The organism is Chitiniphilus shinanonensis DSM 23277 (genome assembly GCF_000374805.1).
GTDB classification, from domain to species: Bacteria; Pseudomonadota; Gammaproteobacteria; order Burkholderiales; family Chitinibacteraceae; genus Chitiniphilus; species Chitiniphilus shinanonensis.
Genome location: NZ_KB895338.1, coordinates 114301 through 228882 on the forward strand (window position 1 = coordinate 114301; position 114582 = coordinate 228882).

At 67.9% G+C, this 114582-nt stretch carries 105 protein-coding genes (2 of these 105 cut by a window edge); 40 read left to right on the forward strand and 65 right to left on the reverse strand.

Annotated elements, in window-relative coordinates:
• On the reverse strand, window positions 1–1256 hold the 5' portion of the coding sequence (gene ggt / locus C556_RS0106575) for a gamma-glutamyltransferase (RefSeq protein WP_018747445.1). Its footprint begins 484 nt before the window's first position; 1256 of the gene's 1740 nt are visible here — the first part of the coding sequence; its start codon is at window positions 1254–1256; the stop codon falls past the left edge of the window.
• A 119-nt stretch (window positions 1257–1375) separates the two neighbouring features.
• Window positions 1376–2935 carry a CNNM family cation transport protein YoaE gene (gene yoaE, locus C556_RS0106580; protein WP_018747446.1) on the reverse strand — a complete coding sequence of 520 codons (1560 nt, stop codon included), beginning with the start codon at window positions 2933–2935 and terminating at the stop codon, window positions 1376–1378.
• 461 nt (window positions 2936–3396) lie between these two features.
• Between yoaE and C556_RS0106585 the strand changes: the two genes are divergently transcribed.
• Window positions 3397–3753, forward strand: a complete 357-nt coding sequence (locus C556_RS0106585) for a RidA family protein (RefSeq protein WP_018747447.1) — start codon at window positions 3397–3399, stop codon at window positions 3751–3753.
• A 34-nt stretch (window positions 3754–3787) separates the two neighbouring features.
• On the opposite strand, the gene rsgA is transcribed toward C556_RS0106585, so the two are convergent.
• Both rsgA and C556_RS0106595 read right to left on the reverse strand, forming a co-directional pair.
• Window positions 3788–4861 carry a ribosome small subunit-dependent GTPase A gene (gene rsgA, locus C556_RS0106590; protein WP_018747448.1) on the reverse strand — a complete coding sequence of 358 codons (1074 nt, stop codon included), beginning with the start codon at window positions 4859–4861 and terminating at the stop codon, window positions 3788–3790.
• A 358-nt stretch (window positions 4862–5219) separates the two neighbouring features.
• Window positions 5220–5906 carry an SOS response-associated peptidase gene (locus tag C556_RS0106595; protein WP_018747449.1) on the reverse strand — a complete coding sequence of 229 codons (687 nt, stop codon included), beginning with the start codon at window positions 5904–5906 and terminating at the stop codon, window positions 5220–5222.
• A 209-nt stretch (window positions 5907–6115) separates the two neighbouring features.
• On the opposite strand from C556_RS0106595, the gene C556_RS0106605 reads away from it, so the two are divergent.
• Window positions 6116–6388 carry a hypothetical protein gene (locus C556_RS0106605; RefSeq protein ID WP_018747451.1) on the forward strand — a complete coding sequence of 91 codons (273 nt, stop codon included), beginning with the start codon at window positions 6116–6118 and terminating at the stop codon, window positions 6386–6388.
• 169 nt (window positions 6389–6557) lie between these two features.
• On the opposite strand, the gene C556_RS0106610 is transcribed toward C556_RS0106605, so the two are convergent.
• Window positions 6558–9107, reverse strand: coding sequence for a diguanylate cyclase domain-containing protein (locus C556_RS0106610; protein WP_083930439.1), 2550 nt, complete (start codon window positions 9105–9107; stop codon window positions 6558–6560).
• Between the two features lie 156 nt (window positions 9108–9263).
• The gene (locus C556_RS19655; RefSeq protein WP_018747453.1) at window positions 9264–10883 is read right to left on the reverse strand and encodes a methyl-accepting chemotaxis protein; all 1620 of its coding nucleotides are present in this window, start codon (window positions 10881–10883) and stop codon (window positions 9264–9266) included.
• A gap of 370 nt (window positions 10884–11253) precedes the next feature.
• Here C556_RS19655 and C556_RS22855 point away from each other — a divergent pair, with 370 nt between their 5' ends.
• Complete coding sequence (locus C556_RS22855) at window positions 11254–11436, forward strand: hypothetical protein (RefSeq protein ID WP_157235975.1); 183 nt, start codon at window positions 11254–11256, stop codon at window positions 11434–11436.
• 153 nt (window positions 11437–11589) lie between these two features.
• Here C556_RS22855 and C556_RS0106620 read toward each other — a convergent pair whose 3' ends face one another.
• Window positions 11590–12009, reverse strand: a complete 420-nt coding sequence (locus tag C556_RS0106620) for a MerR family transcriptional regulator (protein WP_018747454.1) — start codon at window positions 12007–12009, stop codon at window positions 11590–11592.
• A 203-nt stretch (window positions 12010–12212) separates the two neighbouring features.
• Here C556_RS0106620 and C556_RS0106625 point away from each other — a divergent pair, with 203 nt between their 5' ends.
• From C556_RS0106625 to serB, 16 genes are all read left to right on the forward strand, one after another.
• Complete coding sequence (locus C556_RS0106625) at window positions 12213–12548, forward strand: hypothetical protein (protein WP_018747455.1); 336 nt, start codon at window positions 12213–12215, stop codon at window positions 12546–12548.
• Between the two features lie 10 nt (window positions 12549–12558).
• On the forward strand, window positions 12559–16455 hold the full coding sequence (locus C556_RS0106630) for a papain-like cysteine protease family protein (protein ID WP_026262866.1): 3897 nt from the start codon (window positions 12559–12561) through the stop codon (window positions 16453–16455).
• A gap of 93 nt (window positions 16456–16548) precedes the next feature.
• Window positions 16549–17529, forward strand: a complete 981-nt coding sequence (locus C556_RS0106635; RefSeq protein ID WP_157235977.1) for a hypothetical protein — start codon at window positions 16549–16551, stop codon at window positions 17527–17529.
• Entirely contained in the window at window positions 17529–17783 is a 255-nt protein-coding gene (locus tag C556_RS0106640) for a hypothetical protein (protein WP_018747457.1), read from the forward strand. The genes C556_RS0106635 and C556_RS0106640 overlap by 1 nt, the downstream gene beginning before the upstream one ends.
• Complete coding sequence (locus C556_RS0106645) at window positions 17780–18589, forward strand: hypothetical protein (protein ID WP_018747458.1); 810 nt, start codon at window positions 17780–17782, stop codon at window positions 18587–18589. Before C556_RS0106640 ends, C556_RS0106645 begins: the two co-directional genes overlap by 4 nt.
• Window positions 18586–19968, forward strand: coding sequence for a S8 family peptidase (locus C556_RS0106650; protein ID WP_018747459.1), 1383 nt, complete (start codon window positions 18586–18588; stop codon window positions 19966–19968). Before C556_RS0106645 ends, C556_RS0106650 begins: the two co-directional genes overlap by 4 nt.
• Window positions 19969–20202: 234 nt before the next feature.
• A complete protein-coding gene (locus C556_RS0106655; protein WP_026262867.1) occupies window positions 20203–22206 on the forward strand; it encodes a hypothetical protein in 2004 nt (667 codons plus the stop codon).
• Window positions 22207–22438: 232 nt separating this feature from the next.
• Window positions 22439–23482, forward strand: a complete 1044-nt coding sequence (locus C556_RS0106660; protein ID WP_018747460.1) for a hypothetical protein — start codon at window positions 22439–22441, stop codon at window positions 23480–23482.
• A 154-nt stretch (window positions 23483–23636) separates the two neighbouring features.
• Complete coding sequence (locus C556_RS0106665; RefSeq protein WP_018747461.1) at window positions 23637–24944, forward strand: hypothetical protein; 1308 nt, start codon at window positions 23637–23639, stop codon at window positions 24942–24944.
• Between the two features lie 7 nt (window positions 24945–24951).
• Window positions 24952–26169, forward strand: a complete 1218-nt coding sequence (locus C556_RS0106670; RefSeq protein WP_018747462.1) for a hypothetical protein — start codon at window positions 24952–24954, stop codon at window positions 26167–26169.
• Between the two features lie 18 nt (window positions 26170–26187).
• Window positions 26188–27057 carry a hypothetical protein gene (locus tag C556_RS0106675; protein WP_018747463.1) on the forward strand — a complete coding sequence of 290 codons (870 nt, stop codon included), beginning with the start codon at window positions 26188–26190 and terminating at the stop codon, window positions 27055–27057.
• Window positions 27054–28601, forward strand: coding sequence for a hypothetical protein (locus tag C556_RS0106680; protein ID WP_020608483.1), 1548 nt, complete (start codon window positions 27054–27056; stop codon window positions 28599–28601). The genes C556_RS0106675 and C556_RS0106680 overlap by 4 nt, the downstream gene beginning before the upstream one ends.
• Before the next feature lie 286 nt (window positions 28602–28887).
• Window positions 28888–29652 (forward strand): ParA family protein, encoded by a 765-nt coding sequence (locus C556_RS0106685; RefSeq protein WP_018747464.1) that lies wholly within the window; start codon window positions 28888–28890, stop codon window positions 29650–29652.
• A 165-nt stretch (window positions 29653–29817) separates the two neighbouring features.
• On the forward strand, window positions 29818–30924 hold the full coding sequence (locus C556_RS0106690; protein ID WP_169338601.1) for a GNAT family N-acetyltransferase: 1107 nt from the start codon (window positions 29818–29820) through the stop codon (window positions 30922–30924).
• Window positions 30908–31231: a pentapeptide repeat-containing protein gene (locus tag C556_RS0106695; protein ID WP_018747466.1), complete on the forward strand. Its 324-nt coding sequence runs from the start codon at window positions 30908–30910 to the stop codon at window positions 31229–31231. The genes C556_RS0106690 and C556_RS0106695 overlap by 17 nt, the downstream gene beginning before the upstream one ends.
• A gap of 84 nt (window positions 31232–31315) precedes the next feature.
• Entirely contained in the window at window positions 31316–32155 is an 840-nt protein-coding gene (gene serB, locus C556_RS0106700; RefSeq protein ID WP_018747467.1) for a phosphoserine phosphatase SerB, read from the forward strand.
• Between the two features lie 87 nt (window positions 32156–32242).
• Here serB and C556_RS0106705 read toward each other — a convergent pair whose 3' ends face one another.
• The 18 genes from C556_RS0106705 to C556_RS0106790 form a co-directional block, all read right to left on the reverse strand.
• Window positions 32243–33385: a CmpA/NrtA family ABC transporter substrate-binding protein gene (locus C556_RS0106705; protein ID WP_018747468.1), complete on the reverse strand. Its 1143-nt coding sequence runs from the start codon at window positions 33383–33385 to the stop codon at window positions 32243–32245.
• Entirely contained in the window at window positions 33382–33927 is a 546-nt protein-coding gene (locus C556_RS0106710) for an ANTAR domain-containing response regulator (protein ID WP_157235979.1), read from the reverse strand. Before C556_RS0106710 ends, C556_RS0106705 begins: the two co-directional genes overlap by 4 nt.
• A 163-nt stretch (window positions 33928–34090) precedes the next feature.
• Window positions 34091–34450, reverse strand: a complete 360-nt coding sequence (locus C556_RS22860; RefSeq protein ID WP_018747470.1) for a gamma-glutamylcyclotransferase family protein — start codon at window positions 34448–34450, stop codon at window positions 34091–34093.
• Window positions 34447–35946, reverse strand: coding sequence for a chitinase N-terminal domain-containing protein (locus C556_RS0106720; protein ID WP_018747471.1), 1500 nt, complete (start codon window positions 35944–35946; stop codon window positions 34447–34449). Before C556_RS0106720 ends, C556_RS22860 begins: the two co-directional genes overlap by 4 nt.
• Before the next feature lie 202 nt (window positions 35947–36148).
• A complete protein-coding gene (gene recJ / locus C556_RS0106725; RefSeq protein ID WP_018747472.1) occupies window positions 36149–37834 on the reverse strand; it encodes a single-stranded-DNA-specific exonuclease RecJ in 1686 nt (561 codons plus the stop codon).
• A 1-nt stretch (window position 37835) separates the two neighbouring features.
• Window positions 37836–38831: a hypothetical protein gene (locus C556_RS0106730; protein WP_018747473.1), complete on the reverse strand. Its 996-nt coding sequence runs from the start codon at window positions 38829–38831 to the stop codon at window positions 37836–37838.
• An 86-nt stretch (window positions 38832–38917) separates the two neighbouring features.
• Complete coding sequence (scpB, locus tag C556_RS0106735; RefSeq protein ID WP_018747474.1) at window positions 38918–39514, reverse strand: SMC-Scp complex subunit ScpB; 597 nt, start codon at window positions 39512–39514, stop codon at window positions 38918–38920.
• The gene (locus C556_RS0106740) at window positions 39511–40350 is read right to left on the reverse strand and encodes a segregation and condensation protein A (protein ID WP_018747475.1); all 840 of its coding nucleotides are present in this window, start codon (window positions 40348–40350) and stop codon (window positions 39511–39513) included. Before C556_RS0106740 ends, scpB begins: the two co-directional genes overlap by 4 nt.
• A complete protein-coding gene (locus tag C556_RS19660) occupies window positions 40347–40706 on the reverse strand; it encodes a hypothetical protein (RefSeq protein WP_018747476.1) in 360 nt (119 codons plus the stop codon). The genes C556_RS0106740 and C556_RS19660 overlap by 4 nt, the downstream gene beginning before the upstream one ends.
• Before the next feature lie 63 nt (window positions 40707–40769).
• The gene (locus tag C556_RS0106750) at window positions 40770–41273 is read right to left on the reverse strand and encodes a GNAT family N-acetyltransferase (RefSeq protein ID WP_018747477.1); all 504 of its coding nucleotides are present in this window, start codon (window positions 41271–41273) and stop codon (window positions 40770–40772) included.
• 61 nt (window positions 41274–41334) lie between these two features.
• Complete coding sequence (locus C556_RS0106755) at window positions 41335–42537, reverse strand: tryptophan--tRNA ligase (protein ID WP_040430633.1); 1203 nt, start codon at window positions 42535–42537, stop codon at window positions 41335–41337.
• Between the two features lie 40 nt (window positions 42538–42577).
• Window positions 42578–43219: a site-2 protease family protein gene (locus tag C556_RS0106760; RefSeq protein ID WP_018747479.1), complete on the reverse strand. Its 642-nt coding sequence runs from the start codon at window positions 43217–43219 to the stop codon at window positions 42578–42580.
• A gap of 37 nt (window positions 43220–43256) precedes the next feature.
• Window positions 43257–43880, reverse strand: a complete 624-nt coding sequence (locus C556_RS0106765) for an L-threonylcarbamoyladenylate synthase (protein ID WP_018747480.1) — start codon at window positions 43878–43880, stop codon at window positions 43257–43259.
• 103 nt (window positions 43881–43983) lie between these two features.
• Window positions 43984–44517 carry a dihydrofolate reductase family protein gene (locus C556_RS0106770; protein ID WP_018747481.1) on the reverse strand — a complete coding sequence of 178 codons (534 nt, stop codon included), beginning with the start codon at window positions 44515–44517 and terminating at the stop codon, window positions 43984–43986.
• Complete coding sequence (locus C556_RS0106775) at window positions 44514–45356, reverse strand: 3',5'-nucleoside bisphosphate phosphatase (RefSeq protein ID WP_018747482.1); 843 nt, start codon at window positions 45354–45356, stop codon at window positions 44514–44516. Before C556_RS0106775 ends, C556_RS0106770 begins: the two co-directional genes overlap by 4 nt.
• Complete coding sequence (locus C556_RS0106780) at window positions 45353–45637, reverse strand: SemiSWEET transporter (protein WP_018747483.1); 285 nt, start codon at window positions 45635–45637, stop codon at window positions 45353–45355. Before C556_RS0106780 ends, C556_RS0106775 begins: the two co-directional genes overlap by 4 nt.
• Window positions 45638–45757: 120 nt before the next feature.
• On the reverse strand, window positions 45758–46636 hold the full coding sequence (gene cysM, locus C556_RS0106785) for a cysteine synthase CysM (protein WP_018747484.1): 879 nt from the start codon (window positions 46634–46636) through the stop codon (window positions 45758–45760).
• A gap of 36 nt (window positions 46637–46672) precedes the next feature.
• On the reverse strand, window positions 46673–47332 hold the full coding sequence (locus tag C556_RS0106790) for an HAD-IA family hydrolase (protein WP_018747485.1): 660 nt from the start codon (window positions 47330–47332) through the stop codon (window positions 46673–46675).
• Window positions 47333–47666: 334 nt separating this feature from the next.
• On the opposite strand from C556_RS0106790, the gene C556_RS19665 reads away from it, so the two are divergent.
• Window positions 47667–48590: an AraC family transcriptional regulator gene (locus C556_RS19665; protein WP_040430636.1), complete on the forward strand. Its 924-nt coding sequence runs from the start codon at window positions 47667–47669 to the stop codon at window positions 48588–48590.
• A 67-nt stretch (window positions 48591–48657) separates the two neighbouring features.
• Here the strand turns inward: C556_RS19665 and C556_RS0106800 are convergent, their stop codons facing one another.
• From C556_RS0106800 to C556_RS0106950, 31 genes are all read right to left on the reverse strand, one after another.
• A complete protein-coding gene (locus C556_RS0106800; protein WP_018747487.1) occupies window positions 48658–49584 on the reverse strand; it encodes an NADP-dependent oxidoreductase in 927 nt (308 codons plus the stop codon).
• 124 nt (window positions 49585–49708) lie between these two features.
• On the reverse strand, window positions 49709–50266 hold the full coding sequence (locus C556_RS19670; protein WP_018747488.1) for a hypothetical protein: 558 nt from the start codon (window positions 50264–50266) through the stop codon (window positions 49709–49711).
• A 143-nt stretch (window positions 50267–50409) separates the two neighbouring features.
• Window positions 50410–51411, reverse strand: coding sequence for an ADP-glyceromanno-heptose 6-epimerase (rfaD, locus tag C556_RS0106810; RefSeq protein WP_018747489.1), 1002 nt, complete (start codon window positions 51409–51411; stop codon window positions 50410–50412).
• A 187-nt stretch (window positions 51412–51598) separates the two neighbouring features.
• Entirely contained in the window at window positions 51599–53371 is a 1773-nt protein-coding gene (locus tag C556_RS0106815) for a glycoside hydrolase family 9 protein (RefSeq protein ID WP_018747490.1), read from the reverse strand.
• An 88-nt stretch (window positions 53372–53459) separates the two neighbouring features.
• The gene (locus C556_RS0106820; protein ID WP_018747491.1) at window positions 53460–54338 is read right to left on the reverse strand and encodes an ROK family protein; all 879 of its coding nucleotides are present in this window, start codon (window positions 54336–54338) and stop codon (window positions 53460–53462) included.
• A complete protein-coding gene (locus tag C556_RS0106825) occupies window positions 54335–55021 on the reverse strand; it encodes a uracil-DNA glycosylase (protein WP_018747492.1) in 687 nt (228 codons plus the stop codon). The genes C556_RS0106820 and C556_RS0106825 overlap by 4 nt, the downstream gene beginning before the upstream one ends.
• The gene (locus C556_RS21560) at window positions 55018–55500 is read right to left on the reverse strand and encodes a PilZ domain-containing protein (protein WP_018747493.1); all 483 of its coding nucleotides are present in this window, start codon (window positions 55498–55500) and stop codon (window positions 55018–55020) included. The genes C556_RS0106825 and C556_RS21560 overlap by 4 nt, the downstream gene beginning before the upstream one ends.
• A 95-nt stretch (window positions 55501–55595) precedes the next feature.
• Window positions 55596–56387: a TrmH family RNA methyltransferase gene (locus C556_RS0106835; RefSeq protein ID WP_018747494.1), complete on the reverse strand. Its 792-nt coding sequence runs from the start codon at window positions 56385–56387 to the stop codon at window positions 55596–55598.
• Between the two features lie 75 nt (window positions 56388–56462).
• Window positions 56463–57836 (reverse strand): GAF domain-containing protein, encoded by a 1374-nt coding sequence (locus C556_RS0106840; RefSeq protein ID WP_018747495.1) that lies wholly within the window; start codon window positions 57834–57836, stop codon window positions 56463–56465.
• Entirely contained in the window at window positions 57824–58552 is a 729-nt protein-coding gene (locus C556_RS0106845) for a class I SAM-dependent methyltransferase (RefSeq protein WP_018747496.1), read from the reverse strand. Before C556_RS0106845 ends, C556_RS0106840 begins: the two co-directional genes overlap by 13 nt.
• A gap of 4 nt (window positions 58553–58556) precedes the next feature.
• The gene (gene motB / locus C556_RS0106850) at window positions 58557–59456 is read right to left on the reverse strand and encodes a flagellar motor protein MotB (RefSeq protein ID WP_018747497.1); all 900 of its coding nucleotides are present in this window, start codon (window positions 59454–59456) and stop codon (window positions 58557–58559) included.
• A gap of 18 nt (window positions 59457–59474) precedes the next feature.
• Window positions 59475–60335 (reverse strand): flagellar motor stator protein MotA, encoded by an 861-nt coding sequence (gene motA / locus C556_RS0106855; RefSeq protein WP_018747498.1) that lies wholly within the window; start codon window positions 60333–60335, stop codon window positions 59475–59477.
• A gap of 142 nt (window positions 60336–60477) precedes the next feature.
• Entirely contained in the window at window positions 60478–61065 is a 588-nt protein-coding gene (gene rnhB / locus C556_RS0106860) for a ribonuclease HII (RefSeq protein ID WP_018747499.1), read from the reverse strand.
• Window positions 61062–62240, reverse strand: coding sequence for a lipid-A-disaccharide synthase (gene lpxB, locus C556_RS0106865; RefSeq protein WP_018747500.1), 1179 nt, complete (start codon window positions 62238–62240; stop codon window positions 61062–61064). The genes rnhB and lpxB overlap by 4 nt, the downstream gene beginning before the upstream one ends.
• Before the next feature lie 10 nt (window positions 62241–62250).
• Window positions 62251–63027 (reverse strand): acyl-ACP--UDP-N-acetylglucosamine O-acyltransferase, encoded by a 777-nt coding sequence (lpxA, locus tag C556_RS0106870; RefSeq protein WP_018747501.1) that lies wholly within the window; start codon window positions 63025–63027, stop codon window positions 62251–62253.
• A 66-nt stretch (window positions 63028–63093) separates the two neighbouring features.
• On the reverse strand, window positions 63094–63552 hold the full coding sequence (gene fabZ, locus C556_RS0106875) for a 3-hydroxyacyl-ACP dehydratase FabZ (RefSeq protein WP_018747502.1): 459 nt from the start codon (window positions 63550–63552) through the stop codon (window positions 63094–63096).
• The gene (gene lpxD, locus C556_RS0106880; RefSeq protein WP_018747503.1) at window positions 63549–64592 is read right to left on the reverse strand and encodes a UDP-3-O-(3-hydroxymyristoyl)glucosamine N-acyltransferase; all 1044 of its coding nucleotides are present in this window, start codon (window positions 64590–64592) and stop codon (window positions 63549–63551) included. Before lpxD ends, fabZ begins: the two co-directional genes overlap by 4 nt.
• Complete coding sequence (locus tag C556_RS0106885) at window positions 64592–65083, reverse strand: OmpH/Skp family outer membrane protein (protein ID WP_026262871.1); 492 nt, start codon at window positions 65081–65083, stop codon at window positions 64592–64594. Before C556_RS0106885 ends, lpxD begins: the two co-directional genes overlap by 1 nt.
• A gap of 38 nt (window positions 65084–65121) precedes the next feature.
• The gene (gene bamA / locus C556_RS0106890) at window positions 65122–67323 is read right to left on the reverse strand and encodes an outer membrane protein assembly factor BamA (protein ID WP_018747505.1); all 2202 of its coding nucleotides are present in this window, start codon (window positions 67321–67323) and stop codon (window positions 65122–65124) included.
• Window positions 67324–67430: 107 nt separating this feature from the next.
• Complete coding sequence (rseP, locus tag C556_RS0106895; RefSeq protein WP_018747506.1) at window positions 67431–68768, reverse strand: RIP metalloprotease RseP; 1338 nt, start codon at window positions 68766–68768, stop codon at window positions 67431–67433.
• Window positions 68762–69976 (reverse strand): 1-deoxy-D-xylulose-5-phosphate reductoisomerase, encoded by a 1215-nt coding sequence (ispC, locus tag C556_RS0106900; RefSeq protein WP_018747507.1) that lies wholly within the window; start codon window positions 69974–69976, stop codon window positions 68762–68764. Before ispC ends, rseP begins: the two co-directional genes overlap by 7 nt.
• Window positions 69977–70115: 139 nt before the next feature.
• On the reverse strand, window positions 70116–70916 hold the full coding sequence (locus C556_RS0106905; protein WP_018747508.1) for a phosphatidate cytidylyltransferase: 801 nt from the start codon (window positions 70914–70916) through the stop codon (window positions 70116–70118).
• A complete protein-coding gene (gene uppS, locus C556_RS0106910; RefSeq protein ID WP_018747509.1) occupies window positions 70910–71674 on the reverse strand; it encodes a polyprenyl diphosphate synthase in 765 nt (254 codons plus the stop codon). The genes C556_RS0106905 and uppS overlap by 7 nt, the downstream gene beginning before the upstream one ends.
• Before the next feature lie 13 nt (window positions 71675–71687).
• Window positions 71688–72245 (reverse strand): ribosome recycling factor, encoded by a 558-nt coding sequence (frr, locus tag C556_RS0106915; protein WP_018747510.1) that lies wholly within the window; start codon window positions 72243–72245, stop codon window positions 71688–71690.
• Between the two features lie 106 nt (window positions 72246–72351).
• Window positions 72352–73071: a UMP kinase gene (pyrH, locus tag C556_RS0106920; RefSeq protein WP_018747511.1), complete on the reverse strand. Its 720-nt coding sequence runs from the start codon at window positions 73069–73071 to the stop codon at window positions 72352–72354.
• Between the two features lie 105 nt (window positions 73072–73176).
• Window positions 73177–74055: a translation elongation factor Ts gene (gene tsf / locus C556_RS0106925; RefSeq protein ID WP_018747512.1), complete on the reverse strand. Its 879-nt coding sequence runs from the start codon at window positions 74053–74055 to the stop codon at window positions 73177–73179.
• A gap of 83 nt (window positions 74056–74138) precedes the next feature.
• Window positions 74139–74858, reverse strand: a complete 720-nt coding sequence (gene rpsB / locus C556_RS0106930; RefSeq protein WP_018747513.1) for a 30S ribosomal protein S2 — start codon at window positions 74856–74858, stop codon at window positions 74139–74141.
• A gap of 139 nt (window positions 74859–74997) precedes the next feature.
• Window positions 74998–75792 carry a hypothetical protein gene (locus C556_RS0106935; protein ID WP_018747514.1) on the reverse strand — a complete coding sequence of 265 codons (795 nt, stop codon included), beginning with the start codon at window positions 75790–75792 and terminating at the stop codon, window positions 74998–75000.
• Window positions 75793–75797: 5 nt separating this feature from the next.
• Window positions 75798–76766 carry an MlaD family protein gene (locus C556_RS0106940; RefSeq protein WP_083930448.1) on the reverse strand — a complete coding sequence of 323 codons (969 nt, stop codon included), beginning with the start codon at window positions 76764–76766 and terminating at the stop codon, window positions 75798–75800.
• Window positions 76744–77352, reverse strand: a complete 609-nt coding sequence (locus C556_RS0106945; protein WP_018747516.1) for a hypothetical protein — start codon at window positions 77350–77352, stop codon at window positions 76744–76746. Before C556_RS0106945 ends, C556_RS0106940 begins: the two co-directional genes overlap by 23 nt.
• Window positions 77349–78041 (reverse strand): ABC transporter permease, encoded by a 693-nt coding sequence (locus C556_RS0106950; RefSeq protein WP_018747517.1) that lies wholly within the window; start codon window positions 78039–78041, stop codon window positions 77349–77351. The genes C556_RS0106945 and C556_RS0106950 overlap by 4 nt, the downstream gene beginning before the upstream one ends.
• 79 nt (window positions 78042–78120) lie before the next feature.
• Between C556_RS0106950 and crcB the strand changes: the two genes are divergently transcribed.
• From crcB to C556_RS0106965, 3 genes are all read left to right on the forward strand, one after another.
• Window positions 78121–78504, forward strand: coding sequence for a fluoride efflux transporter CrcB (gene crcB, locus C556_RS0106955; protein WP_018747518.1), 384 nt, complete (start codon window positions 78121–78123; stop codon window positions 78502–78504).
• 216 nt (window positions 78505–78720) lie between these two features.
• Window positions 78721–79674, forward strand: a complete 954-nt coding sequence (gene trxB / locus C556_RS0106960) for a thioredoxin-disulfide reductase (RefSeq protein WP_018747519.1) — start codon at window positions 78721–78723, stop codon at window positions 79672–79674.
• 99 nt (window positions 79675–79773) lie between these two features.
• Window positions 79774–80121 carry a VanZ family protein gene (locus tag C556_RS0106965; RefSeq protein WP_018747520.1) on the forward strand — a complete coding sequence of 116 codons (348 nt, stop codon included), beginning with the start codon at window positions 79774–79776 and terminating at the stop codon, window positions 80119–80121.
• 67 nt (window positions 80122–80188) lie between these two features.
• Here the strand turns inward: C556_RS0106965 and C556_RS0106970 are convergent, their stop codons facing one another.
• The 3 genes from C556_RS0106970 to C556_RS0106980 all read right to left on the reverse strand — a co-directional run bounded on the left by C556_RS0106970 (window position 80189) and on the right by C556_RS0106980 (window position 83695).
• The gene (locus tag C556_RS0106970; RefSeq protein WP_018747521.1) at window positions 80189–81799 is read right to left on the reverse strand and encodes a SulP family inorganic anion transporter; all 1611 of its coding nucleotides are present in this window, start codon (window positions 81797–81799) and stop codon (window positions 80189–80191) included.
• 13 nt (window positions 81800–81812) lie between these two features.
• Window positions 81813–82448 carry a carbonic anhydrase gene (locus C556_RS0106975; protein ID WP_018747522.1) on the reverse strand — a complete coding sequence of 212 codons (636 nt, stop codon included), beginning with the start codon at window positions 82446–82448 and terminating at the stop codon, window positions 81813–81815.
• Window positions 82449–82603: 155 nt separating this feature from the next.
• Window positions 82604–83695 carry an ABC transporter substrate-binding protein gene (locus tag C556_RS0106980; RefSeq protein ID WP_018747523.1) on the reverse strand — a complete coding sequence of 364 codons (1092 nt, stop codon included), beginning with the start codon at window positions 83693–83695 and terminating at the stop codon, window positions 82604–82606.
• Window positions 83696–83877: 182 nt separating this feature from the next.
• On the opposite strand from C556_RS0106980, the gene C556_RS0106985 reads away from it, so the two are divergent.
• The 6 genes from C556_RS0106985 to dapD all read left to right on the forward strand — a co-directional run bounded on the left by C556_RS0106985 (window position 83878) and on the right by dapD (window position 89492).
• A complete protein-coding gene (locus C556_RS0106985; protein ID WP_018747524.1) occupies window positions 83878–84552 on the forward strand; it encodes a response regulator in 675 nt (224 codons plus the stop codon).
• Window positions 84549–85937 carry a sensor histidine kinase gene (locus C556_RS0106990; protein WP_018747525.1) on the forward strand — a complete coding sequence of 463 codons (1389 nt, stop codon included), beginning with the start codon at window positions 84549–84551 and terminating at the stop codon, window positions 85935–85937. The genes C556_RS0106985 and C556_RS0106990 overlap by 4 nt, the downstream gene beginning before the upstream one ends.
• 120 nt (window positions 85938–86057) lie before the next feature.
• Window positions 86058–86681, forward strand: a complete 624-nt coding sequence (locus C556_RS0106995) for a Smr/MutS family protein (protein ID WP_018747526.1) — start codon at window positions 86058–86060, stop codon at window positions 86679–86681.
• A 95-nt stretch (window positions 86682–86776) separates the two neighbouring features.
• A complete protein-coding gene (gene msrA / locus C556_RS0107000; RefSeq protein WP_018747527.1) occupies window positions 86777–87307 on the forward strand; it encodes a peptide-methionine (S)-S-oxide reductase MsrA in 531 nt (176 codons plus the stop codon).
• A 138-nt stretch (window positions 87308–87445) separates the two neighbouring features.
• Window positions 87446–88633 carry a succinyldiaminopimelate transaminase gene (gene dapC, locus C556_RS0107005; RefSeq protein ID WP_018747528.1) on the forward strand — a complete coding sequence of 396 codons (1188 nt, stop codon included), beginning with the start codon at window positions 87446–87448 and terminating at the stop codon, window positions 88631–88633.
• 37 nt (window positions 88634–88670) lie between these two features.
• On the forward strand, window positions 88671–89492 hold the full coding sequence (dapD, locus tag C556_RS0107010) for a 2,3,4,5-tetrahydropyridine-2,6-dicarboxylate N-succinyltransferase (RefSeq protein ID WP_018747529.1): 822 nt from the start codon (window positions 88671–88673) through the stop codon (window positions 89490–89492).
• A gap of 123 nt (window positions 89493–89615) precedes the next feature.
• Here dapD and C556_RS0107015 read toward each other — a convergent pair whose 3' ends face one another.
• Window positions 89616–91877: a DUF1631 family protein gene (locus C556_RS0107015; RefSeq protein ID WP_083930450.1), complete on the reverse strand. Its 2262-nt coding sequence runs from the start codon at window positions 91875–91877 to the stop codon at window positions 89616–89618.
• A gap of 748 nt (window positions 91878–92625) precedes the next feature.
• Here C556_RS0107015 and C556_RS0107020 point away from each other — a divergent pair.
• The 10 genes from C556_RS0107020 to C556_RS0107065 all read left to right on the forward strand — a co-directional run bounded on the left by C556_RS0107020 (window position 92626) and on the right by C556_RS0107065 (window position 107521).
• A complete protein-coding gene (locus C556_RS0107020; RefSeq protein WP_018747531.1) occupies window positions 92626–97380 on the forward strand; it encodes an NAD-glutamate dehydrogenase in 4755 nt (1584 codons plus the stop codon).
• Between the two features lie 238 nt (window positions 97381–97618).
• The gene (gene prfB / locus C556_RS0107025) at window positions 97619–98722 is read left to right on the forward strand and encodes a peptide chain release factor 2 (RefSeq protein ID WP_018747532.1); all 1104 of its coding nucleotides are present in this window, start codon (window positions 97619–97621) and stop codon (window positions 98720–98722) included.
• A 68-nt stretch (window positions 98723–98790) separates the two neighbouring features.
• Window positions 98791–99162 (forward strand): GxxExxY protein, encoded by a 372-nt coding sequence (locus C556_RS0107030; RefSeq protein ID WP_018747533.1) that lies wholly within the window; start codon window positions 98791–98793, stop codon window positions 99160–99162.
• A gap of 63 nt (window positions 99163–99225) precedes the next feature.
• On the forward strand, window positions 99226–100728 hold the full coding sequence (gene lysS, locus C556_RS0107035; RefSeq protein ID WP_018747534.1) for a lysine--tRNA ligase: 1503 nt from the start codon (window positions 99226–99228) through the stop codon (window positions 100726–100728).
• A 239-nt stretch (window positions 100729–100967) separates the two neighbouring features.
• Window positions 100968–102200 (forward strand): MFS transporter, encoded by a 1233-nt coding sequence (locus C556_RS19680; RefSeq protein WP_018747535.1) that lies wholly within the window; start codon window positions 100968–100970, stop codon window positions 102198–102200.
• Window positions 102197–102766: a GNAT family N-acetyltransferase gene (locus C556_RS0107045; protein ID WP_018747536.1), complete on the forward strand. Its 570-nt coding sequence runs from the start codon at window positions 102197–102199 to the stop codon at window positions 102764–102766. The genes C556_RS19680 and C556_RS0107045 overlap by 4 nt, the downstream gene beginning before the upstream one ends.
• Window positions 102763–104637: a bifunctional tRNA (5-methylaminomethyl-2-thiouridine)(34)-methyltransferase MnmC2/FAD-dependent 5-carboxymethylaminomethyl-2-thiouridine(34) oxidoreductase MnmC1 gene (gene mnmC / locus C556_RS0107050; protein WP_018747537.1), complete on the forward strand. Its 1875-nt coding sequence runs from the start codon at window positions 102763–102765 to the stop codon at window positions 104635–104637. Before C556_RS0107045 ends, mnmC begins: the two co-directional genes overlap by 4 nt.
• Window positions 104638–105414: 777 nt before the next feature.
• Complete coding sequence (locus C556_RS0107055) at window positions 105415–106662, forward strand: polysaccharide lyase family 20 protein (RefSeq protein WP_157235987.1); 1248 nt, start codon at window positions 105415–105417, stop codon at window positions 106660–106662.
• Window positions 106663–106863: 201 nt separating this feature from the next.
• Window positions 106864–107157: a DUF2917 domain-containing protein gene (locus C556_RS0107060; RefSeq protein ID WP_018747539.1), complete on the forward strand. Its 294-nt coding sequence runs from the start codon at window positions 106864–106866 to the stop codon at window positions 107155–107157.
• 94 nt (window positions 107158–107251) lie between these two features.
• Window positions 107252–107521 carry a hypothetical protein gene (locus tag C556_RS0107065; RefSeq protein ID WP_018747540.1) on the forward strand — a complete coding sequence of 90 codons (270 nt, stop codon included), beginning with the start codon at window positions 107252–107254 and terminating at the stop codon, window positions 107519–107521.
• 79 nt (window positions 107522–107600) lie between these two features.
• On the opposite strand, the gene C556_RS0107070 is transcribed toward C556_RS0107065, so the two are convergent.
• From C556_RS0107070 to pyrG, 5 genes are all read right to left on the reverse strand, one after another.
• On the reverse strand, window positions 107601–109073 hold the full coding sequence (locus C556_RS0107070) for an aminotransferase-like domain-containing protein (RefSeq protein ID WP_018747541.1): 1473 nt from the start codon (window positions 109071–109073) through the stop codon (window positions 107601–107603).
• 162 nt (window positions 109074–109235) lie between these two features.
• A complete protein-coding gene (gene ftsB, locus C556_RS0107075; protein WP_018747542.1) occupies window positions 109236–109574 on the reverse strand; it encodes a cell division protein FtsB in 339 nt (112 codons plus the stop codon).
• 99 nt (window positions 109575–109673) lie between these two features.
• Window positions 109674–110969, reverse strand: a complete 1296-nt coding sequence (gene eno / locus C556_RS0107080; protein WP_026262876.1) for a phosphopyruvate hydratase — start codon at window positions 110967–110969, stop codon at window positions 109674–109676.
• Between the two features lie 83 nt (window positions 110970–111052).
• Complete coding sequence (kdsA, locus tag C556_RS0107085) at window positions 111053–111904, reverse strand: 3-deoxy-8-phosphooctulonate synthase (protein ID WP_018747544.1); 852 nt, start codon at window positions 111902–111904, stop codon at window positions 111053–111055.
• Between the two features lie 92 nt (window positions 111905–111996).
• Window positions 111997–113649, reverse strand: coding sequence for a CTP synthase (pyrG, locus tag C556_RS0107090; protein ID WP_018747545.1), 1653 nt, complete (start codon window positions 113647–113649; stop codon window positions 111997–111999).
• Between the two features lie 440 nt (window positions 113650–114089).
• Here pyrG and C556_RS0107095 point away from each other — a divergent pair, with 440 nt between their 5' ends.
• Window positions 114090–114582, forward strand: partial view of a beta-ketoacyl-ACP reductase gene (locus C556_RS0107095; protein ID WP_026262877.1) — the 5' portion only. It continues 242 nt past the right edge of the window; only the first 493 of its 735 coding nucleotides appear in the window; it begins with the start codon at window positions 114090–114092; its stop codon lies beyond the right edge, outside the window.

Here is a 114582-nt window from a genome sequence, read left to right on the forward strand (position 1 = left end):
CCGCTGCCGCCCCAGTCCTCGATGGTGAAGGTGTAGGCGACCACGTTGCCCTCGCGGTCGCTCACCGCCAGGTGGGTGGTGTGCATCGGCTCTGCGGCAAGCAGCGGCTGCGGGCGCAGCGGCACCGACTGGTCGTCCTGGTAGCGATACGGGTCGCCCTGCGCCACCTTGCCGTGGGTGGCCTTGGGATCGATCAGCCGCGCCCGTTCGCGCGCGTAATCCTTGGACAACAGCCCGTCGCGCGGCACATCGACGAACTCGCTGTCGGCCACGTAGGCGTTGCGGTCGGCGAACGCCAGTCGCGACGCCTCCAGGTACAGGTGTTCCGCCTGGGCACGCGGCAACGCGCTCAGGTCGAAGTTCTCCAGGATGTTGAGCGCCTCGGCGATGGCGATGCCGCCGCTGGACGGCGTCGGCATGCCGTAGACCTCGTAGCCGCGATAGGTGGAACGGATCGGCTGGCGCAGACGCGCCTCGTAGTCCTTCAGGTCGGCCAGCGTCATTTGCCCGCCGAGCACCGACGTGTCGCCGCTGGCCGGCGGCGTGTTCACCGCGCGCACGATGTCGGCCGCCAGCGGCCCCTCGTAGAACGCCTTGACCCCGCCGCGCGCCAGCAGGCGATAGGTGGCGGCCAGGTCGGGATTGCTGAAGCGCTCGCCCACCGCCAGCGCCTTGCCGTCGCGCAGGTAGAGCCGGCTGGTGCTGCTGAAGCGGGCGAACTTGGCCTCGTTCAGCGTGGCGATGCGGTTGAAGTTGGGCGTGACCGCGAAACCGTGGCTGGCCACGCGGATCGCCGGGGCCAGCACCTTGGAGAACGGCATGCTGCCGTAGCGCGTCAGCGCCTCGTGCCAGCCGCGCACGGTGCCCGGCACGCCGACGGCGATGCCGTTGGGCACGGCGGCCGACCAATCCATCGGCTTGCCGTCCTGTTGGAACACCCCCGGCGTGAAATAGCCCGGCGCGGTTTCGCGGTGATCGAGCGCGATCACCCGTTTGTCCCTGGCGGAGTAGATCAGCATGAAGCCGCCGCCGCCAATGCCGCAACTGAACGGGTCGGTCACCCCCAGCACCGCCGCCGCGGCCACCGCGGCGTCCACCGCGTTGCCGCCGGCGTTGAGGATCTCCAGCGCCGCGCGGCTCGCCGGTTCGGAAATGGTGGCCACCGCCCCGCCGCGCCCGGTGGCGACCGGCTGCGCCGCCAGCGCCGCGAACGCGGCCATCATCAGGATCGTTGCCAACAGCTTCGGATGCCGCATCGTCACACTCCCGGAAAATTCGCCCTGGCCCACCCGTTCGGATGGGTAACAGTTTCATGGTGTAGCTCAAATTCCGTGAGGCGACGTGAATCGCCCCCCCGCCCGCTGCGGCAGGCGCGTTATTCCGTCTCTTCGTCCCGCGGGCGTTCCTTGACGATACGCACCAGATCGACGCGGTAGTTGCTGGCTTGCACCACGGTGATCCGCAAGCGGCCGAGGGTAAAGACATCGCCGGCCCGCGGGATCTGCCCGCTCATCGCGATCACCAGCCCGGCCACGGTGGCGATGTCCGCTTCGTCGTCCACCAGCCTGTCCAGTCCCAGCACCTGCTGGAGCGCGTGCAGGTCGGTGGCGCCCTTCACCAGCCAGCCGTCGCCATCGACGACGATTTCCGGCGTTTCGTCGGCATCGGGGAATTCGCCCGCGATGGCTTCGAGCACGTCCAGCGGCGTGACCAGCCCTTGCACCATGCCGAACTCGTTGGCCACCACGACGAAGCTGCCGCGCGCGCGGCGCAGCACGCCCAGCAGCTTAATCGGGCTGAGCGTTTCCGGCACGATGATGGCCGGCGACGTCGCGGCCACGGTGGCGACGTCCTGGCCCGTTTCCAGCGCGACCAGCATTTCCTTGGCCTGGACAATGCCGATGATTTCGTCGAGTTCACCGCGGCACACCGGAAACAGGCTGTGCGGCGACGACAGCAACTGCTGGCGGATTTCGTCCACGTCCAGCGAGCTGTCCACCCAGCTGATGTCGCCGCGCGGCGTCATGATGCTGCGCAACGAGCGGGAGGCCAGCGTCAGCACACCGTTGATCATGTAGCGTTCTTCGTCCACAAACGCGCTCTCGGGCACCGGCACCGCCGCCGCGTTGTCGCCATCGTGCTGCACCTCGGCCTGCCTGCGTCCGCCCATCAGGCGCAGGATGGCGTCGGCGGTGCGGGCGCGCAGCGGCAAGGCCGATTGATGGCGGATGAAGTTGTGGCGCGCGATCTGGTTGAACATCTCGATCACGATGGAGAAGCCGATCGCCGCGTACAGGTAGCCCTTCGGAATATGAAAGCCGAAACCTTCCGCGATCAGGCTCAGGCCGATCATCAACAGGAAGCTCAGGCAGAGCACCACCACCGTCGGATGCCGATTGACGAAGGCCGTCAACGGCTTCGAGGCCAGCAGCATCACCGCCATGGCGATCACCACCGCCGTCATCATCACCGGCAGGTGATTCACCATCCCCACCGCCGTGATCACCGCATCCAGCGAGAACACCGCGTCGAGCACCACGATCTGGAGCACCACCACCCAGAAGCCGGCGTACCCCTTGTCGTGTCCGGCTTCGTGCTGGCGGTTTTCCAGGCGCTCGTGCAGTTCCGTCGTCGCCTTGAACAGCAGGAACAAGCCGCCCAGCAGCATGATCAGATCACGCCCCGAAAACGGGTAATTCCACAGGGTGAATAGCGGGCTGGTCAGGGTGACCAGCCAGGAAATGACCGACAGCAGACCCAGGCGCATGAACAGCGCCAGCGACAGCCCCATCAATCGCGCTTTGTCACGCTGCCTGGGCGGCAGCTTATCGGCGAGGATGGCAATGAAAACCAGGTTGTCGATACCCAGCACGATCTCGAGGACCACCAATGTCAGCAGGCCGGCCCAGATCGAAGGGTCCATCAGGAATTCCATGCCAGCCCCCCATTTTGAAGAGGACCGCTCATCGTGGCGGCATGCGTCAGCATGAAATAAAACCAGTAAAATCAGCAGGATATCGCTGGACGGCGCGTCGGGCGCCACACGGTCCGCCGGGGCGTCGATTTCGGTGACAGTTCATAGGGATAGGTTGAACCTTGCACTCCTGTGCCATGAAACAGGTGCTCAACATATCAAAGAACGACGGCCTGTCGCAAAGATTGAACCGTCATTGCAAAAGATGGTTTTTCGCATTCCGGGATAATTATTTACTGATCACCAGATCACGGATATTTATCACCACAGTCAATTCCCGATATTTGGCAAACCCCAGCAATCCCGGGCCCTTTACACCGATTTGCGTCGATACGATTGCCGCCAACGCGCGGGCGGATTGCTGCGCGACAACCCACTCTCGCCCCGGCACAATGCGCGTCCCATGCACTCAGGAACGCGCCATGTCCGACATCCGACGCCTCAACCCCGCTCCGCTGTGGTCCGACGCCACCGTGTTCAACGGCATCGTCCATTTCGTCGAAGTGCCGGAAAGCGGCGACGACTTCGACAGCCAGGCGCGTGCGCTGCTGGCGCAGGCCGAGCGCACCCTGCAGGCGGTCGGCTCGGACAAAGGCCGCCTGCTGATGGTGACCATCTACCTGCCCGACCTCGCCAACCGCCAGGCGCTGAACGCGATCTGGGGCGACTGGTTGCCCGAGGGCCGCGCCCCGGCCCGCGCCTGCGTGCGCGCCGAGCTGGCGTCGCCCGACCTGTTGCTGGAAATGGCCTTCGTGGCGGCGGTGACGCCCGGCGCCTGAACCTGCTCCCCGTGCGTGCCGGCGCCGGGCTCGCTCAGCCGCCGCGCTTGGCCCTGCCGTACGCCTTGGCCGCCTTGCTGATGACCTTCCACTTGGCGGTCTGCGCCTTGCGCTCCCGCATGGTCAGGCTGCCCTGGCGCGCATCGCGCATCACCTTGTGGTAGTTGCGCAGGCGGTCGGCCGGCACGGCGTCGCGCACCGCGCAGCCCGGCTCCTCCAGGTGCTGGCAGTCGCGGTAGCGGCAGTGCGCCGCCAGTGCCTGGATATCGTCGAAGCCCGAGGTGAGTTCGGCTTCGTCGGCATCGGGCCGCCAGGTGCGCAGCCCCGGGGTGTCGATCAGGCAAGCGCCGCCGGGCAACCGGAACAGATGGCGCGCCACCGTGGTGTGTCGCCCACGGCTGTCGCCTGCGCGCACCGCGCCGGTCGCCTGGGCCGGCGTGGCCAGCAGGGTGTTGGTCAGCGTCGATTTGCCGGTGCCGCTGGCGCCGAGCAGCACCACGGTCTGCCCCGCGCCCAGCCACGGCGCCAGTGCCTCGCGTGCGCTGTCGGCACGGGCATCGACCGCCAGCATCGGCGTGCCGCCGGGCAGGCGCGCCGCCAACTCGTCCAGGCGCGCCGCGCCGTCGTCGGCCAGGTCGGACTTGGTCAGCACGATCACCGGCGCGACGGCGGCGATGCGGGTGAACGCCAGGTAGCGCTCCAGCCGGCGCGGGTTGAAGTCGTGGTCCAGCCCCATCACCAGCAGCGCGGTGTCGATATTGCTGGCCAGCGGCTGGCGGCGGCCATCGTTGGCCCTGCGAGCCAGTTGATTGATGCGCGGCAACAGCGCGCTGACCCAGGTTTCGCCCAGCGCGTTGCGCTCGGCGATCACCCAGTCGCCGACGACCAGTGCATCGGCCTCGGCCAACAACGTCTGCACCAGCCGGGGCAAGGGTCGCGCGGCGGTGTCCAGCCGGCCGTCGTGGAGAAACAGTCCTTCGCGCTGGACTTCGGTGACCCGCGCCAGCCGGGCGTCGGGATGGTCGGCCTCGGGGATATCTGCCAGGGCGGCGAGCGACGCCGGCTGCAGGCCGAGGGAATGCAGTACTGCGAAATCGTATTCGAGCATGGTGGGATTCGATCCGGTTGACGGGCCCGCGACGCGCGCGGGTAACGCCGCGACAGGCGCGGCAAGGCAACGGCGGGGGTCGGTCGACCATGCTGGGCGGGATGCGCCCGGACGGATCAGGCGGGTGGCGGCGCCGTAGCGGCGCGGCCTGGGGCAGCCGATCGTGGCTGCCCTCGCTACTTCACTGGGTGCGGAGCGTAAGCCCGTTCAGGATGGCCGACAGGAGAGCAAGGTCCAGGGTGCGCATGGGGAATCTCCTGTGGGTGGATGGGAAACGCAGTCTGCGCCGCCGCGCCGCGCACCGGCAAGCCCGGGCAACGCGGCTGGCGCATCGGCGCAACAGGGGAAAGGGCGCTGTCTACCCCGCGTCGCCCTGCCCGCCGAACAGATCGTCCGCGGGCCTGGCGCCGCGTCGCGGCAACGGCGCCGGCTCGCAGCGCAGGAAATCGTCCGCGCAGGGTTGCAGCAGGGCGCGGGCGATTTCCGGGTTGCGGCAGCCCAGCCAGGCGTCGTAGTCGGCGCGCGGCACCACCACCAGGCTGCGCTTCTCGTCGCCCGGCGCATGGAAGCGCCGCATCACCGGGTGCGCGTCGGCGTTGATGGTCAACTGGGTGAAGGAATAGCTGAGCGTGCCGTCGGGCTCGTCCCAGGCGCGCCACAGGCCGGCGACGGCGAAGGGCGCGCCGTCGGCGGCGCCGATGCGCCAGCGCACCGGGCGGCCGCTCTCGTAGCTGGGTTCGAAGAACGCCTGCATCGGCACCAGGCACAACTGCCCGACCCGCCACGCGCCGCGATAGGCACGCTTTTCGCCCACCGTCTCGGCACGCGCGTTCATCGTGGTATAGGGCCGCACTCCGGCCGGGATGCGGCTGCGCGGCACCATGCCGTAGCTGGCCAGCAACGCCTGCGGCCCCTGCCCCACGTCGACCACGATGGGCGCGGCGTAGCCCTGCCAGGTTTCGCCCGGCCAATCCTCGTCCGGCTCGATCACCCGGAAATGCTCGGCAAGCTGGCGTTTGGCGGGCGGCAGGAAGTTGACACACATGGCTCAGCCCTCGCGTCGGGCCGGGGCGGCCATCGGGGCGGAAGCGGACGGCATGGCGGCTCCGGCGATGAAGGACGGCGTGATGGTGCAGCAAAACGGGGCGCCCGGCGAGTGCGCGCCGTTCCGCGTTTCACCCGCTGAACGGTAGTTGCCAGTCCAGGGGCCCATCACTACGATGTAGAACGTTCGTTCTATATCAAGGATAGACCATGCGTACCGCACCGCGTTTCCGTTTTTCCGAAGCCGCCGCCATCCGCAAGCATGTGCTGCGTGTGCCTACCCAGATCATCGAGCACCTGGTGACGCGCTCGGCCGATGCGCCGGCCGGCACCTTCTGGCTGCATCGCCACGACGTGATCGCCCTGGACAGCACGCTGCACGCAGATGCGTTGCGGCTGGTGGGCATGTACGTGGCGCTGGACGACGACGGCACCGTCACCGAGATCGGCCTGCGCCGCGACGCCCGCCCGCTGCGCCACTGAGATCGCGCTCTGCGCCGGGGCGCGGGATGCGGCGCCGCCGCTGTCTCTGCGCGCCAGCGCGAGGGGCATCGACGCGGGCGATACCGGCGCCGACCGTCGCCATCCGGCGACCAGGCGCAAGGGGAATCATCCGCCCACCCGGCGCCCCACCCACCTCACTCCTCACTCCTCACCCGGCGACCTCGCCCGCATCGTCGTCCACCCGCACCAGCGCATAGCGGTCGCGGCCGATCTGCTTGGCCTGGTACAGCGCGGTATCGGCCAGCGCCACCAGTTGTTCCGGCGTGCGATGGGTGCGGTTGATGAAGGCGATGCCGATGCTGGTGGAAATGCGCAGGGTGCCGTCCTCGATGGCGATCGGCACCCGCACCGCCTCCAGGATCTTTTCTGCCACCTTGATCGCGGCCTCTTCGTTGCGGGCGTCGTCCAGCATCACGCAGAATTCGTCGCCACCCAGCCGCCCGACCACGTCCGATTCGCGCAGCGCGCGCTCGATGGCGCGGGTGTAGGCGCGCAGCACCGCGTCGCCGGCGGCATGGCCGTGCAGGTCGTTGATCGGTTTGAAGTGATCCACGTCCAGGTAGAACAGGGCCAGCGGCTGTCCGCTGCGGCGATGGCGGCGCAACGCCAGGTCCAGCGCCTCCAGGAAGAAGACGCGGGTCAGCGCGCCGGTCAGCGTGTCGAACGACGCCAGCGTCTGCCACGCCAGCTCCTGCTGCTTGCGGTCGGTGATGTCCCACGACACCACATAGAAGCCGGCCACCTCGTCCTGTTCGTCGCGGTGCGGGATCAGGTTGACGGATTGGTAGCGCGTGCCGCGCTGCGTCGCCATGGTGGTTTCGAAGTGCGCCGGCTCGCCGCGCAGCGCCGCCTCGATCTGTGGCCGGATCCGCGCGTGGAACTCCTCGCCCATGAATTCGGCCACGGTCTGCCCCGCCGCCGGCTCGATGCCCAGCGTCTCCAGGTACTGGCGGTTCCAGTAGCGGTAGCGCTGCCCGGCGTCGAGAAAAGACACCAGCGCCGGGATCGCGTCGGTGATGGCGCGCAATGTCTGCTGCTGCTGGAGCTGCGCCTGCTCGGCGCGCTTGCGGGCGCTGATGTCGCGCAGGAAGCACGGGAACTCGATGGTGTCGCCGTGGTGCAGCGCGGTGATGGTCAGCTCCACCAGGATTTCGTGGCCGTTGCGTTGCAGCGCGGGCAACTCCATGCGGCGATTGATGGCGGCGCCCTCGCCGGTGCGCAGGAAGTGCGCGATGCCGTCCTGGTGCCGCATGCGGAAACGCTCGGGCACGATCAGGTCGGCCAGCAGCTGGCCCACCACTTCGTCCTTGCTCCAGCCGAAGGTGGCGGCGGCCTGGGCGTTCCAGTCGATCACCCGTCCGTCGCGGTCGATGCAGATGAACATCTCGTGCGACGCCTCGATGATGGCCTGGGTGCGCTGGCGGCTGCTGACCAGCTCCTGCTCGTAGCGCTCGCGGCGCGTCAGTTCGCGCTCCAGCGCGGCCAGCGCCTGGGTGCGGCCCGCCAGCAGGCGCTCGTTTTCCTCGAACTGACGCTGATGGCCCAGCGCGGCGCCCAGCAGGCCGGCCATCAGTTGCAACGTCTGGGTGTCGGGCGGACCGAAGGTGTCGGGCCGGTCGCCGATCATCATCAGCACGCCCACCGCCGCGCCAGCCTGGTACAGCGGCGCCACCAGCAAGGCGCGCGCACCGGCGCGCCGGCAGGCTTCGCGGTCCACCCGCGGGTCGGCCTCGGTATCGGGCGCGCTCAGCAGCGCCTGCTCGGCCAGGCACCGCCCCGACAGGCTGCCCTCGCGTGGCACCCGCCGCCCCACCAGATGTGCGCCCGAGCCGCTGCCGGCACGGCAGAGCAGTTTTTCGCCATCGACCAGCAATACCACCACGCCTTGCGCGGGGCTCAACCGCAGCATGCTGTCGGTCACCAGGGTGAGGAAGCGCTCCAGGTCGAGCGCCGATTGCGCCAGCAGCGCCTGGGTGGCGATCAGGGCGTTGAGCTTGTCGTTGTGCTGTTCCAGCTGGCGCATCGCTTCGTTGCGCTGTGCGGCCTCGTTGAGCAGATGGCGGTTGGCCACGTCGGTGGCCGCAATGGCCGCGCGCTGGTCGCGGGCGGCGCGCAGCGCGAACAGGCAGGCGGCGCCGATCAGCAGCAGGTCCATCAGGGTGACGACCACCACCGAGATCCGGCTCCAGGCATCCCAGCGCGCCGTGTCGGCCGCCAGCGCCGCGCCGCGCAGCTGGGATTCGCGCGCCAGCGCCTCGATCTCGTTGCGGATCGCGTCCATTTCGCGCCGGCCCTGCGCCATGGCGGCCGTTTCCACCAGCAGGCCCCGGCGGCGGGCGGCGATGCGCCCGGCCTGCTGCGGCGCCAGCAGGTGCTCGTGGTGCAGCAGGCGCCCGACGGCGGGCGATGGCCGCATCCGGGCCGCGATCTGCGGCAGCAGGCGTTCCACCTCGGCCCGACCGTGCTGGTAGGGGCCCAGGAAAGCTTCGTCGCCGGTGAGGATGAAACCGCGTTCGCCGGTCTCGGCGTCGAGGTAGGCCCGCAGCAGGCGGGACAGCCCGCGACCCAGTTCGTGCTCGGCGTCGGCGGCCTCGTGCCGCAGGCCGGCCTGGCGGGTGACCAGGAACGGGATCGCGGCGTTGAGCAGCAGAATGGCCAGCCCGACGGCGAAGACCCAGCGCAGCATTTTTCTTGTCATGCACAAGCCTGGTGAAGGTGGGTAGCTCGGTTTTCATCGTACAAACCGAGTGGGGCCGATACCAAGTCGATATCACCTGCTCCAGGTTGGCATACGGGCTGCCATGCAACGAAACGGGCCCTTCCGTGGAAGGGCCCGTGATGGAGCGAGTCGCCGCTACAGGCGGAAGCGCTGCACCAGCCGGTTCAGGCTGTGCGCCACGTGCTCGATCTCGCCGGCGGTCTGCGCCGCGCTGCGGATCGACTGCGTGGTTTCCTCGACCATCTGCGAGATGTCCTCGACGCGGCCGGCGATGGCGTTGCTGGCCTGGCTCTGTTCGCGGGTGGCGGTGGCCATCTCGCGCAGGCGCGCCAGCGTGCCCTCGGCGCCGCTGTGGATGCGTTGCAGCGAATCGCTCACGTGCTTGGCCATCTCGGCGCCGTTTTCCACCTGCGGCAGCGCTTCGTTCATCACGGTCACCACCGAATCGGTCTCGGCCTTCACCGAGGCCAGCATCTGCTCGATCTCCACCGTGGCGCTGCCGGTGCGTTCGGCCAGCTTGCGCACTTCGTCGGCCACCACCGCGAAGCCGCGCCCCTGCTCGCCGGCCCGTGCCGCCTCGATGGCCGCGTTCAGCGCCAGCAGGTTGGTCTGGCCGGCGATCTCGCTGATCACGGCGGCGATGCTGGAGATCTCCTTTGCCTTGTCGTCCAGCTGGCGGATCTGCCCGGAGGCGCGCGCCACGCTGTCGGCGATGTGCGCCATCGCGGACGAGGTCTGGTTCACCTGGCGCACGCCCTCGCCCGCCAGTTCGGTGGCGGTGCGCGACAGTTGCTCGGTGTCGGCGGTGTTGTCGGAGATATGGTTGATGCTGACGGTCAGTTCTTCCATGGCCGCGGCCATCGACGCGGTGGAGTCGGTCTGACGGTCGGAGGCGACGGAGATCTGCTGGCTGGCCGTGGCGATCAGCGTGGCGTGCTGTTCCAGCTGCTGCGCGTCGCGCTGCACTTCGCTCAGCGCCGAGCGCAGGGAGGTCTGCATCCGCTCCACCGCGCCCAGGATGCTGGCCTGCGGCGCGTTGGACGCGCGGCCTTCGTCGGTGAGGTTGCCGTCGGCCACCTTGGCCACCAGCCGCACCACGTCGTCGGGCTCGCCGCCCAGGGTGTTCATCAGCTTGCGCACGGCCATCACCAGCACCGCGCCGATCACGCCGGCAAACACCAGACAGATGATCACCTGCCAGCGCGCATTGGCCCAGAAGCGCTGGTCGGCCTCGGCGAAGCTGATGCCGCTGCCCACCACCCAGTTCCAGCGCGGGGTGCGCTCGGCCACCGACAGCAGGTCGACCACCTTGCCCTCGCGCTCGGAATCCCACCAGTACTCGGTGAGCGCGCCGCCGGATTTGTCGAGCGCGGCCTTGGCGATGGCGCCGACGCTGTTGCCCTTGGAATCCTTGAAATCGTTGAAGCTGGTGCCGTGCAGTTGCGGATCGAGCGGCGCGGCGACGAAGACCAGCTTGTCGTCGGTGACGTAGACGTATTCGGAGTCGTGATACTTGTTCTCGCGCAGGATCTGGGTGGCGATCGCCTTGGCCTGATCCTCGGGCAGCTTGCCGGAGGCCGCCATGTTCTCCATCTGCACGATGGTGCTGTAGGCGCTCTTCATCAGTTGCTTGATACGGGCGCGGTTGTCCTTGTCGCTGGCGTCGCGCAACACGTACAGCCCAACCAGCATCATGCCCAGCAGGAACACCAGCACCACGCCGGTCAATCCCCATGCTTTCTGTTTCAGCGTCATTTCCCGTCTCCTCCGTCTGGGCGGTGAGTGGCTCACAATCCGGTCCATTTCGGGTCCCCGCCGGAGGGCCATACCTTCAGGCGGCAACCAGAATATTGCTGTCAGGATAACTCCCAATCCGGCAAAAAACCATGTGGGCCTACCCCTAGGTTTGATTTGTTTGTTTTAGGTAAAACCGCGCGGCGGGAAATTCGGCGCTTTCTGCCTGCCCGATTGCCATGGCCGGCAATTCGATCTATATGCCGGGCGCCCCGCAGGCGTCGCGCAATACCCCGTCCGGCATCGGCGGCCCCATCCGCTCACGCATGCGGGATGCGAGAAAGCCAACGGGGACAAGGCGCGGCCGCCACCCTGCCCACGGCGGGCGCGAATGGCCGATTCGCCCCGGGCAATTGCCGATTTGGCCCGCCGTTTAGGCCGATTCGAATTCGTGGGGCGCGAGCGCCGGGCGATCGGCCGTTATTCCGACACCAACCATGCCAAGGCCGAAATAAAAAGGCGCAATTGTCCGTCGGCAATTGCGCAGACCAAAGAAAGACCGGGCAAAGCCTGATGAAAACATGGGCGGCCCGCCATATGAACGATCACTCGCGGATTCCATGCGGGGAAGACGGCGGGCCGTCGCCTGCCATGGCGGGCCGGCCTTCCGCCCGGCTCGTGGCGCATGCCCGGCGTCGGGCGGCCATCGGCAAGGGCCGCTCGTTGGCTAGTCGCGGTGCACGCAGCAGTCGCGCTGTTCCAGTGTTTCCAGCAGTCGGCAATGCTCGGCGCTGCGACTGTGGCAATCGGCCAGCCGCGCCAGCACGTCGCGCATCGCCTGCAGGTCGGCGATCTTGGCCTCCACCTCGGCCAGGTGCCGCTGCGCCAGCCGGTCGGCCGCATCGCACGGCTGCTGCGGGTGATCCGCCAGTTGCAGCAGGGTGCGGATCTCGTCGATGCCGAAGCCCAGTTCGCGCCCGCGGCGGATGAAGCGCAGCCGTTGCACCGCCGTGCCGTCGTAGCGCCGGTAGCCGCCGTCGCTGCGCGGCGGCGCGGGCAGCAGGCCGATGCGCTCGTAGTAGCGCACCGTTTCCAGGTTGACGCCGGCGGCCTTGCCCAGCGCGCCGATGGTGAAGGTGGTGGCCATGACAGGCTCCGTGGTGGAACGCCAGCCAAGCATACGCGCGCCCCGCGCCGCTTCGCCATGCCGGGTTTGCCGCACCGGCATCACGGCGCCATCACCGGCGCATCACGCAACCTTACGGGCCTGTGATCCGGGCGTGATCCGGCGGTGATCGGGGCGTGATCGGGCGGCGCGAGACTCCAGGGCGAACAGCGGGGAGTCCGTGCATGTCGCTCCTGGAAGACCAGACCGCCTCGTTCATCGTGCGGGTCTGGCGCGAGCGAGGCGAATACGAGACCGGTCCCGGCGAATGGCGTGGCTCCATCGAGCACGTCCAATCGGGCCGCAAGGGCTTTTTCCGCGATCTCGGCAGCATGGAGCGCTTCATGGCGCCGCTGCTCCAGGAAATCGGGATCGACGCCTCCCAGCGCTTCTGGGAGCAGATATCCCCCGCGATGTTCGACACGACGGCGAATGCGGCGGCCCAGCCGTCCGCCGTCCCGGCACCGGCGTCCCCCGCCCCGGACCCGGCGCCCACGCCACGCATCGGCCCAGGCCGGTAGGAGAGGACGCATGCCAGTCATTCGAGCCAATCGCGAATCGATCGACGATCGTTTCAGCGTGCTGGGCTTCACCATCCGCACGGAAAGCCCGCTGTTCGAGGTGGGGATCGCCACCGATCCCGAGCTGTTCAAGCCCGAGCGTCGCGCCCAGCGCAGTCGGAGCAACTTCTACTCCAGCCGCGGCGCGGGCGGCGCGATCCGGGCACGACGCGGCGAGGCGGTCTACCTGGTGCCGCCGGACGTGCTGTCCAACTTCGTCGGCCAGCCCCGGCTCTACTTCGGCCTGGCCATCTACGACGAAGGCAGCGGCGGCGTGCCGATCACGGTGCAGACGCCCACCAGCGGCAACATGTACGTCAACATCACCGGCCTGTCCGGTCGCGGACTGCGCCGGCTGGTGTCGCCGGCCGCGCCGTCGGCCTACGGCGCGGTCAATGGTCATGACCCGAGCCTGGAATGGGGCGGCGACGCGCGTCCGTCCAGCCCGGAGCCGCGCCCGGCCAACGGCAACGCCCAGCCGGCCCCTGCCGCCAACGGCGCCCCGGGCGCACCCGCGCCCTACGACGACGGCTTCGGCAGCTTTCCCAGCGCACCCGCGCCGGCCTCGACCGCTCCGGCGGCCACGGCGCCGGCGACCCCCGCACCGACCGGCGGCGCGCCGGTCACCGCGCAAAGCGTGCGCGGCTACCCGGTGGTTGCGCTGGATACCAACAACCGCCGCCCGGCGCGCTTTCCCGGCACCGGGGTGCTCGGTAGCACCGAGGCGACCATCGCGCTGGGCGTGCTCGGCGTGCTCAACCCCGGCCTGGCCGGCACCATCCTGGCGCTGCGCGCGGTGGCCAACCGTTTCAACGTCAGCATCGGCATCGGCCCGTCGGCCAGCGTCGGCTTCCTGATCGGCGGCGGCGTGGGCGCCGGCCTGATCTTCGCCCCGGGCGACCAGGTGGGCTATTACGGCCAGTTCGACATCCGCGGCGGCTGGATCGACAGCGCCTCGGTCGAGTTGCAGATCACCATCGTCGGCGGCGGCATCGATTCCTTCGGCGGCATCAGCTGGGCCATCGCGGCCGAGGTCGATGCCGGGGTGTCGGTCAGCGCGCAGGCGCTGTTCAATACCTCGTTGCAGTTCCAGGGCGTGACCTTCGGCCTGGGGCTCGGGCTGGGCGTGGAGCCGATCCAGGTGTTCCTGTCGCTGCAGGGCAGCTATGCGTCCGGCCTGGCGCTGGCGCAAGGCTACGCCGCCGCGCCGCCGGCACGCCGTCGCGCGCCGCTGGTGCGGGCACAGGAGATCCTCACCCCGTTCTACGACCCGACCGATCCCTCCAGCGCCCTCACCTGCCAGAACGACGCGTTCAGCGCCGAGCGCGAGCAATGGTTCGCCGGGGTGCCCAACACCCGCATCTTTCCGCACTCGGCCATCTGCCAGCTGCTGATGACCATGCCGGACGGCGTGTATCAGGGCACCGGCTTCTACATCGGCCGCAACCGCATCCTCACCTGCGCCCACAACCTGGCGGGCGCCAGCAACGTCACCATCATTCCGGGGCGCAACGGCGCCGGCGGCAAGCCGTTCGGCGAGACCTCGGTGCCGTCGTCGTCGTGGCGCGTCGCGCCGGGATACACCGGCACCGGCAACTGGGCCAACGATCTGGCGGTGATCGACAACGTGCCGCTGGCGGCGCCCAACGACCAATGGTTCGAGTTCCTCAACGCCACGCCATCCGACCAGCTGCCCATCGTGGTCTGCGGCTATTCGCTGCAATCGGTGGCGGTGCCGGAACTGACCCAGGCCATCGACGGCGACAAGCAGCACCTGCACGGCGGCTACGCCGCCAGCCAGAGCGGGCCGGAGGTGATCGAGTACCCGATCCTCACCCTCAAGGGCGCCAGCGGCTCGCCGGTGTACCACATCAGCAACGCCGGCGGGCAACTGCGCGCCCAGGTGTGCGCGGTGCACGTCACCGGCGAGCCGGCGGCGCAGGGGCTGAACCGCGGCTGCTTCATCACCCCGCGCAAGATCGACTGGATCGAAGGCCGCGCGACGTCGTTCGCGCTGGCGGTGCGCGCGCTGGCGATCCCGCTCGATCCGGGCGAAGGCGGCCGCTCCATCGGCACCGACGCGCTCCAGGCCGGCGACATCATCGTCTCGACCGCGCGCCACGTGGTGTCGTACGGCATCCGCGCCGGCACGCTGTCGGCGGTCAGCCACGCCATGCTCTACGTGGGCGACGGCAAGGTGATCGAGGCGGTGGGCGACGGCGTGCGCGAAGTGCCGCTGTCGAGCGCCATCGGCGGCGCGCTGCTGGCGGTGGCCTACCGCGACCCGCGGGTGGACAACGACAAGGCGGCGGCGCTGGTGGCCTATGCGCGCGGCCGGGTCGGCAATCCCTACAACTACGCCGGCGTGGCCTTCACCGGCTATCGCATCCTCAACCCCGGCGGCGCGGCGCTGATCGACGCGCTGGCGCGGGTGCTGGGGCTGGAGGTCGGCCAGGCCGGCGCGGTGTACTGCTCCGAACTGGTGTACGACGCCTTCCAGGACGCCGGCATTCCGCTGTCCGGCACCCGACCCGCCGACAGCCGCCCCAGCGACATCGTCGACCTGTTCGGCACCCGCCTGGGCTATGTCGGCCACCTGATCGCCAGCGACGTGCCGCTGGGCGTGCCGCTGTCGCTCGGCGTGGCGCGCCCGCTGGGCCTGGCGCGCGGCCTGTCCGGCGAATCGTATTCGGTGCATTGGGACACCACGCCCTACTACCCGCAGAACACCGGCGGCTCGTGCTGGGCCGCCAGCGCCGCCATGGTGGTGGGCTGGCGCGACAACCGCCGCGTCACCGACCAGGAGATCTCCGACAAGGTGGCGATCCTCGACGCCTACAAGGACGGGTTGTGGCCGAAGGACCGCCGCGCCCTGGCCGACGTCTGGGATCTGGTGGCCGAGCCGGCCGCATCCTATCCCGTGGACGAATGGCGCCGCCTGCTGGAAAGCTACGGCCCGCTCTACATCGACATGACCTGGCGCGGCGACAGTGGCGGCCACGTGCGGGTGCTGGTCGGCATGACCAGCGACGGCGCCGAGGACGGCTCCGACACCTTTATGTACATGCACGACCCGTGGCCCAGCAGCCCGGGACGGATCAAGCTCAGCTACGCCGACTTCCTGGCGCTGTACGAAGGCCGCACCAACACCAGCGGCGGCCAGTTGCAATACCAGTTGCTGCACGCCTCGACGATTCCGCCGCACGCCCGCGCCGTCACCGCCGCGCCGTTCTCGCTGGAAACCGCCGACAGCGCGGGCGGCAACCCGCAGGCGCCGCGCTTCAGCCGCGCCCCGGCACCGCCGCCGCTGGGCGAGGCGCTGTCGGTGTCGGGCCGCTCGCACGCGCTGACCGGCCCGGGCGTGGCGGTGGAGATCGCCTCGGCCATCGCCGGCGCCACCATGGAGCGCGTCGCCAACAACGTCGGCGACATCACCTGGGAGCTGGACCAGCTGCGCGGGATGAAGCACCCGAACGACCGCGCGCCCGATCCGGCGCCGGCCACGCAGAACGGCGAGGTGATCCGCCTTCAGGACTGGCCGCGCGTCAGCGATTCGTACATCGACGACATCTACGCCGGCTTCGAGATCAACTGGCAGTACACCGGCAAATCGGTCGGCAACGTGTTGATCAGCAATATCTCGACCAACGACGCCATCGGCTGGGGCCTGGTGGTCAAGGCCAAGATCATGGACGACAACATCGTCTATCCGCGCGACAACCCCACTTTCGCGGCACTGCGCATCCGCTTCGAGTACCGCTTCACCCACGTGCTGGTGCAGGACCAGATCGCCATCGTGGACGTGCGGCTGTACGGCAACGGCACGCGCAACGTGCAGTTCCGCTGGGAGCAGACGGGAATGTTCTAGCAGCCCTCGACAAAACCCCGCCCGGCCACCGCGCCGGCATCGCGCCACCGGGTTTTGTCGATGGTTCACGTCCCCCTCTGACCGGACATGACCATGCCCAACCGTCCTCCCGCCCCACCGCCGCTCATCGGCTACAGCGAGCACCTGCCGGCGCGCGCCCTGGCCGATCCGGCCCCGGCCGCCGCCGAGCCGGCGCAGAACGCCAAGCCGCCCGCCACCGAAACGCTGGCGGCGCGCACCGGCGCGCTGGTCAACGAGATCGACTTCCCGGGCTTCGTCTCGCAACTGGTCAACGGCACCTTCGACGCGGTGGTCGACGCCGCGATCCGGCAGATGGAAAGCTACGCCAGCCTGGTGTCGGCGGTGGCCAAGACGGTGGACCAGTTCACCGAGGAGAACATCACCCCCAACCAGGCGCGCGACTGGCTGGCGCAGCGCTATCCCGGCGAAGTCGGCATTGCCCTGCCTACCGCCGAGCAGCCGTCGCCGCAACTGGCGCCGCGCGCCGAGGGCCTGAGCCCCGCCTGGCTGGCCGACTACGGCCTGGCCGGCGAGGAACTGAGCACCGAGCTGCTGGAACAACGCGTGCTGCCCAAGGTGCGACTGGCGGTGGGCGCCGAGCGCCAGCAACTGCTGGCCGCCATGGTCACGCTCGGGATGAACCGCATCGCGGTGCGCGACGGCTCGATCACCGCCAAGGTGATGTTCCGCGCCACCGCCCAGGACACCGCCAAGGTCGGCTACGCCGCCGGCAGCGATCCGGCGCAGCAATCCAGCGGCTGGGGCCAGCGCGGCAGCACCACCTACAGCGGCGGCAACACCATGGTGTCCACGCTGGCGGTGAACGCGCAGAACGAAACCAACCTGCGCGCCGACCTGTTCGGCGAGGTGAAGCTCAACTTCGTCAGCGAGACCCTGCCGCTGGACAAACTGGCCGACGCCGCCAAGGCCGCGCTGGTGCAGCGCAACCTGCCCGGCATGCAGAGCCTGAACGCCCCGGCGCTGCCGCCGGCCGCGCCGCAGGCCCCCGCCGCGCCCGCCGCCCCGGCGGCGCCTGACCAGGGAGCACGCTGATGCTGCGCGATCTGTCCGACGTGCTGGTGGAACTGCAGGAGGGCATCAGCGCCGCCGGCGCCCGCCGCGGCCTGGGCGTGCGGCTGACCGAGGCCGAGATGACGCTGCCGATGGACGTGCGCCCGGTGTTCCGCGACGGCGGCTGCGTGGTGCTGGCCGACGTGCTGCGCAACTACGCCGACGCCGATTGGCTGGAAACGCCGTCGCGCCTGTACGTGCGCTGGGGCGAAACCCCGACGGAGGAGCTGCCATGAGCGCCGGCATCCCTCCCCTGGTGCAGGACAGCGGCGTGCCGTTCGACCTGTTCATCCAGGCGCTGACCGAACAGCTGGACAAAGCCCAGGCCGCGATGGCGCTCAAGGCGCGCGTCGGCAAGCTGCCGCTCACCTTCGCGGTGAAGGAGGTATCGCTCGACCTGCGCGCCTTCGTGCAGATGGTGGACGACGACGTGTTCGTGCGCCCGGCCGGCCCCGGCGACGCCGAGGCCAGCACCATCAAGCTGGCGCTCACCACCATCACCAAGCCGATGATCGAAGAGAACGCCATCGACTTCCAGCCCGAGGACCCGAAGTTCTCGCTGCGCGAAGCGCTGGGCGAAGGTAAGGACAGCGAAGACCTGCAACGTCGGCTGGAGCGCATCGGCGTGCGCAACGTGCAGCAGCTCACCGAACTGCGCAAGACCGCCGGCACCGACGTGATCGCGCGCCTGGCGCGGCTGCCGGTGAACCGGCTGCAACAGGCGCTGATGAACGCCGCCGCGCCGCGCGTCACCCAGGTGGAAAGCCGTACCGAGGCCGGCCTCGGCGGGCCGGACCCGGTGGCAAGCAACCGGGTGCAGATCACCAGCCCGCTGCTGCGCGCCGGCCGCCTGCCGCTGGTGCGCGCCGCCGGCGAGGCGGTGCCGGTGATCGAGGCCGGCGACGGCAGCCTGGTGCTGGCGCCGCTGGCGATGCAGCTGGGCTGCGAGGCCGAGATCGATTTCGGCGACGGCGACGTCGGCCACGTCGACCTGTCGACCGGCAGCGTCGGCCGCATGCGCGACGGGAGGGCCCGGCCATGAACGGCTACGGAGCCCGCGTACCGCGCCGCCTGCTGATCACGCTGCGCCTGGGCGAAACGCCCGAGCACCTGCCCAGCCTGCTGGCCTGCCGCCGCTACGGCGTCACCCCGGCCGAATCCATCGACGGCGGCCCGATCGACCGCCTGCTGCGCCACCACGGCGGCGCGCTGCGCTGCACCCGGCTGCACAACTCGCGTACCCGCCACGACCAGCGTCCCGGCACCGCCGGCGCGCGCCGCTACGACGACGTGGAACAGCTGACCGGCGTGGCGCGGGTGTTGCGGGTGCTGGTGCAGGACGACCGCCACATGCCGGCGCTGTTGCAGGCGCTGGCGCAGCTGGCCAGCGTCGAGCACGTGCGCCCGGACCAACTGAGCGGCATCCCGTTCGACGGCGTCACCGCGCCGGGCCGGCCGGACGAACTGGCCGCCTGGCAATCGCGCGAACTGATCCGCCTGCCCGAGGCGCTGGGCTTCGAGCCGGGCGACCCCGCGGTGCTGGTCGGGCTGGCCGATACCGGCGTGATGGGCAGCCATAGCGACCTGGAGCCGCTGCGGCGCGGCTTCGACACCGTGGATCTCGACGCCAGCGTCACCGGCGGCCTGACCCTGATCGGCGACAACCACCTGAGCGACGAAGAACCGGACGACGAGGTCGGACACGGCACCGGCTGCGCCGGCATCCTGCACGCGGGCGGCCTGTCGTTGCCGCCGGGCGGCGCCGGGCAGTGCGGCCTGACTCCCGTGCGGGTGTTGGGCGCCGCGTTGCAGAACGACAAGCGCGTCGGCATCGGCGCCCTGTCCAACATCGACGCCGGGATGAAGCGGTTGATCGACCTGGGGGTGAAGGTCATCAACATGAGCTTCGGTACCCCCGAATCCGCGCTGCGCCCCGACGACGCCCCGCCGCACCAGGAAGTGGTGCGCTACGCCCTGGCGCGCGGCGTGCTGCTGGTGGCGGCCAGCGGCAACTCCGGCAAGGAGGAGCGCTATTTTCCGGCCGCCCACCCCGGCGTGATCGCCGTGGGCGCGGTGGATGCCGCGCTCAAGCCGTGCAGCTTCAGCACCCGCGGCGGCCACGTGGCGCTGTCGGCGCCGGGGCGCGACATCTGGACCACCGGCCTGACCGGCTACCAGCGCGCCAGCGGCACCAGCTTTGCCGCGCCGTTCGTCTCGGCGGTGTGCGCGCTGATGGCGTCCTACGCCCAGCGCCGCGCCATGCCGCTGACCCCGGAGCTGGCGCGCGAGGTACTGGTGGCCTCGGCCCGGCCGTTCCCGGTGGCCGGAGTGGAAGGCGGCGGCGCCGGCGTGCTCGACGCGCTGGCCGCGTTGCAGGCGCTGGACACCCGCCTGGACGCCCTGCTGGAGGACGAACCATGACCGCGCGACGCCGCCGCTCGCCGCGCGGGGCAGTACGGAGTCGCGGCAGACCCGAGTTTTTCTTTCACAACCGGCGGAGAACCTGCCATGGACCCAAGCGGTTGATGTGCAAGCGGGCGCTGGACCCGCCACCCGAGCGCAGCGAGGCCCCCTCGCGGCTCGACCGGGGGCCCGACACCGGATCACCCGCAGCAACGGACCGCTTTTCCAGAACAGGTTCCAAGGAGCAAGCCCATGGCGAATGACGACAAGGCGCCGGCCCCTGCCGGCAAACCCGAGGACCCGAAGGTCAAGGCCGCCGAGGCCAGGCCCGAGGTGCTTCTCACCCCCAAACCCAGGGGCTCGGGCGGTGCGCGCTCCGGCACGGGCAGTACCCGCAAGCGCCCGCCTCGCAAGTCCGCCGCGCCCGCCACGGTCGATCTGGTCGGCTACGACTCGACGAACGAAGACGACCAGTACCCGTATGGAGACAACGAGATGAACCGAATCCTGCTGGTGGACCTGAGCGAACGCGAATTGCGCCGCCGCGCCACGGTCGCCGAGATCGTGCAGCGCTACAAGACCATCGACGAAACCAAGGACAAGAGCGGCGGCCTGACCGCGCGGCAGCGCCTGGAATACGACCAGTACCGCCGCACCCTCGACCAGGACGAGGTCATCGATCCGTTCTACCGCGAGGTGGTGGCCACGCTGCTGCAACAGAACAGCGACAGCCTGACCACCCTGCTGCACGAGCACGGCCTGATGGGCTCGCAGCGCGGCGTGCCGGGCGACGGCAACGGGCTGGACGGCCGCGAGCAGGAAGTGGCCGGCGTGGCCGGCCTGCTGCAACTGGACAACATCACCGAGCCCGACCGCCCCGGCTTCCGCTCGAAGGTGACCCAGGCGCAGGGCGAGTACCGCGAGAACCGCGAACTGTTCAGCGCGGTGTTCGCCGCGCTGTCCGGCCAGCACCAGGTGACGGTGCGCAGCCAGATCCAGCAGGGGCTGGTGGACGACGCCATCGTCGGCACCATCCGCCCCGGCGGCTCGATCAGCAAGCGCCGCGATCCGCGCACCGGCGAGATCTCCGAGAACAGCGACACCCTCCTGCGCCGCGACAACGTGGTGTACGCCCTGTCGGCGCGCAGCGTGGCCGGCGTGGTGCGCAAGCTGGCGGCCGACCGCGTCAGCGCGGCCGATCCGTGGTTGTCCAGCCGCATCGACGCCGCCTTCGATTCGCTGACCGGCGTGCTGTCCGGCGGCCCGGCGTCGTCGCTGGAGATCGTGCTGCCCGACCTGGAGGATTCGGTGGACGTGGAAATCGTCCAGGAGAACCTGCACGCGGTGCAGGCCATCTACTTCAGCTTCATGCTGGAAGAGGCGCGGCTGTTCCAGGTGGTGGAACGCATCGTCGACCTGTTCCGCCAGGGCCTGCTGCCGCTGGGCCGCGGCAAGGCGGGCGACTATCTGTTCCGCTACTACAAGACCGCCGGCGAGCGCATCACCGAGGCCGAGCGCCGCGACCTGTACATGCGGGCCTTCGGCGCGCCCGGCGGCGACCCCAACGGCAACATGCCCAACCGCGAATTCAACGAACTGTGGCTGCGCTTCGTGTCGGCGGTGTCCAACTTCTCGCGCCAGATCTCGGTGGAAAAGCTGCTGCGCCAGACGGTGCCGATGTCGGTGTCGCAGGAACAGGTGCGCAAGGCCGCGCGCGATCTGGCGGCCAACCTGTCGCTGCACGGCTACGGCATCGCCTACTTCGCCGCCACCGACCTGCAACAGAGCATCCTGGAGTTCCGCGACCTGCTGTCCGACCCCGAGGTGCGCGGCGCCTTCGGTGCGCGCGACATGTGGCAGGTGGTGGACCAGGTGAACGCCAACTACCTGGGCGGCACGCGCAACACCTACCGCTACCGGGTGCAGGCCAACGCAGGCGCCATCGTGGTGCGCTGGCTGGCTAAGAACCAGCAGCGCCTGACCGGCCGCTTCGGCCTGGAGGTGATCTCGATCGACGCCCTGACCAACCCGCAACTGCGCGCCCTGGGCAGCGACCGCCCGCTGGTCGATCCCACCGACTGGGATCTGGTCAACGCCTGCGAGCAATGGCTGGCGGTGGGCGGGGTGCAGGACCAGAGCATCGAACAGTACTCGCAGCCGATCGAATCGCCGGTCATCACCAGCAAACCCATCGAAATGCCCCGCGCCGCGCGCGACGTACTCGACAGCGTGGGGATTTCGCTGCCGGGGATGTAGGGCGAGGGCGACGTTTTGGGAAACCCCACACCTTGAACCACAGAGGACACGGAGAGCACAGAGATCCATAGAGGAAAACCAAGAGCAGGCAGGGCGATCCGTTCCTTTCCCCGCGCACTTCGCGGACTCGTGATTCGGAACCGGGTTCCTCCCGGTTTTCCTCTGTGCTCTCCGTGTCCTCTGTGGTTCGAGATTTGGGGTTTCACCCACGCACACCATCAGGAGAACCGCCATGCCGAACGGCAAACGCCCCATGGCCGATTATGTGAAGCACTCGCTGGCGCAGGCGTCGCACGCGCTCGGGGTGCGCAGTCCGCTGCCTTACGTGGACGGCCTGCTCGACCGCACCTTCAGCCTGCCCGAGGACGACGTGTCCTACGCCGACAACGCGCTCACGCCGGGCGCGGTGCCGTACGAGCCGTCGTTCTCCGAGGCGGAGCCGGACACGCTGCGCTTCACCATCGAGCCGCTCGGCCCCGGCGCCTCGCCGGTGGCGCGCCGCGACGAGGCCACCCGCGAGATGCGCCGGCTGATCTCGCCGTGCTTCGGCAAGGACGCGCTGCGCTGGTTCGACAGCCGCAGCGAGGAATGGCGCGGCATGAGCGGGCTGGGCTGGATGTCCTACGGCGCCTGGTTCGGCAGCGCCTTCGACGAGGACGGCCTGTACGCCACCAAGATCTACTACGAGCTGATGCCCAGCCAGATCGACGCGCTGTCGCCCAACCTGTCGCGGCTGACCCGGCAGGTGATGGCCGAGATGCCGACCCTGATGCCGATCTTCACTTCGATCGGCTGCAAACGCGAAGTGGGCAGCCAGCGCGTCACCTTCATGCATCGCGGCCCGCTGGTGGTGTCGGCGCTGGGCCCGCTGATGAACCGGCTCGGCATCGGCCACCAGTTGCCCAGCCTGATGCGGGTGGTGGGCGTGGCCCTGGGCGGGCGCTTCGAATTGCCCAACGGCGGCGTGCTGCTGGGCCTGCGCGACACCGGCGACGGCGTCGAGCTGAAGCTGGAGATATTGCTGGCCGCCCTGCCCGACCTGCCCGGCCGCTTCCTCGACCTGTTGCGCCTGGGGCTGGCCGAACGCCCGCGCCAGGTGGCCGCGCTCGACCGCTGGCTGACCGCGTTCGGCGTGGACGACGCCAACGAGCAGGGGCATTTCTCGGTGTTGAGCGTGCGCGTCAGCGCACGATCGCCGGCCCGCATCAGCCTGTACGTGCGGCCGATCGAATTCGAGATGCGCGACACCATCGAGGAATCGCGCGCGTTTGGGTGAGACGCCGGACTTCGTCCGGCGTGGGAAGGGAGAAGAGGGAAGGGAGAAGGGTAAAGGCAACAGCCACACCGGGTTCTTGCCTTTGCCTCTGCTGTTCACCCTTCCCTCTTCCCCCTTCCCCCTTCCCTGCTGTCAAGCATCCAAGGAGCACGTCATGCCCACCAGTCGAGAGAACATCGATGCCACGCGCCAGGCGGTGCGGGCGTTGCTGGAACGCAGCGAGGCATTCAACGCGCTCGATACCGACAAACGCCGCCAACTGGCCAACGACCTGGTGCAGATCGGCACCCAGCTGGCCGAGCCGGGCGGGCAGCGTCTGGCGCCGACGCAGCAGGCACCGGCGGTGCGCGCGCTGGCCGAACAGGGGCTGGCGCGCAGCGGCCGCAAGGTCAGCAGCGCCGGCAAGAACACCCAGGAGGACGGCACCTTCGTCGCCCAGGGCGCCCGCGAAGGCGCCGAGGTGGCCGGCGCGCTGCTGACGGCGGTGAACTTCCCCGAATTCGTGTCGGGGCTGATCGACGGGGTATTCCACTCCATCGTCGGCAGCTCGATCCAGCAGATGGAGGCCTACGCCAAGCTGGTGGCCGACGTGGCCAAGAGCCTGAACGAATTCCGCGACGAGAACACCACCGCCAACCAGGGGCGCGATCACCTGGTGGAGCAGTTTCCCGACGTGTTCCAGCTATCGATGGATACCGGCGAATTCGGTGGCGATTTCGGCGGCTTCGGCGGCGACGGCGAGCAAAGCCAGCCGGCCGGCCCGCGCGTGGTGCTGCGCCAGGATGTGGACGAACGCCAGGCCATCGCCCGCATCAACCAGTCGCTGCCGCTGGAGCAGCCGATCACCCGGCTGGACGACAGCCTGGTCGAAGCGCTGCTGGTGCCCGCCGCGCGCAGCCAGATCGCCAGCAGCCGGCAGCAGTTGCTGGCGACCACGGTGATGCTGGGCATGCAGCGGGTGGTGGTCACCGACGGCAAGATCTCGGCCAAGGTGATGTACGACTTCCAGGCGCGCGACAACATGCAGTTCCGCAAGAGCGCGCAGAGTTTCGACTACGGCGACCAGTACTCCTACGCCAGCGAGGGCGAATCGGAGACCGACTACCAGGGCGGCAGCCGCTCGCGCTCCAACAGCAAGGACAACGGCTGGCAGGACGAGACGCGCGACGCCAGCTACTACTCCAAGGGCAAGTACAAGAACAGCGCGCAGCCGGTGCTCAAGCTGGCCGCCGCCAGCCAGACCAGCCAGGACGCCAGCCTGACCACCAAGGCGCAGCTGGCCGGCGTGGTCGAGGTCAATTTCAAGAGCGACTACCTGCCGCTGGACAAGCTGGCCAACCCCGAATCGATCGCCGCCATCCAGATGAACGCCCAGCCGGGCATGGTCAAGACCATCGCCAACCGGCCGGCCGCGCCCGCCCCGGCCGGCGCGGCACCGACGCCCGCAACCCCCACCGCGTGAGCACGCCATGAGCGCGACCACCTATCCCCCGCCCCATGTCCGACCGCTGGCCGCCGATCCGGCCTGGCTGGACGACGACACCCTGGACGCGGTGCGCCCGCACGTGCGGCAGCTGCTGGAGCAATCGCCCGGCTTTCGCGCGCTGCAACCGGACCAGCAGCGCGACATCGCCCGCAACATGGTGCGGGTGGCCGCCTACATGAGTAACCCGCAGGGCCTGGCCAAGGAGGAACTCACCCCCGGCAAGAGCGTGCTGGCGCGCGCGCAGGACGCGGTGGACGACGCCAAGAAGAAGGCGTCGGACAAAGTGGGCACCTTCGCCGGCAAGGACTTCACCGCCGGCGCCATGCGCGAGGGCGGCGAGCAGTTCAGCAAGTTCGTCGGCTCGGTGGATTTTCCCAAGTTCGTCGGCGGGCTGATCCAGAACGTGTTCCAGGCCATCGTCGATGCGTCGATCCAGCAGATGAACGCCTACGCCGAGATGCTCAAGTCGGTGGCGCAGACGGTGGACCAGTTCGCCCAGGACAACATCTCGCTGAACAACGCCCGCGACTGGCTGATCGACAAGTTCCCCGGCGAGCTGGGGCTGGACGACAGCAACGCCGAGGAAACCGGCGGCCCCAGCCTGACGGTGCAGGGCGACAACGAGGAAGGCGTGTTGGCGCGGCTCAACCAGGAAATGGGTCTGGCCCATCCGGTATCCGATCTGTCCGACCCCGAGCAGGAAGGCCGGCTGGTGCAGTCGGCGCGGTTGCAGATGGCGCGCAGCCGCCAGCAGTTGCTGGCGTCGATGGTGATGCTGGGCATCAACCGCATCGTGGTCACCGACGGCGCGATCAATGCCAAGGTGGTGTTCGACTTCCGCAGTTCGGACACCGCCAAGCGCGACGCCAACGCCTCGCTGTACGACAAGCAATCCAGCGCCAACCGCAACCGTACCCGCGCCGGGGCGGGCGGCTGGGGCTGGGGCGCCAGCACCGAGAACGTCAACGAGCAGAAGCACATGACCACGGTGTCGTCATCGGTGGACGAAACGTCCGAATCCAAGGCGACCATGAAGGCCCAGCTCACCGGCGAGGTGAAGGTGAACTTCAAGTCCGACTACTTCCCGATGGAGAAACTCGCCTCGCCGCAGATGATCGCCTCGATCCAGGGCAACGCCACCCCGGCCGACCCCAACGTGGTGCCGCAGGCCCGCAACGCGCCGGCGCCCGCCGGACATTGATCGCCCACGGGTGCCGACATGGCCGACCAAGATCCTTCCCTCGCCCTGGCGCTGGCACTGGCCGAGGCTGAGCACCTGCTGGACTGCCACCGGCTGGCGCGGGCCCAGGCGCTGGCCGACCTGGGTGACATCGACCTGCCGGACGTGGCGCCCACCCGCGACGACCTCAGCCAGCTGGCGCCGCTCGGCCCGCTGTACCTGGCGCGCGAACTGGAACAGGCCGGTCTGCTGCCGATGGCCGAACAGGTGGCCGGGTTGTTCGCCAGCGGCGCCATCACCCAGCCGCTGGGCCCCACCGGCGAGCTGATCACCCGCTTCTGGCGCCAGCGCCGTGACCGGCTGTCCGCCAACGAACGCGGCGCCATGCTGCAACAGGTGTTCGAAGCCGGCGTGTTCGACCGCGCCATGGAACGGCTGTGCAATGCCGTGCTGGCGCTGGCCGACAACGCCGGCACCCGCGACGCGCGCGAGGAAGTGACGCTGGACCTGGCGCTGCGCGGCGTGCGCGAACTGCTGTTCCAGCGTTCCGGCGGCATGGTCGGCTTCGCCGCCGAGGACATCCTGGCGTCGGTGCGTGACGCCATCGCCTTCCTGCGCGACCCGCGCCTGCTGGCCGCGTTCTCGGTCCGCAGCATGTGGGCGTTGTTGGCCGCCAGCGGCGAGCGCACCGAATACCAGGTACGCCAGCACGTGGAACTGGGCAATGCCGGCGTCACCCTGCTGGCGTGGGTCGGCAGCGCCGACGCCGGCCAGGCCACGCTCAATGCCGGCGGCGACGGCGCCGCGCGGCTGTTCGCCGCCGCACAGCGCTGGCTGATGGCACGGCAGAGCCTGGGCGATACGCCGGCCGCCGCGCCACCGGCCCCTGCCCTGGCGGGTGCCGCATGAACGTCGCCGAAGCCCGGCCTGCGCCGGCCCCGGCCGCCGCGCCGCCGCCGGACTGGCTGCGCGGCGCGGTGCGGCAGGTGCTGGAACAATCGCCCGGCTACGCCGAACTGGGCGCGGAACAGCGCCGCGCGCTGGCGCAATCGATGGTGCGGGTGTCGGCCATGGCCGCTGAGCTGCTGGCCGAGGAGGACGACGCCCAGGCGCAGATCGACCACGGCGAAGCGCGCCGCGCCGCCGCGTTGGGGGTGGAGCCGGGCGATACCGGTCGCCGCCGCCCGCTGGCGCGCGCCATGGACGCGCCCGGCTTCGGCGCCGCCACCGACCGTATCGCCGACACCACCCGCAACGTGCTGGGCGCGATCTCGTTCCCGCGCTTCGTCACCGACCTGGTGAACGGCGTGTTCCGCGCCATGCTCGACTCCACCTCGCAGCAGATGCAGATGTACGTGCAGTTGCTGAACAACGTCTCCGCCTCGGCCGAGGGCTTCGAGCGCACCCAGTACCCGCTGGTGGCGGTGCGGCGCTGGGTGGCCGAGCACTTCCCGGAAAGCATCGAGTACGAGGAACCGGAACTGGAGCCGGGCGAGACGCCGGACCCGGACGACGTGCGCGCGGCGGAGGAGATTCCGCTGCGGCTGAAATCCGGCGCCCAGATGCCGTCGGCCGAGGACATCCGCGCCGTGCTCGGCATGGAGCCGACCGAGAGCGTGGATGCCGGCAACCCGGAGCAGCTGGTGCCGCTGGCGCGCCGCCACATCGCCCGTCAGCGGCAGCAGATGCTGGCGACCATGGTGCAGATGGGCATGCAGCGCATCGTGATCGACAGCGGGAAGATCAACGCCGCCATGCGCTTTCACATCGATACCCGCAGCGCCGCCAACAGCGACCAGGGCAGCCAGTTCGGCATGCAGAACCGCGTGCGCGCCGCCGGCTCGTTCGGCATGGGGCCGTGGGGCGCCAGCGCCGAGGTGGAGAACACCATCAGCTATGTATCCACCCAGCGCACCCAGAACACCGAGGAGATCAACACCGACGTCGAGCTGAATTCGTCGGTGGAGCTGAATTTCCGCACCGACTACCTGCCGCTGAACCGCATGGCGGCCCAGGCCCAGGCCGACCGCATCCGCAACGCCTCGCTCAACCCCACCGCCGAAAGCAACCCGGCGGCGACCGCCAGCGCCGAACGCCAGGCGCGGCTGGCGGCGCAGCACACCGCCGAGCAACAGCGGCAAAGCTCGCTCTCCGGCGCCATCGACACCGCCAGCCGGGTGCCGCCGGCCAGTGCGCCATTGCCGGTGCCGCAGCCGGGTCAGCGCGCCGGCGACAGTGCCGGCAGCAGCAGCGGCACCAGTCCCGCCAGTACCGGCGGTGGTACGCCATCTGCCAGCGGCAGCAGCGCCCCGGCCACCGGCACGGTCGCGGCCAGCGGTACCACGCCCGCCAGCGGCTCCACCCACAGCACCCCGGCCACCGGCAGCGCCGTCGCCAGCGGCTCGGCCCCCGTCAGCGGCACCTCGCGGCCAGTCAGTGGTTCAACCCGATAGAACAACCTTTCCAGATCGGCATCGCTGTCGCATATCCTGTGCTTCAATCGATTCATGCCACACCCTCCTTGTCGCGCCGCAGCGCTTTATCGTGCCGGCAAGTAGACCAGCACCACCCCGCTACAGGCACCTCTGTGCACGCATAACGGACATGCACCGCGCGCATGGGCCGCCTGTCGCCGGCCACGCCCCCGCCGGCACGGCCGCCGCAAACCCCTTGCGCGGTGGCAGAATACGCAGTTCAGCCGGGCAACCCGGCGGCATCGATGCGGAGTGAGCAGTCCCCATGACGGTCATCGCGGTGTTCAATCAGAAAGGCGGCGTCGGCAAGACCACGGTCACCGCGCATCTCGCGGCCACGCTGGCCCGCAACGGCATCGAACCGCTGGTGATCGACCTCGACCCGCAAGCCCACCTGACCGCGATGTGGCGCCAGCGGGTACTGCCCGGCGAATCGGTGCTGCGCTTCTACCAGGGACTGGCACCGCTGTCCGACCTGGCGCGGCCGCTGCCGGGCGGCGTGCATTTCGTGCCGTCGGGGCTGGAGCTGTCCAAGGTGGACGCCCAGGTGGTGCGCCACCGCGACCACATCTGGCGCCTGAAGCTGGGGCTGGAAGCCGAAATGCTCAGCGACAGCGGCATGCCGATCCTGATCGATTGCAGCCCCGCCCTGGGCCCGCTGGCCTTTTCCGCCCTGTTCGCCGCCGACCTGGTGCTGGTGCCCGTCGCCGCCGACTACCTCGCCCTGCACGGTGCGCAACTGCTGGACCGCACCCTGGCCGGCCTGACCCGCTTCCGCGGTCGCGTGCCGCGCCGCTACCTGCTCAACCGCTACCTGCCCGGGCAGGACACCTCCGAGCAGGTATTGGCGCAACTGCGGCAGCGTTACGGCGACGAGCTGCTGCGCAGCATGATCCGCGAGCAACCCGACCTCGCCCGCGCCGCCCACAGCGGCGAAGACCTGTTCAACTTCGCCCCGGAAAGCGTCGCCGCCACCGACTTCTCCTACCTGCTGGACGAACTGATCGAGCTGGGCCTGCTGCGCATCTGACCCGTAAACAACCTCGCTGCTGGCGAGTGAGATCACTCCGCTTATCGTGTCGTCTCCCACCTCAGGACGCTCCCCATGCCTTACTGATCGGTCTTCCCTCCTTCGCAACGCTGCCTGCGGGCAGTGCGTTTGGCATACCGATCAGGAACCCATATGGAACGCTCATTGCGCACCTTGCGCATCTCTACCGCACGCCTGTGCGTGCGCAGTTTTTCCCTCGACGATCTCGATGCGCTGCATGCGCTGACCCGGCAATCCGCCATCACCGATCTGCTGCCCGACTGGGCGATGAGCCGCGGGCAGTGCAGCGAGTGGCTGGGCTGGCATGTCTCCCGCCTCGACCATTTCGACGCGGCCGCCCCGGTGCTGCCGCTGGCGATCTGCCTGCCCGACGGCGAACTGATCGGCTGGCTGGGGATCGGGCCCAAGCCCAGTGTGCATCTCGGGATGCCGGAGGTGATGTATGCGTTGTCGTCGCAACATCGCGGCCACGGCTATGTCAGTGAGGCGGTCCGGGCCGCGACGTGCTGGTTTTTTGCGCAGGGGCCGGTGCCGGCGCTGATGGTGCTGGTCAAGGCCTCCAATGCGCCGTCGCGGCGCGTGGCGCTGGCCAGTGGCTTCGTGCCGCGCGGGCATGCGATGTGCGATCAGGATGGGCGCTTCGAGCTGTTGGTGCTGGAGCGGCCGGCGGCCATGCCGATGCTGGAGCCGGTCCTCGACCAGGATGCAGCCGCCATCGCCGCGCTGCTGGTCAGGGTGGCGGCACACGAGGCGGAACACTGGCTGGACGGTGCCAGCCCCTTCATTCCGGATCACCACCTGCCGGCGATGCATTGCTTTCATCGCCGCAGCGGCGACTATCGCAAGATCGTGTGCGATGGCGTGCTGGCTGGCGTGGTACTGGTCAGCAGCAGCGGCCGCGAACATGCGCGCATCGAGCTGCTGTATCTCGACCCCGTGTATCAGGGCCGGGGTTTGGGTGGGCAGGTGCTGGCGCTGGTCGAGGCGGCGTATCCGCAGGTGCGTGTCTGGTCGCTCGACACCACGCGCCACAGCGCGCGCAATCTGCCGTTTTACCAACGGCACGGGTATGTCGTCGTCGGCCAGGATGAGGACGAGTTCTACTTGGTGAAGCGCCTGCCCGGCCCTGTCGATCTACGCGAGGGGCGCGATTTCCGCGCGACGGCGCTGGCCGGTGCCGATTTCAACGAGGTGGATCTGTCGCAGGCCCGCATCAGCAACAGCGGCATGGCCGATGCCTGCATCCGCTAATGCCAACCTGCAACGCCTGCTGGTGGCCAACTGCAATGTCAGCGATGCCACATTCGGCAATGCGCGGCTCGACGGCCTGGCGTTGCATCACGTGTCGCTGGGCGGGGCGCGCATCGATCACTGCAATCAGGGCTGGACCGGCGAGCGCAGGCCACTGTCCATCCACGCCAGCGATCTGGGCGGCAGCCGTATCGTTGATTGCAATCTGCGCAACGTGCATATCGACGGGTGCGATACCACGGGGCTGACCATCGACGGGGTGCCGCTGGCCGATCTGCAGGCGGCGTACCGGGCGCGGCACGGCTAGGTCGGTCCGCGCCGGCGTTGGCAGGCCCGGCCCCGGCCGGGCCTGCTACAATCGCGGCTCTTTTCCTGCCTTCGCCCCACCACCATGTATCGTCTCGTCATCCAGGCCCCCGAAGTCGCCACCCAGGATCTGAAGCAGCTTGCCAGGCTGTCGGATGCCTACGAGATCCAGGCCATCACGCCGCAGGCGTTCAGGCTGCTGGGCGCGCAGCTCGACAACGAGGAGCCGGTGGCCGATTTCTGCGAATCCAACCAGCTCGACTACGCCTTCATCCCCGAGGAACTGGGCGTGGCGGATATCGGGCTGGTGGTGATGGACATGGATTCCACGCTGATCACCATCGAGTGCATCGACGAGATCGCCGACATGGTGGGCATCAAGGCCCAGGTGGCCGAGATCACCGCGGCGGCGATGCACGGCGAGCTGGATTTCAAACAAAGCCTGACACGCCGCGTGGCGCTGCTGGCCGGGCTGGAGTTCGGTGCGCTGCAACGGGTGTACGAGGAGCGGCTGCAACTGATGCCGGGCGCGGAGCGCATGCTGAAGGGCTTTCAGGCGGCCGGCGCACGTACGCTGCTGATCTCCGGCGGTTTTACCTATTTCACCGACCGGCTCCAGGCGCGCCTGGACCTGAGCCGCGCCATCGCCAACGTACTGGAAGTGGCCGACGGCAAGCTCACCGGCCAGGTGAACGGTGACATCGTCGATGCCACCCGCAAGCGCGAGGAGCTGATGCGCTACCGCGACGAGCTGGGGCTGCGTCGCGAGCAGGTGGTGGCGATGGGCGACGGCGCCAATGATCTGCCGATGCTGCACGAGGCCGGTTTCGGCGTGGCCTGCCACGCCAAGCCCAAGGTGCAGGCCGAGGCGCCGTTCGCCATCAATTACGTCGGCCTGGACGGCGTGCTGAACTACTTCCTCTGATCCGGCGGCGGGCTGCCCGCCATCGTCCGGCCGCCGGGTGCCTGGTGGCCGGCAAAACCCCGCGTGGCGGCCCCGGTACTCGTCGCGCTAATGCCAGACTTCGCGCCGGCCCGCTTCGGCCGACAGGTTGTGCACCGCGAACGAGGTGGCATAGCCCTCGGGGTCGTTGCCGTCCCAGGCCCGTCCGTCGTTGAACACGCTGCGCCGCAAGTCCTGGCCGGGCGCGGTGGCATCGGCCAGCGTGGCGGCTTCGCGGAACAGCGTCACCTGGTTGATCTCTTCGGCCAGACCGCGATAGTCGGGCGGGGTGGCCAACATGCCCCAGCGCCGGTACTGCGTCAGGAACCACATCAGGTCGGAACGCCACGGCATGCAGACCTCGCCCTTGCTGCCGAAGAAGCGCACAGCGTGCGAGCGCCCTTCCTGGCCCTGGCCATCCACCAGCCGCGAGGCGATGGCGCCGACCGGCACGCCGATCACCTCGGACAGCCACGGCGCGGCCTCGATGCGATGCATCGGCTGGTCCAGCCAGCGGCACGCCTCCAGCAACACCGCCACCAGCGCGCGCGCCGTGTTGGGATAGCGCTCGACGAACATGCCGGTGGTGGTCAGCACCTTGGCGGGATGGTCGGGCCAGATCTGCGCGCTGCCGAGCAGGGTACGCCCGATGCCGTTCAGCTCGGCCAGCGCGCCCCAGGGCTCGCCCGCGCCATAGCCGTCCAGATCGCCGCGCGCCAATGCCGGCGCCAGGTCGGTGGGCGGCGTGGTGAACATCGAGACATCGCGCAGCGGGTGGATGCGGTGCGACGCCAGCCAGTAGTAGAACCACATGGCGCTGGTCGGCAGGTTGTGCGCGAAGGCCAGCCGGCGCGTCGCCGACAGCACGGCGCGATAGAGCGTCTCGCCGTCGCGCACCGAGCTGGCGAGCTGGTTGGCGATGGTCACGTTCTCGCCGTTCTGGCTCAGCGTCATCAGCACCGCCATCGGCGACGCCATCCCCCCCAGGCCCAGGTGCAGCGACAACGGCAGGCCGTAGTAGGTCTGCGCGGCGTCCAGTTCGCCGGCCAGCAGGCGGTCGCGCAGCACCGACCAGGTGGCCTGCCGGCTCAGCGACAGCTCCAGGCCGTAGTGGGCGGCCAGCCCCAGCCGTTGCGCCACCACCAGCGGCAGGCAGTCGCTGAACGGCAGGAAGCCGAGTTTGAGATGGGTTTTTTCCAGGTGGAAGATCATGGCGACGGGGTGGACATGGCGATCACCCGGCGTGCCACGTCCACCAGGCGGATGCCCTGGTCGCGGGCCTGGCGGCGCAAGGTGGATACGGCTTCGTTTTCCTGCATGCCCTGCTCGTGCATCAGCACGTTCTTGGCATGCTCGATCAGGCCGCGATCCGGCGGCTCGCCGGGTGCGCCCTTCTGGCTGGGCTGGGTGGTGGCGAGCGTGGCCCGAGCCACCAGGAAGGCGTGCTGCGACACCGATTCGGGCACGTCGTGCGTCGCGTAGACGGCGATGCCGGTGGCCAGGGTGGCGCGCAGCGAGCCGCCGCTGCTCATGCGCGGGCCATAGGGACGGGTGATGGCGAAGGCTTCCAGCGAGTCGCGCAACGGCGATTCGACGTCGGCCAGCACCACTTCCGGGGACAGGCTGGCCAATCGTTGGACCAGGGCCCGGGCGGTGTTTGCCTCGCCCACCACGTCCATGCCCGCCGCCTGGAGCGCCGGCGCCAGGGCGCCGATGGGCATGTCGGTATCGGTGATCAACAGGATGCGCGTCATATCGGCCATCCGCTGCGAGGAGACGATGATCCTAGTTATGCCGCATCGCAACATGAAGCGGCAATAACGGACACACCCTATGGTGATCCGCTCGCAGGGCGCATGAAAGCGCCACCCGGAAGCTGAACGCCCCGGCCCGACCGGCGGGCTCGCGGTGCTGCGGTCAGCGCTCGATGAATTCGCCGTCGGGCAGCAGTTCGCCCTCGGGATGGCTGTGCAGGTAGGCCCAGGCTTCGACCATGCCGCCCTCGGCATCGCGCACCGGGATGCGCTGGCGCTGGTAATCGTCGGGGTGCCCTTCCAGCCGGTCCAGGTTGTCCAGCGTGACGGCGTCCACCGCGTACAGCTCGCCGCGCACCGGATAGCGCGGCTCGCGTACCAGGAAAGGATAGTGATGGGCGTACAGGCTGAAGCACTCCACCGTGCTGGCGGCGCCCAGGCAAGGCGCGCCATTCAGCCAGCGATGGTTCCAGCCGCCGCGCTTGAGCGTGCCGTAGACGAACACCAGCGCGGCCGTGCTCATCGGCGGCTGGGTGTGGGGGTGGACAGTTCGCGTTCGTCCAACAGCGAATCGAGCACTTCGTCGGGCAGCACGAAGCGGCCGCGCGGGGCCGGCGCGGGGGTCGGGGCCGGGGCCGGCGTGTCGTCCGGCTCCACCACCGGCGCCGCGACGGTGGTCGGGCGGGTGTTGCTGGTGGTCCTGGGCGCGGCGGGCGCGGGCACCGGTTCGATGTCGGCCTGGCCCGGCAGCAGCGACACCGTGTCGCTGGCCACGCATTCGTCCTTGCGGCAGACCGAGACGCGCACGTTGCTGGTGCTGCTGCCGTAGGTGGTGGCCACCTGCTGCGGCAGGCGCAGGTCGCCGCAATAGCTGGCCACGCTGACGCCGGGCGCGGCGGGATCGGTCTTCTGGCACACCCGCACATCGCTGCGCAGGTTGCCCAGCGGCTCGGCCAGCGGGTCGTCGCTCGCCGCGTCGAGCAGGCGCCAGCCGTCCGGGCGCCCATCGGCCTGCGCCTGCGGCAGCGACCATGCCAGCAACACGCTGTCGGGCGTGCCACGGCTGACGGTCACCAGCGGCTTGACGTCGCCGGCCGGCGGCAGCAGCACTTCCAGCCGCACCTTGTCGCTGCGCGCGCATTGCAGCTGGTTGCACAGCTTGACCGACAGTTCGTGCACGCCCTTGGGCAGCCCGGCCAGCGTCATGCCGGCCGACTGGCTGTTGGGCGTGACCTCGCGGAACGACGTCGATTCGTACAGCACCCGGTCGCCGTCGAGCACCTGCCAGTAACGGCCGGGCTTGCCCCACCACACGTTCCACGCCAGCTCGACCGGCTCGCCGGTGTTCACCTGCGGCAGCCAATCCAGCTGTGGCGCGCTGGGCTGGCCGGTGGGCAGATCGTCGTCCTCATCGGTGGAGCCGCCCTGCGGGCCGACCCAGGTGCTGGCGGTCAGCGGCGTGCACTGCGGCTTGCCGTCGCGATCGACATTGCACAGGCGGATCTCGATGTCGTGGCGACCTTCGGCCAGGTTGTCGAGGGTGTACACGCCGCTCTGCACCGAGACGATCTGCTGCTCGTTGACCCGCTCGGCGCCTTCCACCGAGCCGTCGGCAAGGCGGCGACTGGTGAAGTTGCGGCTGCGCATGCGCAGCTCGCCGTTGTCCCAGACCTCCCAGTACTGCGCGGTGGTGCCGAAACCGATGTCCCAGCCGATGATCAGGCGGTTGCCGGGCAGTTTTTCCGGGATGGGGTCGAGCGATGGCTTGATCGGTGCTTCGGTGGTGGGCGGCGGGAACTGCTCGCCGGGGTATTCGATCGGCGGCAGCGCCTCGATGCTGGGATCGTTGCTGGGGCCGGGCGCGGGCGGGGCGATGTCCACGCAGTCGAGCATGCCGTTGTCCAGCGGGGTGCAGGCCCGATCGCCCTGCTGCTGCGCCTCGGAGGGCGTCAGCAACACGGCGTAGGCCGGCGGCAGGCTGAACATGGCCAGGACGGCGAGCGTGCGCAAACGGTTCATCGACCCTTCCTCCTCGTGCCGCGCCGGCGGCTGTTATAGGTGGGGCCGCGTTGTTGCACGGCCCCTCGCGCAGACTCTAATCGCCGCAGATCACATCCAGCAAGGCGCAACAGCAAGAAGTGCGGAACATCCCGAAACGCGGCGGATGCAATCGGACCGGCGCCGCTGGCGCCACCACACATGGCGCCGGCCCGTCGTCGCCCTATTCGCAGTGTTCGATCATCAGTTGCAGCATCCGCTCGCCGCGGAATTCGTTGACGCTCAGGGTGAATACCGCGCTGACGCTGGCCGGCAACGGCTCGGCGTTGGCGAAACGCATCGCCTCGATCAGCAGCCCGTGCCGGTTGCGCAGTTTGAGCTTGAGATGGCGCTCGCCGACCACGCGCTGCTCCACCACGCGGAATTCGTCGTGGAAACGCGGCGCGGGAAAGCCCTGCCCCCACACCTGGCGCTCCAGGCGCTCGGCCACGTCCATGGCGTAGTCGTGGGCCTCCAGCGTGCCGTCGGTCTCGATCACCCGGGTGAGTGCCTCGACCGGCATCAGCTCGCGGCAGGTGACCTCGAAGGCGTCGCGGAAGCGCTCGAAATCGCCGGGGCGCAGGCTGAGCCCCGCCGCCATCGCATGACCGCCGAACTTGAGGATCAGGTCGGGATGGCGCTTGGACACCAGGTCGAGCGCGTCGCGCAGGTGCAGGCCGGGGATCGAGCGGCCGGACCCCTTGATCTCGTCGTCGCCGGCCTCGGCGAACACCAGCGTCGGCCGGTGGAAGCGATCCTTGACCCGGCTGGCGACGATGCCGATCACGCCCTGGTGCCAGTCGGGGCGGAACAGCGCGATCGAGTAGCTGTCCTCGGGCGACATGCCGGCCAGCACCTGTTCGGCCTCTTCGCGCATGCCCGATTCGATCTCGCGCCGGGCGCGGTTCATCTGGTCCAGCTCGCGCGCCAGCGGCATGGCCGATTGCTCGCTGCCGGCCAGCAGGCAGGCGATGCCCAGGCTCATGTCGTCCAGTCGTCCCGCCGCGTTCAGGCGTGGCCCCAGGGTGAAGCCCAGGTCGAAGCAGCTGGCCTTCTGCGCATTGCGCCCGGCGGCGGCGAACAACGCCAGCACGCCGGGGCTGGCGCGGCCGGCGCGCATGCGCTTGAGCCCCTGCTCGACCAGGATGCGGTTGTTGGCGTCCAGCCGTACCACGTCGGCCACCGTACCCAGCGCCACGTAGTCCAGCAGTTGCGCCAGATTGGGCTCGGCGCCGCCGGCGAATGCGCCGCGCGTGCGCAGTTCGGCGCGCAGCGCCATCAGCACGTAGAACATCACGCCGACCCCGGCCAGATGCTTGCTGGGGAAGGTGCAACCGGGCTGGTTGGGATTGACGATCAGGCAGTCGGGCAGCACGTCGCCCGGCAGGTGGTGGTCGGTGACCAGCACTTCGATGCCGCGTTCGCGCGCCGCGGCCACCCCGGCCACGCTGGCGATGCCGTTGTCCACGGTGAGGATCAGGTCCGGCGATTTCTGCGCCGCCAGCGCGACGATCTCCGGGGTGAGGCCGTAGCCGTATTCGAAGCGATTGGGCACCACGAAATCGACCACCGCGCCCAGCAGGCCCAGGCCCTTGACGGCGGTGGCGCAGGCGGTGGCGCCGTCGGCGTCGTAGTCGGCGACCACCAGGATGCGTTCGCGGCGGGCGATGGCGTCGGCCAACCGCGCGGCGGCGGCGGCGATGCCCTTGAGCTGGGCGAACGGCAGCAGCCGCGTCAGGTCGTGCTCCAGCTCGCCGGCATCGGCGATGCCGCGCGCGGCGTACAGGCGGGCCTCCAGCGCGCTGAGCCCGGCGGCGACCAGTGCGCCGTGGCAATCCTGCGGCACGGTACGGGTACGGATCAGCGGCATCTCAACGGCTCCATGGCAGACGGGCGCCGCGCCAGAAGCGCCAGCGGGCGCCGGCGCCGGTTTCGACCGCCAGCCCCAGTTCGGGGAAGGTCAACGCCACTTCCTCCAGCTCGCCGCGCCGCAGCCGGGCCGCCAGCGGCGCGAACCAGTCGCGCTCCAGTGCCAGCCACGCCTCGCGCCAGGCGTAGGCGTCGCCGTAGCCGGCCGGGTCGGCCAGTTGGTCGAGCACCACCATGCCGGTGGCACTCAGCTCGTCGACCCCGGCCGGCGGCTCCACGCGGCCCTTGCCGGCGGCGGTGAGCGCGGCAACCAGCGGGTCGGCGGTGTAGACGGTGTCGGACGGCGCCTCCGGGGTGCTGGGCAACGGCGATTCGCCGCCGCCCCACAACCACAGGCTGTTGATCTGCGGCTGGCCGGCCTCGAAGCGGGCGTCGTTCACCGGGTGGGTGTACAGCAGCATCTGGATTTCGTTGAGCAGGCGATGCCATTGCAGCGCGTCGGCGCCGCGCGGCAGCGCCGGGTGGATGTCGCGGCCGATCACCGCGTGCAGCGGAGTGGTTTCCAGGCCGGGATCGCGCGGCAGACACAGGTACCAGCGGGTGGGCGTGGGCGCGATCAGGCGCAGGCCGTCCTCGGCCAGCAGGCGGTTGAGCGCTTCGACCAGCGCGGCGGCCTCGTCCGGGCGGATCGCCAGCGGTGCGGCGTCGCTGAGGGTGAGCTGGTCGCGATTGGCGCGCAGGTGCACCGGGTCGGCACGCAGCCAGTAGCCGGCTTCCTCGCCCGGCGCGTCCAGCGCCAGGGTCAGCGGGGCCACCGGCAGCGCGGGCAGGCCGTAGCGTTGCGCCAGCCAGCTGTGGAAATCGAGGGGAAGGTGTTTTTCGCGCGCGCCGCGGCCGATCAGCCAGGCCAGCGCGGGCAACGCCAGCCCGGCGACGACCTCGCGCTCGACGTCGCGCTCGGGCCAGGCGGCATGGGGGATGACGAGGTGGAGTTGCATCGCGCGAGTTTACCATGCGCCCCCCGGTGGGCCGCCCGCCATGCGGGGCTGTCGGCACGGTGGCGGTGCCGCAAAAACCGGGCGTTTCAGGCGTCGTTCGCCGGCTCCGGCACGGCGTCGGCCTGCGGCAGCACCAGGTTGCCCAGCTCGGCCAGCGGCGGCAGGTCGGACAGCCCGGACAATCCCAGGTCGTCGAGGAAGTGGCGGGTGGTGGCCAGCAGCTCCGGCCGGCCGGGGACTTCCTTGTGGCCGACCACGTCGATCCAGTCGCGCTCCTTCAGCGCTTGGATGATGGCGCTGGAGACGGTGACGCCGCGGATCTCCTCGATCTCGCCGCGGGTGACCGGCTGCTTGTAGGCGATGATCGCCAGCGTTTCCATCACCGCGCGCGAGTAGCGCGGCGGCTTGTCGGGGTTCAGCCGCTCCAGGTAGGGCTGCATCTCCAGCCGGGCGCGGAAACGCCAGCCGGACGCCAGCCGCACCAGCTCCACGCCGCGGCCGTTCCAGGCGTGGGCCAGCTCGTCCAGCAACTCGTTGAGCTGCGCCGCGCTCGGCGGCACGGCGAACAACTGCTTCAGCGTGGCCACCGGCAGCGGTTCGCTGGCGACCAGCAGCGCGGCCTCCAGCACCTTTTTCAGGTGGGCGCGCTCGGCCTCATCCAGGCGGGAATCCAGTTCGCTCATGCGCCCTGCTCCACCAGCGACCCTTCGCGCGCGGTGTCGGCGCCGGCCTGGCGCACGTAGATCGGCGCGTAGCCTTCGTCCTGGGTGACCACGATGTGCTTTTCCTTCACCAGCTCCAGCACCGCGATGAAGGTGACCACCAGCAGCGGCACGCCGCGCGCGGTATCGAACAAGGCCTCGAACGGCAGGTAGCGCCCGCCGGCCAACAGCCGCAGGATATGGCTCATCTGCTCGCGCACCGACAGCGCCTCCAGCTGCACCTTGTGGTGCTGCTGGCGCCGCGCCCGCGCCAGGATGCCCAGCCATGCCTGGCGCAGGTCGGCCGGGCTGACGTCGGGCAGGCGCACCACGGCCTCTTTCTCGAACAGCACCGCCACCAGTTGGAAGTCGCGCCCGGCCTGCGGCAGCCGATCCAGCTCGTAGGCGGCCAGCTTGATCTGCTCGTATTCCAGCAGGCGCCGCACCAGTTCGGCACGCGGGTCCAGCTCGTCGCCTTCGTCGCTGACGCTCGGCCGCGGCAGCAGCAGGCGCGACTTGATCTCGATGAGCATGGCGGCCATCAGCAGGTACTCGGCGGCCAGTTCCAGCCGCGACGCCTGCATGGCGTCGACGTACTGCATGTATTGCGCGGTGACCGCCGCCATCGGGATATCGAGGATGTCGATGTTCTGGCGCCGGATCAGGTACAGCAGCAGGTCGAGCGGGCCTTCGAACGATTCGAGCAGCACCCGCAGCGCGTCGGGCGGGATATAGAGGTCGTGCGGCAGCTCGGTGACCGGCTCGCCGAACAGGTGGGCGACGGCGTCGACCGCTCCGGCGTCGACCACGGCGTTCATGCGGTGTCGCCGTCCTGGCCCGGCAGGCGCAGGGGCTCGGGGCCGGGCGCGTCGGGCACCGCATCCAGCCGGGCCACCAGCAGCAACAGGCCCCAGGCCATCATCAGCAATGGCAGCAACACACTCCAGCCCCACTGGTACTGCTGGTTGGCGAACACGCCGCCACCGCCCAGGATCAGCAGCGGGCCGGTGACCACGGTGCGCTTGTTGCAGCCCTCGACCAGCAGCACGCCGATACCGGCGCACACCAGGCCGAACACCACGATCCAGCTCACCGCGGGCGCGACGTTCAGGCTGTTCACCAGCCAGCCGGCGCCGATCACGATCAGGGCGATGGGAAGCAGCGTATTGCGCAAGGGATGTCTCCTTGGGTCAGTCACGGCCCGGACGGGCAGCGGGAACGGGGCCGGCCGCGCGACTCACAGCGCGGCGAACTCGGGTGCGTAGGCGACGGCGCCGTTGCCGGCGGCCAACGCGCCGGGGATCAGCTCCAGCGCCATGAAGTACTCGTGCGGCACGTCGTAGGCGCACGACAGGCCGAAGCGGCTGGCGGGCACGAAGCCGAAGCGGCTGTAGTAGGCCGGGTCGCCCAGCACCACCACGGCGGCCACGCCGTCGTGCTGCAACTGGCGCAACGCCTCCCGCACCAGCAGGCTGCCGCGCCCCTGACCCTGCCACGCCGGATCGACGGCGATCGGCGCCAGGCCCAACACTTCGCCGTCGGCGCCGGGACACTCCACCGGCGAAAACAGCACATGGGCGACGATGTCGCCCGACTCGCCGATCCCCACCAGGGACAGCCGGACATGGCCGGCGTGGACCAGCGCCTCGATCAGGTCGGCCTCGGCGACCTGGCCGAACGCGGCGGCGGTGATGGCGTGGATGCGTGGCGCATCGCAATGGCTGGCGACCCGGATCAACATGTCGCCTCCCATCGGATGCGCATCGCGGGTCGGGGTTTGTCGTCGCCCTGCATGAAAACTCCTACTTGTAGTTGAGGCCCATGGCCTGGCGCACGTCGCGCATGGTCTCGCCCGCCAGCGTGCGGGCACGATCGCAGCCATCGGCGACGATGCGGCGCAGCAGCGCCGGGTCTTCCAGATAGCGCTGGGCGCGCTCGAACATGGGCTTCTGCTCGGCCAGCACACCATCGATCACCGGCTGCTTGCACTCGATGCAGCCGATGCCGGCGCTGGTACAGCCCTGCACCACCCAATCGCGGGTGGGCTGGTCGGAATAGACCTCGTGCAGCTTCCACACCGGACACTTCTCGGGGTTGCCCGGATCGGTGCGGCGCACCCGCGCCGGGTCGGTCGGCATCTGGCGGATCTTCTTGGTCACCGATTCGCTGTCCTCGCGCAGGCTGATGGTGTTGCCGTACGACTTGGACATCTTGGCGCCGTCCAGGCCGGGCATGCGCGATGCCTCGGTCAGCAGCGGCTTCGATTCGGGCAGGATCATCTTGCCGCCGCCTTCCAGGTAGCCGAACAGACGCTCGCGATCGGCGGCGCTCAGGTTCTGCACCTGGGCCAGCAGGTCGCGCGCGGCCAGCAGCGCCTCGGCGTCGCCTTCCTGCTGGTAGCGGGTGCGCAGCTGGGCGTACTGCTTGCCGGTCTTGCCCGGCATCTTCTTGATCGCCGCTTCGGCCAGTTCCTGGTAGTTCGGCTCCTTGCCGAACAGGTGGTTGAAGCGACGCGCGATCTCGCGGGTGATCTCGACATGCGGCACCTGGTCCTCGCCCACCGGCACCAGGTTGCCGCGGTACAGCAGGATGTCGGAGGTCATCAGCACCGGGTAGCCGAGGAAGCCGTAGGTGCCCAGGTCCTTGTGCGACAGCTTCTCGATCTGGTCCTTGTAGGTGGGCACGCGCTCCAGCCAGGACAGCGGCGTGACCATCGACAGCAGCAGGTGCAGCTCGGCGTGCTCCGGCACCTGGCTCTGGATGAAGATGATCGCCTGTTCCGGATCGACGCCGGCGGCCAGCCAGTCGACCAGCATGTCCCACACGCTGCGCTCGATGACGCTGACGTCGTCGTAGCTGGTGGTCAACGCGTGCAGGTCGGCCACCATGAACAGGCACGGGTATTCGCTTTGCAGGCGTACCCAGTTCTTGAGCACGCCGTGGTAGTGGCCGAGGTGCAGCTTGCCGGTGGGGCGCATGCCGGAGAGGATCCGATCTGGGAACATCCTTGAAAAATCCTTGTTATCTATATGATTTTGTTTGAATTTACACAAACAGAGACAGGAAACCGGTGACCAGCCCCATCAACGGCTGCATGATGCCGCCCAGCACCCCGGTTGCCAAGAGCACCACCAGGATGATCATGCCGTAGGGCTCGATGCGCGACACTGCCAGCGCGGCATCGCGCGGCAGACTGAACACCAGGATGCGCCCGCCGTCGAGGGGCGGGATCGGCAGCAGGTTCAACACCATCAGCACCACGTTGATGTTGATGCCGGCCTGCGCCATGTAGTACAGCGGCGCCTGGAAGTAGTTGCCCTCCAGGCTCAGCGCCAGCCGCAGCATCAGCACCCAGCCGATGGCCATCGCCAGATTGGCCAGCGGCCCGGCGGCGGCCACCCAGCGACCGTTGGCGCGCGGGTTGCGCAAGCCGCCGAAATTCACCGGCACCGGCTTGGCCCAGCCGAACAGAAAACCGCCGGGCAGCAGCAGGCACAGCAGCGGCAGCAGGATGGTGCCGATGGGATCGATGTGCTTGAGCGGGTTGAGCGTCATCCGCCCCATCAGGAAGGCGGTGGGGTCGCCGAAATGCTTGGCCGCGTAGGCGTGGGCGGCTTCGTGCAGGGTGATGGCGAACAGGACCGGCAAGGTCCAGATCGCGATCTGCTGGATCAGGTTGAATTCCATGGGGTCTCGTCGGGGTGGAATGGGCGCGCGCGGCGCGTCACAGGCCGAAGATGGCGGCGTCGCCCTTGCCCTGGCGCAGGATCGCCGGCCCGTCGCCGGACAGGTCGACCACGGTGGTGGGCTCCAGGCCGCAGAAGCCGCCTTCGATGACCAGGTCCACGTCGTGCTCCAGCCGGTCGCGGATCTCCCAGGCGTCGGTGAGCGGGTAATCCTCGCCCGGCAGCAGCAGCGTGCTGGACAGCAGCGGCTCGCCCAGTTCCTCCAGCAGCGCCAGTGCCACCGGGTGGTCGGGTACGCGCAGGCCGATGGTCTGCTTCTTGGGATGCCAGACCCGGCGCGGCACTTCCTTGGTCGCCAGCAGGATGAAGGTGTAACTGCCCGGCGTGGCCGCCTTCAACCGGCGGAACGCCTGGTTGTCCACCCGCGCATAGTTGCCCAGCTGCGACAGGTCGCGGCAGGCCAGCGTGAAGTGGTGGCGGTCGTCGAGTTGCCGCACCCGGCGGATGCGCTCGAGCGCGTCCTTGTTGTCCAGGCTGCAACCCAGCGCGTAACAGGAGTCGGTGGGATAAACCACCAGCCCGCCCTTGCGGATGATGTCGACCGCTTGTTTGACGAGGCGCAGCTGGGGGTTTTCGGGATGGATCGAGAAGAATTGGGACATGGCGACAGTTTACTACCCGGAAAGGGTCTGCAAGAAATGCCGCGTGCCCGCCGCTGTTGCGAACGGGTCGCCCCGGCCGGACCGGCGCCCGTGCCTGGCCGCTTCAGGCACGTCGCTGGTAATGCAGTTGCACCAGCCCGTCGGCATAGGCGCGGCTGGACAGCAGCTTGAGTCGGGTGGGCGGCACGCTGGCGAACAGGCTGATGCCGCTGCCGAGGATCACCGGCGCCAGGGTGAAGATGAATTCGTCGATCAGCCCGGCCTCCATCCACTCCTGCGCCACCCGCGCCCCACCGACCAGCCACACGTGGCGCAACCCACGCCCGGCCAGCGTCTGCAACAGTTCCTCGGGGGTGCAGGTCACGGCCTCGACGTCGGCCGGGGCCTGATCCAGCGGGCGGTGGGTGAACACGTAGCTGGGCTTGCCGGCATAGGGCCACTCGCCCATGTCCAGCACCTGGGTGTAGGTGGAGCGCCCCATCGCCAGCGCGTCGATGCCGGCGTAGAACTCGCCGTAGCCGTAGTCCTCGCCGTCCGGGGCGATCGGCGGCAGCCAGTCCAGGCCACCGTCGGGGCCGGCGATGTGGTTGTCCAGCGAGGTGGCGATATACAGCGTGACGCGCGGTCGTTCGGTCATGCGGCCTCCAGCCAGCGACTCCAGACCGGCTCGCAGCCCAGCGGCAGGTCGGGATTGAGTCCAGGATCGCGCGCGCCCTCGCCGGTGGCGTGGTAGTCGGTGCCGCTGGACGCCAGCAACCCGAACTCCTGCGCCAGGCGGCCGAAGCGCGCCACTTCATGCACCCCGTGCACGCCCGACACCACCTCGATGCCTTCGCCGCCCAGGCGGCGGAACTCGGTGAGCAGCACGCGCATGGTTTCGTTGCCGATCTCGTAGCGTGCCGGATGCGCCAGCACCGCCACGCCGCCCGCGCCGCGGATCCAGGCGATGGCGTCGTGCAGGCGCGCCCACTCGTGCTCGACGAAGCCGGGCTTGCCGCGCACCAGGTATTTCTTGAACACGCTTTTCACATCCTTGGCCAGGCCGCGCTCGACCAGATGCCGCGCAAAGTGCGCCCGGCTGATGATCTCGGGGTTGTCGGCATGGCGGCGCGCGCCTTCCAGCACATCGGGGATCCCGGCACGCGCCAGCGAATCGCTCATGGCCACGGCGCGCGCATCGCGTCCGGCGCGCACGCCGGCCAGCCCTTCGCGCAGGGTCTCGTTGGCCGCGTCGAAGCCCAGGCCGACGATGTGCAGCGTGTGCTTGCCCCAGCTGACCGACACCTCGACGCCATTGACGAAGCGCACGCCGTGCTGCGCGGCCTCGTCGGCCGCGTCGGCCAGGCCACCCAGCTCATCGTGGTCGGTCAGCGCCAGCAGGCGGCAGCCGCGCCCGGCCGCCAGTCGCACCACCTCGCGCGGTGGCAGCAGGCCGTCCGACACGGTGGAGTGGCAATGCAGGTCGACCGGCGTCATGTCGGCGAACCGGCGTGGCGGGCGCGCGCGTCGAAGCGCAGCTTCATCGCCAGCACCGAGCCGGCGAGCACCAGGGTGACGCTGTTGGCGACCACAACCGGCATGGCATGGGCCATCAGGCCGTAGGCCAGCCACAGCGCAATGCCGCTGACAAAGATGAGGTACATGCCCAGCGAGATGTCCCGTGCCGAGCGGGTGCGCCAGACCATCCATACCTGGGGCACGAATGCGAACGTGGTGCAGACGCCGGCGAACAGTCCGACGATGTCGACGATATCCATCCTGGCCTCCTTTAGAGCTGCCGACAAAACCCTCCTGGCTGCGTCGCGCGAACCCGTACTGTCTGCGTTTCGCGCTTCTTGCCAGGACCGCTTCGCTGGGTTTTGTCAGCCGCTGTTGTCTCAGACCGGGAACACCCCGGTCGACAGATAACGGTCGCCGCGATCGCAGACCACCGACACGATCACCGCGTTTTCCAGTTGCGCCGACAATTGCAGCGCCGCGACCAGCGCGCCGCCCGACGAGATGCCGGCGAAGATGCCCTCTTCCCGGGCCAGCCGCCGCGCCATCTCCTCGGCGTCGGGCTGTCCCACTTCCATGATCCGGTCGATCTTCGAAAAGTCGCAGATCGCCGGCACGTACTCGGCCGGCCACTTGCGGATGCCGGGGATCGCCGCGCCGTCGCGCGGCTGCACACCGACGATCTGGATCGCCGGGTTCGTTTCCTTCAGGTAGCGGCCGGTGCCCATGATGGTGCCGGTGGTACCCATCGACGACACGAAGTGGGTGATGCTCCCCGCGGTGTCGCGCCAGATCTCGGGCCCGGTGGTTTGGTAGTGCGCCAGCGGGTTGTCCGGGTTGGCGAACTGGTCGAGCACGATGCCCTTGCCTTCGGCGACCATGCTGTCGGCCAGATCGCGGGCGATCTCCATGCCGTCCACCAGGATCACCTCGGCGCCGTAGGCCTTCATGGTCTGCACCCGTTCCAGGCTGGAATTGCGCGGCATGATCAGCACCATGCGGTAGCCCATCATCGCCGCGGCCATCGCCAGCGCGATGCCGGTGTTGCCGCTGGTGGCCTCGATCAGGGTGTCGCCGGGGCGGATGGTGCCGCGCGCCTCGGCGTGGCGGATCATCGACAGCGCCGGCCGGTCCTTGACCGACCCCGCGGGGTTGTTGCCTTCGAGCTTGACCAGCACGACGTTGCTGGTGTCGCCGGGCAGCCGTTTCAGCCGCACCAGCGGGGTATTGCCGACAAAATCTTCGAGGTATTTGTACATGTTGGCGTATCCAGTGGGTCGCCGATTATACCCCGTTCACTCCACCTGACTGCCGGGCGGCAGGCGCAGCGACAGCCCTCCCCCGGCCGCCTCGACCCGCACCTCGCGGTAGTCGGCGATACGGCCGATCACCCCAGGCGCGGCCGGCACGTGATTGCCCACCAGCACCACGCGGCACCCGGCCGCCAGCGCCGCGGCCAGCCCGGCCGGCGCATCCTCGAACACGATGCAGTCCTTGGCCGGCACGCCCAGCCGCTCGGCCGCCAGCAGATACGGATCGGGCGCCGGCTTACCGTGCCGCACCACTTCGGCGGTGATCAGCACTTCGGGCAACGGCAGCCGGCAATAGTCGAAGCGCATCCGCGCCACCGGCAGCGCCGCCGAGGTGACGACCGCCCAGCGTTCTTGCGGCAGCCCGGCCAGCAGTTCCGCCGCGCCGTCCACCGGGCGCTGGCCTTCGGTGATGGTGGCCTCCAGCTCTTCCAGCCACGCGGTCTCCGTCACGGCGTCCAGGTGCGGCGCGACCAGCCGCACCGTGTCCTCGGTGCGGGTGCCGTGGCAGACGCGGATCACTTCCAGCAGATCGATGCCGTGGCGCTCGCACCAGACCCCCCAAAGGCTTTCCACGGCGCCGGTGGAATCGACGAGGGTGCCGTCCATGTCGAACAACAGGGCGGCGGCGAAATGTTCCTGCATAAGTGGCTCCAGTCCGTGTTCATTCTTGTATGGCCGATGAAGTGCTGTTTCCGGAAAAAGCGCTTGTCGGCACGCCTGTAGAGCGACTGACAAAACCCAGCGTAGCGGCCCTGGCAAGAAGCGCGAAACGTCCTGAAAGGCGGTCAACCGGACTTCCTTCGGTCGCACACGGTGCAAGGCGTACGGCAAGTTCAGCTCGGCGCCCCCCGCGCGACATCGCCAGGAAGGTTTTGTCAGTCGCTCTTACTCTAGCGCCCGCCGGGCTGGCCGATGTGCCCGGATGGATCATGTTTCTCTACAATTGGCTCAGATTTTGTTTTTCGGATTGATCCGAATGCTGACAAGAGAGCTGGTGGGGCGCACCTTCGGCCAGGATTGGCACTACATCGCGCTTGACGCGGAACGGGTGCCCTTCCTGTGGCACTACCACCCCGAATTCGAGCTGACCCTCACCCTGGGCGCCGAGGGCCTGCGCTATCTCGGCGGCGACGTGGCGCCGTTCGGCGAAGCCGACCTCGCCCTGGTCGGCCCCGGCCAGGCGCATACCTGGCACGCCACGCCGCGCTCCGACGGTGGCTTGCAGCGGGTGCAGGTGGTGTACTTCACCGAGGAATGGTTGCGCGGCCTGAGCAGCCACGGCCTGCCCGAACTGGCCGGCTTTCGCGCCTGGCTGGACAGCGCGCGCGACGGCGTGGTGTTCAGCCCGGCGTGCGTGGCGCAGGTGCTGCCGTTGTTCCAGCGTCTGCACACCAGCCGGGGCATGCTGCGGCTGGCCTGCCTGTTCGAGATCTTCGACGCGCTGGCGCGCGACGGCGCGGCGCGGCGACTGGGCGGCGGCCATGGCGAAGTACGGGAGGACCCTCGCCTGCGCGCCGCGCTCGATCATCTGCACGCGCATTACCGCGAGCCGGTCGCCATCGACGACGTGGCGCGCGTCGCCGCCACGAGCCCCGCCACGCTGAAACGCCTGTTCCGCGAAGGGCTGTTCAGCAGCGTGACCGAAGTGTTGCAGCAATTGCGCCTGGGCCATGCCTGCCACTTGCTGGTGAGCAGCGATCTGCCGATCCAGCTGGTGGCCGAGCACAGCGGCTTCGCCAACCCCGGCCACTTCTACCGCCTGTTCGCACGGCAGCGTGGCTGCACCCCGGCCGAATTCCGCCGCCGCCATCATCTGCGCGCCGCCCAGATCGCCAGCGAGCCATTCGACGCGCCGGCGCCGTCGCTGGATCTGCAACCCTGCGGCGGCCCGGCGCGCTGAGCGGACCGACCGAACGCGGCATTCGCCCCCACGCCGGAAGACCGCCGGAAAGGCTTCGCCGGCCGCGCTAAGGCAGCCCGACGTGCAGCACGATCTTGCCGCGCGCCCTGCCCGATTCGCTCAGCGCGTGCGCGGCCGCCACGTCGGCCAGCGCGAATTCGGCGCCGACCACCGGCCGCAGCACGCCGCGATCGACCAAGGCACCCAGCTCGCGCAGCACCGCCGCATCCGGCCCGATGAAGATGAAGGCGCCGCGACGGCCGTCGCGTGCTTCGGCGGGCGGGCTGACGATGGAAACCAGCAGTCCGCCCGGCTTCAGCGTCTGCCAGGAGCGTTCCTGCACCTCGCCACCCATCGTGTCGAACACCAGGTCCAGCTCGCCCACCGCCTGCTCGAACGACGTCGCGCGGTAGTCAATCACCTCGTCGGCCCCCAGGCTGAGCACCAGTTCGCGGTTGGCGGCGGACGCCGTGGCCACCACGTGGGCGCCGCGCCATTTGGCGAGCTGGATCGCCAGCGAGCCCACGCCACCGGCGCCGGCATGCACCAGCACCCGCTGGCCCGCCGTCACCCGCCCCTGGCCCACGATGGCTTCCCAGGCGGTGATGCCGGCCAGCGGCAGCGATGCCGCGGTGGCGTGCGCGATGGTCGCCGGCTTGGGCGCCAGCTCGCCCGCGCGCACCACGATGTATTCGGCGTAGCTGCCGTCGCGCGCGATGTCCGGCCGGCTGTAGACCGCATCGCCCACCTTGAAGCCGCTCGCCTGCGGCCCCAGCGCGGCCACCACGCCGGACAGATCCCAGCCCAGCGTCAATGGCAACGCATGCGGCAACATGGCCTTCAGATAGCCTTCGCGGATTTTCCAGTCCACCGGATTGACGCCGGCCGCGACCACCCGCACCAGCACGTCGTCGCCCGTCGGCGTGGGCATCGGCGCGTCCTCCAGCCGCAACACCTCGCGGCCGCCATATAGGTATATCCGTACTGCCTGCATGATTCCTCCTTGGAGCGGCCAACAAGGCCCTCCTGGCAGCGTCGCGCGGCGGGCAACCGGCAGAGCCCGGGCGGCCGCGCCATAAAAAAACGCCGACTTGCGTCGGCGTCGTTCATCGCAGCAGTTACTGTGCCGCTTGTTCCACCCACATGGCCAGCGCCTGCTTGTAGCGCACCTGCACCTGATCGCCGATCGCGATGTCGTTCAGACGCGCCGCGTCGCGCACCTGCATCTCCAGCACCCGGCCCTTGGGGCCGCGCAGCTTGACCAAGCCCTTGTCCTTGTTCACCGCCAGCACGTCGGCGGTGATGGTTTTGGTGGTTTCCCAGGTGGCGCCGGGCTTCTCGCCCTCGGCGTTGCGCCCCACGCCTTCCTCGGTCTTGATCTGCGCGGGCGCATTGCCGCCCTTGACCACGTCGAACGCCAGCGCGCGATCCAGCACCACCGCGGCAATGTCGCCTTCCTTGAGCTGGTCGAAGTTGCGCACCGCGGGCGACACCGCGAATTCGGCAGTCTCGCCGTCGGGCTGGCGCACGGTCAGCACGCGACGGTCGTGGTCGACGCTGACGATCTGGACCCGTACCTTCTCGCTCTTCTCGAACAGGAAGATGGGATCGTCGGCGGCCCACAGCGGCGCGGCCAGGCCAGCGGCGAGCAAGGTGGCGAGCAGGATTCGTTTCATCGGGTTCTCCGTTTGTAGGTCCAGTGGCTGGACGTACTACAAAGTAGCCGATCCTTCGAGGCAGGCAAGGTGGGGATTATGTGTAGCGCGCAAAATGAAACCGGCCCAGCGGGCCGGTTGCGCAACAGGCGACGCCGGGCGGATCAGCCCGCCAGCAAGGCATCCACGTAGCGCTGCACGCCTTCCTCCACCGAGTAGAACGGCGCGTCGTAGCCGGCCTCGCGCAGCAGCGTCAGGTCGGCCTCGGTGAAGCACTGGTACTTGCCGCGCAGCGCGTCGGGGAACTCGGTGTATTCCAGGATGCCCTGCGCCACCAGCTCGGCCAGACTCAGCGGCGGCAGACCGTCGTGGGCACGACAGGCGTTGACGGCGGCCACCGCCACGTCGTTGAACGGCTGGGCACGACCGGAGCCGACGTTGTAGATGCCGCAGACCTCGGGGTTGTCGAGGAACCACAGGTTGACCTTGACCACGTCCTCCACCGAGACGAAGTCGCGGGTGTGGCCGCCGGCCGGATAGCCGCCGTATTCGCCGAACAGCTTGACCTTGCCCGATTCGCGGTACTGGTTGAAATGATGGAACGCCACCGACGCCATGCGCCCCTTGTGCCATTCGCGCGGGCCGTAGACGTTGAAATAGCGGAAGCCGGCCACCTGGGCGGTGATCTGGCCGCTGTCGATGCGGCGGCGCAGCACCTGGTCGAACAACAGCTTGGAATAGCCGTACACGTTCAGCGGTGCCTCGCACTCCGGGTCTTCGTAAAAACCCTTGCCGCCCGCGCCGTAGGTGGCGGCGCTGGAGGCATAGAGGAACTGCACTTCCTCGGCCTGGCACCATTCGAACAACGCCAGGGTGTACTGGTAGTTGTTGTCCATCATGTACTTGCCGTTGTGCTCCATGGTGTCGGAGCACGCGCCCTGGTGCAGGATGGCGCTGACCTCGCCGTCGAAGCCACCGCTGGCCAGTTCCTCGATGAAGTCTTCCTTGTCCAGGTAGTGGGCGATCTGGCAGTCGGCCAGATTGCGGTACTTGTCGCCGCGGGTGAGGTTGTCGACCGCGACGATGTCGGTCTCGCCCCGGGCATTGAGCGCGCGCACGAGGTTGGAACCGATGAACCCGGCGGCGCCGGTGACGATGATGGTCATGGTGGGAAGCCTTGATGGATGACGGAAACGCGGGCGCGGTGGCACCGGAAAGGCCATCAGTATAACGGCGGGTGAGGTGTGAGGAGTGAGGTGTGAAGGGTAACGTCAAAAGCAACGACCTGGTTTTGACGTTGCCTTTACACCTCACACCTCACACCTCACACCTCACACCTCACACCTCACATCATCATTCCGCCAGCCGGATGCACAACGCCAGGAACAGCCACGCGCCATGCGGCATCCACTGTTCGGTCCAGCGCCAGCTGTGCGCCATGGTCGCCACTTCGGCCGGGCGGAAGTCGATGTTCTGGTCGTCGTCGAAGCCGCCGGTGATGCCGTTGCACACGCCGCCGGGCGCGTTGAAGTAGCCGGGCTCGTAACGCGGGTTGTTGCGACCCCAGCCTTGCAGCATGCAGGCGTCGAACGGATTGGCGCCCAGCACCCAGTCCAGCGCGTGCTGGGCATGCGCGGTCAGGCGGGCGGCGAATTCCGGCTCGGCGGCGAACAGCTGGGCGCCACGCCGGTAGGCGGCGGCGACCGAACCCAGGCGCGCGTTCTCGCCCTGCCACCAGTAGCCCGATTCGTTGTCGTGCGGGATGAAGAACTGGGTCTTGCCGGCCTTGCCGTGCTGCTTCACGTACTGGCGCGGATAGCCGAACGGGTTGTTCACTTCGCCGGAGATCGCCAGTTCGTATTCGAACGCCTGGCGCAGCGCCTGGCGCACCCGGCCGGCCAGCGGATGGTCGGGCGCCACGTCCAGGAAGCGCGTCAACGCCAGGAACGGCAGACCGGCCTCGGCGGCATGGAAGTAGCTGCGCTCGCCGGTGTCGTCGGCGCGGAACCAGCCTTCGGGCTGCTGGCGTTCCAGCAGCGCCAGCACGCGGCGCGCCGCGGCGTCGGCGTAGTCGCCCTCGCCGGTCCCCCCCAGCAGTTCCACCGCGGCCAGCAGCGCGCAGTAGTCGTCGATGATGTTCTCGACGCCGTCTTCCAGGTATTCGCGGTTGTGCGCCTGCAGGTGGGCGAAGCCGGTGCGCGCGGCGTTCAGGTAGTCGGCGCGGGTATGGCCTTCGCCGTCGCGCGGCAGCGTCGAGGCGCGGGCCAGCGCGGCGATGGCGACACCGCCGCCCTGGCGGTAGGCCGCCTGATACGTGGCGTACTTCTCGCCCTTCTGGGTCTTGTATTCGCAGATGTCGCGCCGGTTCGGGTCCTTGGACCACTGGTCGAACACCGTCATGTAGAAGTAGCCGGCCGGATCCTGCATCCGCACCAGGTAATCGGCGCCGTGCAGGGCTTCGTCCACCAGCCGCTCGTTGAACCAGCGCGAGGCGAAGGCGATGGCCTCCTCGTGGGTCTTGACGTCGATGGTGTCGATGGAACGGCCGCTGATCCAGCGCGGCGTGGCGGTGAGGCGGCTCCAGCCGTCGATCAGGTTCCACACCACCTGCGGCGTCTGCTGCGGGTTCATGAACTGGGCGAACGACAGGTGGCTCAGGTACTTGGAGCAATCGCCCGAGGCGTCGTACCAGCCGCCGTGCACGTCGCGGCGCTCGTCGCTGCCCCACTTGGCGCGCGAGCGGTCGGCCAGGTCGAAGATGCCGGTGCAACGCTGGCCCTTGATGTAATGCAGGATGTCCGACAGCAGCAGGTCGCCGAACAGCCCCGGCCGGATGGCGAAGGTGTGCGACAGCAACGGCGGCGTCACGTCGTCGATCGCCAGGAAGTATTCGCCCTCGTCGTCCAGCGCCGAGAAGTCGGCCCGCCAGTAGTGCCACGGCGCGGCGCCGGGCGCGCTCCAGCGCGCCACCTGGCCCAGAGCCTCCAGCTGGCCGTGCGCGACCCGCTCGCGGGTGTCGGCGCGGTAGACCGAGAAGCCGCCGGCGGCAAGGCCGGCCGGTGCCTCGAGCAGCGCCTGCTTGGCGCCGCCCGGCTCGAAACCGAGGTGATTGAACAGGATCTTCATGGCTTTTCCCTCCCGCTGTCGACGGTTTGTTTAGGTATGGGACTGCGTCGCTGGACGCAGCGCCGGCGGTGGCCGCCGGCGGCGAGGATCAGAACAGACGTTTGGCGGTGAGCCAGTTGCGGACGGCGCCGATCATGCCGGCGTGGTTGCCCGCGGTGGCCAGCGCGATTTCGCTCATGTCGCGAAAATCGGGCAACAGGCACTCGTTGATGCGGCTTTCGATTTCGTCGTGGAAGCGCTGGCCCCGGCTGGCGATGCCGCCGCCGATCACCACCCGCTGCGGATTCAGGGCGTAGATCAGGTTGGCGATGCCGGTGGCGAGCAGGGTCAGCCAGTCGTCCACCACCTGGCGCAGCACCGGGTCGCCGCCGTCGTGGGCGGCGAAGATGGCGCGGCCGTCCAGCGTCTGGCCGGTGGCGGCGCGCGCGGCGTCGATCAGCCCGCGCATCGAGGCGTGGTCCTCCCACAGCTTGTCGGCGATGCGCATGTAGCCCCATTCGCCGGCGGCGGCGCGATGGCCGCGGTACAGCCGGTGGTCGATGACGATGCCACCGCCGATGCCGGTGCCGACCGTCAGTGCGATGTAGTTGCCGACGCCTTGCGCGGCGCCGCGCCAGCCCTCGGCCAGCGCCACGCAGTTGACGTCGTTCTCCACCGCCACCGGCAGGTTGAAGGCGTCGGCCAGCACTTGCAGCGGCGAGGTGCCGACGTAGTCGGGAATGGCCTCGGCGGCGGCGGTGACGAAGCCGGTGAGCGGATCGATCAGGCCCAGCGAGCTGACGGCGATACCGTCGGGCCGGCGCGCCTCGACCAGCGGCGCCGCCAGTTCCAGCAGGCGGTTGAGCACGAACTCGGCGCCGCGCTTGCCCTCGGTGTCGGCGACCCAGGTGTCGCCCACCACCCCGGTATCGGAGACGAAGCCATACTTGATGTGCGTGCCGCCGATATCGAATGTCAACAGATTCACGAACGGATTTCCCAATGGATCGGTGTCTTGCCGATGGATTGCAGATAATTGTTGGCCGCGCGGAAGTGGCCATTGCCGATGAAGCCGCGATGCGCCGATAGCGGCGAAGGATGAGGCGAGCTGAGCACGCAGTGGTGCGCCGGGTCGATCAGCGCGGCCTTCTTCTGCGCGTAGGCGCCCCACAGCAGGAACACCAGCCCTTCCCGCCGCCGCGCCAGTTCGGCGATCAGCCGGTCGGTGAGCACCTCCCAGCCCCGCTTGGCGTGAGCGCCGGCGCGGTCGGCCTCGACGGTGAGCACGCTGTTGAGCAGCAGCACGCCCTGCTCCGCCCACTCGGTCAACTGTCCGTGCTGCGGCGGGGTGTAGCCGTAGTCGCGCGCCAGTTCCTGCCAGATGTTGCGCAGGCTGGGCGGCGTGCGCACGCCGCGGGGGACCGAGAAACTCAGGCCGTGCGCCTCACCGGCGCCGTGATACGGGTCCTGGCCGAGGACGACCACCTTGACGTCGTCCGGCGCCACCGCTTCCAGCGCGGCGAACCAGTTTTCCCGGGCAGGATACACGGTCTTGCCGGCGGCCAGCTCGGCCACCAGGAATGCCGCAAGTCCGGCAAACGAAGGACTGTCGAGGGCGTCGCCGGCCAGTTCGCGCCAGGCCGGCGGCATCATCTGCGCCAGCCAGTTCATAGGCTGGCCTCGCGCTTGCGGCGGATCTGCTCGCGGTGATGGCGGAACACCATGCGCTCGAATGCTTCGCGCAGCCCCAGGTCGTCGATGACCCAGCGCGCCGCGACACGATGCCCGCCATTGGCGGCGTCGCAGGCGATGACCTGGGCCGGCAGCGTCAACAAAAAGGGCAAGGTGGCGCTGGGGCTGAAGCCCACCCAGCCGCACGTACCCACGGGCAGCGCCTGCTGCTGGAACCACACCGCATGCTCGATGCCGATGCGCACTTCGACACTGGGCGGCAGCGCCGGGGTCAGCAGTCGCGCCAGCCACACCAGTTGCAGGTCGAGCTTGGCGTCGCGCGGGTCGGGCACATCATCGCCCAGGTGTTCGATCGCGCCCAGCACGTCGAGAAAGCGCGCCGCCTCGAAGGGGGACTGGCTGGAGTCGGTCTGCCACGCCAGCGGCAGGCGCGACTGGAAATGCACGCCATCGTTCATGGGGGTTCCTTGGAAAGGTCGCCGGATTATAGCGGTTGGAAACACATTCAGAATTTGTCCAAACCCCGCGCTCCGGCAAGGTACGGAAGCGCGGCTCAGTCGCGCGCGGGGAACACGCCACCGTGCTGGCGCACCCGCTCGTACAGGCAGATCGCCGCCGCGGCGCCGACGTTGAGCGATTCGACCCCCGGCGCCATCGGAATACGCAGCCGCAACCGTGCCCGCGCCGCCAATTCGGGCGAGACGCCCTGCCCCTCGGCGCCCAGCGCCAGCGCCAGGTCGCCGGTCAGCGTGGCCTGGTGCAGATCGACCGCGCCATCGAGCAAGGTGGCGGCGACGACGCCATGGAATGCGTCGGCGAACGCCGGCAGGTCGGCGCGCTCGATCAGGTCGAGCAGGAAATGCGCGCCCATGCCGGCGCGCAGCACCTTGGGCGACCAGACGTCGGCGCAGCCCGGCGACAGCAGCACCTGCTGCACCCCCGCCGCCGCCGCGGTGCGCAGGATGGTGCCGACATTGCCCGGATCCTGCACGCCGTCGAGCAACAGGCACAGCCCGTCGCGACGCGGCGCAGCCGCCGCCGGCCAGGTGGTCAGCGCGAGGATGCCGGTGGGGCTCGGCAGTTCGGACAGCTCGGCGAACAGCGCCGGATCGATGGGCGTGGGTGGCAGGCCCGCGCGCTGCACCAGCGTGGCGATCTCGGGCGAGGTCAGACCCTGCGGAGTGACCAGCAGCCGCTCCGGACGCCAGCCGGCATCCAGCGCGCTGGCGAGCAGATGGGGGCCGTCGAGCAGCGTCTGATGCGTCTTCAGGCGCTCGCGGCGCTGGGTGGACAGCTTGTGCAGCTGCTTGAACAGCGGATTGTGGCGGGACTGGATGATTTCCATGCGCGGCGGAATCGGTGATCGGCGGGCGCAGTGTAACCGTTGGCGCGAAATCAGCGTAGACCGGGCCGGCCGCGCTCAGCGCGGTGCGCTTTCCGCCAGCGCCTTGCAGGTCAACTGGCAGATGCGGCGCAATGACTGGTAATCGGCTTCCGACAATGGCGCATCGTCGCCCCGGTCGGCGAACAGCATGCCCAGCGGCTTGTCGTGGACAAAGAGTGACATGGCACAGAAATCGTCCGGGCCGATCTGCTCGGTCAGCGCGGCCGGCAGCAAGGCGGCCCAACTTTCGCGCCGCTCGCCTTGCAGCCAGACGCATTGCGGCTTCTGCATCAGCTGGGCGAACAGGGTCGGCGCCTCCAGCCCGAGCGCGAAGCGTTGCAGCGGATCATCGTCGGCCACGCCCAGAGTGAAACGCACACGCAGCGACTTGCCGTCCTGGCTGATCAGGATTAGCGCGATGCGCCGCATCTGCATGCCCTCGGCCAGCGCGTGCACCGCCAGCGACACGATATGGTTGGCGGCGGCGCCCTGCTTGCCGGCCAGGTGCAGCGCCTGCATCCGCTGCGCCAGCGGATCGGGGCGCGGCGGCGCGGCCGGCTTGGGCGGTGGCGGCAGCGGCCAGTCGCCGGGCAGCATCGCCAGCCAGCGTGCCGGCGGCCAGTCGATATCGCGCCAGTTTTCCTGGCGCGCGAATTCGAGCATGCGGCTCACCAATACGCGCCACACCACGGCGTCGGGTTGCAGCAGCACCTGGGCGATGGCCTTGAGCGCATGCGTGACGTCGTCCTGCCACCAACCCTGGCGCACCGCCCCAGCAAGGCGTTGCGTGGCGTGCTGCATGGTCTGGCGCGGGGTGGCTTCGCCGCGTTCCCGGCACAAGGCGATCACGGCATCGGGCGTCTGCCAGGCGGCCAGCAGCCGTTCGAACGGCATCGGCCCGGGCGGCGGATCGCTGTCGACTTCGGCCAGGATGGCAAGCAGAGCGGGCATGCCGGAGAGCAAGGCGGCGGCGGTGACTTCGTCCGGGCGGGCGTCGTGGCGGCGCGCGGCGTAGTCGCGCGTCAGGGTGGTGGCGAAGCGCACGTTCAGCGTTTCGGCACGGAAGCGTTGCAGGCGGCGCGGGTCCTTGTCCAGCAGTTCCTCCACCGTGGGGCCGCGCACGAACTGTTCGACGAAGGGGGCGACGCCATACAGCAGCACCACCGATTCCAGCGCCACCACGTCCGACGCCAGGCTGGAGCGGATGCGCTGGTTGGCGGCGCGCAGCACCTTGACCGCCAGCAGCGGATCCTGGAGCACGATATCCGCCACGTCGGCCGGGTTGGCCCGCTCGCCGCGTCGCGCGAACGGCAGCAGCTTTTCGCGGGTAGCCTGCATCAGCGGCAACGGCCGGGCCCGCCAGTACGCCAGCGCCGCGGCCGGGTCGTGGGTGGGGTTCAGCGTCGCCATAGCAGCAGTTCGCTTCCTTTCCAGTCGCCCACCGGCAGCCGCAGCAGCGGCGGCTGGTCGGGCACGGCAAAGCTGTTGCTGACGAACAGCGCGCCGGGCGGCAGTTCGCGGCTGATCTTGTCCCACAGCGCGGGCATGGCCACCGGCGACAGGTAGGCATACACCACGTCGAACCCGGCCAGTGGCTGCTCGAACAGGTCGCGCCGCTCCCAGCGGGTCTGGCTGCGCGCGCGCAGGCGCATCCGGCCGATCAGCCACGGCAGCCAGGCGGTCTCGACGCCACAGCTGTGCACGTCCGGGCGGTGCCGGGCCAGCCAGGCCAGCACGGTGCCGGTGCCGGCGCCCAGGTCGAGGAAACGCGCGTTGGCGGGAATGTGCTGGGAAAGCAGCGCCATGGTGCGGGCGTTGCTGAGGAAGAGCGGCACCCGGCTCTTGATCACGCCGCCGTAGAGCAGCAGCAGGGTCAGCAGCCCCGCCGCCCAGTACCAGGCCGGCCAGGCCAGGATGTCGGCGGCCGCCACGGCCAGCGGGAATAGTAAATGGATCGGGCGCCACCAGCGGCCCTGGTGCAGCAGCGGCGCGGCCAGCGCGGCGGCGATGCCGACCAGCAGGGCGAAGGTCCAGCGGGAAATGGGCTGCCCGAGCAGGGCGAAGCCGGCGAAGACCGTCAGGCAGGCGACGCCTTGCAGCGCCAGCAGTCGCGCCATCTGCGACATGGGATCAGCTCGGCCTGACCGCGGCGATGGCGCTGGCCGGCGTGGCGTCGCTGTCGCCCATGCCGGCCTGGTCGCGGATATCCTGTTCCGCCTCGCGATTGAGCACGACGATGCTGATGCGGCGGTTGATCGGGTTGTAGATGTTCTTGGTGTCGAGCGGCACTTCGTCGGCGAAGCCGTTCACCCGCAATACCTTCTTGTCGTCGAGGCCGCCATTGACCAGTTCGCGCCGCGAGGCATTGGCGCGCTCGCTCGACAGCTCCCAGTTGCTGAAGCCGCGCAGGCCGCCGGCGAACTGCTGGGCGTCGGTATGGCCGGACAGCGACACCGAGTTGGGCACGTCGTTCAGCAGCCGGGCGATTTCGTCCAGGACGTCGCGGGCGTAGGGCTCCAGCTCGCTGCTGCCGGACTTGAACATCGGGCGGTTCTGCGCATCGACGATCTGGATGCGCAGGCCCTCGGCCACCATGTCCAGGCGCAGCTGGTTCTTGAACTGCGCCAGTTTGGTGTTGCGCTTGGCCTTGTCCTCCATCAGCGCCTCGAACTTGCGCTTCAGCTCGGACAACCGCTTGCGATCGTGCGCGATGTCGGTCTGCTCGGCGCCGCCCTTCTTCATCTGCCCTTCGTCCTGGGTCAGATCCTTGCCGCCGCCCTTGATCAGCGATTCGGCCGCGCCGGCGCCGGTGCCGCCCTGGCTGGCGACGCGCAGCGGGTTGTTGAAGTAGTCGGAGATGCCCTTGAGGTTGCCCTTGGACACCGAGCCGAGCAGCCACATCAGCAGGAAGAACGCCATCATCGCGGTCACGAAGTCGGCGTAGGCGATCTTCCATGCGCCGCCGTGGTGACCATGACCACCCTTCTTGATGCGCTTGACGACTATGGGGCGCTGGGAATCGTCGCTCATTTTGCTCTGCCGCCGGGCTTACTTGCCCTTGGTGCTCTTGACGAAGTCTTCCAGCTCCTTGAACGACGGGCGTTCGGCGGAAGACAGGGCCTTGCGGCCGAACTCGACGGCCACCTGCGGCGCGTAGCCGTTCAGGCTGGCCAGCAGGGTGACCTTGATGGTGCTGAGCAACTGGTGATCGTCCGCAGCCTTGCTCTCCAGCACCTTGGCGATGGGGCCGACGAAGCCGTAGCCCAGCAGAATCCCCATGAAGGTACCGACCAGCGCGGCGCCGACCAGCGGACCCAGTTCGGCCGGTGGCAGGTGCAGCGAGCCCATGGTGTGCACCACGCCCATCACCGCGGCCACGATACCGAACGCCGGCAGGCCGTCGGCGAGGTTGGTGATGGCGCTGGATGGCACCGACGCGTCGTGATGGTGCGCGTCGATTTCGACGTCCATCAGATTTTCGATCTCGAAGGCATTCAGGTTGCCCCCCACCATCAGCCGCAGGTAGTCGGTCATGAACTCGACCGCGTGGTGGTCATGGGCGATCTTGGGGTACTTGGCGAACAACGGGCTGTTGTGCGGATCCTCGACGTCGCCTTCGATCGACATCAGGCCTTCCTTGCGCACCTTGCCCAGGATTTCGAACATCAGGGCGAACAGGTCCATGTAGAACGTCTTGTTGTACTTGGAACCCTTGAAGATGGTCGGAAACGCCTTGAGCACGGCCTTGAGCGGCTTGCCGCCATAGCTGACGATCATGGCGCCGATGGCGCCGCCGAAGATGATGACGATTTCCGCAGGTTGCCAGAGCGCCGCGATATGGCCGCCCACCGAAGCGTAGGCACCAAGAATGCAGGCGACCATGAAAACGTAGCCGATGATGACGAACATGCCTGGGGGTTACCTGTGGGGGTTGGTTCTTATCATGTCGCGGGGGTCGCGAGGAGACCGGCAATTTTTGCCGCCCGTAGGCATATTAGGTTCTGACGGGCGGCATGACAACGTGCGGCTGCGCTTGCAGGCCGCAGTGTTGCTACCAGAGCGACGCCTGGGCCCCGGCCGCGCGCACCGGCCCGAAGCTGCGGCGATGCTCCGGGCACGGCCCCAGCCGCGCCAGCGCGGCCAGGTGTTCGGCGGTGGGATAGCCCTTGTGGCGGGCGAAGCCGTAGCCGGGATAGCGGATGTCCAGCGCGTGCAACGCGCGGTCGCGAGCCACCTTGGCCAGGATCGACGCGGCGGAGATCGATTCCACCTTGGCATCGCCCTCGACGATGGCCTCGGCAGGGATGGTCAGGCCCTTGGGAATGCGGTTGCCGTCGATCAACACCTTGTGCGGCACCAACGCCAGCGCGGCGACGGCGCGCTCCATCGCCAGCATGGTGGCGTGCAGGATGTTGAGTTCGTCGATCTCGGCGCAGTTCGCCTCGGCGATGGCCCAGGCCAGCGCACGTTGCTGGATCTGCGGGAACAGCGCTTCGCGGCGCCGTTCGGTCAGCTTCTTGGAGTCGTTCAACCCGACGATGCCGTGTCCTTCGGGCAGCACCACGGCGGCCGCGAACACCGAGCCGGCCAGCGGTCCCCTGCCCGCCTCGTCCACCCCGCACAGCAGCACGGTGGTCATCGGCCGCCCCGCAGCAAGGCGACGATGGCGTCGGCGGCGCGCTCGGCGCCACCGCAGCGTAGCGATTCGTGCAATTGGGTGAAGCGTTCGACCAGCGTGGCGCTGGCGGCGCTGTCGTCGATGAAGGCCGCCAGTTGGGCGGACAGCTTTTCGGGGGTGGCGTCGTGTTGCAACAGCTCGGGCACGATGCGCTCGCCGGCCAGCACGTTGGGCAGGCTGACGTAGGGGATCTTGAGCTTGCGCTTGACCAGCCAATAGGTGAAGCCGCTGATGCGATAGGTGACCACGGTCGGGCGTTTGGCCAGCATCGCCTCCAGCGCGGCGGTGCCGGAGGCGACCAGGATGGCGTCGGACGCCATCATGGCCTCGTGCGCGTGGCCGAACATCAGGCGGAACGGCAGTTGCTGGGCCTCCAGGCGCCAGATGGCGTCCTCGAACAGGCGTCGCGTCTCGCGGGTGACCAGCGGCACCAGGAACTGGGCATGGGGATAGCGTTCGGCCAGCAGTTTGGCGGTACGCACGAACAGCTCGGCGTGCATCTCCAGCTCGCTGACCCGGCTGCCCGGCAGGAAGGCAAACACCAGCGCCTTCTCGGGCACGTCCAGCAGTTCGCGGATCGCCTTTTGGTCCGGCGCCAGCGGAAACTGGTCGGCGAGCGGATGGCCGACGTAGGTGGCCGGGATCGCCGCGTCGCGATAGATCGCGGCTTCGAACGGGAACAACAACAGGACGTGGGACGCGGCGCGGCCGATCTTCTTCAGCCGCTCGGCGCGCCAGGCCCAGACCGAGGGGCTGACGTAGTGCACGGTGGTCAGCCCGGCTGAACGTGCGGCGCGCTCCAGGCCCAGGTTGAAATCGGGCGCGTCGATGCCGATCACCAGGTCGGGGCGCTCTTCGGCGATGGCGCGCTTGAGGCGGCGGCGGATGCCCAGCAGCTCGGGCAGGTGCTTGAGCACCTCGGCGTAGCCGCGCACCGCGAGCTTGCTCATCGGCACCACCGAGTGCGCGCCGGCGGCCATCATCTTGGGGCCGGCGATGCCGGCGAAACGGGCGTCCGGCATGCGCTCGCGCACCGCGCGGATCAGGTCGGCGCCCAGCAGGTCGCCCGAGGCTTCACCGGCGACGATGGCCAGTTTCGGTCCGGCGCCCGGGCCGTCAAACAGTCGATTGTTCATGCGAGGAGGGTCAACGGATGATGCCGCGCTGGCTCAGGGCGAAGAAATCCACGAAAGGCTGCAACGCCGACTCTTCGGCGGCACGGGCCTCGATCTGGGCGCGTGCGTCGTCGTAGGACAGCCCTTCGCGGTACAGCGTTTTGTAGGCGCGCTTCACCGCCGCGATCTGGGTGGCGTCGAAACCGCGCCGCTTCAGGCCCTCGGCATTCACGCCGCGCGCGCTGGCGCGGTTGCCTTCGCAGATCACGAAGGCTGGCAGGTCCTGGACGATGATCGAGCCGCCGCCGGCCATGGCGTGGGCGCCGATGACGCAGAACTGGTGGATCGCCGCCAGCCCGCCCAGCACGGCCCAGTCGCCCACGTGCACGTGGCCACCCAGGGTAACCGAGTTGGCGAAGGTGGTGTGGCTGCCGACCTGGCAATCGTGGCCGATATGCATGTACGCCATGAACCAGTTGTCGTCACCGATGCGGGTGACGCCCTGGTCCTGGACGGTGCCGACGGACACGGTGACGGACTGGAAGAAGGTATTGCCTTCGCCGATCTCGAGCCGGGTCGGTTCGCCGTGGTATTTCTTGTCCTGCGGGGCGCAGCCGATGTTGCCGAACGGGTGGAAGCGATTGCGCGCGCCGATCTCGGTCACGCCGTCGATCACCACGTGGGGGCCGACTTCGCAGCCGGCGCCGATGCGTACATTGGGGCCGATCAGGGCATAGGGGCCGACGACGACATCGGCCGCCAGCTCGGCCTTGGGGTCGACGATGGCGGTGGGATGGATACGGGTCATGTCAGGGCGCTTCCAGGCAGGTCGGCGATGCCTCGATCCGCGCGGCGCGCGGCGAGTCCGGGGCTGTCAGGCGAGCTTGCTCACCTGGCGCTCGGCGCAGAGCAGATCCGCCTCGGCGGCGAGCTCGTCGCCGACGTAGGCCTTGGCCTTGTATTTGCCGATGCCGCGCTTCTGGGTGACGATCTCGACGCACAGGGTCAGCGTGTCGCCCGGCAGCACCTGGCGCTTGAAGCGGGCGTTGTCGATACCGGCGAAGAAGTAGAGCGTGCCGCTGTCGGCGGTCTTGTTCTCGGTCTTGAACGCCAGCACGCCCGCCGCCTGGGCCAGTGCCTCGATGATCAGCACGCCGGGCATCACCGGGTATTGCGGGAAGTGGCCGACGAAGAACTGCTCGTTCATCGTCACGTTCTTCACAGCCTTGATCGACTTGCCCGGCTCCAGCTCCAGCACCTTGTCCACCAGCAGGAACGGATAGCGGTGCGGCAGATATTGCAGGATCTCGGTGATGTTCATGGTGATGCTCATGCTTGCTCCCCTGCCGACGAATCCAGTCCCGCCAGCTTTTTTTCAAGTTGCTTGACGCGCTCGGCCAGCGCGTCGAGATGGCGCAGTTGCGCCGCATTCTTCAGCCAATCCGCGTGGCCCTGCATCGGGTACGAGCCGGAATAGACACCCGGTGTGCGGATGGTCTTGCCGATCAGCGTGCCGCCGAGCACCACGACACCGTCGCAGATCTCCAGATGGCCGCTGATCATGGCCGCCCCGCCGATCTGGCAACGGGCGCCGATTTTGGTGGAGCCGGCGATGCCGACGCAACCCGCGATCGCGGTGTGCTCGCCGATCGCCACGTTATGGGCCACCTGCACCAAGTTGTCGATGCGGGCGCCGTTGCCGATCACGGTATCGTCCAGTGCGCCACGATCCACCGTGGTGTTGCTGCCGATTTCCACGTCGTCGCCGACGATGGCGCGGCCGATCTGCGGAATCTTTTCCCAGTGATCGCCGGCCCAGGCGTTGCCGAAACCATCGGCCCCGACCACGGCCCCCGGATGCAGGATCACCCGGTCGCCCAGGATGCAGCCGTCGGCCAGCACCGTATTGGGGTGCAGCAGGCAATCGGCACCGATGCGGGCGCCGGCGCCGACGCAGACATTGGCGCGCAGCACGCTGCGCTCGCCCACCTCGGCATCCGGACCGATCACCACGCCCGGCCCGATGCGGGCGCTGGCGGCCACCTTGGCGCTCGGATCGACCGCCGCCCGGGCGTCCACGCCCGGCATGCCCTCCGGAACCGGGTGCAGCAGGGGCACGGCCCGCGCGTAATAGAGATACGGGTCCGCCGTGACGATGCAGGCCCGGTCGAGCAACGGTGCTTCCGCCGGACGTACGATCAAGGCGCCCGCCGCACTGGCCTGCGCCGCGCCGAGGAACTTGCGCTGGGTCAGGAAGGAAAGCTGGGACGGGCGCGCGTGCTCCAGGCTGGCCACGCCATCGACCTGGACGTCATCGCCTTGCAGGGTGCCGCCCAGTTGGGCAACCAATGCCGAAAGCCGCATGCCGGGCATCACTTGTCCGCCAGCGCCTTGAGCACCTTGTCGGTGATGTCGATCTTGGGGGTGTTCCAGGCGGCTTCCTGAAGGATCAGGTCGTATTTCTCGGTGTTGGCGATCTGCTGGATGGCGTTGTTGATCCGTTCCTGCAAGCCGGCCAGTTCCTCGTTGCGGCGCGCGTTCTGGTCTTCGTTCAGTTCGCGCTGCATCCGCAGGAAATCCTGGTTCAGCCGCACCAGCTCGCGCTCGCGTGCGCGCCGATCCGCCTCGGGCATGCTGTTCTTGTCCAGCGCCTGCTGCAGGGCCTTGCCCTGGGCCGCCACCTTCTGCAACTCCTGGCGCCGTCCCTCGAATTCCTTTTCCAGGCGCTTGCTGGCGCGCACCGCCGGCGCGGATTCGCGCATGATCCGCTGCAAATCGACGAAACCGATCTTGATGTCGGCGCTGGCCATGCTGGAAACCGCCATCAGCACCGCACCGATAAAACACGCAATTCGCAACTTCATCTGACCACCTCGACCACGATTAGTAAGCGTGGTACCGCTTAGAACATGTTGCCCAACTGGAATTGGAAGCTTTCGGTCTTGTCCTGATCCTTGGCATTGAACGGCTTGGCGTAGGAAAGCTTGATCGGACCGATCGGCGAAATCCAGGTGAAAGCCAGACCGGCGGAATAACGCAGCTCGTCGGTGCTCGGATTGGTATCTTCGTCCCAGACGCCGCCCAGATCGGTGAACAGGCTCAGGCGGGTGGATTTGTCGTCCTTCATGCCGGGGATCGGGAACAGCAGCTCGATGTTGTTCACCAGCTTCTTGGTGCCGCCCATGCCGTCGCCGTTCTCATCCTTGGGACCGATGGTGCCGTATTCGTAACCGCGCACCGAGGAGACGCCGCCGGCGTAGTAGTTCTTGTAGAACGGGAATTCACTGTCACCGATCTTTCCGCCCCAGCCAATATCGACATTCCACATCAGGCTGGTGTTGCCGAAGACCGGAATGAACAGCTGGTTGGAGAAATTGGTCTTGTAGTAGTCGAGATCCGAACCTGGGATCGTGACTTCGGCGCCGACGCTGGTCAACATGCCCTGCGTGGGATACGACGCGCTGTCACGGGTATCGCGAGACCAGTTGATCGACGCGGTGTAGGTCATGTTGGTGTCGCCATTGCGCGAAATGAAGTCGAGCACGCGCTTGGGCGAATCGCTGGTAGTTTGCAGCTTCAGGTTTTCAGCTGCCAGGCCAAAGTTGATGCGGTTGGTTTCCGAGGTCGGGAAGCCGAAACGCACACTGCCCCCGTAAGCGGACGTCGAATAGTCGCCGATATCCAGCTCGCCCGGGTCGGTATCGCGGCGATAGAGGTTGTAGCCGACGGCGATGCCATCCGGCGTCATGTACGGTTCGTACAGCGAGAACGAATAGACCTTGTTGGCACTGGAGTTGTTGAATTCCGCCGTAAAGCGCTTGCCGGACCCCAGGAAGTTGTTCTGCGACAGCGACAACACGAACACCACGCCTTCGGATTGGCCATAGCCGGCACCGATGTTGAACTGGCCGGTCTTCTTCTCGGTCACCTTGACGTTCATATCCACTTCGTCCGGTGCCTCGGGGACCGGTGCGGTGTCGATGGTGACTTCGCTGAAGTAATCGAGCTGATCCAGGCGCTGCTTGGAGCGCTTCACCTTGGAGCCGTCGTACTGGGCGGATTCCAGCTGGCGCAATTCGCGGCGGATCACTTCGTCGCGGGTCAGGTTGTTGCCGGCGATGTTGATGCGACGCACGTAGACCTTGCGGCCCGGATCGACATAGACGGTGAACGAAACGGTATGGTTTTCCTTGTCCACCTGCGGCACGGCGTTCACATTGGCGAAGGCGTAGCCTTCGGTGGCCAGGCGGTCGGTGATCGCGGCGGTGGACTGGTTCAGCTTCTGGCGCGAGAACACGTCGCCGGCCTTCACCTGCAACAGCTTCTGCAACTCGTCGGCGCCGACGATGCTGTCGCCGGCCAGCTTGACGTCGCTGACGGTGTAACGTTCACCCTCGGTGATGTTCAGCGTGAGATACACCGCCTCGCGGTCTTCCGAGATCGCCACCTGGGTCGAGTCGATGCTCATCTCCAGGTAGCCGCGATCCAGGTAATAGGAGCGCAACGCTTCCTGGTCGGCCTGGAGCTTTTGCTTGGAATACTGGTCGGTGCGGGTGTACCACGTCATCCAGTTCGGCGTGGTCAGCGCCATCTCGTCGATCAGGTCGCTTTCCTTGAACGCCTTGGTGCCCACGATGTTGATGCGCTGGATGCGCGCCACGTCGCCCTCGGAGATGTCGAACTGCACACCGACGCGGTTGCGTTCGAGCTTGGTCACCTGGCTCTTGATGATGACCGAGTAGCGGCCACGCGAGAAATACTGCTGCTTGAGTTCGTTGATTGCCGAATCGAGCACGCCCTGCTCGAAAATGCGCCCTTCCGCGAAGTTCTGCGAGCGCAGCGCCTGGCGGATCTGGTCCTTTTCCAGCAGCTTGGAACCGTTGATGTTGATCTGCGCGATGGTCGGTCGTTCCTCCACCGTCACGATCAGCACGTCGCCGTCACGCTCGACGCGCACGTCGTCGAAGAAGCCGGTGGCGAACAGTGCCTTGATCGCCTCGGTCGCGCGCGCATCGTCGAAGCGCTCGCCGACCTTGACCGGCAGATAGTTGAACACCGTGCCCAGATCGGTCCGTTGCAGCCCTTCCACCCGGATGTCGCGCACCGTGAAAGGATCGATGGCCCAAGCGGACGGAAGCGTCGCGCCGAGGACGGCCGCGAGCAGCAGATGAAGCGGTTTTAGTTTCATTGTGCGCAAGTCGGGAGGGGCAATCAGCCAGGCAGGAACCGATTGAAGTCGTTGAAGAGGGCCAGGGCCATCAGCCCCAGGAGCAACGCCAGACCAATGCGCTGTCCGATCGCCTCGAGGCGGGCCGGAACAGGGCGGCCGGTCAGCAACTCGGCGGTATGATACATCAAATGCCCGCCATCCAGCAGCGGGATGGGCAACAGGTTCAGGACAGCCAGGCTCAAGCTGATCAGGGCCAGATAATCGATATAGACGCCGATCCCTGCCCGCGCGCTTTCGCCGGCATAGACCGCGATGGTGACTGGCCCGCTGATCTGGTCGAGCGGTGCCGCGCCGACCAGCATGCGGCCGAACATGACCAGGGTGATGCGCGCGTAGGTCCAGGCCTTGCTCAGACCCTGCCCGATCGCCTCGACCGGCCCGTATTGCAGATGGACGCGCTGCGCCGCCCAGCGGGTCTGGTCCAGCGACGGCACCACACCCAGGCGGCCCACCTTGCGGCCATCGACTGTCGCCACCTCGGGGGTCGCGGTCAGCGCCACTTCCTGGCCATCGCGCTTTACCGTCAATTCGACCGCTTGCCCGCCCCGCCTGGCGATTTCCGCCTGCAAGGCGGACCAATCCTTCAGCCGCAGTCCATCGAGCGCAACGATGGTATCGCCTGCGCGCAGGCCGGCCCGGGCCGCTGCGCTGCCCGGCGTCACCTGGGCAATGCGGCTGGAGAGCGGCGCGACCAGCAAGCCCAGGCTGGTCGGCAGTTGCGGGCTGATCTGGCTGACCGCAACCGGCGGCAAGGCCACCGTCCGCTCGCCCTCACCGGGGCTGCGCACTTTCATCTCGATCGGTGTATCGCCACCCGCCTCGTCGATCAGCGCGATGAACAGCTGATCCCAGGTCTCGATATCGTGCTCGCCGACCCGGACGATCTCGTCGCCGGAACGGATGCCGGCGCGGGCTGCGGGCGAATCGACCGCCACCTGGCCGGCGACGGCGCGCATCGCGTCGAAGCCGTAGCCGTTGAGGCCGGCATACAGCGCGCAGGCCAGGATCAGGTTGGCCATCGGCCCGGCCAGCACCACGGCGATCTTCTTCCACGGGTGCTGCTGGTTGAAGGCACGGTGCTGCTCGAACGGCGCCACAGGCGCCTCGCGCTCGTCCAGCATCTTCACGTAGCCACCCAGCGGCAGCATTGCGAGCTGCCAGGTGGTCTCGCCGCGCTGCCAGGTCAGCAGCGGCTTGCCGAAGCCGATGGAGAACGTCTGCACCTTGATGCCGCAACGCTTGGCAACCCAGTAGTGGCCATATTCGTGCACGGTCACCAGCAGGCCCAGGGTGACGATGAAAGCGAGCAGCGTCAGCATGCGCGTTCTCCTCGGGCCAGCCAGGCCCGGGCCGCTTCACGTGCGGCGCCGTCCGCCTGCAACAGAGATTCCAAATCGCCGGCGGGCAGGCCGCTCACCTGTTCGAGCACCGCTTCGCTCAGCGCGGCGATGCCGGGGAACGACAGCCTGCCATCGAGGAAGGCAGCCACCGCCACCTCGTTGGCGGCGTTCAGCACCGCCGTGGCGGCGCCACCGGCGGCCAGCGCCTCGAAGGCCAGACGCAGACAGGGAAAGCGCGCCAGGTCGGGGGCTTCGAAATCCAGGCGGCCGACACTGAACAGATCCAGCGGCTTGACACCCGGGTCGATGCGCTCCGGGTAGGCCATGCCGTAGGCGATGGGCGTGCGCATGTCGGGCGACCCCATCTGCGCCAGCACGGAGCCATCGGCGTACTCGACCATCGAATGCACGATGCTCTGCGGGTGGACCACCACCGAAATCTCGTCCGGCTGGGCATTGAACAGCCAGCGCGCCTCGATCACTTCCAGGCCCTTGTTCATCATGCTGGCAGAGTCGACCGAGATCTTGCGCCCCATCGACCAGTTGGGATGTTTCACCGCCTCGGCCGGGGTGATGGCGGCAAAGGTATCCAGCGCCCGGGTGCGGAACGGTCCGCCCGAGGCGGTCAGCAGGATGCGCTTGACGCCGGACTCGCGCAGCCCTTGCGCGTAGGGGTGTTCGCGATGCGCACGCGGCAACACCTGGAAGATGGCGTTGTGTTCGCTGTCGATCGGCAGCAGCTCGGCGCCGCTGGCCTTGACCTCGTCCATGAACAGGCGCCCGGCCAGGACCAATGTTTCCTTGTTGGCCAGCAGCACGCGCTTGCCGGCCCGCGCCGCCGCCAGGGTCGGCTTCATGCCGGCCGCGCCGACGATGGCCGCCATCACGGTACAGACTTCCGGCGCGGCCGCCACCTGCTCCAGCGCCGCCTCGCCACACAACACTTCGGTCTGGCTGCCGGCCGCCTTCAGGCGCGTAGCGAGCTGCTCCGCGGAGGCCTCGTCCAGCACCACCACGAAGCGCGGCCGGAAGGCTTGCGCCTGCTCGAACAGCCGGTCGAGCTGGGTGGCGCCGGTCAGGGCGTGGATGCGGTAACGCTCGGGGTAACGGGCAACCACGTCGAGCGTGCTGACCCCGATGCTGCCGGTGGAACCGAGAACAGTCAGGGTGCGGGGACTTGCGGACATCGGATATTCCAGAGTGAATGCCTGACGGCGCGTGCGAACCATCGGACAACGGGTGCGCGCCAGTATCTACCTTTCTCGCCCTGCTGGCTTGGCTTTGGCACGCGGCGGACCGGCGCCATGGCCAAGGCCGATCTTGCGCTCAGCGTACCAGCCAGTACAACAGCGGCAAAGCCAGCGGCATCAGCGCCACCAGGCTGTCGATGCGGTCGAGCACGCCGCCGTGCCCCGGCAGCAGGTTGCTTGAATCCTTGATCCCGGCCTGGCGCTTGAACAGCGACTCCAGCAGGTCGCCGGCGATCGACACCACCATCAGCAGCAGCGCCGCGGTGGCGCATTTCCACCACGAGAGCTGGGCCGTCCAGGCGATGACCAGCGCATACGCTGTCACCGCCAGCGCGGCGCCGATGACGCCTTCCCAGGTCTTGCCCGGGCTGATCGACGGCGCCAGCTTGCGCCGGCCGAATGCCTTGCCGGAAAAATACGCGGCGGTATCGGCCACCCAGGCGATGGCCAGCGTGGCGAGCACGCCCCACGGCCCGACCGCGCCGCGCAGGGCGATCAGGCTCAGCCCGGCCCCGAGCAGCAGCAGGAAGCCGACCGGCAGCCCCTTGGCCAGCGTCGCCGCCAACGGCCAGCGCCAGCGCAGCCAAGCCGGGGCGCCCAGTAGCCAGAACAGCGCGGCGGCCAGCACCACCGGCCACCACGGCTGGTCGAAGATCGGCAACGCGCCGGGCGCCAGCAATGCCACGCCGACAGCGACCAGTGCCGGCAGCAACCAGGCGCCCGCGCCATTCAGGCCACACAGGCGCGACCATTCCCAGGCGCCGGCCCCGCAGACGATCGCGGCGAACGCCACCCAGCCGCCGTGCGGCAGCAGGAACAATGCGAGCAACACCAGCGGCAACAGCACCAGTGCGGTGAGAATCCGGGTCTTCAGCATCCGCTCGCCGCCTGCAGTTGCTCGCTGGTGCGGCCAAAGCGCCGTTCACGCCCCTGGTACCACGCGATGGCGTCGTTGAAGGCGCTCTCGCCGAAATCGGGCCAGAGCAGGTCGGTGAAGTACAGCTCGGTGTAAGCGAGTTGCCACAACAGGAAGTTGCTGATGCGCTGCTCGCCGCCGGTGCGAATGAACAGATCGGGCTCGGGCGCGTAATGCATCGCCAGGAACGGCGCGATGTCGTCCTCGCCCAACGGCTCGGTGCGCGCGGGTTCGGCCTGAAGGCAGCGGTTCACTGCGTTGAGCACGTCCCAGCGACCGCCGTAGTCGGCGGCGATGGACAGGGTCAGACCGGGGTTGTCGGCGGTGCGCGCCTCGGCGGCCTCGATCAACCCGACCAGCTCCGGCGAGAACTTGTCGCGGTTGCCGACGATCTTGAGGCGGATGCCGCGCTCGTGCATGCGCTCGATCTCGGTATTGAGCACCCGCAGGAACAACCCCATCAGGAACGAGACCTCGTCGGCCGGGCGGCGCCAGTTCTCGCTGCTGAAGGCGAACACCGTCAGGTATTGCACCCCCAGCGCGTCGCACGACTTGACCGTCTCGCGCAACGCGTCGACGCCACGCTTGTGTCCGAAGACGCGCGGCATCATGCGTTGCTTGGCCCAGCGCCCGTTGCCGTCCATGATGATGGCCACGTGCCGGGGAATGCAGGCCGCGTCGTCCGGCACGTCGCGGGTGGAACTGCGGAAGATTGCCACGGACTGCTCCGACTCAGACGGTCATCAGTTCTTTTTCTTTCTCGGCAAGCAGCTTGTCGACTTCGGCGATGTACTTGTCGGTGAGCTTCTGGACATCGTCCTGACCACGACGCTCGTCGTCCTCGGAGATCTCCTTGTCCTTCACCAGCTTCTTCAACTGGTCGTTGGCGTCGCGTCGCACGTTGCGCACCGCCACGCGGGCATCCTCGGCCTCGCCGCGCACCACCTTGGTCAGGTCCTTGCGGCGTTCCTCGGTCAACATCGGCATCGGTACGCGGATCACGTCGCCGTTGGTGGCCGGGTTCAGGCCCAGGTCGGAATCGCGGATCGCCTTTTCCACCTTGGCGACCATGGGCTTTTCCCACGGCTGCACGCCGATGGTGCGGGCGTCGATCAGGTTGATGGCGGCCACCTGGTTCACCGGGGTGGGGTTGCCGTAGTAGTCGACCATGATGTGGTCGAGCAGGCCGGTGTGCGCACGGCCGGTGCGGACCTTGGCCAGATCGGTCTTCAGTGCCTCGACCGTCTTCTGCATCTTGGCTTCGGTGTTCTTCTTGATATCGGCAATCATGAGGCTGTCCTTTCTGCGAAAACAAACAGGCGGAGCAAGCCGCCTGTCGGGGCACCCAAGGGAAGATGCCTTGGTATTCCTGGGTCGTCGGGTGACGTCCGTAAACTTAGCAGTGTACCAGCGTGCCTTCGTCTTCCCCAAGCACGACCCGCTTGAGCGCGCCCTGCTTGAAGATGCTGAACACGCTGATGTTCATCTTCTGGTCGCGGCACAGGGCGAACGCGGTGGCGTCCATCACCTTGAGGTTGCGGCCGATGGCCTCGTCGAAGGTCACGGTCTGGTAGCGGACCGCGTCGGGGTTCTTCTTGGGGTCGTCGGTGTAGACGCCGTCGACCTTGGTCGCCTTGAGCACGATGTCGGCGCCCACTTCCATGCCGCGCAGCGCGGCGGCGGTGTCGGTGGTGAAGAACGGGTTGCCCGTGCCCGCGCCGAAGATCACCACCTTGTTTTCCTCCAGGTAGCGGATCGCCTTGCCACGGATATAGGGCTCGGCCACCTGCTGGATGGTCAGCGCGCTCTGCACGCGGCTGACGATGCCGGCGTGGCGCATCGCGTCCTGCAACGCGAGCGCGTTCATCACCGTGGCCAGCATGCCCATGTAGTCGGCAGTGGCGCGATCCATGCCGGCGGCGGCCGGCGCAACACCGCGGAAGATGTTGCCGCCGCCGATCACCACGGCCACCTGCACCCCGAGGTCCACGACGTCCTTCACCTCGCCGACGATACGCTCGATGGTGGCGCGGTTGATGCCATAACTGTCTTCGCCCATCAGGGCTTCACCAGAGAGTTTCAGAAGGATGCGCTTGTACTTGGGTGTCTGGCTCATGCGGGTTTCCTTTGCGATGCGGGCGATGTGGCAGGCGTGGAAACGCCGCGCGTTTCCGCGCGGCGTCTTAACGGGTACAACCGGTGAATCCTTGATGCCGAATGCTTAGACCTTGGCGGCCGCGGCTACTTCAGCAGCATAGTCCACCACTTTCTTCTCGATGCCTTCACCGACCACGAACAGGGTGAAAGCGTTCACTTTGGCGGAGTTGTTTTTCAGCAGTTGCTCGATGGTGACCTTGTCGTCCTTGACGAACGGCTGGCCCAGCAGGGTCACGTCCTTCAGGAACTTCTGCACGGTACCGTCGGCGATCTTTTCCAGCATGGCTTCCGGCTTGCCGGCTTCCTTGGCACGCTCGATGGCCACGCGGCGCTCGGTTTCGATCAGTTCGGCCGACACGCCGCTGGCGTCCAGCGACTTGGGCTTGGAGGCGGCGATGTGCATCGCGATGTCCTTGCCCAGTTGCTCGGCGCCACCCTCGAAATCGACCAGCACGCCGATCTTGGAGCCGTGCAGGTAGGCGGCCAGTTGGCCGGCGGTGGTGTAACGCACGAAGCGACGCAGCGTGATGTTCTCGCCCAGCTTGGCGATGATGGCCTTGCGGGCCTCTTCGACGGTCTCGCCCGAAGCGGTCTTGGCAGCAGCCAGGGCCTCGACATCGGCGGCGTCGGACTTGGCGGCGGCTTCGGCGGCGGCGCGGGCGAAGCCCAGGAAACCTTCGTCCTTGGCAACGAAGTCGGTTTCACAGTTCACTTCGAGCAGCGCGCCCAGCTTCTTGTCGTCGCTGATGAAGGTCACCACGGTGCCTTCGGCGGCGGTGCGGCCGGCCAGCTTCGAGGCCTTGTTGCCGGACTTGATGCGCAGCACTTCCTCGGCCTTCTTGATGTCGCCTTCGGCTTCGACCAGGGCTTTCTTGCATTCCATCATGCCCATGCCGGTCATTTCACGCAGCTCGGCAACCATCTTTGCGGTGATTTCCGCCATGACGTTCTCCTGAATTCGTTGGTTCACTGTTACGAAAAAGGGGCTGTGTAGGCCCCTTTTCGCTGGATGCTATCGCTGTGGGATTACGCCTCGGCTGCAGCAGCCGCTTCGACGATTTCCTGCACAGCCTGGTTGCGGCCCTCGAGCACGGCGTCGGCCACGGCGCGCGCATACAGACGGATGGCGCGGCTGGAGTCGTCGTTACCCGGGATCACGTAATCGATGCCTTGCGGGTCGTTGTTGGTATCGACCACACCGATCAGGGGGATGCCCAGCTTCTTGGCTTCGACCACGGTGCCGTGCTGGTAGCCGGTATCGATGATGAAGATGGCGTCGGGCAGGCCCTTCATGTCCTTGATGCCACCCAGCGAGCGCTCGAGCTTCTCGACTTCGCGCTGGATGTTCAGCAGTTCCTTCTTGCCGTAGCCGCTGTTCTCGTCGGCCAGGATGGCTTGCAGGTCTTCCAGGCGCTTGATCGATTGCTTGACCGTCTTGAAGTTGGTCAGCATGCCGCCGAGCCAGCGATGGTCGACGAACGGGCTGCCGGCGCGCTGGGCTTCTTCAGCCACGATCTCGCGGGCCTGGCGCTTGGTGCCGACGAACAGGATGGTGCCCTTGTTGGCGGACAGGCGACGCACGTACTTCAGCGCGTCTTCCAGCAACGGCAGGGTCTTTTCGAGGTTGATGATGTGAATCTTGTTGCGCGCACCGAAGATGTATTGACCCATCTTCGGGTGCCAGTAACGGGTTTGGTGGCCGAAGTGAACACCGGCCTCGAGCATTTCACGCATGCTGATCGACATGGAATAAAGACTCCGATAAGGGTTATGGCCTACCGTCCGCGCGACACCAGGGCTGTGCCCTGGCACCCTTAAAGGCGGACCGGGAAGATTTCCGCGAAATACGGAAGCGCGAGATTATAGCCCTCGATTGCGCGATGCATCAAGGCGCCTTGCATGCGGGCACCCGCGTCGCCGCGCACAGGCTGGCGAAGCGCGCCTCGGCCTCGGCCAGCAGCGTGGCGTCGCCCAGGGCGCGCGCCACCTTCACCAGCAAGGCGAAGTCGTCGCCCAGGTAGACCGAATTGGCCCGCTCCCGGTCGATGGCGACGGCTTGCAGCAAGGCGTCACGCGCGCCGGCCGCGTCGCCGGCCAGCAGCCGCGCTTCCGCAAGCAGGCGCCAGGCGTGCGCGCGTTCCAGCGGCGGGGCGTCCGGCATGCCGTCCAGCACGCCCCGGGCCAGCGTTTCGGCGCGCGCCGGATCGGCCGGCAACGCCAGCCGCGCCTGGAGGTTGTCCAATTGCGGCGTCAGCGCACACGGTGCGGCGCACAGTGTTCTCGCCTGAGTCAGTCGGTCGCCGGCCTGGGCGGCGTTGTCCCGCGCGGCGAGCAGGGCAAGCTGGTAGGCGGCGCGGGCGCGCAGCGGCTGCGGAAACAACTGCTGCTCCGGCAATCCCAGCAGCACGTTGCGTGCGGCGGCAATCTCGTTCTGGCGCGAGAACGCCAGCGCCAGCCCCAGGCGCGCCTCGCCCTGCCCCGCCCAGTCGTCGATGCTGCGATAGGCATCCATCGCGTCCTGCCACGACATCGCGGCGTCCTGGTAGCGCTCGGCGGCAAACGCCCGGTTGCCGGCGCGTAACGCCGACTCGGCCAGTTGCAGCCGCGACGGCTTTTCCACCTTGGGCTCGCTGGCGCAGCCCGCCAGCGCGATCAGCAGTATGGCGATCCAGATCCGCATGGCGCTCACTCCCGGCTCGGCGCGACCGGCGCGCTGGTTTCGGGTGCGGTGACCCATAGCTTGAGCGGCCACGAGCGGCTGGCGCCGTCGAGCACGTCGCGGCCGCCGCTGACCAGGTCGTCGGCGTTGCGCACCAGCGAGGGCAGGCGCGGCGCCGCTTCGTCCAGCGCGCGGCGCGCGGTGCCGACCGCCGCGTGGGCCTCGCTGGCGGCGCCCTGCGCCTCGGCCAGCGTGCCGTCGAGCTTGTCCAGCACGCTGGGCAGCCGCACTTCCAGGTCGGCGGCGATGCGTTCGGCGCGCTGCAAGGTGGCGTCGGTCTGCGCCATCACCTGCGGCACCTGCTCGCCGGTGACGTGGTCCAGGTTCTGCAACAGCTTGTCCACCGCCGCGCGGGTGGCGTGCAGTTCCTCGGTCAACTGGCGCACGTTGGCGATGGTGCCGCGCAGGTCGCCGCGCGGGTCGTTCAGGTAATCCAGCGTGGTCTGGACCGAATCGATGATGGGAATGGTGCGCTGGCGCAGGTCGAGCGCGATCTCCGACAGGCCCAGCGATGGCGCGAAGGTCAGCGTGGCGCCGTCCTCGACCGGCTTGGCGTTCGGGGTGCCGCCGGCGATCTCGATGAAGTTGTCGCCCAACAGCCCCTCCTGCTGCAACAGGGCCGTGGAGTCGGGCTTGATCCACTTCATGTAGCGCTCTTCGACCAGCAGTTCCACGTCCACCTTGGCCTGGTCGTTCAGCGCGACGCTGTCCACCACACCGATCTTGAAGCCGGACAGGCGGATCTGCATGCCGGCCACCAGCCCGGAGCCGTTCTCCGCCACGAAGTGCAACCGGCTCTTGGGCACGAAGTAACCCTGCTTCAGGCCGAGCAGGCCGATGACGATGGCCACCAGCATCACCGCGCTGCCGACGAAGGCGCCGACCCGCCAGCTCAGCCATTGGAAACGTGGATCAGTATCCCTCAGTAGCTTCATGGGTGCCCGATACGATGAGTTGCGAGGCGTCCACCGCTTCCAGCCGCTGGAAGCCCGTGGACGGCGGCGGATAGGCCGCGACGACGAAGACCGCGGCCTGGGCGGCGATGCGGTCGAACAGCTCGCGGCAGGCCAGGCCGCGACCGTAGGCCAGGAAAGTATGCCAGTCGCCGTCGATGACGATGCAGCACGGCCGGGTCAGCGCGGCGCGCAGCAGCGCCAGTTCCTGGCGCGCCTCCCGCCCCAGCGCCGAGGGCAGGCTCTGGCAGATGCCGACGGCGCTTTCCGCTTCGATGCCGACCTCGGCGAACAGCGCCAGCAGGCTTTCTTCCAATGCCGGCAAGGGTTCGGCGTGATGGTACCACGCAGGCAGGATCAGGTTTTCCCAGACCCGCAGGTTGTTCACCAGGCCCCCGGTGCCGTCCAGGCTGGCCACGCGGCCCGGCCAGAGCGCCAGCCCGGCACGTGCCAGCGTATCCAGCCAGTTGTCGCGACGGATCTCGTCGTACTCGACCAGCCAGTAGCGCTCGCCCAGCCGGACGTCGAGCGGCGGCTCCAGCGCCAGCGTGAACAGGGTGTCGCTCATGACATCACCGCCCAGATCAGGTCCAGCAGGAACACCAGCACCAGCCCGCGCACCACCGCACGCGACGACGCCTTGGGGATCTCGGTCACGTAGGATTTGGCGCGCAGCCCGACCACGCACGCCAGGGTGGAGGCCGCGAAACCGAACAACGCCGATTTGCCCAGGCAGATGCCGACCATTGCCGGCGTGACAAAGCGATCCATCTGGAACAACTGGTAGGTGACATCCACCCCGGTGACGAAGAACGCACCGCCGAGCTGCGCCGACAGCGCCAGCATGAAGCCCAGCAGCGTCGCCGCCACCGTCATGCCCAGCACCCGCGGCAACACCAGGTAGCCCACCGGGTCGATGCCATAGCGCATCAGGCTGCGCAGCTCGCCGTGCACCCGCATGCTGGCCAGCTCGCTGGCCACGGCCGACGACGAGCGCGCGATCAGTACCAGCCCGACCATCAGCGGCGTCAGTTCGCGAAAGCTGAGCGCCGCCAGCAGGCGCATCGCCGCCTCGCGGCTCTGGCCGTACTGGTCGTGCAACTGGCTGACCACGATGCCGCCCAGCGCAAAGCCGAGCAACAACATGATCCAGGCGGCCTCGTTGCCGGTGAAGTAGATCTGCTTGAGCAGCACCCGCCTCACCGGCGGGCGGCGCAATTCGAACAACGAGGAAATGACGGGCAGAAGGAAGCGCATGGGAGATCGGCGGGGTGTTCGGCCGACTATAGCAAAGGGCGCTTATAATCGTCGCGGTCTGCTGCTTGCGTAGGTTGCCATGAATCCCGTTGCCTTCCTGTTGATCGGCCTCGGTGCCGCCCTGGGTGCCTGGGCCCGCTGGGGCCTGTCGGTGCTGATGAATCCCATCGTGCCGTCGTTGCCGTTGGGCACGCTGACCGCCAACTGGATCGGCGGCTACCTGATGGGCATCGCGCTCGGCGCGTTCAGTATGTGGCAGGCCATCTCGCCTGAACTGCGCCTGTTCGTCACCACCGGCTTTCTCGGCGGGCTGACCACGTTCTCCACCTTCTCGGCCGAGATCACCACGCTGGCGCTACGCCAGCAACCGCTGTGGGCGCTGGGTGGCATCGTCGCCCATGTCGGCGGCTCGCTGGCACTGACCTGGGCCGGCATCCGCAGCGTGGTGTGGCTCAAGGGCTGACCCGCCGCCGTCCGCGCCGTTTCGATTTGCCGACATCCGACCGGACACCGGGCGCCCCCAATCGGCGGCGCGCCCATCCGGCCGTGGAACTCGCCGCAGCGGCCTCGATCCGACCCGCTGACGCCAATCAGGGCGATAGCCTTTTTCGATTGGAAAACTACATAACCAACGCTTTACACTATGCGCCTTTGCGCATTGCTTCCTAAGGACACGCCCATGGCCACCAAGCATTCCCGCCTGTTGATTCTCGGCTCCGGCCCCGCCGGCTACACCGCCGCCGTCTACGCCGCGCGCGCCAACCTCAAGCCCGTGCTGATCACCGGCTTGGCGCAAGGCGGGCAGCTGATGACGACCACCGATGTCGACAACTGGCCGGCGGATGCCGACGGCGTGCTGGGCCCCGAGCTGATGACGCGCTTCCAGAAGCACGCCGAGCGCTTCGGCACCGAGATGATCTTCGATCACATCCACACCGTGGATATCAAAGGCCCGGTGAAGAAGCTGATCGGCGACGCCGGCGAATACACCTGCGACGCGTTGATCATCGCCACCGGCGCCTCCGCCCAGTATCTGGGCCTGCCGTCCGAGGAAGCGTTCGCCGGCAAGGGTGTATCCGCCTGCGCCACCTGCGACGGTTTCTTCTACCGCAACCAGCAGGTGGCGGTGGTCGGCGGCGGCAACACCGCCGTGGAAGAGGCGCTGTATCTCGCTAACATCGCCGGCCACGTCACCCTGGTGCATCGCCGCGATACCTTCCGCGCCGAGAAGATCCTGGTGGATCACCTGATGGAGCGCGTGGCCGAGGGCAAGATCTCGCTGGCGCTGAAGCAGACGCTGGACGAAGTGCTGGGCGACGCCAGCGGCGTGACCGGCGTGCGCCTGAAGTCCACCGAGGATGGCAGCACCAGCGAACTGCAACTGGCCGGCGTGTTCATCGCCATCGGCCACAAGCCGAACACCGACATCTTCCGCGGTCAGCTGGAGATGGATCAGACCGGCTACATCATCACCCAGGGCGGCCGCGACGGTAACGCCACCGCCACCAGCGTGCCGGGCGTGTTCGCCGCCGGCGATGTGCAGGACCACATCTATCGCCAGGCGGTGACCTCGGCCGCCTCCGGCTGCCAGGCCGCGCTGGATGCCGATCGCTACCTGGAATCGCTGCGCTGATTGCAGGCTGTGCAGACAAAGCCGCCCCTCGGGGCGGCTTTTTCATGCCCTGCCCATGAACCGCGTTTGCCACTTTCTCATTCCCCTGCGCCCCACTCGATGCCCTACCCGTTCATCCCTCGCCGTCTCGCGCTGACGCTGCTGCTGTTCTGGGCCAGCGCCATCTGGATCGGCTCGCTGATACCGCTGGCCGCGCCGCCGGTGGACAACGGCGACAAGATCCAGCACTTCCTGGGCTACGGCGTGCTGGCCGCGTTGGCGCTGGCCGCGTTTCCGCCGCGGATGTGGCGCGCCTGGCTGGGCGCGACGTCGATGGGCGTGGCGGTGGAGTGCGCGCAGTATTTCGTGCCCTACCGCAGCTTCGACCTGCGCGACATGCTGGCCAACGCGCTGGGCGCGTTGCTCGGCGTCGTGCTGCTGCGGTCGCTCCAGGCGCTGCGCGGATAAAAAAAGGCGCGGACCAAGCCGCGCCAGGAACGATCAACCGTTGTCGCGGCGATGAGCCGCGCCCCGCTCAGCCGCCCGCCGGCTCGAAAGCCTGCCGGGTGCGGCGATCGCGTCGCCGGTACTTGGCCACCAGGGTTTCCCATTCCAGCACCACCGAGCCGCCGGTGGCGCGATGCCGTTCGCCCCATTCCTCCAGCAGTTCCAGGCAGGCCGGGTCGATATAACCCAGGTCGCGCACGTTGACGTGCAGCTCTACATCGTGCGGCACCTTGTCCAGCACGGCGGCCAGCTTGGGCAGGCGCACGAAGGTGGCGGTGCCGCTCAAGGTCAGCAGCGCCTGCCGGCCACCGGCCTTCAATTGCAGCGCGGCTTCCAGGTGCAGCAGGTCGTACAGCAGCTTGGCGAAGGCCAGGCCGATGCCGAGCATCACGCCGTCGAGCAGATCGGTGGCGACGATGGTGGCCAGCGTCACCAGGTAGATGCCCAGCTCCACCTTGCCGAAGTGCGCCAGCTTCACGATGTCGCGCGGATTGATCAGCTTGCAGCCGATCACCACCAGCACCGCCGCCAGGCTGGCGATCGGCACGTGGCGCAACACGAACGGCAACAGCGACACGAACAGCAGCAGCCAGGTGCCGTGCAGGATGGTGGAGCCACGCGAGCGCGCACCGGCCTGGACGTTGGCGCTGGAACGCGCGATCACCCCGGTCATCGGCAGCGCGCCGAGCAGGCCGCACAGCGCATTGCCCACGCCCTGCGCGAACAGCTCGCGCGAATAACGGGTGCGCGGGCCGTTGTGCAGCTTGTCCACCGCCACCGCCGACAACAGCGTTTCGGCGCTGGCGATGAAGGCGATGGCCATCGCCGCCATCAGCAACGGCCCGTCGAACACGCCGAGCAAGGCACCCGCCGTGGTGAGCTGCACGCCTTCCAGCAGATTGGACGGTACGTCCACGTAGCGGATCGGCAGATTGAGCCCCATCGCCAGCAAGGCGCCACCGATCACCGCCACCAATGGCGCCGGCACCAGCCGCATCGAAGCCGGCGCGAAGCGGCCCCACGCCAGCATCAGCGCAATGGTCGCCAGCCCGACCAGCGCCGCCAGGTGCGCCGAGCCGGCGGGACGTGCCTCGGTCAGGCCGGCCGCGGCATCGGCCAGCGCGGCGGGAAAGCCCAGCAGATTGGTCAGGCCGTTCCCCAGCGGCTTGAGGTCGAGCATGATGAACAGCTGGGCCGCGACGATGGAAACGCCGATGCCCGCCAGCATGCCGTGGATCACCGCCGGCGACACCGCGCGGAACCACTGCCCCAGGCGGAACGAGCCCGCCGCCATCTGCATCAGCCCGGCCATGGCCACCACCGGGCCGAGCGCGATCAGGCCGTGGCGCTGCACCAGCTCCCAGTTCAGCACCGCCAGCCCGGCCGCCGGGCCGCTGACCAGCAGTGGCGAGCCGGCGAACACCCCGACCACCAAGCCGCCGACGATGCCGGTGATGATGCCCAGCGCGGGCGGCACGCCCGAGGCGATGGCAATGCCCATGCACAGCGGCAACGCCACCAGGAACACCACCACCGACGCCAGGAAATCGGCGGCGGCATGACGGCGCCAGCCCAGCAGCCCCGCCAGCCAGCCCTCGCCCGGCGGCGTCGGCAAGGTTGCTTCGATCGTGTTTTTCATCGCGGTGCTCCGTTCAGGCCGTGGCCAGTTCGAGCGACGCCAGCGAGGAGAACAACCCGCTCGCCTCGTCCAGCACCAGCACGTCGCCCTGGGCAATGTCGTAGACCCAGCCGTGCAATTGCAGCCGCCGCTGCGCCAGCCGCGCGTTGACCGAGGGAATGGTGCGCAGATGGTTGAGCTGGACGCGCACGTTCTGGCGGATCGCTTCGTCCAGTTGCTCGCCGGCCGGCAACTGCTGGCAGGTGCACCGCACCACCGAGCGCGTCGCCTCGGCGTACGACAGCCAGCGCCCCACCGTCGGCAGCCCTTCCAGGCTGGCGGGGTCGAACAGTGCCTTCATGGCGCCGCAGTCGGTGTGCCCGCATACCACGATGTGCTCCACGCCCAGCACCTCCACCGCGTAGTCGATGGTGGCCTGTTCGCCGCCGCCACCGCTGCCGTGCGGCGGCACGATGTTGCCGGCGTTGCGCAGCACGAACAGATCGCCCGGCTCGGTGTGCGTCAGCAGATTGGGATCGATGCGCGAATCCGAGCAGGTGATGAACAGGACCTCGGGACGCTGCCCCTTGGCCAGGGTGCGGAACAACTGGCGGCGATACGGGTGGGTCTGGGTTCGGAAGCGATGCGCTCCCTCGAACAGTTTCTTCATGGTGAGGCACTCCAGTGAATGTTGTCGGTTGCCGCCGTACAGGCCGCGAAGCGCAACCCGGGGCAACTGCCGGCCAGTATCCGAACCCAGGCTGTCAGTCAGCCAACAACATTCCTGCGTTCACCCCTCGTTTCGTGCCGAATATCCCGAAAGATTCAGTCAGCTCGCACCCTGAATAGCGCGCGCCAGCGCGTCAGCAGCGCCTGGCGTTTGACGTCGTCCAGGTGGATCAGCAGCCCGCGCGCGGGGAAGACCGGCTCGAAGCCGTTGCCCAGCAGTTCGCTCAAGGCGTCGAAATCGCGCGCCTCGCCCTCCAGCGCGCGCACCGCATAGGTGCCGGGCGCCCTGGCCAGCAGGCGCTGGCCGGCCTGCGACAGCATGAAATCCAGCCACAATCGCGCGGCGTGCGGATGCGGCGCGTTGCGGGGGATCAGCGCCAGCCGGCCCAGCACCAGCGTGTAGTCGCGCGGATGGACAAAACCGATGCGCGGGTCGCGCCCGGCGCGGGTGGCCGCGTAGGAGCCGATCACGTTGTAGGCCAGCGCCGCCTTGCCGCTGGCAAGCTCGTCCAGCATGGCCGACGACGAGGTGTGCAGCCGCGGGTCCACCCCGGCCAGCGCCCGTTGCAGGCGCCAGGTCTCGTCGCGCCCTACCCGCACATCCTGGCTCAGCAGATTGAAGCCCACTCCCGAGCGCTCGACGTGGTAGCTCGCCACCCGGCCGTGGAACCGCGCGCGCTGGCGTTGCAGCAGACCGGTCAGCTCGGCGCGGGTGTGGGGTACTTCACGCGGCGACAGCGCGCGGCGGTCGTAAGCAAAGACGATGGGCTCGAACGAGGTGATCCACACCTGCTGCTGGTAGCCCATCCACGGCGGCAGCTGCGCGGCATCAGGCGGCACGTGGCTGGCGGCGTGGCCGTCGTTGGCCAGCTTCACCTGCAGATCCATCGCCGAACTCCACAGCACATCGGCCACCGGCCGGCCGGCGGCCGCATCGGAGAGAAAGCGGCGGTGCAGCGCCAGGCTGCTCATCTCGCGGTAATCCACCCGCGTGCCGTAGCGCGCCTCGAACGCCCGGATCAGCGGCCGCGCCGTCGCGGCGTCGGTGACCGAATAGATGACCAGCCGCCCTTCGTTGCGCGCCAGCGCGGCCAGCCGCTTGTGCGGCGTGTGATGGAACTGCGTCCAAAGGGCGGCCAGGAGCGCGCCGATCAAAAGCGCGATGCCGCCGCGATGCCAACCTTGCATTCCTGCCCCCGACGTTTGAGCGAGAGCGCATCCACAGCCCGCATTTTTGGCGGCAGCCTAGAACGCAAAGCCAACAAAAACCTTTCAATTACCCTACCGTCGGGCGCAGACAAAAGGTGCTGGCGTCCGCACACGTCGCCCCACCATGCTCCGGCCTATCTGGAATACCCGATGGACTCACGATGCGTATCCTGCTTGTCGAAGACAACCCCCAGCTGGCCGCCTCGCTGAGTACCGCATTGGGCCAGGCCGGGTTCGAGGTGGATGCGCTGCACGACGGCGCGGCGGCGGATCACGTGCTGCACACCCACGATTACGCGCTGGTGGTGCTCGACCTGGCCCTGCCGCGGCTGGATGGCTGGGAAGTACTGCGCCGCCTGCGCAGCCGCCGTGGGCGCGTACCGGTGCTGATCCTCACCGCGCACGGCGCGCTGGAGGACCGGGTGCGCGGGCTGGACCTGGGCGCCGACGACTTCCTCGGCAAGCCGTTCGAGCTGGCGGAACTGGAAGCGCGGGTGCGCGCGCTGATCCGCCGCGCCAACGGGCTGGAACATCCGCGCATCGCCTGTGGACCGCTGATCTACGACAGCGTGGCGCGGCGCTTCACCCTGCATGGCCGCGCGCTGGCGCTCACCCCGCGCGAGCACTCGGTGCTGGAGATCCTGATGCTGCGCGCCGGGCGCGCGGTGGCCAAGGAAACCCTGATCGACCAGCTGTTCGGCATGACCGGCGCCGGCAGCGCCGAAGCCATCGAGCTGTACGTGCACCGGCTGCGCCGCAAGCTGGTCAGCGACGAGATCTCGGTGGTCACCCTGCGTGGCCTGGGCTACATGCTGGAAAGCCACGGTCAGCCATGAAGGCACGCGGTTCCCTGCGCTGGCAGCTGACGCTCTGGCTGCTGCTGCCGTTGCTGCTGGTGCTGGTGATCGACGCCGTCCTCACCTACCGGCACTCGCTGCACGCCGCGCACGCGGCCTTCGACCGCACGCTGTTCGCCTCGGCCAAATCGATCGCCGACGGCGCGCGGCTACGCCACGGCAAGCTCGGCGTCGATCTGCCCTCGCTGTCGCTGGAAAGCCTGGAAGGCGCCGCCTCGGTGCGCGTGTTCTACCGGGTGGACGATGCCGGCGGCCGCCACATCACCGGCTACGCCGACCTGCCGCCGCCCGAGGTGGCGCCGGTGTTCTACCGCCCGGTGTACTACGACGCCGAATACCACGGCGAAACGGTGCGGTTGATCGCGCTGCGCCAGCCGGTGCACGACGTCGCCGCCGCGCAGACGCGGGTGATCTCGGTACTGGTCGGCGAAAGCGGCGAGATGCGACGCGCCTTCGCCCGCCACATGCTGGTCAAGACCCTGTGGCGCCAGGCGCTGCTGGGGCTGCTGGTCATCGCCATCGTGCTGGGTGCGCTGCATCGCGGGCTATCGCCGTTGCGTGATCTGTCGGCCGAAGTGAGCGCACGACGCGAGGACGACCTGGCGCCGTTCCGCACGCCGGGCCGGCCCGGTGAGCTGCTGCCGCTGGTCCACGCGATGAATCAGTACGTGGCGCGGCTGCGGCGCATGCTGGCGGCGCACCGGCGCTTCTTCGCCGACGCCGCCCACCAGTTGAAGACCCCGCTGGCGGTGCTGCGCGCCCAGGTGGAGCTGGCGGAGCGCGAATCGGCGCTGCCCGGCATGCGCCAACGCCTGACCACCATGCGCTGCTCGCTGGAGGACGCCTCGCGTGGCGTGGCGCAGTTGCTGGCGCTGGCGCGCCTGGAGAACGAGCGCGGCGAAGCGCTGCCCAGCGCGCCGCTCGATCTGGCCGACGCGGTGCGTCAGTGCGCGCTGGAATGGGCGCCCGTCACCCATCGCCGGCGGGTCGACCTGGCCTTGCAGGAAGTCGAGCCGGTGCGGCTGCTCGGCAACGCGCAGTTGCTCCAGGAACTGATCGGCAACCTGATCGACAACGCCATCCGCTACGCGGGCCCCGGCTGCGCGCTCACCCTGGGCACCGCCAGCGCCGCCGGCCAGGCCGTGCTGACGGTGCGCGACAACGGTCCCGGCATCCCCAGGGCGGAGCGCGAGCTGGTGTTCCGGCGCTTTCACCGCGGCTCCACCGCGCGTGGCGAAGGCAGCGGCCTGGGGCTGGCCATCGTGGCCGAGATCGCCGCGCGGCACGGCGGTCGCGTGATCCTGGACGACACCCCCGGCGGCGGCCTGACCGTCCGGGTGTGCTGGCCACGCCTGCCGGGTTGAGAGCCTGTTCAAGATCTTTTCGCGGCAGCGCCGGACTAAAAAAAGATCTTGAACAGGCTCTGAGAACCCGTCTCATCCGGCGGCCCGCCCATGCTAACCTTGCCGCCGGAGGAGGACGGCATGGAAGGCGAAGCAAAGGAAACGCTCAAGCGCTTGCGCAAGAAGCTGGCGGCGATCCGCCATGCGCCGGCGCCCGCCCCGGCGCCTCCACCGCCGCCCAGCGATCACGACCTGTTCATGCAGGCGGTCAGCGGCGCCCGACCCATCGCCTACGACCGCGTGGTCCACCCGCCGCGTCGTCCCAGCCCGTGGCCCTTGCAACGCTGGCACGACGAAGCGCGGGTGATGGCGGACGCGATGAGCGACTTCTGGCCGTGGGACGAACTGGAAAGCGGCGAGGAACTGCTCTACCTGCGCCCCGGCATGAAGCTCGACACCCTGAAGCGTTTGCGTCGCGGCGAATGGGTGGTGCAGGCCGAGCTGGACCTGCACGGCCACACCGTCGATTCCGGCCGGCTGGCGGTGGCGGAATTCCTGCACCGCTGCCGCCTGTACAACCAGCGCTGCGTGCGCATCGTCCACGGCAAGGGCCTGGGCTCGCGCAACAAGGAGCCGGTGCTCAAACTCAAGTTGAAGAACTGGCTGGCGCAGCGCGACGAGGTACTGGCCTTCGCCCAGGCACGATCGGTGGACGGCGGCAGCGGCGCGGTGCTGGCGCTGCTCAAGGGCTGGCGCGAACGCTGAAACCGCCGATCGCCGGCGCGCCGTCCGGCAAGTCGGGGGTGAATTGGCGGCGGGCAACCCCATCTGGGCAGTTGGATTCCAAGCGGAGAACGACAATGCACGAAGAAATCGCAACCCTGGCCGGCGGCTGCTTCTGGTGCCTGGAAGCCGTGTTCCAGCGCGTGCGCGGCGTGCGGCAGGTGGTGTCGGGCTATCTGGGCGGCCACACCGCGCAGCCCGATTACCGCAGTGTCTGCGGCGGCGGTACCGGGCACGCCGAGGCGGTGCGCATCGCCTTCGACCCGCAGGTGGTGAGCTACGACACCCTGCTGGACATCTTCTTCGCCATCCACGACCCGACCACGCTCAACCGGCAAGGCAACGACGTCGGCACCCAGTACCGCTCGGCCATCTTCTTCCACGGCCCCGAGCAGGAAGCGACCGCGCGTGCCAAGCTGGCCGAACTGGCGCCGCACTTCGCCATGCCCATCGTGACCGAACTGCGCGCCGCGCCGCAGTTCCACCCGGCCGAGGACTACCACCAGAACTACTTCAACCAGCACGGCGACCAGCCGTACTGCCAGTTGGTGGCCGCGCCCAAGGTGGCCAAGCTCAGGCAGTACTTCGCGCCGCTGTTGGACGAATAGGCGCGGCTGACAAACCCTTCCGTTGACCACTTAAGACTCCCCACGGACGACAGCATTGCCTGCGCCGGCCCGCCATGCGGGTTACCGGCGCTGGGCGGCGCGGCTATAATTGCCGTTTTCCCTCACGCCGCCCCATCGATGTCGCCGCGTCTCGACCTGCTCCAGCCCTACCCGTTCCAGAAACTGCGCGAACTGTTCGCCGGCCTCGTTCCCAACCCGGCCTTGCCGCATGTGAACCTGTCGATCGGCGAACCCAAGCACCCGGCGCCGCAACTGGTGAAGGACGCCCTGATCGCCAACCTGGACGGGCTGTCCGCCTATCCGGCCACCGCCGGGTCGGATACGCTGCGCGGCGCCATCGCCGCCTGGATCGGCCGCCGCTACAACATTCCGACACCGGATGCCGCGCGCGAGGTGGTGCCGGTGAACGGCAGCCGCGAGGCGCTGTTCGCCTTCGCCCAGGCCGTGATCGACCCCACCGTGCCGCACACGCCGGTGGTGCTGTCGCCCAACCCGTTCTACCAGATCTACGAAGGCGCGGCCCTGCTGGCCGGCGCCGAGCCGTACTACGTCAATTGCCTGGCGGAAAACCGCTTCCAGCCGGATTGGGACGCGGTGCCCGAGGCAGTCTGGGCGCGCACCCAACTGGTCTACGTCTGCTCGCCCGGCAACCCCACCGGCGCGGTGGCGTCGCTGGAGGATTGGCAGAAGCTGTTCGCGCTGTCCGACCGCTATGGCTTCGTCATCGCCAGCGACGAGTGCTACTCGGAGATCTACGAAGGCCAGCCGCCGCTGGGTGGGCTGGAAGCCTCGGTCAAGCTGGGCCGCGGCCTGCGCAACGTGGTGATGTTCTCGTCGCTGTCCAAGCGCTCGAACGTGCCGGGTCTGCGCTCCGGCTTCGTCGCGGGCGATGCCGACGTGCTGGCGAAATTCCTGCTGTACCGCACCTATCATGGCTGCGCGATGAGCCCGACGGTGCAGGCCGCCAGCGCGCTGGCCTGGGGCGACGAAGCGCACGTCGAGGACAACCGCCGGCAATACGCGGCCAAGTTCGAGGCGGTGACGCCGCTGCTGGCGCAGGTGCTGGATGTCTCCCAGCCCGACGCCGCGTTCTACCTGTGGGCCAGGACGCCCATCGACGACACCGAATTCGCCCGCCGGCTCTACGCGGAACAACATGTGACCGTCCTGCCCGGCAGCTATCTGGCGCGCGCCGCGCACGGGGTGAACCCCGGCAGCGGCTACGTGCGCATCGCCCTGGTGGCGCCGCTGGCCGACTGCGTGGAAGCGGCACGGCGCATCGCCCGCTTCTGCCAGAGCCTCTGACCTTTACGAACCTTTTCATCAAGCAACGGGATACGCCATGAGCAATCTGCAATCCGTCATCGAAACCGCCTTCGAAAACCGCGCCGACATCACCCCGGCCTCTGTGTCCGCCGAGCTGCGCGACGCGATCAACGAAGTCATCACCGGGCTGGATCGCGGCGCACTGCGCGTCGCCGAGAAAATCGATGGCGCCTGGCACACCCACCAATGGCTGAAGAAGGCCGTGCTGCTGTCGTTCCGCATCAACGACAACGTCCCCATGAACGGCGGCTGCACCCAGTACTTCGACAAGGTGCCGAGCAAGTTCGGCGACTACACCGAGGCCGACTTCCGCGCCGGGGGCTTCCGCGTGGTGCCGAACGCCGTGGCGCGCAAGGGCTCGTTCATCGGCCGCAACGTGGTGCTGATGCCGTCCTACGTGAACATCGGCGCCTACGTCGACGAAGGCACCATGGTCGACACCTGGGCCACCGTCGGCAGCTGCGCCCAGATCGGCAAGAATGTCCACCTGTCCGGCGGCGTGGGCATCGGCGGCGTGCTGGAGCCGCTGCAGGCCGGCCCGACCATCATCGAGGACAACTGCTTCATCGGTGCGCGTTCGGAAGTGGTGGAAGGCGTGGTGGTCGAGGAAGGCTCGGTGATCTCGATGGGCGTGTACATCGGCCAGAGCACCAAGATCTACGACCGCGAAACCGGCGAAGTCAGCTATGGCCGCATCCCCGCCGGCTCGGTGGTGGTGTCGGGCAACCTGCCGTCCAAGGACGGCAGCTACAGCCTGTACTGCGCGGTGATCGTGAAGAAGGTCGATGCCAAGACCCGCGGCAAGGTGGGCATCAACGAACTGCTGCGCGGCGTCTGACCGGGTAGCCGGCCGGCCGCGTCTCACCGGCGCGGCGGTCGCCAGGCGGTTCCATCTGGAACGGCAAAAAAAAAAGGGCGCCAGTGGCGCCCTTTGAGTTGCGTGCAACATTTTGGTTATCGATCAGGCGCCCAGTTGCTCGCGCAATTGGTTGAAGGCGCGCTCGGTGGCGCTGTCTTCGTCCGCCAGGATACGCAGCCGTCCGCTTTCGATGTGTTTCTCCAGTTCCGCCCGGGTCACGGTCAGGCCATTCTCGCCCTGGCGATTGGTAAACAGGTAACGCGTGCCTTGCGGGCTGACCCACGACAGGCGCAGGCGCACGCTGCGGTTGTCGTCGTTCTCCCAGGTGATCCAGTCCCCGCGCTCCAGCACATGCTGTTCGCGTACCTGGGCCGGCGTCGCCGGCAGCACCACCTCGGCAACCGGCGCCGCGTGAGGCACCACCGGCACCTCGGCTTGCGGCTGGGCGCGCGGCACGACGATATGGCCTTCGGCCAGCACGGTGCGCGGCGCGATGGCCGGTTCGGGCTGGGCATCCGGCGCCGCGGGCTCGGCCGCCGCGGCACGCAGGCCGGAGCGGATCGCCATCGCGTGGCACTGCACCAGTTGGGCAAAGAACGCGCGCGATGCTTCCTGCGGCATCTCGGCGCGCTTGGCGCCCTGCTCCAGCACCTTGAGCATCGGCGGCAGCATGTTCACCAGTTGCAGCCGTTCTTCCGGCGTGCGCTTGGGTCGCAGGCTCCACAGCAGTTCGTCCATCACCCGCACATACTTGGCGAAATCCGCCCCCTGCTCGCCTTCGGGCCCGTACACCGCTGCCAGCGCGCCGCGCCACCAGTCGGCAAGGAAGGCGCGCACCAGCTCGGGCGCATCGGTTTCGCGCGCCAGGCGCTGGTCCACCAGCGCCCCGGCGGTGGTGGTCGAGAGTTCGCGCACCTCGTGCAGGATCAGATCCTGCGCGGCATCCTGCGTCTTGGCCTCGGCGCCCGCTTCCAGGTCGGCGTAATAGCCTTCGATCTTTTCCAGCGCGACGTCGAATGCGCCCAGATCGTCCTCGAAGTGGTCGACGATCCAGGTCACGGCCTCGTTGAACAACGACAGTTCGGGGTCGTCGGCCGGCGGATCGCCTTCGCGATCCTTGAAGGCGTCTTCCAGCAGATCCATCACCCGCCGCGCGGAATGCTGCTTCTTGGCGAAGAAATCCGGATCGAGCAACGCGACCTTCAGCACCGGAATCTGCAAGCGCGCCAACAGCCCCTTGGCGACGTTGGCCAGGTGCGGGTCTTCGAACAGGCGGTCGAACAACATCGCCACCAGATCGAAGGTCATGGTGTCGACACGGTTCAGCTCGCTGGCCCAGCGCGTGCTGCGCAGCAGCGACAACAGGTTCTCGGGGCGGCCACCGGCGTGGTGCGTGGCGCCGGGAGGGTCGTGTTGCAGGTTGTCCAGGAAGGAGAACCACTCAGGGCGCAGGTTGCTGCCGCGCACCTCGGCCTCGCCGGCGGCGAGGCGCATGAAATGATTGGCCAGATCGGCGGAGATCGTGAACCCGCCGGCCGCGTGCCCCGCGCCGGGCACGGAACCGCCAGCGTAACCGCCGCCGATGCCGGCCGCACCCGGAGCGTATCCGGTGCCGATGCCCGAAGCATCGCCGGCCGGCTCGGCCGGATGGGCATGCGCGCCAGCGCCGGCAGTGCCCGACGGGCGACGGACGATGCCGCGCGGTGCGATCGGCTGCACGTTCTGCTGGATCAGGTATTGGTTGACGCTTTGATAGACGCTGGCCACACGGTCGGAAAGGGCCGACTCGAACGCCTTCAACGCCACCAGGCGCGCGCTCAGGCCACTGTCCAGCTGGCGGCAGGCGGCCAGGAACGCCTGGCAGATGGTTTCGGGACTGAGCGGGTTGGCCAGGGCGGCATCGTCGTTCTGCGGCAGCAGCGTCGCCAGCCGTTGTTCCAGCTGCGACAGCGTATCGCCGCCCTTTTGCTTGAGCGCGTTGGCCACGTGGCTGGCCGTCAGGCTTTCCTCGTAGTCGTCATTGGCGACCAGCGACAGCTCGTTGGGACTGACCACGACCTGGAAGAAGCCGGCGGCGTTCTGGTCGCCCTTCAGGCGCTGATTGAAGGCTTCGATGAATTGCTGGCGGAAGGCGCTGACGATCTCGCCCTTCTTCAACTTGATCTCGACACGGGCGGCGAAGTAGACGTCGCGCAGCTCCCGGTCCGGGGTGTTCTCGGCAAGCTTGAAGAATTTCTCCTCCAGCTCGGCGAAGTAGCCATCGAGCGAATCGGCAAGCAGCTTGAGCGCCATGTCACGGCAAGCCTCCAGCGTGGCGCTCGAAGACGCCCGCGCCGATGGCTGCGGGATTCTGGCCTGGTTCATTGAATTCTCCAGGAGGGGTGGCCTCTCAATCTGTCCGACTAAATATTAGCATGGGTTAATATTTCACTTCCCTGCTCGCCGTACGGCAAAAGCGCGCGTCTGTCGGCCAGTTTCGACGTTTTTCCAGTGCCTTGTCATATCGCACCATTTTTGACAGACACATTAAGTTTGACGCTTGAAAAGCAGCCACAACAACCGTCTGAATGCTTGTCCGCACGCGCCACGGCAGCCCGGTTGTAAAACTTACAGCCAACCTGCCGATGCTCCAGCCTCCTGCCGGGGGCCATCCATTATGTAAGCCCGGGCCTCGACCGTCGCCGCCACTCATCCGCGCCTGGCAACCTGCCACCCCTTCCTTTCCCCTCCCGGGTGGGGTGTGTCGCGGGTAGCCGATGGGGTGACCAGGGCTCACGTGATCGCCTACGGAAGAGCCCAGCCGGTCGCAACCGGCCTCCCCCGAGGGCGAATCGACCTTCAAACGCGGGTGCGAAGGACGAAGGCCGGGCGCATGGCTGCGCTGTACCTCGCTCGTGGGGATCGCTCCACTTCGCTCGGCACGCCTTGCCCTGCATCCCGGCCTTCGCCCTAATGGTGGGCCATCCGGTCGGTGTACCGCTCCGCATCCATTCTGTCATTGTGGAAACCCCCGGTGGTCACACGACCACTGGCCTATATAGATTGGTTTCGGGGCCGTGCTCCAGATTGGGGCACGGCGTTCCGTCGCGTGCCCACAAGGACCCTGGACCTCATGAGCTATCTGATCGACCGGCAGGATCTCGCCAACCTGGTCGCCGCCGCCCCCGCCGACGCGGCGCTGCGCCACTTCCTCGCCGCCTACCACCCCAATCTCTCCACCGAGGATTTCGCCTCGCGCCCGGTGGAGGACTGGTTGGGCGCGGCCTTTGCCCACCATCGTTTCGGCGCCCGCCGCGCGAAGGGGGAAACGCTGCTGCGGGTCTACAACCCCAGCCTGCCCGAGCACGGCTGGGAGTCGAGCCACACCGTGGTCGAGCTGGTGGTCGACGATATGCCGTTCCTGGTCGATACCGTGGGCATGGCCCTGGCGCGGCTGGGCTACAGCGTCCACCTGGTGCTGCACCCGGTACTGCGCACCGCGCGCAATGCCGATGGCCAATGGCAGGATCTGGCCGACGATGCGCCGGCCGAATCGTGGATGCGCTTCGAGATCGATCGCGCCTCCGACCCGGCCGCCCTGGCGGCGCTGCACGACGAGATCGCACACGCGCTCACCGCGCTGGAAACCGCCGTCACCGATTGGCCGGCGATGACCGGGCAGTTGGGCCGCACGCTGGCGCAACTGCGCGAGTCGCCGCCGCCACTGGCCGAGGACGAACTGTCGGAAAGCATCGCCTTCCTGCAATGGCTGCTGGACGGCCAGTTCGTCTTCCTGGGCTGTCGCGAGTACCGCTTCGAAGAGACCGAATTCGGCACCCAGCTGATGATCGTGCCGGATTCCGGCCTGGGCCTGCTGCGCGACAGCGGGGCCGGCGGCCCGTCGCGCACCTTTGCCTCGCTCACCCCGGCGCTGCGCGACATCGCGTACAACAACCGCGAACTGCTGATCCTGACCAAGGGCGACACCCGCTCCATCGTCCACCGGCCGGTCTACCTGGACATGGTGTGCGTCAAGCGCATCGACGACTCCGGCACGGTCATCGGCGAACAGCGCCTGCTCGGGCTGTATACCGCCACCGCCTACACCACGCCGCCACGCCAGTTGCCCATCCTGCGCCGCAAGATCGAACAGGCGATGCAACTGGCCGGCGCGCGTAGCACCGGCCACCGCGCCAAAACCCTGCTCAACGTGCTCGACACCTATCCGCGCGAGGAACTGCTGGAGATCGGCGCCGACGAGCTGGCGCGCATCGCCCAGGGCGTGGTGTCGCTGCACGAGCGCAGCCGCGTGCGCACCTTCTTCCGCGACGACATCTACCGTCGCTACGTGTCGGTGATGCTTTACCTGCCGCGCGACAACTACAACACCGACGTGCGCATGCGGGTGCATCGCCTGCTGACCGAGCGCCTGGGCGGCAGCAGCGCCGAATTCAATGTCGCCATGTCGGACAGCCCGCTGGCGCGCATCCATTTCATCGTGCGCATCCCGCACGGCCACTATCCGGCCTACGACGCCGCGCGCATCGAGGCCGAGGTCGCCGAGATCGCCCAGCGCTGGCAGGACGAACTGCGCGCCCAGTTGCGCCAGCACGCCGGCGAGGAAGGCGGCGCGGTGCGCTTTCAGCGTTACCAGCGCGCCTTTCCGTCGGCCTACGCCGGCGACTACCCGGCACGGGTGGCGGTGCACGACATCGACAGCCTGGAAAGCGTGATCGGCAGCACCCGCATCGCCGCGCGGCTGATCGCCGCCAGCCATGCCGACACCCGCCTGTGGCGTCTCAAGCTGTACCGCGCCAGCGCCGTCGAACTGTCCGACAGCCTGCCGCTGCTGGAGAACCTGGGCGTGCGGGTGCTGGACGAGCGCCCGTATGGCCTGAACTTCGACGACGGCAGCCAGGCCTGGATCGTCGACGTCGGCCTGCGCCTGCCCGAGCCGGCGATGCTGGAACAGCCGGAGGCGCGCCAGCGCTTCGTCGATGCCTTCGTCGCCATCTTCGACGGCCGTTGCGAGAACGACGCCTTCAACCGCCTGGTGCCCGCCGCCGGGCTGGATTGGCGCGAAGCGCTGCTGCTGCGCGCCTACGCGCGCTACCTGAAACAGATCGGGCTGATCTTCGATACCGACACCCTGGTCGACGCCCTGCTGGGCCACGGCGAGCACGCGGCCGCGCTGGTGCGGCTGTTCAAGCTGCAACTCGACCCCGCCCACGGCGACCAGGACGCCGCCCAGGCGCTGGCGGCGCAGCTGGCGGCGGAGACCGATGGCCTGGCCAGCGTGGACGAGGAGAAGATCCTCTCCGCCTATCGCCACGCCATCCTCGCCACCGTGCGCAGCAACTGGTTCCAGACCAACGCGCGCGGCGAGCCCAAGGGTTACCTCTCGTTCAAGCTGGCGCCCGCCCGTATTCCGCGCATGCCGCAGCCGGTGCCGCTGTTCGAGATCTTCGTCTATTCGCCGGAGATGGAAGGCGTGCACCTGCGCAGCGGCAAGGTGGCGCGCGGCGGGCTGCGCTGGTCCGACCGTCGCGACGATTTCCGCACCGAGGTGCTGGGGCTGGTGAAGGCGCAGATCGTCAAGAACACCGTGATCGTGCCGGTCGGCTCCAAGGGCGGCTTCGTGCTCAAGCATCCGCCCACCGAGCGCGAGGCGCTGCTGGCGCGCGGCGTGGCGTGCTACCGCACCTTCATCGGCGGCCTGCTCGACCTGACCGACAACCTGGTCGACGGCAAGGTGGTGCCGCCGCCGGCGGTGCGCCGCCTGGACGAGGACGATCCCTACCTGGTGGTCGCCGCCGACAAGGGCACCGCCACCTTCTCCGACATCGCCAACAGCGTATCGCGCGACTACGGCTTCTGGCTGGACGACGCCTTCGCCAGCGGCGGCGCCAACGGCTACGACCACAAGAAGATGGGCATCACCGCGCGCGGCGCCTGGATCTCGGCGACGCGGCATTTCCGCGAGATGGGCATCGACGTCGCCACCCAGCCGATCACCGTGGTCGGCATCGGCGACATGTCGGGCGACGTATTCGGCAACGGCCTGCTGCGCTCGCGCGCGGTGAAACTGGTCGCCGCGTTCGACCACCGCCATGTGTTCATCGACCCCGATCCCGAACCCGGGCGCGCCTTCGACGAGCGCCAGCGGTTGTTCGAGCTGCCGCGCTCATCGTGGGCCGACTACGACGCGGCGCTGATCTCCGAAGGCGGCGGCGTCTGGCCGCGCAGCGCGCGCACCATCCCGCTGTCGCCGCAGGCACGCGCGGTGCTCGGCATCGAAGCCGAGCAACTGGAGCCCGCCCAGCTGATCCAGGCGCTGCTCAAGGCGCCGGTGGACCTGCTGTACAACGGCGGCATCGGCACCTACGTCAAGGGTGCGGCACAGACCCAGGCCGAAGCCAACGACCGCGGCAACGACGCGGTGCGCGTCGACGGACGCGACCTGCGCTGCAAGGTGGTGGCCGAGGGCGGCAACCTGGGCTTCACCCAGCCCGGCCGCATCGAGTACGCGCAGACCGGCGGCCGGTTGTTCACCGACGCCATCGACAACTCGGCCGGCGTCGATTGCTCGGATCGCGAGGTGAACATCAAGATCCTGCTCAACCGCATCGTCGCGGCGGGCGATCTCACCGACAAGCAACGCAACACGCTGCTGGGCGAAATGACCGGCCAGGTGGCGGAGCTGGTGCTGCGCGACAATACGCTGCAAACGCTGGCAATCGCGCTGGAGGCCGAGCAGGCGGCGTCGCTGCTGCCGGTGCACCTGCGGCTGATGCAGACGCTGGAGCGCCACGGCCGGCTGTCGCGCCGCCTGGAATACCTGCCGTCGGACAGCCAGTGCCAGGAGCGCATCCAGGCCGGCCAGGGCCTGACCCGCCCCGAGCTGTCGGTGCTGTTCGCCTACGCCAAGATCGTGCTCAAGCAGCTGCTGCTCGAATCCGACCTCGTCGACGCGCCACGCTGGAACGACCTGCTGCGCCAGGGCTTTCCGGCGACGCTGGTCGAGCGCTTCGGCGCCCGGCTGGCCGAACACCCGCTGCGCCGCGAAATCGTCGCCACCCTGCTGACCAACCATGTGGTGAACCGCTATGGCATCACCTGCGTGTTCCGCCTGATCGAGGAAACCGGCAGCAACGCCGCCGGCGTGGTCGCCGGGCTGCGCGAAGCCGAGGCCCTGCTCGACACCGAAACGCTGGCCGCGCGCGCCGAACGCCTGATCGACCAGGGCGTGCCGGCCGGCGACGTGTACAGCCTGCTGCTGGGCGCGCGCCGCCAGACCGAGCGCGTGGCGCGCTGGCTGCTGCAAGGTTCGCCCGACGAGGCCGCGCTGGACCACCTGCGCACCTGCGCCGCGCTCAGCCTGGCGCAGGTGCCGGAATGGCTGGTCCAGCAAGGCGTGGCGCTGGCACGGCGCGAAAACTGGCTGGGGGCCGGCATTCCGGCCGATCTGGTCGGGCGCGCGCTGGCCATCGACTACGCGATGCCGTTCCTCGCGCTGGCGCGCGGCACCGCCGACACCGGCACCCTGGCCGAGCGGATGAAGCTCTACCTGGCGCTGGGCACGCAACTGGAATTCGAGTGGCTGGCGCAGGCCATCGAGCAGTTGCCGCGCGACAGCCGCTGGCAGGCGCTGGCGCGCATCGCCGCGCGCGACGACCTGCTGCGGCTGCACGTGCACCTGGCGCAGGCGGCGTGGCAGAGCGACCAGGGCGGCATCGACGCGCGCCTGGCCGCGTGGCACGACGGCGCGGCGCAATCGGTGGCGCAATGGCGCGCCATCGTCGCCGAACTGCGCGAGAGCACGCCGGACCTGGCGATGATCTCGGCCGCGCTGCGCGAACTGCGGGCCCGGATGACCGGCGAGCACTGAGAGCGGCTGACAAAACCCTCCTGGCCGCGTCAGCCCGACTGGCCGTACGCCTTGTACTGTCTGCGTTTCGCGCGCCGTGCCAGGATCGCTTCGCCGGGTTTTGTCAGCCGCCCTGAGCCCCGCGCCGGATCGCGCCACCGCCGCGCGGTCCGGCGCCACCCTGCCCGACCGCCGTCGCGAAATCCGTCCGCCACTTCCCTGATATACTTCCGGGTTTCGCGAAATCACCCGAAGCCCAATGGAAGCCGAACAGCTCAACCAGATCGCCGCCCACCTCGACGACCTCGCCGGCCGCGCCGACGAACTGAAGCGTTACCTCGACTACCCCGCCAAGCGCGACCGCCTGGAGGAAGTGGTGCGCCTGTCGGAGGACCCCGAGCTGTGGAACGACCAGAAGAAGGCGCAGGAGATCGGCCGCGAGCGCAAGGCGCTGGAAGACGTGGTGCTGGTGCTGGACGAAGTGGCCGGCGGCGCCGCCGATGCGCGCGAGCTGTTCGACATGGCCCGCGCCGAGGACGACTTCGACACCTGCGCCGCCATCGATGAAGACGCCCAGGCGCTGGAAGAAAAGATCGCCAAGCTCGAATTCCGCCGCATGTTCAGCAACCCGATGGACCCGAACGCCTGCTTCATCGACATCCAGTCGGGCGCCGGCGGCACCGAGGCGCAGGACTGGGCCGGCATGCTGCTGCGCATGTACATCCGCTACGGCGAGCGCAAGGGCTTCAATGTCGAGGTGATGGAGGAATCCGAAGGCGAAGTCGCCGGCATCACCAGCGCCACCATCAAGCTTTCCGGCGAATACGCCTATGGCTTCCTGCGCACCGAAACCGGCGTGCATCGTCTGGTGCGCGTGTCGCCGTTCGACTCCAACGCCCGCCGCCATACCTCGTTCTGCTCGGTGTTCGTCTACCCCGAGGTGGACGACAGCTTCGAGATCGAGATCAACCCGGCCGACGTGCGCACCGACACCTATCGCGCGTCCGGCGCCGGCGGCCAGCACATCAACAAGACCGACTCCGCGGTGCGCCTGACCCACATTCCCACCAACATCGTGGTGCAATGTCAGAACGACCGCTCGCAGCACCGCAACCGCGACGAAGCGTGGCAGATGCTGCGTGCCAAGCTGTACGAGCTGGAGCTGCGCAAGCGCATGGAAGCGCAGCAGCAGCTGGAGGCCGGCAAGTCGGACATCGGCTGGGGTCACCAGATCCGCTCCTACGTATTCGACCAGAGCCGCATCAAGGACCTGCGCACCGGCTACGAAGTGGGCAACCTCAAGGGCGTGATGGACGGCGACCTGGACGGCTTCATCGAGGCCAGCCTGAAACAGGGCGTGTAAGTCGTCTTGACCCCAAACCCTGAACCACAGAGAACACGGAGAACACAGAGCTTCACAGAGGAAAGCGCATGCTGAACGATCCGCTCAGCGAGCAGATCATCGGCGCTGCCATCGAAGTGCACCGCGCGCTTGGCGCCGGCCTGTTGGAAAACGCCTACGAGCAGTGCCTGCGGCATGAACTGGCCCTGCGCGGCCTGGCGGTGCAATCCCAACTGCACTTGCCGATCCGGTACAAAGGCGTCCAGGTCGACCACGCGTTCAAACTGGATCTGCTGGTCGAGGAACGCGTGATCGTCGAGTTGAAAAGCTGTGAGAAGCTGTTGCCCATTCATGAATCCCAATTGCTGACCTATTTGAAACTCACCGGCCTCAAAACCGGCTTATTGATCAACTTCAACACCACATTGCTCAAGAACGGCCTCCGCAGGCTGGTCCTGTGACCTACTCCGTGCGGCTCCGTGCTCTCTCTGTCCTCTGTGGTTCAAGATTTAGGGTTTGAAACCATGTCCGAAGAACAACAACTGCCCCAAGACGAAAACCAGATCATGGCCGAGCGGCGTGCCAAGCTGGCATCGATCCGTGAAGCCGGGGTGGCCTTTCCCAACGACTTCAAGCGCGAGCACTTCGCCGCCGACCTGCACGCCAAGTACGGCGCCAAGGAGAAGGAAGAACTCGATACGCTGACGGTCGAAGTACGCGTGGCCGGGCGCATGATGCTCAAGCGGGTGATGGGCAAGGCCAGCTTCGCCACGGTGCAGGACGGCTCGGGCCGCATCCAGTTCTATATCAGCCGCGACGCGGTGGGCGAAGAGGTGTATGCCGCGTTCAAGACCTGGGACATGGGCGACATCCTGGCCGCGCGCGGCACGCTGATGAAGACCAAGACCGGCGAGCTGTCGGTGCAGGTCACCCAACTGCGCCTGCTCACCAAGAGCCTGCGCCCGCTGCCGGACAAGTTCCACGGTCTGGCCGACCAGGAACAGAAGTATCGTCAGCGCTACGTCGACCTGATCGTGAGCGAACAAAGCCGCGACACCTTCATCAAGCGCTCGAAGATCGTGCAGAAGATCCGCGAGTTCATGGTGGCCGAGGGCTACCTGGAAGTGGAAACGCCGATGATGCACCCGATCCCGGGTGGCGCCACGGCCAAGCCGTTCATCACGCACCACAACGCGCTGGACATGCCGCTCTACCTGCGCGTGGCACCCGAGCTGTACCTGAAGCGCCTGGTGGTCGGCGGCATGGAACGCGTGTTCGAGGTGAACCGCAACTTCCGCAACGAGGGGATGAGCACGCGCCACAACCCCGAGTTCACCATGATGGAGTTCTACGAGGCCTACGCCGACTACCAGCGGATGATGGACCTGACCGAAGGGGTGATCCGCTACGCCGCCAAGGAAGTACTCGGCCATACCGTGGTCGAGTACCAGGGCAAGACGGTGGATCTGTCCAAGCCGTTCGCGCGCTTCACCATCGCCGGCGCCATCAAGCACTACAACCCGCAGTACACCGACGAGCAACTGCACGACCGCGCCTTCCTCAAGGCCGAGATCGCCCGCCTGGGCGGCAAGCCGGTACTCACCGACGGCATCGGCGGCCTGCAACTGTCGCTGTTCGACGAAACCACCGAGGAAAAGCTGTGGGAGCCGACCTTCATCGTCGACTACCCGGCCGAAGTGTCGCCGCTGGCGCGCGCCAACGATGCCAACCCCGGCATCACCGAGCGCTTCGAGCTGTTCATGGTCGGCCGCGAGCATGCCAACGGCTACTCGGAGCTGAACGATCCGGAAGACCAGGCCGCGCGCTTCCAGGCGCAGGTGGCGCTGAAGGACAAGGGCGACGACGAGGCCATGCACTTCGACGCCGACTACATCCGCGCGCTGGAATACGGCCTGCCGCCCACCGGCGGCTGCGGCATCGGCATCGACCGGCTGGTGATGCTGCTGACCGATTCGGCCAGCATCCGCGACGTGATCCTGTTCCCGCAGATGCGCCGCGAAGACTGATCCGTCCCGCGTCTGAAAAATGCCGGCCCCAAAGCCGGCATTTTTCGTTGCTGCGCCGGGTGACGCGCCGGCGGGGCGTCGTCCGGCAAACCCCATCGCCCGGCGAAACCGGCCGATCCATGCAGCATTGCGCAAGCCCGGGTACTGCGCGCGGGGTCGGGGTCGGGCATACTGGCCGGCCATCCGCGCATGAGATGGGTTCGCAACGACCGCTTCATCGCGCCCACAGGTATTCCCCGATGTCCCGCCCCATTTTCCAGCCCATTTCCGTCCTCGACTGGCGCGTGCTGTTGTTCCCGCTGTCGATGGTGCTCTACGAATTCGCCACCTATATCGCCAACGACATGATCCTGCCCGGCATGCCGGCGGTGGTGCGCGAGTTCGGCGTCGGCGAAGCCTGGGTGCCGACCGGCATGTCGGCGTTCCTGGCCGGCGGCGCCGCGCTGCAATGGCTGCTCGGTCCGCTGTCCGACCGCGTCGGGCGGCGACCGGTGCTGCTGTTCGGCGTTGCCTGCTTCGTCGCCAGTTGCCTGGCCACGCTGCTGGTGCGCGACATCTGGTCCTTCGTGGCGCTGCGCTTCGTGCAGGGTTTCGGCCTGTGCTTCGTGGTGGCGGTGGGCTATGCCGCGATCCAGGAGGCGTTCGTCGAGGCGACGGCGGTCAAGGTCACCGCGCTGATGGCCAACGTGGCACTGATCTCGCCCCTGATCGGGCCACTGGCCGGCGCGGTGATGATCGAATACGCACCGTGGCGCTGGATCTTCGTGGTGATCGCGGCGGTGGCCGCCATCGCCTGGGTCGGCTTGTGGCGCGCCATGCCCGAGACCGCGCCGCCCGCCAGCGGGCCGTTGCGTGCCGGCGCCATCTGGCGCGACTACCGCGCGGTGCTGGGCAACCGCCGCTTCCTGCTGGGTGCGCTGTCGATCGCGGCGGCCGGCATTCCGCTGCTGGCGTGGATCGGCCAGAGCCCGGTGATCCTGATCGAGCGCGCCGGGATGAGCCCGCTGGACTTCGGGCTGTGGCAGATTCCCGTGTTCGTGGCGCTGGGCCTGGGCAACCTGGCGCTGGCGCGTTACGCGGACCGGCTGCCGGTGCAGCGGCTGGTCGCCCTCGGCAGCGGTCCGGTCATCGCCGGCCTCGTGCTCACCCTGGCGACGTTGTGGCAGCCGGCGGGCTGGGGCTGGATTGTCGGCGGCATCTCGCTCTACGCGTTCGGACTGGGGCTGGCCAACGCGGTGCTGTACCGGCTGACGCTGTTTTCCAGCGAGATCGGCAAGGGCACGGTATCGGCCAGCCTGGGCATGGTGACGCTGCTGGCGTATTCGCTGGGGATCGAGCTGGTGAAGATCGGCTACGCACACTGGGGCAACGCCTGGTTCGCGCTGGTGAGCTGCGCCGCCGGTGCCGCCTACCTTCATTGTTCGCGCCGCTTCCTGCGGCATCGACCGGGGACGGTAGAATCGGCGCCATGACCGTCGATCCCATCCTGCTGCCGATCCCCGAAACCCTGCACAGCCAGCGACTGACCTTGCGCTGCCCGCGCGAAGGCGACGGCGCCGCCGTGCATGCGGCGGTGCTGGCCACGCTGGCGCAACTGCGCGCCTGGCCGGCCTCGCTGCCCTGGGCGCAGGACACGCCCTCGCCCGCCGCCAGCGAGCGCTGGTGCCGTCTGGCACGCGCCGAATTCATCCTGCGCCAGCAACTGCCGTGGCTGATCCTGTCGCGCGAGCACGGCACGCTGCTGGGCGCCTGCGGCCTGCATCACCCGGACTGGGACGCCGGCAGCTTCGCCATCGGCTACTGGCTGCACCGCGACCACCAGGGCCACGGCTACGCCACCGAGGCGGTGCAGGCACTGGTGGCAATGGCGCATCACAAGCTGGACATCCGCCAGTTCACCATCGATTGCGACACCCGCAACGTCGCCAGCGCCCGCGTCGCCGAACGCGCCGGCTTCGTGCTGGAAGGCCGGCAACCGCTGCCCGCCGAGGCCGGCGCGGACGGCGAGATCCTGCTTTACGGACTCACCCTGCCGTGAACCCCATCGTCCCCGCCACGCTGGCGCTCTCCGCCGACGGCGTGCCGTACTCGGCCGCCTTCGACGATGTCTATCACTCCAGCGACGGCGGCCTGGGCCAGGCGCGCCACGTGTTCATGGCCGGCAACGATCTGCCGCACGCCTGGGCCGGGCGTTCCTACTTCACCATCGTCGAGACCGGCTTCGGGCAGGGCCTGAATTTTCTCGCCACCTGGCAGGCCTGGCGCGCCGACCCGCAACGCTGCGAGCGGCTGCACTTCGTATCGCTGGAGCAGTTTCCCTTCCGCCGCGACGACCTCGCGGTGCTGCATGCCCGCTACCCGGAGCTGGCGGAGCTGTCCGCCGCGCTGCGCGCGGCGTGGCCGGCGCTCACCCCGGGGCTGCACCGCATCTGGCTGGATGACGGCCGGGTCACCCTGACCCTGGCGCTGGGCGATGCGCGCGCGCTGTTGTCGCAACTGGACGCGCGCGCCGACGCCATCTACCTGGACGGCTTTTCGCCCGCCAAGAATCCGGAACTGTGGCAGCTGCCGATCTACAAGGCGCTGTGGCGGCTGTCGCATGCTGGCACCACCCTGGCCACCTACACCGTGGCCGGCGAGGTACGGCGCGGTCTGACCGAGGCCGGGTTCGCCGTGCGCAAGGCCGAAGGCTTCGGCGGCAAGCGGCAGATGTTGCGCGGCGGTGTGGCGCGCGCACCGCGCCGCACGACGCCCCATGCCGGGAAACGCAGTGCGCTCGTCGTCGGCGCCGGCCTTGCCGGCTGCGCAGTGGCCGAGCGCCTGGCGGCGCGCGGCTGGCAGGTCACGCTGCTGGAGGCGGAAAGCGACCTCGCGCAGCGCTCCTCGGGCAACCACGCCGGCTTGATGCACCCTTATTACTCGCGCGACGACAACCTGCTGTCGCGCCTGACCCGCGCCGGCTGCGCGCTGGCGTTGCGGCATTTCGCCGCGCTGACCGCCGCAGGCCTGCCGCTGCGCTACGCGGTGGAGGGCATCCTGCAACTGGCCAAGCACGATGCGCAGCAGCAGCTCATGGCCGAGCTGGCCGAACAGGGCGGCTGGCCCGACCTGGCCTTCCTGCCGCCCGAAGCGGCCAGCGCGCGCGCCGGCACCGCGCTGCCCCGTGGCGGCTGGTGGTTCGCCGACGGCGCGACGGTGTCGCCGCCCTCGCTGTGTCGCGCCAACCTGCTGCGCCATCCACGGCACATCACATTGCGTACCGGCACGGAAGTCGCCGCGTTGCGTCATGAGACGGACCACTGGCTGGCGCTGGATATCTCGGGCCGGCCGCTGGCCCGCGCCGGCATCGCCGTCCTGGCCAATGCCACCGCCGCCGCCCGCCTGCCGCAGGCGGCCGGGCTGCCGCTGCACGACGCGGCGCGCGTCGCCACGGTGCTGGCGCAATCCGAGCTGGCCGTGCCACGGATCGCCATTGCCGGCGATGGCTATGTCACCGGCGCGCTGGACGGCGCGCGGGTGATCGGCGCCGCCTCCCTGACCGATACCCTGGCCCAGGCCGAAACGGCGAACCTCGATGCGCTGCGTACCCTGGTCCCCGGACTGCCGCCACCCCAGCCACTGTCCAGCCGCACCTGCCTGCGCCCCACCGCGCCGGATCGCCTGCCGCTGATCGGCGCCCTGCCCCTGGCCGAGCAATCGGCCGCCTGCCACCAACTACGCCAGATCGCCCGCCACCCAGGGCTGTATGCCGCGCTGGCGTTCGGCTCGCGTGGGCTGACCTGGGCCACGCTGGCGGGTGAATTGCTGGCCAGCCACCTGGACGGCGAGCCCGCGCCGCTGGAGCAGCCTTTGCTCGACGCGGTCGATCCCGCGCGCTTCCTGCTGCGCGCCTTGCGCAGCGCCCGCTGATTCCCCAGCCCCGGCAGGGCCGACGTGCCCGCCACCGCCCCGTAGCCGCGCCCTGACCGGACCATTGCGCAGGCTCCCTGCCCGGCCCCGATCCGCGCCCATGGGCGTGCCTGCCGTCTTGATGCCTCGTCCTGCGCCCTTGCTTGCATATGTCATGTGCAGTGCAGCATTCATATCCCCCGTCCACCCCGAAGTTTCCCCGCGCCCGTCGGAGTAACCGGCCGTAGACATCGTTTCGTCCGCCCAAAGCTGGTATCCAGGGCAAGCCCGGCCAAGTCGGGTTGCTTCCGGGCGACGCGAAATTAACCCGCGCCCAATTCCGGTCCAATTCCACTTTCAAGCAATTTACAACTCACCATCAATTGCGCGCAATTTTTAAAATTTCGGCAGTCGCAAGGATTTTTCTTTTCCGTTACGGACAGCTTTTTTTACACCAAGAAAAGCCAAACCAACACGAATGGAAAGCTAATTACGCGCCGTTACCGTTGATCGCCTTTTACGCGGATTTTCAAAAAAACCTATTCCAAAGCGTGCCCCACATCACTACGATTCACCTCAATAAGAGAACGCTAATGTTCTGACAAAGCTTGTAGGGAGAAGGTTTGCGGCACGAAATAGTGCGTTGATTTCCATCAACAAACACCAAATCCATTTGCCGCCATTCATCTTCGCAGTGATATGGAGTCATGCAGTAAAATGAAAACCAAACTATTCAATCCGATCATCTTTGCCACGGCACTTTTGGCCGCGGCGTTTTCATCCCAAGCCGAAGCCGGCATGGATTACAGCAAATATAATTTGCTCGGCAATTATGGTTTTGAAAATGGTGCGGCCCTGACCGCCGGACTGTCCAGTGGCTGGATCAACGACAAGAGCGCGGGCTATACCAGCTTCCAATTGGTCACCTCCGTGCCGTACGAAGGCACGACCGCGCAATTGATGAGCTTCTCCGCGCTCAACAGCGGCAAGTGGGCGCGGCTTTACCAGGAAGTCCCCATCACGCCGAACCGCCAGTACTACGCCAGCAGCTTCGTGCGGGTGCAGGCCCTGAACGGCGCGCGCTTCGAAATGCGGCTGGAACTGCTGGACGACAGCGGCGCGGTCATCCAGAGCCGTTCCACCGACTGGTACCTGAACCAGAGCCTGACGGCGCCCACCAACGGCTGGACCAACCTGAAGATGAACGGCATGGTGCCCGCCAACGCGGTCAAGGCGCGTCTCGCGTTCCGCGCCATCGGCGTCGATGCCGACAGCAGCGGTACGGTGCTGATCGACGCGGTGCAACTCAGCCAGACCCAGATGCAGATGGGCCGCTTCGAGCTGAACAACCTCAGCGAGTTCGACAAGGTGGATGCCAACGAGGGCGCCCTGATCCCCAGCGACAGCGTGGCGCGCAGCGGCAAGAAGTCGCTGGCCGTGCAGTTGCGCAACACCGATCCGCTGGTTTCCTCGGGCAAGCGCGCGGAGCTTTCCAAGCTGGACATCGGCGAGAACGGCAAGTCCTATGCCTACGGCTTCAGCCTGTATCTGCCGACCGACTGGAAGAGCGACACCTCGTCGGAAGGCATCGCGCAGTGGCACGTCACCGGCGATCCGGGCGACGTGGCGCGCTCGCCCAGCCTGGCGCTGATGATCCAGGGCGACAAGTGGATCGTGGCCAAGCGCTGGGACGATCAGGCGATCTCCACTTCCAACAGCCTGGCCGCGCTGCACTACGAGGTCATCTATGAAGCGCCGCTGAACAAAGGCAAGTGGGAGGACTGGGCGTTCGAAGTGCGCTGGGACTATCGCCCGCAAGCGGCCGGTGGCACTGGCTACACCCGGGTCTGGCGCAATGGCGTGCTGGTGGCTTCGGTCAATGCGCCCAACAGCTACAACGACCAGAACCAGAAGTACTTCAAGATCGGGCTGTACAAGTGGGACTGGAACAACGGCGCGGCCACCCAGACCACCTACCGCAAGCTGTACATCGACGATGTGCGGATCACCGACAGCGGCGGCACCCATCTGGATGTGATGCCCTGAGCTGCCTCACTGCGACACGGCGCCCTGCGGGGCGCCGTTTTTGTTTTGGAGGCCCACGGGAACACAGCGTCCCGCGCTGCCAGCCGATACAGTGACAACTGTTATTGCACTGCGCCTGCTTTTCGCGGGTGTACCTGAATCTGTAACGGTCGATGACGGACGCTTAAGCTTCTTCCTGAACCACGGTCGAAGGAGCCCACGATGAAAACCACCATGCTGCATTGCCAGGGATTGCTGGCGCTGGAATACGCCGGCCCGGTCGAGCTGCGTTGCATCGCCGGGGCGCTGTGGATCACCGAGCATGGCTGCGATCTGATCGTGCGCGCCGGCGAGCGCTGCCGGTTGCAAGGCGGCGACAAGGCGCTGGTCCAGGCGCTGCGGCCCAGTCACTTCAGCATCGAGGCGCCGCAAAGTCCGCCGTTACGCTGGCTGGCGCGCTGGCTGCCACGCCTGCGCCGCATCGGTCGCCGGACTGCGCCGCGCTACGCCTATTGACGCCACCCGGCAGGCGGCGCAACTCGCTGTGCGGTGACCCGGTCGTATCGCAACGCACGGCGCCGCCGCGCGATCGCGAAGACGGGAGGCCATCATGCGCCGTGTCGTCGTGCTGTGTCTGTTCGCGTTGGGAGCCACGCTCCCGGTCCAGGCCGAGTTGGTCGAGGGCATCGCCCGCCTCGGCGATCTGATCGAACTGCGCTGCGGTCCGCGCATCGACGTAGTGTGGGTGGACGAGAGCGGTGCCGCGCCGCCCTGTCTGCACACCTATTCGCCCGGCTGCGACGAGGTCCAGCGCAACGCGGCCAACCTGTGCGTCGCGCCACCGCAGGAATCCACCGAGGAAGCGACGCTGCGTTTCTAAGCCGGCGTGCGATGCCGGTGTGGGGCGCGCGGCGGCAACAGGGTGAAGGCCCTGGCAGCGCCGCCGTGTCACGCAGTCTTCAATCCGGCAACGGCAACCGCGCCTGGATCAGCTCGCCCAGGCGGCGGATCGCCGCTTCGTGGCGCGTGGTCCAGGTTTCCACGCAACAGATGCGCATGCAGTTGCGATAGCTGCGGCTGGGGCTGAACAACTCGCCCGGGGTGAAGTTGATGCCTTCGGCCATCGAATCGCGCAGCACTTCGCGCGTATCCACCTGCGGCGGCAGCTCCACCCACAGCACATAGCCGCCTTGCGGCACGTTGAGCCGCGCATCGGCGGGGAAGTAGCGCCGGATCGCGTCCACCGCCGCGCCGACCTGCTCGGCCACCGCGCGCCGCAACCGCCGCAGGTGGTGGTCATAGCCCCCGTTTTCCAGGAAGCGCGCAATGGTCTGCTGCAAGGCCAGCGGCGTCGAATAGGTGTTGATGAACTTCAGGCGCTCGATCTCGCGCTGCCAGCGCCCAGCGACCACCCAACCGATGCGCATGCCGGGCGCCAGCGCCTTGGTGAACGATGAGCACAGCATCACGTTGCCGCCACCCTCCTCGACCGCCGGATCGAACGCCTTGGCCGGGCGCGGCCGCTCGCCGCGATGGAAGAACTCGCCGTAGAGATCGTCCTCGATGATGGGGATGCCGCGCGCCGCCATCAGCGCCACCAGGCGCTGCTTGTTTTCGTCCGGCATCAGACAGCCCAGCGGGTTGGAGAAGTTGGGCAGCAGCAAACAGGCCTTGACCTTGCCGTCGCGCGTCGCCAGGTCCAGCGCCTCGATCGACATGCCGGTCTGCGGATGGGTGGGAATCTCCAGCGCCTTCAACTGGAAGCTTTCCAGCATCTGCAACAGGCCGAAGTAGGTGGGCGACTCGATCGCCACCACGTCGCCGGGCTGGGTCACCGCGCGCAGGCACAGGTTGATCGCCTCCAGGCAGCCGTGGGTGATCAGCACTTCGTCCGCTTCGAAATGCCCGCCCCACGCCAGCGCGCGCCGCGCGATATGGCGCCGCAGCTCGGCGTCGCCCACCGGCTTGCCGTAGTCGGCCAGCAGCCGCGGCTGGTGTCGCGTCACCTGCGACAACAGTCGTTGCAATTGCTGGGTGGGATAGAGTTCGGGATCGAGAATCGCCAGGCCGAAATCGACGCGGATCGGCTTCAGCTCGCTGGCCTGATACGGCCACAGCACCGGGGCGGTCACCACTTCGGAAGGCTCGCGCGGCGGCTGGGTCAGGTCGGGGATGTTCAGCACGCGCGCCTGAGCGACATAGAAGCCGCTCTGTGGGCGGGCTTCGATCAGGCCGCGATCCTCCAGCGCGCGATAGGCTTCCATCACGGTGGACAGGCTGACGTGGCGTTGCGCGGAGAGCTTGCGGATCGACGGCAGCTTCTCGCCCGGTTGCAATACCCCGGAGGTGATGGCCTGGGCCAGTTCCTCGGCCAGCTGGTAATACAGCGTGTCGAGCTTGCGGTGGCCTGCCGGAAGGCGGACGTCGTTCATCGAAGCGGTTCCTTGTCTGCTGCGGCCCGGAGGGCGCACCGCGCGCCAAAGCGCGGCCAGGCACCACTATAGCGTACGGTTTGCAGAGCGAAACAGTTTCAGATTGTGCGCAGAAACCACGCGGATGGCATGACAGTTCGCGGCCGAGCGCCGCGTCGCGGTTCAGTGCACCGAGGCAGGCTTGGAGGCGTCGATGGGGGCGGGGGCCACGCTGGGCGCAACCGGCTTGGAACGGTCGAGAATCTGGAAGAACACTTCGTCCTTGCGGATCATCCCCAGCTCGTTGCGGGCGCGTTCCTCGATGGCGTCCGAGCCGGTCTTCAGATCCTGGACTTCGGCGGCCAGCGCGCTGTTGCGCTCGCGCAGCTTGTCGTTGTCCGTCTTCTTCTCGGCCAGCTCCTGGTCGAGCTGCCAGACCCGCAGCCAGCTGCCCTTGCCGACCCACAGCGGCCATTGCAGGAGCGCGATCACGAGCGCGAGGACGATGGCGAGAATGCGCATAGGAAACCGTAGAAAAAAGAAACCGGAGCCCGTGGGCTCCGGTTTGCGATGTTACTACAGGCTTGCCGCAACATCGAACCCGATGTGGCGGCGCACCGATCAGCGCTTGATCTGGTAGAACGCGTCGATGCCGGGGTACACGGCGGCATCGCCCAGTTCTTCCTCGATACGCAGCAGCTGGTTGTACTTGGCGATACGGTCGGAACGCGACAGCGAGCCGGTCTTGATCTGCATGCAGTTGGTGGCCACGGCCAGGTCGGCAATGGTGCTGTCCTCGGTTTCGCCCGAGCGGTGCGACATCACCGAGGTGTAGCCATGGCGCTTGGCCAGGTCGACGGCGGCCAGGGTTTCGGACAGCGAGCCGATCTGGTTCACCTTGATCAGGATCGAGTTGCAGATGCCGCGCTTGATGCCTTCGGCCAGGATCTTGGTGTTGGTGACGAACAGGTCGTCGCCCACCAGCTGCACGCGGTCGCCCAGGCGGTCGGTCAGCACCTTCCAGCCGTCCCAGTCGCGCTCGCCCATGCCGTCCTCGATCGAGATGATCGGGTACTTGTTGACCAGGCTTTCCAGGTAGGCCACTTGCTCTTCGCTGGTCAGCTCGCGCTTGTCGCTCTTCTTGTACACGTACTTGCCGGTGGCCTTGTCGAAGAATTCGGACGCGGCGCAGTCCAGCGCGATGAAGATCTGCTCGCCGGCCTTGTAGCCGGCCTTTTCCACCGCCTGCATCAGCAGGTCCAGCGCTTCCTCGGCATTGGCCACGTCGGGGGCGAAGCCGCCTTCGTCGCCGACCTGGGTCGGCAGGTGCTTGTCGTGCAGGATCTTCTTCAGCGCGTGGAAGATCTCGGCGCCGTAGCGCAGCGCTTCACGGAAGGTGGGCGCGCCGGCCGGCACGACCATCAGTTCCTGGAAGTCCAGGCTGTTGGAGGCATGCTCGCCGCCGTTGATGACGTTCATCATCGGCACCGGCAGGCTCATCGGGCCCGAGCCGCCCACGTAGCGGTACAGCGGCAGGCCGGCCTCGTCGGCGGCGGCCTTGGCGACGGCCAGCGACACGGCCAGGATGGCGTTGGCGCCCAGCTTGCTCTTGTCCTCGGTGCCGTCCAGATCGAGCATGGTGCGGTCGATGAAAGCCTGGTCGGCGGCATCCAGGCCGATGATGGCTTCGACGATTTCGGTGTTGATGTTCTCGACGGCCTTCAGCACGCCCTTGCCCAGGTAACGGCTCTTGTCGCCGTCGCGCAGTTCGAGCGCTTCGCGCTCGCCGGTGGATGCACCGGACGGCACCGCAGCGCGGCCCATCACGCCGGATTCGAGCAATACATCGGCCTCTACGGTCGGGTTGCCGCGAGAATCCAGGATCTCACGGGCGATGACTTCAACGATTGCGCTCATTGTTTCAACACCTCTGCATCGGTTTGGTTTAAACGGAAACGCCGCATGAATTGGTCTGCGGCGCGAGAATACACAGCTTGCTGTTACAAAGTCTGTTCGATCAGCGAGTTTGCCTTGACCACCTGATCCAGTGCCTTGAGCGTGGTCAGCAGTTCCTTCATCCGCGGCAGCGGCCAGGCGTTGGGACCATCCGACTTGGCGCAGGCCGGGTCCGGATGGGTTTCGGCGAACAGGCCGGCGATCCCGGTGGCGATGGCGGCACGCGCCAGCACCGGCACGAACTCGCGCTGGCCGCCCGACTTGTCGCCCTGCCCGCCCGGGAGTTGCACCGAGTGGGTGGCGTCGAACACCACGGGACAGCCGGTGTCGCGCATGATGGCCAGCGAGCGCATGTCCGATACCAGATTGTTATAGCCGAAGCTCACGCCGCGTTCACACGCCATGAACAGGTCTTCCGGCAAGCCGGCTTCGCGGGCGGCTTCGCGGGCTTTGTCCATCACGTTCTTCATGTCGCCCGGCGCCAGGAACTGGCCCTTCTTGATGTTCACCGGCTTGCCCGACTGGGCGCAGGCGCGGATGAAATCGGTCTGGCGGCACAGGAAGGCGGGGGTCTGCAGTACGTCGACCACGGCGGCGACCGGGGCGATCTGCTCGATCTCGTGGATGTCGGTCAGCACCGGCACGCCGACCTGCTCGCGCACCTTGGCCAGGATGCGCAGGCCCTCGTCCATGCCGAAGCCGCGGAACGACTTGCCCGAGGAACGGTTGGCCTTGTCGAAGCTGGACTTGAAGATGAAGTTGATCCCCAGCTCGCTGGTGATCTCCTTGAGCTGGCCGGCGACGTCGATGGAAAACTGCTCGCCTTCGATGACACAGGGACCGGCGATCAGGAAGAACGGCTGATCCAGGCCGATTTCGAATCCGCAAAGCTTCATGGGTGACTCCGTAGGAGGTGCATGGCTGGCGCGGCCGGCGGGTGGCCGGCGGCCCGATCGGGGCGGCCTGTCGGCCGCCCCGCCCTGGTGGTTCAGCAGCTCAAACCTTCGCGCCCATGATCGCGGGCGTAGCGGATTGCCGCTTCGATATACGCCTTGAACAGCGGATGCCCGTCGCGCGGCGTGGAGGTGAATTCCGGGTGGAACTGGCAGGCGAAGAACCAGCGGTGTTCCGGCAATTCGATAGTCTCGACCAGTTGCTCGGCGCCGGTCGATTTGCCGCTGATGGTCAGGCCGGCATCGGCCAGGCGCGGCAGGTAGTGGTTGTTCACTTCGTAGCGGTGACGATGGCGCTCGGTGATGGTCTCGGCGCCGTAGATGCGCGCCGCCAGGCTGCCCGATTCGAGGTTGCACTGCTGCGCGCCCAGGCGCATGGTGCCGCCCATGTTGGAGTTGGCGTCGCGCTTCTCGATGCGACCGTCGTGGTTGACCCATTCATCGATCAGCGCCACCACCGGGTATTCGGTGTCGAGGTCGAATTCGGTCGAGTTGGCGCCGGCCAGGCCCGCCACGTCGCGCGCGTATTCGATCAGCGCGATCTGCATGCCCAGGCAGATGCCCAGGTAGGGGATGTCGTTTTCGCGGGCGTACTTCACCGCCAGGATCTTGCCTTCCACGCCGCGCTTGCCGAAGCCGCCCGGCACCAGGATGGCGTCCATATGGGCAAGGCAGCCCGGGCCGTCGCTTTCCAGCGATTCGGAATCGACGAAGTGGATCTTCACTTCGCTCTCGGTGTGGATGCCGGCGTGCTTGAGCGCCTCGATCAGCGATTTGTACGATTCGGTCAGATCGACGTACTTGCCGACCATGGCGATGTTCACGGTCTGGCGCGGGTTGTCGATGGCGTGGACGATCTTGTCCCACATCGCCAGATCCGCGGCCGGCAGATCCAGGTGCAGTTGACGGCAGATGATCTGGTCGATGCCCTGCTCGGACAGCACGCGCGGAATCTTGTAGATGCTGTCCATGTCCGGGCAGGAGATGACGGCCTTTTCCGAGACATTGGTAAAGAGCGCGATCTTGTTGCGCTCGTCGTCCGGCACCATGCGGTCGGCGCGGCAGATCAGCACGTCGGGCTGGATGCCGATTTCGCGCAGTTCCTTCACGCTGTGCTGGGTGGGCTTGGTCTTGATCTCGCCGGCGGCGGCGATGTACGGCACGTAGGACAGGTGGACGAAACAGGTGTTCTCGCGGCCCAGTTGCACGCCCATCTGGCGGATGGCTTCCAGGAACGGCAGCGATTCGATGTCGCCCACGGTGCCGCCCACCTCGATCACCGCCAGTTCGGCGTCGCCCGCGCCCTGACCGATGAACAACTTGATCTCGTCAGTGATGTGCGGAATCACCTGGACGGTCTTGCCCAGGTAGTCGCCACGGCGTTCCTTCTTGATCACCGACTCGTAGATCTGGCCGGTGGTGAAGTTGTTGCTCTTCCTCATCTTGCTGTGGATGAAGCGCTCGTAGTGGCCCAGATCCAGGTCGGTCTCGGCGCCGTCCTCGGTGACGAAGACCTCGCCGTGCTGCATCGGGGACATGGTGCCCGGATCCACGTTGATATACGGGTCGAGCTTCATCATGGTGACTTTGAGACCGCGGGATTCGAGCAGTGCGGCCAGAGACGCGGCGGCGATGCCTTTGCCAAGCGAAGACACCACACCACCGGTAACGAAGATGAACTTGGTCATGACAGCTGAGGGGAGTGTGAATTGCGCATTTTACCCGATCGGCCTCCCACCCCTCAATTCTGGACAAGCGCGAAGGAATGTGTGTCGGGCGCTGCCGACGTCCCCGCTGCACACAAGATAGCGGCTTCCTACCGTCCTCGCCGAGGTGCCGCCCGGCGGATCGTCGCACCGGATCGAACGGCGATCCGGACCCCGCGCGCCACCGGCAACGTCCCTACATTCACGCCCGGGTGCCGCCCAACCCTTTTCTCCGCCACCCAATGCGCCTATGAATGGATAACTGGCGCAATATTGAATTCAGCTTGCACCAGCGTTGCCTTTTTGTTGCATGGCAGCAATTTAATTTTTACTCATTTGCCATACGCTCTGTAAGATCCGCGCCGCATAGATAAAACAAAAACTACGTCAGTTGAAGTAAACCACTAGAAAGGGAACACGATATGTCCAAAATCGCCTTAGTGACGGGTGGCATGGGCGGCATCGGCACCGCCATTTGCAAGAAGCTGGCAGACGCCGGCTTCAAGGTCGCCACAACCTATTCCCGCCCCGGCAAGGAGATCCAGTGGCTGGCCGACGGCAAGGAATCCGGCTATCTCTTCCACGCCTATGAATGCGACGTCACCGATTTCGATGCGTGCGTGCTGCTGCGCCAGCGCATCGAGGCCGAGCTCGGCCCGGTGGACGTGCTGGTCAACAACGCGGGGGTCACGCGCGACGCCACCTTCAAGAAATTGGACAAGGTGCACTGGGACGCGGTGATCGACACCAACCTCAACTCGGTGTTCAACGTCAGCAAGCAGTTCGTCGACGGCATGGCGGAACGCGGCTGGGGCCGCGTCATCAATATCTCGTCGATCAACGGGCAGAAAGGCCAGTTCGGGCAGACCAACTACTCGGCGGCCAAGGCGGGCATGCACGGCTTCAGCATGGCGC

Bases quoted from the DNA above. Each gene is read 5' to 3' on its own strand.
- C556_RS0106755 (WP_040430633.1), bottom strand. From the start codon at position 42,537: ATGTTCCCAGATCGGATCCTCTCCGGCATGCGCCCCACCGGCAAGCTG.
- dapD (WP_018747529.1), top strand. From the start codon at position 88,671: ATGAGCAATCTGCAATCCGTCATCGAAACCGCCTTCGAAAACCGCGCC.
- C556_RS0106770 (WP_018747481.1), bottom strand. From the start codon at position 44,517: ATGACCGAACGACCGCGCGTCACGCTGTATATCGCCACCTCGCTGGAC.
- C556_RS0106885 (WP_026262871.1), bottom strand. From the start codon at position 65,083: ATGAAGTTGCGAATTGCGTGTTTTATCGGTGCGGTGCTGATGGCGGTT.
- C556_RS0106790 (WP_018747485.1), bottom strand. From the start codon at position 47,332: ATGCAGGAACATTTCGCCGCCGCCCTGTTGTTCGACATGGACGGCACC.
- C556_RS0106730 (WP_018747473.1), bottom strand. From the start codon at position 38,831: ATGCAACTCCACCTCGTCATCCCCCATGCCGCCTGGCCCGAGCGCGAC.
- lpxA (WP_018747501.1), bottom strand. From the start codon at position 63,027: ATGACCCGTATCCATCCCACCGCCATCGTCGACCCCAAGGCCGAGCTG.
- C556_RS0106620 (WP_018747454.1), bottom strand. From the start codon at position 12,009: ATGGCCACCACCTTCACCATCGGCGCGCTGGGCAAGGCCGCCGGCGTC.
- C556_RS0107055 (WP_157235987.1), top strand. From the start codon at position 105,415: ATGGATTACAGCAAATATAATTTGCTCGGCAATTATGGTTTTGAAAAT.
- C556_RS0106980 (WP_018747523.1), bottom strand. From the start codon at position 83,695: ATGCAAGGTTGGCATCGCGGCGGCATCGCGCTTTTGATCGGCGCGCTC.
- C556_RS0106840 (WP_018747495.1), bottom strand. From the start codon at position 57,836: ATGGCGACGCTGAACCCCACCCACGACCCGGCCGCGGCGCTGGCGTAC.
- C556_RS0106750 (WP_018747477.1), bottom strand. From the start codon at position 41,273: ATGTTGATCCGGGTCGCCAGCCATTGCGATGCGCCACGCATCCACGCC.
- C556_RS0106660 (WP_018747460.1), top strand. From the start codon at position 22,439: ATGCCGAACGGCAAACGCCCCATGGCCGATTATGTGAAGCACTCGCTG.
- C556_RS0106610 (WP_083930439.1), bottom strand. From the start codon at position 9,107: ATGACAAGAAAAATGCTGCGCTGGGTCTTCGCCGTCGGGCTGGCCATT.
- C556_RS0106815 (WP_018747490.1), bottom strand. From the start codon at position 53,371: ATGAAGATCCTGTTCAATCACCTCGGTTTCGAGCCGGGCGGCGCCAAG.
- fabZ (WP_018747502.1), bottom strand. From the start codon at position 63,552: ATGAGCATCACCATGAACATCACCGAGATCCTGCAATATCTGCCGCAC.
- C556_RS0106985 (WP_018747524.1), top strand. From the start codon at position 83,878: ATGCGTATCCTGCTTGTCGAAGACAACCCCCAGCTGGCCGCCTCGCTG.
- C556_RS19670 (WP_018747488.1), bottom strand. From the start codon at position 50,266: ATGAAACGAATCCTGCTCGCCACCTTGCTCGCCGCTGGCCTGGCCGCG.
- C556_RS0107020 (WP_018747531.1), top strand. From the start codon at position 92,626: ATGAGCTATCTGATCGACCGGCAGGATCTCGCCAACCTGGTCGCCGCC.
- C556_RS0106825 (WP_018747492.1), bottom strand. From the start codon at position 55,021: ATGAACTGGCTGGCGCAGATGATGCCGCCGGCCTGGCGCGAACTGGCC.
- C556_RS0106965 (WP_018747520.1), top strand. From the start codon at position 79,774: ATGCCCTACCCGTTCATCCCTCGCCGTCTCGCGCTGACGCTGCTGCTG.
- C556_RS0106680 (WP_020608483.1), top strand. From the start codon at position 27,054: ATGAACGTCGCCGAAGCCCGGCCTGCGCCGGCCCCGGCCGCCGCGCCG.
- scpB (WP_018747474.1), bottom strand. From the start codon at position 39,514: ATGAGCGAACTGGATTCCCGCCTGGATGAGGCCGAGCGCGCCCACCTG.
- dapC (WP_018747528.1), top strand. From the start codon at position 87,446: ATGTCGCCGCGTCTCGACCTGCTCCAGCCCTACCCGTTCCAGAAACTG.
- trxB (WP_018747519.1), top strand. From the start codon at position 78,721: ATGGCCACCAAGCATTCCCGCCTGTTGATTCTCGGCTCCGGCCCCGCC.
- msrA (WP_018747527.1), top strand. From the start codon at position 86,777: ATGCACGAAGAAATCGCAACCCTGGCCGGCGGCTGCTTCTGGTGCCTG.
- C556_RS22860 (WP_018747470.1), bottom strand. From the start codon at position 34,450: ATGAGCACGGCCGCGCTGGTGTTCGTCTACGGCACGCTCAAGCGCGGC.
- C556_RS0106720 (WP_018747471.1), bottom strand. From the start codon at position 35,946: ATGAACCGTTTGCGCACGCTCGCCGTCCTGGCCATGTTCAGCCTGCCG.
- C556_RS0106940 (WP_083930448.1), bottom strand. From the start codon at position 76,766: ATGAAGCTACTGAGGGATACTGATCCACGTTTCCAATGGCTGAGCTGG.
- yoaE (WP_018747446.1), bottom strand. From the start codon at position 2,935: ATGGAATTCCTGATGGACCCTTCGATCTGGGCCGGCCTGCTGACATTG.
- C556_RS0106605 (WP_018747451.1), top strand. From the start codon at position 6,116: ATGCGTACCGCACCGCGTTTCCGTTTTTCCGAAGCCGCCGCCATCCGC.
- crcB (WP_018747518.1), top strand. From the start codon at position 78,121: ATGAATCCCGTTGCCTTCCTGTTGATCGGCCTCGGTGCCGCCCTGGGT.
- lysS (WP_018747534.1), top strand. From the start codon at position 99,226: ATGTCCGAAGAACAACAACTGCCCCAAGACGAAAACCAGATCATGGCC.
- C556_RS0106905 (WP_018747508.1), bottom strand. From the start codon at position 70,916: ATGCTGAAGACCCGGATTCTCACCGCACTGGTGCTGTTGCCGCTGGTG.
- ispC (WP_018747507.1), bottom strand. From the start codon at position 69,976: ATGTCCGCAAGTCCCCGCACCCTGACTGTTCTCGGTTCCACCGGCAGC.
- rsgA (WP_018747448.1), bottom strand. From the start codon at position 4,861: ATGCTCGAATACGATTTCGCAGTACTGCATTCCCTCGGCCTGCAGCCG.
- C556_RS0106645 (WP_018747458.1), top strand. From the start codon at position 17,780: ATGAGCGCCGGCATCCCTCCCCTGGTGCAGGACAGCGGCGTGCCGTTC.
- ftsB (WP_018747542.1), bottom strand. From the start codon at position 109,574: ATGCGCATTCTCGCCATCGTCCTCGCGCTCGTGATCGCGCTCCTGCAA.
- frr (WP_018747510.1), bottom strand. From the start codon at position 72,245: ATGATTGCCGATATCAAGAAGAACACCGAAGCCAAGATGCAGAAGACG.
- C556_RS0107065 (WP_018747540.1), top strand. From the start codon at position 107,252: ATGCGCCGTGTCGTCGTGCTGTGTCTGTTCGCGTTGGGAGCCACGCTC.
- C556_RS0106635 (WP_157235977.1), top strand. From the start codon at position 16,549: ATGCCCAACCGTCCTCCCGCCCCACCGCCGCTCATCGGCTACAGCGAG.
- C556_RS19655 (WP_018747453.1), bottom strand. From the start codon at position 10,883: ATGACGCTGAAACAGAAAGCATGGGGATTGACCGGCGTGGTGCTGGTG.
- kdsA (WP_018747544.1), bottom strand. From the start codon at position 111,904: ATGAAGCTTTGCGGATTCGAAATCGGCCTGGATCAGCCGTTCTTCCTG.
- C556_RS0107070 (WP_018747541.1), bottom strand. From the start codon at position 109,073: ATGAACGACGTCCGCCTTCCGGCAGGCCACCGCAAGCTCGACACGCTG.
- C556_RS0106705 (WP_018747468.1), bottom strand. From the start codon at position 33,385: ATGATCTTCCACCTGGAAAAAACCCATCTCAAACTCGGCTTCCTGCCG.
- C556_RS21560 (WP_018747493.1), bottom strand. From the start codon at position 55,500: ATGAACGATGGCGTGCATTTCCAGTCGCGCCTGCCGCTGGCGTGGCAG.
- C556_RS0106595 (WP_018747449.1), bottom strand. From the start codon at position 5,906: ATGTGTGTCAACTTCCTGCCGCCCGCCAAACGCCAGCTTGCCGAGCAT.
- serB (WP_018747467.1), top strand. From the start codon at position 31,316: ATGTATCGTCTCGTCATCCAGGCCCCCGAAGTCGCCACCCAGGATCTG.
- C556_RS0106630 (WP_026262866.1), top strand. From the start codon at position 12,559: ATGCCAGTCATTCGAGCCAATCGCGAATCGATCGACGATCGTTTCAGC.
- C556_RS0106760 (WP_018747479.1), bottom strand. From the start codon at position 43,219: ATGGAATTCAACCTGATCCAGCAGATCGCGATCTGGACCTTGCCGGTC.
- eno (WP_026262876.1), bottom strand. From the start codon at position 110,969: ATGAGCGCAATCGTTGAAGTCATCGCCCGTGAGATCCTGGATTCTCGC.
- C556_RS0107060 (WP_018747539.1), top strand. From the start codon at position 106,864: ATGAAAACCACCATGCTGCATTGCCAGGGATTGCTGGCGCTGGAATAC.
- cysM (WP_018747484.1), bottom strand. From the start codon at position 46,636: ATGTACAAATACCTCGAAGATTTTGTCGGCAATACCCCGCTGGTGCGG.
- C556_RS0106935 (WP_018747514.1), bottom strand. From the start codon at position 75,792: ATGCGGATCTGGATCGCCATACTGCTGATCGCGCTGGCGGGCTGCGCC.
- C556_RS0106695 (WP_018747466.1), top strand. From the start codon at position 30,908: ATGCCTGCATCCGCTAATGCCAACCTGCAACGCCTGCTGGTGGCCAAC.
- C556_RS0106945 (WP_018747516.1), bottom strand. From the start codon at position 77,352: ATGAGCGACACCCTGTTCACGCTGGCGCTGGAGCCGCCGCTCGACGTC.
- C556_RS0106640 (WP_018747457.1), top strand. From the start codon at position 17,529: ATGCTGCGCGATCTGTCCGACGTGCTGGTGGAACTGCAGGAGGGCATC.
- recJ (WP_018747472.1), bottom strand. From the start codon at position 37,834: ATGCCGCTGATCCGTACCCGTACCGTGCCGCAGGATTGCCACGGCGCA.
- C556_RS0106990 (WP_018747525.1), top strand. From the start codon at position 84,549: ATGAAGGCACGCGGTTCCCTGCGCTGGCAGCTGACGCTCTGGCTGCTG.
- tsf (WP_018747512.1), bottom strand. From the start codon at position 74,055: ATGGCGGAAATCACCGCAAAGATGGTTGCCGAGCTGCGTGAAATGACC.
- prfB (WP_018747532.1), top strand. From the start codon at position 97,619: ATGGAAGCCGAACAGCTCAACCAGATCGCCGCCCACCTCGACGACCTC.
- C556_RS0106975 (WP_018747522.1), bottom strand. From the start codon at position 82,448: ATGAAGAAACTGTTCGAGGGAGCGCATCGCTTCCGAACCCAGACCCAC.
- pyrG (WP_018747545.1), bottom strand. From the start codon at position 113,649: ATGACCAAGTTCATCTTCGTTACCGGTGGTGTGGTGTCTTCGCTTGGC.
- C556_RS0106740 (WP_018747475.1), bottom strand. From the start codon at position 40,350: ATGAACGCCGTGGTCGACGCCGGAGCGGTCGACGCCGTCGCCCACCTG.
- C556_RS0106585 (WP_018747447.1), top strand. From the start codon at position 3,397: ATGTCCGACATCCGACGCCTCAACCCCGCTCCGCTGTGGTCCGACGCC.
- motA (WP_018747498.1), bottom strand. From the start codon at position 60,335: ATGTTCGTCATCATCGGCTACGTTTTCATGGTCGCCTGCATTCTTGGT.
- C556_RS0106950 (WP_018747517.1), bottom strand. From the start codon at position 78,041: ATGCGCTTCCTTCTGCCCGTCATTTCCTCGTTGTTCGAATTGCGCCGC.
- C556_RS0106845 (WP_018747496.1), bottom strand. From the start codon at position 58,552: ATGTCGCAGATGGCGCGACTGCTGGCGCTGCAAGGCGTCGCCTGCCTG.
- C556_RS0106665 (WP_018747461.1), top strand. From the start codon at position 23,637: ATGCCCACCAGTCGAGAGAACATCGATGCCACGCGCCAGGCGGTGCGG.
- C556_RS0107045 (WP_018747536.1), top strand. From the start codon at position 102,197: ATGACCGTCGATCCCATCCTGCTGCCGATCCCCGAAACCCTGCACAGC.
- C556_RS0106675 (WP_018747463.1), top strand. From the start codon at position 26,188: ATGGCCGACCAAGATCCTTCCCTCGCCCTGGCGCTGGCACTGGCCGAG.
- C556_RS0106655 (WP_026262867.1), top strand. From the start codon at position 20,203: ATGGCGAATGACGACAAGGCGCCGGCCCCTGCCGGCAAACCCGAGGAC.
- rfaD (WP_018747489.1), bottom strand. From the start codon at position 51,411: ATGACCATCATCGTCACCGGCGCCGCCGGGTTCATCGGTTCCAACCTC.
- lpxB (WP_018747500.1), bottom strand. From the start codon at position 62,240: ATGAACAATCGACTGTTTGACGGCCCGGGCGCCGGACCGAAACTGGCC.
- C556_RS0107015 (WP_083930450.1), bottom strand. From the start codon at position 91,877: ATGAACCAGGCCAGAATCCCGCAGCCATCGGCGCGGGCGTCTTCGAGC.
- C556_RS0106970 (WP_018747521.1), bottom strand. From the start codon at position 81,799: ATGAAAAACACGATCGAAGCAACCTTGCCGACGCCGCCGGGCGAGGGC.
- C556_RS0106995 (WP_018747526.1), top strand. From the start codon at position 86,058: ATGGAAGGCGAAGCAAAGGAAACGCTCAAGCGCTTGCGCAAGAAGCTG.
- motB (WP_018747497.1), bottom strand. From the start codon at position 59,456: ATGAGCGACGATTCCCAGCGCCCCATAGTCGTCAAGCGCATCAAGAAG.
- C556_RS0106670 (WP_018747462.1), top strand. From the start codon at position 24,952: ATGAGCGCGACCACCTATCCCCCGCCCCATGTCCGACCGCTGGCCGCC.
- C556_RS0107030 (WP_018747533.1), top strand. From the start codon at position 98,791: ATGCTGAACGATCCGCTCAGCGAGCAGATCATCGGCGCTGCCATCGAA.
- C556_RS0106710 (WP_157235979.1), bottom strand. From the start codon at position 33,927: ATGACGCGCATCCTGTTGATCACCGATACCGACATGCCCATCGGCGCC.
- C556_RS0106765 (WP_018747480.1), bottom strand. From the start codon at position 43,880: ATGTCCCAATTCTTCTCGATCCATCCCGAAAACCCCCAGCTGCGCCTC.
- C556_RS19665 (WP_040430636.1), top strand. From the start codon at position 47,667: ATGCTGACAAGAGAGCTGGTGGGGCGCACCTTCGGCCAGGATTGGCAC.
- pyrH (WP_018747511.1), bottom strand. From the start codon at position 73,071: ATGAGCCAGACACCCAAGTACAAGCGCATCCTTCTGAAACTCTCTGGT.
- rseP (WP_018747506.1), bottom strand. From the start codon at position 68,768: ATGCTGACGCTGCTCGCTTTCATCGTCACCCTGGGCCTGCTGGTGACC.
- C556_RS19680 (WP_018747535.1), top strand. From the start codon at position 100,968: ATGTCCCGCCCCATTTTCCAGCCCATTTCCGTCCTCGACTGGCGCGTG.
- C556_RS22855 (WP_157235975.1), top strand. From the start codon at position 11,254: ATGGCCGATTCGCCCCGGGCAATTGCCGATTTGGCCCGCCGTTTAGGC.
- lpxD (WP_018747503.1), bottom strand. From the start codon at position 64,592: ATGCCCGGCATGCGGCTTTCGGCATTGGTTGCCCAACTGGGCGGCACC.
- C556_RS0106800 (WP_018747487.1), bottom strand. From the start codon at position 49,584: ATGCAGGCAGTACGGATATACCTATATGGCGGCCGCGAGGTGTTGCGG.
- C556_RS0106835 (WP_018747494.1), bottom strand. From the start codon at position 56,387: ATGGAAATCATCCAGTCCCGCCACAATCCGCTGTTCAAGCAGCTGCAC.
- C556_RS0106625 (WP_018747455.1), top strand. From the start codon at position 12,213: ATGTCGCTCCTGGAAGACCAGACCGCCTCGTTCATCGTGCGGGTCTGG.
- C556_RS0106650 (WP_018747459.1), top strand. From the start codon at position 18,586: ATGAACGGCTACGGAGCCCGCGTACCGCGCCGCCTGCTGATCACGCTG.
- C556_RS0106775 (WP_018747482.1), bottom strand. From the start codon at position 45,356: ATGACGCCGGTCGACCTGCATTGCCACTCCACCGTGTCGGACGGCCTG.
- C556_RS0106685 (WP_018747464.1), top strand. From the start codon at position 28,888: ATGACGGTCATCGCGGTGTTCAATCAGAAAGGCGGCGTCGGCAAGACC.
- rnhB (WP_018747499.1), bottom strand. From the start codon at position 61,065: ATGACCACCGTGCTGCTGTGCGGGGTGGACGAGGCGGGCAGGGGACCG.
- C556_RS0106780 (WP_018747483.1), bottom strand. From the start codon at position 45,637: ATGGATATCGTCGACATCGTCGGACTGTTCGCCGGCGTCTGCACCACG.
- rpsB (WP_018747513.1), bottom strand. From the start codon at position 74,858: ATGTCGATCAGCATGCGTGAAATGCTCGAGGCCGGTGTTCACTTCGGC.